We start from the raw sequence: 115,343 nt of genomic DNA, 5'->3' as shown, positions 1-115,343 counted from the left end.
GGCGAATATCGTCAATTACGTGATTATGAAAGAAAAAGAAAAGTGGAGGCAGTGAAACTTTTAGGGGCTATGGACGTCTTAAAAGAGACGTTCGCAGGCGATAACCCTGTGAAAAAATTAGTAAGAGGAGTGGGGCTAAGCGTAACAAATCAGCTCCCGCTTATAAAAAATAGGTTACTACAACAATCTATTGGATTATCAATTCTCTCTAATATATAATACGGCAATCATCTATTGATGATTTAATTTGATTTTTACCCAAGGACTTTTAAATAAATGAAGAATATTACCAAATTTAGTGTTGTTGCTTTACTCTCTGTTTTACTAATGGGCTGTGATCAGCTAAGTAGTATTGGTGCTTCAACAAATGCAACATCTGAACAAGTTGCTGTAGATGCAAAAACAGAATTCCAACAGTTAATAAGCTTAGATAATGAATTTAACCCTGCACTAGATGCTGTTCAACAAAAAATTGTACTCGCAAATAAAAATCAAGATAAAGAAGCCCTTCAATCAGCTTCTAATGAATTTTTTAGTGTGATGAAAGATGCAATCCAAAAATATAAAGGAATGAGTATACAAGATACTGCTGTTAAAAGCTTACGTGATAAAATGGTGACTGTGTTAGAGCAAACCATTGATTTTACTAAGAGTGCTCAACAAGCAAAAACTGATGAAGCTAAAAAAGCGGCAATGGAGAAGCGTGAATCATTAATTGTGAATGCTCAAGGTCTTCAAAAAATGCAAAATGACCTAGCTGTTAAGTTTGGTCTTATCCAAAATACTCCAGCACCACAAAATGCTGAAGAAGCGGCTAAATAAACGCTTTTAATTAAATTTAAAAACACAGAGCCGAATACAATTTAAATATTGTATTCGGCTTTATTTATGTCCTTTATGCCTTAATTACAAACTTGGTAAAAATAAATAACGCTGAAATTGTTCATTCCATAAGATATTCATCTTCATCTTATAAACTTCCGATAATGCATTACTTGACACCAACTCATCAGGCGTAAAATCACCCACTTTCTTGCCTCTATCCAGTAACACAATATAATCACTAAATTGTAATGTTAAAGATAAATCATGCATTACAGCAATAATGGTTAATCCCTTTTGCTGCAAGCCTTTTAAAAGGTACATTAAATTATACTGGTGATGAATATCAAGATGGTTAGTTGGTTCATCTAAAAAGAGAATTTTTCCTGTAAGATCTTCATCAGAATAAGCATAAATTTGGGCAAGAGTACGGGCAATTTGAACTCGATGTTGTTCTCCGCCAGATAAAGTTGCATAATCATGCTCACCTAAATCCATAATATCCATTTTTTTTAAACAATCTAAAACCACCCTCTGATGTTGCTTCTTACTATATTGATAGCGATAAGGCTCTCGCCCTAAATCAACAATATCCTTAGCTTTAATTGTAAAAGGAATATGCATTAGCTGTGGTAACACGGCTCGTTTTTGAGCTAATTTTAAGCGGTCAGTTGTACGTAAATTTTTACCATTTAGTAATACAACACCAGTATGCGGCTTAAGATCACCATTAATCAAATTCAAACAAGTCGTTTTACCTGCACCATTAGGCCCAATAATCGCATTAAAAGATCCTTGAATAATATTTATATTGAGATGATCAATTAAATTTCGCCCTTTTACCTTAAAGGAGATATTTTCAGCAGTTAAAATAGGTGTCATCTTGCTCCTCTCCATACTAAAAAGCCCAAAAAGGGAGCCCCTATCATTGCGGTTAAAATTCCAATTGGTAATTCTGCTGGCATAATAATAATGCGAGAGATGACATCTGATAAAGTCAGTAATATCGCCCCAAATAAGAAAGAGGCAGGTAATACTAATCGATGATCACTTCCCACTAATCTACGCACAATATGAGGAACCACTAACCCAATAAAACCTATTCCACCAGAAAATGCAACGCACACACCCACTAATAGAGCAACCAATAGAATTTGTCGTTGCTTTGCCTTTTCAATATCAAATCCTAAATGCCCTGCAACATTCTCACCAAGCATCAGCGCATTTAAAATAGCAGAATCTCGCCATAATAGTGGAAGAGTAACAATACATACCACACTTAAAATCGCTAGTTTTTCCCAATCAAAGGCAGTTAAACTTCCCATTCCCCAAAACGCAATAGAACGTAGTTGAACATCATCTGCAACATAGGTAAGTAAACCCGTTAATGCCCCTGTTAAGGCGCCAAAGGCAATACCAATTAACAGCATTGAAGAAATATTTAATACTCCGCCTTTCTTAGAAAAGGAATACAACACCATTGTCATTCCCCAACCACCTAAAAAAGCAAAAAAAGGCAAAGTAAAATTATTTGAAACGAATGGAAGAGGTAATAACAAACTACCTAACACAATGAACAATGTAGCTGAAAAGGAAGCGCCTGACATCACACCTATAATGCCAGGATCAACCAGAGGATTACGAAACAGCCCTTGCATTATTGCCCCCGTAATCGCTAATGTACCACCGACTAAAACAGCCGCAATAACTCGAGGAAAACGAATATTCACTAAAATTTGCCAAATGGTATTATCTATTGCTGTTGCTTCTCCATTAAGTAACCGTAAAATAGTAGCATTTTCCACCTCTACAGCACCAACCCGAGCACCAAAATAAATACTTATTAGTAGCAATAAAATCAACACACCAAAAATAAAAGGTTGAGAAAACAACCTTTTTTTCTTTTTAGAACAATATTCGTTATTCATCAAACTATGCTTTTGCCATTTTTACCAATTGAATGCGAGCAGCATTAGCATCTAAGGCCTCTTCTTCAAAAGCAATAAAATGGAGATGATTATGATAAGAAATAGTTACCCCAAATTGATTAACGGCAACCATTTCAGGCTTGACGCCTAATTGTAACTTCACATCATTTTGAGCAAGGTATTTTTCCATTGCTTCAATATGATCTTGATTCATATGTTCAATTATTTTTTGTTCAGTATTTTCATCAAATACAGAGGCTCTTCTTAACACATCTCCTTCAACCCACGCAATTCGACCAAATCCTAAAATAACACGTGCCATTTTTACATTTAAACGATAAAACTTAAATTCGTGAAAATTTTCGTACATTGCTGCTTTTGGATAATGACGGAAATAACTTCTTCTGACTCGCATTAAATCTTCATTATCATCAATTTCAAGTAAATCTCCCATTACTCCTAATCGCCAACCTGTTTCAATGCGATGATTACGTCTTACTTCACGCATAAACAGTGACGCTTTTGAATTTGCCACAATATTTTTAGTTCGTTCTGCAACAGTTGCAGTATAAATAACAGGACAGCCAGTATGATCAATGATAAAAGGTGCAACAGATCCCATTGGATAACCAACTGACTTACTTTCCTCACGGCTAATCGTACTTAATTCACCAGAAAAATTAGTTAAATAAATTTTTTGAGCATCAACATCTCCAGTACTATAACGGTCGTGTTGCTTCATATTTTTGTCTGTAATTTTAACGTTTGATGATTCCATCACTTTATTCTTCCTTTTTAGTTACACATAATTTTGCTGCTTGAGCAATTTCTTTTGCTGGTTGTGTTAAATCAGGGCCAAATCCCAATCCCTCTACAATACCAATGGTAAACACACAGCCTTTTCTTCCTGCCTTAGTCACGGCAAGTTTCGCATATTTATCTAACGCCAATGCTAATTTGGCTGAACTATCTGCACTTCTTCCACGAGAAGCGATAATAATCATATCCATATCACTGACTGACAATGATTCTAAAGAAACAGGTTTAACACTTTTAAAATGATTCTTAAAAATATTTTGACCGCCAACAATATTAATCATTCCATCTCCAGCTGTTGCATCACCAAACCCCATAAAGCGATCAACACCACCATCCATAAAGAAGGCGATTTTAGGTTGAGATGGATAACTTTTAATAATATTAGTAATGACAGCACTATCTGAATGGATACGCTCTACAAGTGGTTTGGCTTGCTGAGTCGCACCTAAGGTTTCAGCAATTAAATTAATATCATCCACAACACCAGTTAATGATTTTTTATCAGCAATGGTAATGGTATTTACTTTTGATGCTTTAAGTTGAGCGATAACATTTGGAGGCCCTGCATCAGGTGCTAAAATAACCAAATCAGGATTCATTGCTAAAATCCCCTCCGATGATAATGCTCGACGATAACCAATTTTAGGTTTATTTTTCATAATATCAGCAGGCAACGTACTTGTGGTATCTACGGCAACAAGATTATTCGCCAATCCTAATTCTGCAATAATTTGAGAAGCATTTCCTGTAGTAGAAACAATTCGATGATACGTCGCATTTACTGGTACTGAAAGGGTAATTAGCATAAAAAATGTAGCAAGTTTTCCCCTAGATAATAGATTAAAACCAAAACGAGAAGGTCGTATTTTGAGAGACATTGTATAGTTTACCTTTTAAAAAATTTTACTGTTCAAAATATTATCATTTGTATTCATCTTACTGTCAATAAATTTTATAAAAAGGTTTCTATTGTTAATTTATTGTAAAACAAAAAATAAGCAACTAAGAATAAAAATTTGCAAATTTTTATTACAATGTACCCGCTATATTTTCCTCTTCCATTGAATCTGGAACTATAATAATCGAAAAATAGACGTAAATTAATTTGCTTTCTCTCTCTACAACTCAAAAAATACTTAATAACCACTCTTTCTGTATGCCAAATCAGCTACAAATGTTCGCTAATTGTTTAGCAAAACATATTTTTCACTATCTCGTTATTATTTGCTTGCTATTGGAAAAAAAATGAGTAGGATAAACCTCCCGTTAACTTTGGGTTCCCTAACCCCAATATTTTTAAAACAAAAAGGATATATTTATGTACTTAAACATTGATCTTTCTGATCATCAAAAACGCCGTTCATTGGTATTACTGTCATTTTTCCATATTTTTGTGATTGCTATTAGTAATTATCTAGTGCAAATCCATTTTGTGGTAAACATTCCCTTTACGGATATTTCTGTTCCTACCACTTGGGGAACATTTTCATTTCCATTAATATTTTTAGCAACGGACTTAACCGTTCGTGTCTTTGGCATTGCTTCCGCACGTCGTATTATCTTTTTTGTAATGCTACCTGCCTTAGTAGTGAGCTATATTATGTCCGTACTTTTCTTCGAAACTCAATTTCAAGGTTTTGAATCATTAAGTACCTTCAATCTTTTTGTATTTCGTATTGCACTCGCCAGCTTTGCAGGTTATACCATTGGACAATTGATGGATATTCTTATATTTAATCAACTGCGTCAAAAAGCTAAGTGGTGGATTGCTCCAACCTCATCTACATTACTCGGTAGTTTTATTGATACTTTTGTTTTCTTTAGTGTTGCATTCTACCAAAGTGATAATCCATATATGGCTCAACACTGGTTTGATATTGGTTTAGTTGATTATTTCGTAAAAATTACAGTCAGCATTCTGCTTTTCTTACCACTTTATGGTGTGCTACTTAATTTGATTATCAAGAAGCTTGATTTAACCTCCCAGTAATAAATTTGCAAAAAATGTACAACAAGTGACCGCTTATATGCTTGTCAAATACTTAAAGGCTATTTATTCTGCTAAATTGGTGTAGAATAAATGCGTATTTACATAAATTAAGGAGTCACTTTATGAAATTAAAACAATATTTAGGTATTGTTGTCGTATCCGCTGTTGCATTATCGGGTTGTACATCTACTAGTCAAATTAATAATGAAGCTGCAAATAGTTATACTAAAGTCGTTTCACATGCAAAATCAAAAGGGGTGATTGATACTAGATCAAGAACCTCAAAACGTATTCATACTATTTTTAAGCGAATGGTACCTTACGCAAATAAAGCGAATCAAACAGGCGTACCATTTAATTGGCAAATTACTGTTGTTAAATCAAAAGAACTTAATGCTTGGGCAATGCCTGGTGGAAAGATGATGGTTTACACAGGGCTTGTGGATAAATTGAAGCTTTCTGATGCTGAAATTGCAACAGTGATGGGACATGAAATGGCTCACGCATTAAAAGAGCATAGTAAATCTTCTCGTACAGTAGGAATGGTAACAGGTATCGCTGCAACTATTGGTAAAGTAGCGCTTGCAACACAAGGTATTTCAACAGATGTTGGTGGCATTGATATGGTTGCCGTAACAAAAGATCTGGCATTAGATAAACCTTTTTCTCGTAGTCACGAAACCGAAGCCGATGAAGTTGGTTTAATGTTAATGGCTCAATCTGGTTATAATCCAAGTGCTGCACCAAACGTATGGACTAAGATGAGTAAAGTAACAGGTGATTCTAGCACATCTATTTTCTCAACTCACCCAACAAACTCAGATCGTCAAGCCAATTTACAACGTTTATTGCCTGAAGCAATGAAAGTGTATCAACAAGCTAGAAAATAGTGAATCGATAAGAAAAGTTTGTATCAAAAAGGCGGAGATTTAACCGCCTTTTCTTTATCTAAAAGTAAATTTCCGTAGTTAAACATAGACACCTTAAAACATTTCACACTCTCATCAAAAATTAGCTAAAAGCGGCTAGACGTATCCAAGTAGATCCGATAATATTTTCCCTTATGTAAAACAGAAGGTCTTCACAATGAAAAAGTTACTACCACTTATTGCACTTCTTAGTTTATCCATTGCTAATTTTAGTTTTGCCGATACACCTAATAAAGATTTTGATATTGCAGAAAAATATTACAGTCAACAAAATTATCAACAGGCTTTTAAATGGTTCAAAAAAGCAGCTGAACAAGGTTTAGCTCCTGCTCAACATAATGTTGGGGCGATGTATGATAAAGGTGTAGGTGTAGCACAAGATTATAAACAGGCTGTTAAATGGTACAAAAAAGCGGCTGAACAAGGCTTTACTTCGGCTCAATCTAATCTTGGAGCGATGTATGAGGCAGGTCTAGGTGTTACACAAAATTACCAACAAGCCATAAAATGGTACACCAAAGCAGCTGAAAAAGGCTTTGCTATGGCTCAATATAATCTTGGAGTTATGTATGTAGAAGGTCGAGGTGTCGCACAAGATTATCAACAGGCTATTAAATGGTATAAAAAATCAGCTGAACAAGGGGAAGCTGATGCCCAAAATAACCTTGGGGTTATGTATTATGAAGGTCTAGGCGTTACAAAAGATGTTCAACAAGCTATTGAATGGTACATAAAATCAGCAAGGAATGGTCGTAAAGAAACTCAAGAATATCTTAAAAAGCAAGGGATAGAATACTAATTTGTTTTGATTAAAAATTTGTAGGGTGGTATTAGGCGAAGCCGTATATGCCACCGCAACAAAAAATAAAGTTTGATTATATTTATTCGGTGAGAACGGTCGGATATACGCAAACAAGTTTGCTAATCCGACCCTACGGTAAATTTTTTAAAAAATATCACCGCTTGAAAATTAAGACTAATGCTCTCTTGTTTGGAAGAACTTCACATCAGGATAACGTTCGTGAGCAAGGTTCAGATTCACCATTGTTGGGGCGATATAAGTTAGGTTATCGCCGCCATCTAGGGCTAAATTCTGTTCGTTTTTGCGTTTGAATTCTTCAAATTTTTTCACGTCATCGCATTCAACCCAACGAGCGGTTGCGACGTTTACACTTTCATAAATCGCTTCTACGTTATATTCCGCTTTTAAGCGAGCCACAACCACATCAAACTGTAACACACCCACTGCACCTACGATTAAATCGTTGTTGATAAGTGGACGGAACACTTGCACCGCCCCTTCTTCGGAAAGTTGTACTAAGCCTTTTAACAGTTGTTTTTGTTTTAATGGATCTTTTAAACGGATACGGCGGAACAATTCAGGAGCGAAGTTTGGAATGCCAGTGAATTTCATCAGTTCACCTTGTGTAAAGGTGTCGCCGATTTGGATTGTACCGTGATTGTGCAAGCCGATAATATCCCCCGCATAGGCTTCATCAGCGTGTGAGCGATCTCCCGCCATAAAGGTTAAGGCGTCTGAAATGACCACATCTTTACCGATACGTGTATGCTTTAATTTCATTCCTTTTTCGTATTTACCTGAAACGATACGCATAAATGCGACACGATCTCGGTGTTTTGGATCCATATTTGCTTGGATTTTAAACACAAAACCACTGAATTTATCTTCTTTTGCCTCAACTTTACGGATATCTGTTTCACGAGATTGTGGAGCAGGTGCCCACTGCGTTAAGCCATCTAAGAAATGATTTACACCAAAGTTACCTAATGCCGTTCCGAAGTAAACAGGCGTTAATTCGCCTTTTAAGAATGCATCAAGGTCAAATTCATTACTTGCCCCTAGCACTAATTCTAATTCATCACGCAGTTGTGACGCCAAATCATCACCAACTGCTTCATCTAATTCAGGGTTATCTAAGCCTTTAATGATACGAACTTCTTGAATTTTATGCCCTTGCCCTGTTTGATACAGATAGGTTTCATCTTTGGTTAAATGATAAACACCTTTAAAAAGTTTTCCACAGCCGATAGGCCAAGTGATCGGTGCACAGTTGATTTTTAAAACATCTTCAACTTCGTCTAATAATTCTAATGGATCACGAATATCACGGTCACATTTATTCATAAAAGTGATGATTGGCGTATCACGCAAGCGAGTAACTTCCATAAGTTTAATGGTTCGTTCCTCAACACCTTTTGCTGAGTCGATGACCATTAAACAGCTGTCTACCGCCGTTAAAGTACGATAAGTATCTTCTGAGAAGTCTTCGTGTCCCGGAGTATCTAGTAAATTGACTAAGCAATCGTTATAAGGAAACTGCATTACTGAGGTGGTAATGGAAATCCCACGTTGTTTTTCCATTTCCATCCAGTCTGATTTTGCGTGTTGAGTAGAGCCCTTGCCTTTTACTGAACCTGCTGTTTGAATGGCTTGTCCGTAAAGTAACACTTTTTCTGTAATGGTGGTTTTACCTGCATCGGGGTGCGAAATAATCGCAAAAGTACGTCTTTTATCAACTTGTTGTTGTGGATAACTCATTTTATTTCCGTTTTATCTTGTCTTGTTAAAATTTAAAGTGCTATTTTCTCTTATATTGGCTTTTACTACAACATAAGCGGTAAGATTATTGAAAAAATTTACCAATTGACAACAAATAAAATTAAGCAATACATCTAAATAATAAAAATTTTGTTAAGATAAAAATCTTAATTCATAAATACTTTCTTGGCGAATAACATATTTAATGAAACAAAAGGCTTATTTATTCAACAGATCAAAAATAAACTTATTCACTTTATCTACAAGCGAATAATACTCTCTTCTTAAGCGAATAATTGCCGTACGCTCTTTTTTTCCTTTATCAATCGGAATATCACTTCCTAAAAATAAATGAGGTTCCAAGCAAGCAGGTGTAACAGCTAAATATTTGATTTTGTTTTCCCAATATCTATCCATCGTAATATCAACATCAAAAATCCATTCTTGGGTATAATTCAATAAATTTTTCGCAATTTTAGGGGTAATATACAGGGCAAGATCATACTTGTAAACTTACAATATGTTCATTATTTATCTTATTTAAAAGATTAAATGCCAAACAAAAACTGTTTAATTAATGTCTTTCTATGCTTAAATTTTATTTTCAAATTCAAATAAATAGTTATTTTACTAATAAGTATATTTTTTATTCAAGTATGATTTTGCCCTGGGGTAATATAATAACCTGTTGTATTACTCCAAGCTTTATAAAATTATTGAATTTCATTTGAAGTATTTTTTATTTTTGCAATAAATTTACCTTTTTGTGAACGTCTACAAGGGGATGGAGGGGTAAGCCATAAAAATTCAAATTGATTTTCTTCTGAACCTAAGAAAGTGTAAACATCACAAAACTCATTATGCAAAATGGCATCATCTTCTAAAATAATAATAGGTTGATTTAATTTTACACATTCTTCCCAAAGTAAATAATGGCTTGCAAAACAACCTAACTGTCCTAATGTACTCTTGCTACCTTTATACTTAAAACGTTTTGCTGCATTATGTTTTGCAAATAAATAAAAATCAGGATTTTCTTTACCATTAATGGCTTTAAAAAATTGAAAATCTATTTTTTGTGGTAATTGTTCAAATTGCTGTTGAATACTTTGGCGTCTTTCTGTTGATTTTTCTAAGTTAATAACAAAGATTGTGATTTTGTGATTTTGTGATTTTGTGATTTTGTGATTTTGTGATTTTGTGATTTTGTGATTTTGTGATTTTGTGATTTTCTAGGGTATTCATTTCTTCTCCTTTTTCATAGTGAATTTTATCTATTAAAATCTTGTGAAATACAATACTAAAAATTAATCTTTAAATCCAGCAGTCTTTTACAATAACACTAGTAATGACCAAAAAATTGACCTTCTAGAGTCTCTAAAAGGTCAACTGTTTATGTTATAAAAATAATACTTAAAATAATTAAGCTTATTGAGCAGCCTTTAACTCTTGGTAATACTTTTCATAAATCTCTATTGCATCACCAATATCATCTTGCCAATAGCTGTTGTTTAGCACCTCAGCAGGTGGATAAATAGCAGGATCTTCTGTTATTTCTTTTGGTAGCATTGCTAAGGCTTTTATATTTGAGGTTGGATAACCAATGGCTAATGTTAATTCTTTAGCTACTTTGGCACTTAATAAATAATTTATTAGTTTGTGTGCCGCCTCAACATTTTTTGCACCTTTCGGAATGGCTAAAGTATCGACCCATAAAACAGGACCTTCTTTTGGATAAACCATATCCAAAGATGCTTCCTCTTTTTTCGCAATACGTACAGATCCATTCCATAACTGTCCTACTTCAATTTCACCTGAAATAAATGCGTTTGCAGGGTTATCTGAATTAAAAGATAAAATATTTGGGCGTAATTTTAACAACTCTTCATACGCCTGCTTAATTACCTTTGGATCTTGTGTATTTGGATCTGCGCCAATCTTGAGTAATGCAATATTAAACACTTCACGAACATCATCTAACATCTGAACTTTATTTTTAAATTCAGACTTCCATAAATCTGCCCACGAGGTGAATTGACTACCTTGATAAGTATCGGTATTAAAGGCAATACCTGGAGCGCCGAGTAATTGAGGTAGTGAATACTTATTACCTTCATCATAAGGTTTATTTAACCAATCTGGATTAAGATCCTCAATAACAGGTAACTTACTATGATCTAACTCTTCAAGCATCCCTTCCTTTGCCATTTTTGAGATGAAGTAATTACTTGGTGCAATCACATCATAACCACCTTCTTGAGCTTGTAACTTTAACTTTGCATACATCGTTTCATTAGACTCAAGGGTTGAAAGTTCAACTTTAATACCAGTTTCTTTGGTAAAATTATCTAACAATCCATCTGGTACATACTCTGTCCACGTATAAAGATGTACAACATCATCTTTAGCATAAACTATATTTGTTGTACCTAATAATACAACTCCTGACATTAAAGCAATCACCCACTTTTTCATCTGACTATTCTCCTAAAATAAAGCGGTTAGATCATTGGAAAAATTTACAAATTTCCCTATACTTTCAAATCCTTGAAAGCAAGATAGATATTAAGTCTCTCTTTTACAATTTGCAAGAAATATAATGAAATTTATTGTTTTTTCCGTTATTCTGTAGGCTATGATTTTACAGTTACCACTTCCAATCCATCAAGTCGATGGTGAGACCTTAGAAAATTTTTATGCACAAAATAATTTTGTGCTATTAGATTCTTTGCGCCAAAATCTTACCACTGTCACGCAGCCCTTTTTCTATATTTGGGGAAGTGAAAGTTGTGGCAAAAGTCATTTACTTAAAGCAATAAATAACCACGTTCTAATACAACAACGTAATGCAAGTTATATTCCCCTTGAAAAGTCCCATTACTTTTCTCCTGTAGTATTAGAAAATGCAGATTTACTTGATGTAATTTGTTTAGATGACATTCACTTAATTGCAGGTAAGGAAGAGTGGGAAGAAACATTGTTTGATTTGTTTAATCGCATTCGTGAACAACATTCTAGCTCAACACAAACTCGTAAAACATTACTGGTTATTAGTGCAAACTGTCCACCTAATCAATTAGCAATAAAATTACCCGATTTACGTTCCCGCCTAAATTGGGGTGAGGTTTATCAACTGGAACATTTAACCGATGAGCAAAAATGTGAAATTTTACAACAACGTGCTTATCAAAAAGGTCTCGAGCTCTCAAATGAAGTGGCTAGCTTCCTACTCAAGCGCTTAGATCGTCGCTTAAGTTCACTGATTAATACCTTAGAAATATTAGATCAAGCGTCATTACAAGCACAGCGAAAATTGACAGTCCCTTTCGTCAAAGAAGTGCTCGGTCTTTAGATTGATCTACTAACTGCAGTGATAAAATGCTGGCTCTTTCCTTGTTTAAAGTCATTTTTACTGATAATCTTATTGTATCTTATGTTTAACATCGCTTTGTCCGTATAAAAAACACAAAATAGCAATGATTTGTATAAGATCGTATTATTTGTTGTTTATTGGGAGTCGAAAATTATATGCTTTACCTACTTGCTGCCGCATTTTTATGGGGAACATCTTTTATTGCGGGAAAATATGCTGAAGCATTAGCCTCTCCTGAGATTATAGTGCTATTTAGATGGTTTATTGCACTGCCTTTTATTGCTCATATTGCGATCCCTAGTATCAGAAAATTAACTAAACCACTGCTATATAAAGTCATTGGAGTATCATTTTTAATTAATTCTATCTTTCTATTACAATTTATTGGATTAGAATATACGACAGCGTCAAATGCAGCAACAATGATAGGTTTTGAGCCTCTTCTTGTTATTCTTGCAGGACACTATTTTTTCAATCAACCCACCAATAAAAAACAAATACTATTATCTCTTATTGCTTTAGTGGGAATCGCTTTGGTAATGGGAGTTCCTGATTTAAGTAATGATAATTTCATTGGTTGCTTTATTGTGTTTTCTTCTACAGTTGTAATTGCAATTACTTTGCAACAATCAAAAGTCCTCATCGATAAAGTACCTAAAGGCAGCTTTACCGCCTTAACCTTATTTTTTGCTGCACTGTGGTGTATTCCTTGTTCATTACTCCTTGTTGATGACTGGCAAATAACACCTTCTATTTCGGGGATAGCCTCTGTTTTGTATTTAGGTATTGGGTGTACACTATTAGCAAGTTGGCTGTGGAATATAGGATTATCAAAAACAGCGGCTAATCTTGGTGGCATATTTCTTGCTCTTGAACCTATTTTTGGTGTCTTTTTTGCTATTATTTTACTCAATGAGCGACCAGACCTCTATGCCAGCATTGGTATTATATTAGTTATTTTTTCAGTACTTTACTCTTTAAAAGAATCGCAGAGTATAGATAAATCTACAAAATAATACCATCAATAATATCCTAGACATTAACAGTATTTAGAAGAATGTGATTTCTTCTTCTGTTAATGCTCTAAATTCCCCTTCTTCAAGTGCATTATCTAGTGCCACACCGCCAATTTTACAACGATGTAAAAACTCCACTTTATTGCCCAAAGCGGCAAACATACGTTTTACTTGATGATAACGCCCCTCTGAAATCGTCAAAGTAACATTATAATCATCTAAAACTTCTAATTTTGCAGGAAGGGTTGGCGTTTTCTCGCCACGTAACATAATACCTTGTTGCAATTTTTCCTCGTAGAAAGGTTCAACAGGATCGGCTAAAGTGACTAAATAGGTTTTTTCACATTGATGCTTTGGTGAGGTAATACGGTGCGACCATTGTCCATCATCAGTTAAAAGCACTAATCCTGTGGTATCCGCATCTAAACGTCCTGCACAGTGTAGTTTGCCTTTTAAAGGATAATCAAAAAAATCAAAAACTGTTGGATACTCACTGTCATCATTAGAGCAAACATAGCCTTGTGGCTTATACAACATAAAATATTGCCCTTGTTCAAGCCATTCAAGCGACTGTTCATCAAAAATAACTACATCTTGAGAAGTTATTTTAGTTGCCCCACTTTTAATAATTTTGTCATTAACTGTGACCAAACTGCTTTTTAATGCTTTAGTTGCTTGAGTGCGTGTTAATCCTGTTTGTTCTGCTATAAATTTATCTAAACGCATAGTTTTATTATCCTAAAAATTTATTTTGAATCTAGTTTTGCTAAATAACTAATTGAACCAATGATGATAACAGCACCAATCCAAAAATTAAGTGATGGAAAGTCATTCCAGATAAACCAGTCACATAAACTGGAAAAAATCACCCCTGTAAATGTAAAAGGTGTTACTTCTGTTGCTGTTGCAAACTTAAATGACTGAGTTAAAAATATTTGATAGATAATCCCAAATAATCCAACTAAAAACAGTAATAATAATTCATAAAGTGATGGAGCAGTCCAATAATTAAAAAAGAATAATGGAAGAACAATTGAACCTGTTAAATGAAAATAAAACACAATATTTTGTGGACTATTACTTTTATTTAATTCTTGTAAACTACAATAAACTATTGCGGCTAAGATTGCACTACCAATTCCTAATAAAAGATAAAAGAAGGATACATCTTGATTTGTGTTTACTTGTACAATAACAGCAACACCAATAAAACCAACTATAACACAAATCAAAGAACTCACTTTTGTTTTAGTTTTAAATAACAATAAAACAATAAGAGGAACAAAAAGAGCGGCAGTATTCATTAATAAAATAGAGAGAGAAACGGGAATTTCTCGAATAGCATAAAACATTAATAACATACTACCGATACCTGCAACATTCCTTATCACAAAAAAAGGTATATTATTAATTTTTAATGTTTGATTTTTTTTCTTGAATATAAAAGGAGCTATCAACACAGTCCCTACAATAAAACGAGCAAATAAAATTTCACTTGCTACTAAAGTTGATGATGCTAATTTTACAAATACACTCATTATTGAGTAGCTAAAATATGCCATAATGATGTACAAAACACCTTTTGCATAATGTGTCATAGCAATACCTCTACTATAAGAAAATTCAAACTATCAATTTTATCTATATGTTAACTGAGCAATATAATTACTGCTTACATCATTATTCAGCCTAAACTTTTCAGTTAAAGGATTAAAATGGTAGCCTACAATTTCATTACAATTTAATTCAGCTTGATCGCACCAATTCAATAGTTCGGCTGGTTTTATAAATTTATCAAACTCGTGGGTACCTTTTGGAAGCATTTTCAATACATATTCAGCCCCAATAATGACCAACATATACGCCTTAAAAGTACGATTGATCGTAGAAAAGAAAAGTACTCCATCAGGTTTTAATAACACTTTACAACTTTGAATAATAGATAATGGATCTGGAACGTGCTCCAACATTTCCATACAGGTAATTACATCAAATTTTTCAGCATTTTGAGATTGCTGCTGAGTAACAAATTCCTCAATAGTAATTTGCTGATAATCAATCTCTAAACCATTTTGAAGTGCGTGCTGTTTGGCAATATTTAAAGGTTCAGTGGTCATATCAAGCCCTGTGACTTGTGCACCCATTTTTGCCATAGATTCACTTAAAATGCCACCACCACAACCGACATCTAACACTTTTTTACCAAATAATCCGTTAGATTTTTCAGCAATATAACTCACTCGTAGAGGGTTTAATAAATGAATAGGTTTGAAATCTCCATTCGGATCCCACCAACTTTGTGCCATTTTCTCAAATTTAGCAATTTCATTTTGATCGACATTATTCATAATCATTTATCTATAAAACAAGCGGTGACTTAATAGTAAAAATTTGCAAAAAATCACAATAAAGTCACCGCTTATAATCAAAGAAGACTAGTATTTCTTAGCCCATTTAAGGAAACGTTGTTGAGTCGCTTTATCTGCTTGCTGGAACCAATATTGTAATTGTTGTTCCGCTACATTTTGACCACTTACCGTTATCTTCCCTTTCTTCGTTTTTACATTTTGTAAGACAACAGGGAGTTGTTTGGATGAAAAATTAGATACTGCCGCAACACCATTACCTGCATTATATTCCGTTAAATTTTCGATAACACGCATATTTGGCATAAAGCCTTCACCTTTTAAATAATCAAACTTATAAGAAAGGTTCTTACCAGACGCTGTTTTAATATAAAACTTTGGTGATTTTTTAAATTTATTAGCTTCAAATTGCGTATCAATTCTTGGTGTACTAATATGGATATCTTCTGGTTCACCTTTAAAAGTCAAAATAATTGGATCAGAACCAAAAAACGCTCTTTCTGAACCCGCTCTAATAATACTACCAACTTCAACAACAACTTGGTGTATATTTGTATCATTAATTTCCAACTCTGTTTTACTTGTTACTTTTTGACCATCAAATGCAACAAAAGAAACCATTTTTGAACCTGAAAGTTCACCTGCAAAACTGATAGCACTTGTACTTAATACAGCGATTGCAAGTGCAGTTTGACGTAATTTCATTAAATAAACTCCTATATAATAGCTAAAATCCCTACTATGCTAAGCTAATTTTAATAAAATAGGAATAGACTTTAATGATTTTTTATTACCAAAACGTTAGAATTGTGCTAATTTCCCTATATATTTTAATTAAGAGAGTATAACTGATGGATGACAATCAAAATAATGCTGAAAAAGGACACTTTTTCCAATCAATTTTTAACCGCTTTTTTCAGGGAGAACCACAAAATCGTGAAGATTTAGTCGAAGTAATTCGTGATTCTGCCGAGAATGAATTGATTGATAATGATACTAAAGATATGATTGAAGGTGTCATTGAGATGTCAGAATTACGTGTACGTGACATTATGATTCCACGTGCTCAAATGGTATTTATTGAGGCAGAACAACCCCTTGAAAGCTGTGTTGACACTATTATTGAAACCACACACTCACGTTTTCCTGTTATTCGTGGTGACAAAGACGATATTGAAGGGATCCTACTTGCTAAAGAGCTATTAAAATACTTACGCAGCGATTCACAACCTTTCGAAATGACACAAATTTTACGCCCTGCCGTCATTATTCCCGAAAGTAAACGTGTTGATAGAATGCTAAAAGAATTTCGCTCTGAGCGTTTTCATATGGCGATTGTTGTTGATGAATTTGGTGCAGTATCTGGATTAGTCACTATTGAAGATATTTTAGAGCAAATTGTTGGTGACATTGAAGATGAATTTGATGAAGAAGAAGCTGAACCTATTCGCCGTCTTTCAAAACATAGTTATGCAGTATCTGCCTTAACAGATATTGAAGATTTTAATGCGTTTTTTGGTACAAACTTTGAAGATGAAGAGGTCGACACTGTTGGAGGCTTAGTGATGCAAGCTTTTGGACATTTACCTCAGAAAGGTGAAACTATTGAATTAGAAGGTATAGCGTTTAAAGTCACTGCTGGTAATAATCGTCGTTTATTGCAAGTACGGGTCACAATATCGGATTCACAATTAGAGATAATGGATAAGGCGCAAGCATAATGTTTTTTGCAAAAAAGACCCCGAAAGTGACCGCTTATCTATTCAGTTTTATAACGGGTTGTATTGGTGTTTTCAGTTATTCCCCTTTCGACTACTGGGGATTGGCTTATCTTTCTGCCTTTGGATTAATTTGGGCGGTCACTTATCAAAATAGAAAAATAGCACTTTGGGCAACATTCTTTTGGTCTATCGGCTATTTTTGTAGTGGTGTGAACTGGGTGTCTATTAGTATGATGCAATTTGGTGGTGTACCAATTGTTATCAGCTATCTTGCTGTGGTTTTACTCGCCATTTATCTCGCTCTATATAACCTACTTTTTTGTTGGATTTCTCAATACTTTCGTTTTAATAATCCTTTTGTATTAGCCAGTATTTTTACTTTTACTGAATATTTAAGAGGCGTTATTTTTACAGGTTTCCCTTGGCTTCAGTTTGGCTATACGCACATTGATAGCCCGTTTTATGGACTGGCACCTATTTTTGGTGTTGAAGGTTTAACCTTTTTTGTGATAGTCATAAGCGGTTACTTAGTACAACTTTTTTGCAAATTTGCAAAATCTTCCGATCATCTTACCGCTTCTTTTTATCACATTATGCTTCCACTCTGTAGTATGCTGATAGTAGGCTTTGGTAGCCAATATTTACATTGGGTCACAGCAGATAACAATAAAACAACGAAAATCAGTTTAGTCCAGCCTAATATTGAGCAAAAAATAAAATGGAATCCTTATTATTTCAATCAACATATCCAAACTTATCAACGATTAATTACTCCCCTGTTAGATAAAACAGATATCATTATTCTGCCTGAATCTGCCTTTCCAGCAATGGAAACACAAATAAAGCCACTGCTTCAACAATTACAACAAACCACAACACAACGCAACAATACATTTATTATCGGCACACTAAATAATACCGATACCAATCTGTATAACAGTGCCATTGTACTGAATGCTCAACAGCCTTACTCACACAGCAAGATCGAACGTTATAATAAACATCATCTTGTTCCTTTTGGAGAGTATGTTCCTTTTGGAAATCTACTTAACTGGTTACGAGATATTTTTATACTGCCTATTAACCTTTCTCAAGGCGATTTTATCCAAAAGCCATTAAAAACAAAAAACACAACCTTTAATATGGCAATTTGCTATGAGGTCATTTTTGGTCATCAAATACAGCAAAACCAAAGAATACATAATGCAGATTACTTACTTACCATTTCTAATGATGCGTGGTTTGGCAATTCAATTGGCCCTTGGCAACATTTACAAATTGCAAGAATGCGAGCATTAGAACTGGGAAAACCATTAGCTAGAGCTACGAATACAGGTATTACCGTGTTTGTCGATCATTTAGGAAATATCATCAAACAAGCACCACAATTCGAAGAAGCAACGCTTTCCACTTCACTTCATTCAACCAAAGGCACAACACCGTTCACTTCTTGGGGATACTGGTTAATTTATGGGTTAAGTTTACTTTGCTTTAGTATTGACATAATTAGGCATAAAGGACAAAATCGATAATACAATTTACAATATAAAAATACCCTCTTCATTAAATGAAGGGGGTATGAAAGTTAACAATCTCTTAAATCTTACTTTTTATTTAAATACTTCTCTAATTGACGTTTTTCCCACTCCACACCTAAAGGAGGTAACCAGTCAAACGTTTTTAACCCTCGAATAACTAATCCTAACCCCCAACCTAGAAATACCCAATGTACCCACCAACTATTAGGTGTAGCGGTTAAATTAATTATCAATAAGATACTCATCACAATAACAAACACAAATAGTTTGATATAAAAACGCTTAATATTACGTACTTTTTGATAAGCTAACTGTTCATCACGAGTAAGTATTAACTCATTGCTATTGTTTGAAGACGACAGTGTTTCAGTATTCATTGTTAGTGCTCCTTTTAAAGTTGAAAAATCCACTTCAAAAACAGAGGCTAATGATTTTACTGATTCGTTACTGGCTGTCTTACCATTTTCAATACGCTGAATTGTTCGAGTACTTAAACCGCTCATTTCAGCAAGCTGTTGTTGAGACCAACCTCGTTCTAATCTTAATTTCTGTATAATCATTATTCTTCTCCATTCATTAAGTGGATTTTCATATTAACAACAAAGTTCAGAAGAAAGAACGACACAGGGACGACATCTATATGACACTCTCTTAAATTAAGCTAAAAATATAACCCCAATACCCATAAGCACCGATAAACGCCACCAAAAGTAATTGCTTTGCTAACTTAACATTGGTTTTATGCAATTTAAATAAAAGATAAGCGATAGTAAAAAGAATAAACGGATAAACCCAAAGGGAAATAGATAAGAGATTAAGTTGTAAAGAACTAAATTGAATATGATTAGATAATGCAGGTGTAAGTAATAATGCTAACGGCCATAAAGCACAAGGTAAACATAAGCCACCTAATGCCCAACTAAATTTTGAAAATGACGAATTCATTGCTTATCCTCTTGGATGATATTTTTGATGAAGTGATTGTAACCGAGATTTTGCCACTTGGGTATAAATTTGCGTAGTTGAGAGGTCACTATGCCCTAATAACATCTGTACCACCCTTAAATCTGCACCATAATTCACTAAATGTGTCGCAAAAGCGTGTCGTAGAATATGAGGTGATAATTTATCACTCTCAATATCAGCAAGCAAAGCATAGTGTTTAATACGGTGCCAAAAAGTTTGACGAGTCATTTGTGTTCCTCTACGGCTGGGAAACAGCACATCAGACTGCTCATTTTTCAGTAACAAAGGGCGTCCATACAGAAGAAACTCATTAATCCAATAATTTGCTTCTTCACCAATGGGAACAAGTCGTTCCTTATCTCCCTTACCAATCACTCGCACTACACCTTGTCGTAGACTCAAATTCTCTAATGTTAGCGAAACTAATTCTGTCACACGTAATCCCGTTGCATATAACAACTCCAACATCGCTTTATCCCGTAATTCAATCGGATCTAAGGTATTAGGAGTATTTAACAAATCCAATACCTGCTCTTCACTCAAAGATTTAGGCAACCGTTGGGATTTTTTAGGAGACATCAAGGTTGCAGTAGGATCGTCACTACGATAATTTTCTAAATATAAAAACCGAAAAAATTTACGTAAACAGCTTAACATTCTTGCAGAACTAGAGGCTTTATACCCCTGCTCCAAACGTTGTCCTAAAAAAGCCTGTAAATCAAAATGATCTAAAGTCAAAAAGTCATGTTTAGTAGATAACCACTGACTAAAAAGATCTAAATCTTGTCGATAAGAAGCAATAGTATTCTCTGACAATCCGTGCTCTTGCCATAAACTATCTAAAAATAACTCAATAATGGAATCAAGCTTCTTCACAAGCGGTAAGATCCTGTTAAAAATTTACAAATTATAGAAGATTATAATACAAAAACTACTTAAAAATAATATATTAAGTAATGAATGTACTTTTGAAGGAAAAAATTATTTTATAGATTAAATATACTATTTGAGGTGATGCCTTTCATACAACACGACTACCCAATGAAATGGCAAACAAGCTTAATCAACTAAAAAACTATTTCTTGAACGAGTAATAATAAAAAAAGGAGGGATTATCTAAAATCCCTCCTCACCATCGTAAAGGTCTTATTTAGCGAGTTATACCTTTCGCTAAAAGCGTTCTTACATCAGGATCATCAATAAATTTTTTATAGCCACTATAATTCACTGAATGTATAGGGATAAAATAACATTATTTTTTAGAGGAATTATTACCTCTACCACCTCCTGATGGATTACCTGTTTTACTAGGCCAATTTGGATTATTACCCTTATGACTTCTCTTATGTTTAGACATAATAAATTCTCCTTACTGAAAAAAATAAACAAATTTATGACTTGGTATAAAACCAACAGAATTGTACAAAAAAAAACGATTCAGCAATGCAAAATAATTTTTTCTCTTCATTTTTTTCACTATTGCTGTTTACAGTACTAAATTTGTAAATTTTATAGATTAGAATATATTATTTTGGGGTATGATTTGGAATAGTATAATATGGGATTCACATACAAAAAAATCACTTAAAATCCCATCATATAAGATCTCAAGTGACTATCTATCATACCTATTTTAAAAATAAATGGCAGGGGCGGAGAGACTCGAACTCCCAGCATTCGGTTTTGGAGACCGACGCTCTACCAATTGAACTACGCCCCTAAAAGAGTTGGCGGAATGGACGGGATTCGAACCCGCGACCCCCTGCGTGACAGGCAGGTATTCTAACCAGCTGAACTACCACTCCGCAATTTGGTATAACTAACAGTGTCCTACTCTCACATAGGGAAACCCTACACTACCATCGGCGTTACAGCATTTCACTTCTGAGTTCGATATGGATTCAGGTGGGGCTACTGCACTATTACTGTTAGAATAATTTTTATTAAGTTAGTTTACTCGTTATGGAATAAACTAATGTAATAAAACCCTGATGGTGTCCTACTCTCACATAGGGAGACCCTACACTACCATCGGCGTTACAACTTTTCACTTCTGAGTTCGGTATGGAATCAGGTGGTTCCGTTGCACTATGGCCATCAGGAAAATCTGTCGATATTTATATCTAATCTTTTCTTCATTCTTTAAATTAAAAACAAGCTTCTACTTTAACTTTCTTAAACTTCAAACTCCAACCTTACAGTCTTCTGTCTTCCGTCCTCTGTCTTCTGAAACAAAAACACTTGAGTGTTGTATGGTTAAGTCTCTCGGGCAATTAGTACAGGTTAGCTCAACGTCTCACAACGCTTACACACCCTGCCTATCTACGTCTTAGTCTCAAACAACCCTTACAACTTCTAAAGTTGGGAGAACTCATCTCTTGGCTAGTTTCGTGCTTAGATGCTTTCAGCGCTTATCTATTCCACATGTAGCTACCCAGCAATGCCTCTGGCGAGACAACTGGAACACCAGTGATGTGTCCACTCCGGTCCTCTCGTACTAGGAGCAGCTCCAATCAATTCTCCAACGCCCACGGCAGATAGGGACCGAACTGTCTCACGACGTTCTAAACCCAGCTCGCGTACCACTTTAAATGGCGAACAGCCATACCCTTGGGACCTACTTCAGCCCCAGGATGTGATGAGCCGACATCGAGGTGCCAAACACCGCCGTCGATATGAACTCTTGGGCGGTATCAGCCTGTTATCCCCGGAGTACCTTTTATCCGTTGAGCGATGGCCCTTCCATTCAGAACCACCGGATCACTATGACCTACTTTCGTACCTGCTCGACATGTCCGTCTCGCAGTCAAGCTTGCTTATACCATTGTACTAACCTCACGATGTCCGACCGTGATTAGCAAACCTTCGTACTCCTCCGTTACTCTTTGGGAGGAGACCGCCCCAGTCAAACTACCCACCAGACACTGTCCGAACACCCGTTTCGGGTGCTTCGTTAGAACATCAAACGTTAAAGGGTGGTATTTCAAGGTTGACTCCATAACAACTGGCGTTGCTACTTCAAAGTCTCCCACCTATCCTACACATTAAAATTCAAGGTTCAGTGTCAAGCTATAGTAAAGGTTCACGGGGTCTTTCCGTCTAGCCGCGGGTACACCGCATCTTCACGGCGATTTCAATTTCACTGAGTCTCGGGTGGAGACAGCCTGGCCATCATTATGCCATTCGTGCAGGTCGGAACTTACCCGACAAGGAATTTCGCTACCTTAGGACCGTTATAGTTACGGCCGCCGTTTACTGGGGCTTCGATCAGAAGCTTCTCTTTCGATTACATCATCAATTAACCTTCCAGCACCGGGCAGGCATCACACCCTATACGTCCACTTTCGTGTTTGCAGAGTGCTGTGTTTTTAATAAACAGTTGCAGCCAGCTGGTATCTTCGACCGGTTCAACCTTCGTACGCTAAGTACTACAATCTACGCCGGCGCACCTTCTCCCGAAGTTACGGTGCTATTTTGCCTAGTTCCTTCACCCGAGTTCTCTCAAGCGCCTGAGTATTCTCTACCTGATCACCTGTGTCGGTTTACAGTACGATTTATAATAACCTATGCTTAGTGGCTTTTCCTGGAAGCGTGGTATCAGTTACTTCAACTCCTTAGAGTCTCGTCATCACTTCTCGGTGTTAATGGAATTCCGGATTTGCCTAAAATTCCCACCTAACGGCTTAAACAGGGTAATCCAACACCCTGATAACCTAACCTTCTCCGTCCCCACATCGCAGTTATTACAAGTACAGGAATATTAACCTGTTTCCCATCGACTACGCTTTTCAGCCTCGCCTTAGGGGTCGACTCACCCTGCCCCGATTAACGTTGGACAGGAAACCTTGATCTTCCGGCGAACGAGTTTTTCACTCGTTTTATCGTTACTTATGTCAGCATTCGCACTTCTGATACGTCCAGCAAACCTCTCGATTCACCTTCATCCGCTTACAGAACGCTCCCCTACCCAACAGATTTACATCTGATGCCGCAGCTTCGGTGCTATATTTGAGCCCCGTTACATCTTCCGCGCAGGCCGACTCGACTAGTGAGCTATTACGCTTTCTTTAAATGGTGGCTGCTTCTAAGCCAACATCCTAGCTGTCTAAGCCTTCCCACTTCGTTTCCCACTTAATATAGACTTTGGGACCTTAGCTGGCGGTCTGGGTTGTTTCCCTCTTCACGACGAACGTTAGCACCCGCCGTGTGTCTCCTGAGTATCACTCTTTGGTATTCGGAGTTTGCATCGGGTTGGTAAGCCGGGATGGCCCCCTAGCCGAAACAGTGCTCTACCCCCAAAGGTGTCCGCTCAAGGCTCTACCTAAATAGATTTCGGGGAGAACCAGCTATCTCCCGGTTTGATTGGCCTTTCACCCCCAGCCACAAGTCATCCGCTAATTTTTCAACATTAGTCGGTTCGGTCCTCCAGTTAGTGTTACCCAACCTTCAACCTGCCCATGGCTAGATCACCGGGTTTCGGGTCTATACCTTGCAACTAAACGCCCAGTTAAGACTCGGTTTCCCTACGGCTCCCCTATTCGGTTAACCTTGCTACAAAATATAAGTCGCTGACCCATTATACAAAAGGTACGCAGTCACCCCATCACTCAATCACACTGTTTATTTAGCGGTTGACCCACTTATTCATTTCATTCATAAGTGGTTAACTACTTTTGTGTGCTGAATCATCCTCACCACTCAATATGTTTGAGTGATGGGGCTCCTACTGCTTGTACGTACACGGTTTCAGGTTCTATTTCACTCCCCTCGCAGGGGTTCTTTTTACCTTTCCTTCACAGTACTCGTTCACTATCGGTCAATCAGGAGTATTTAGCCTTGGAGGATGGTCCCCCCATCTTCAAACAGGATATCACGTGTCCCGCCCTACTTATCGTTAGCTTAGTTCCACAATTGCATTTTCAGATACGGGATTATCACCCTCTATGATTGAGTTTCCCAACTCATTCTCTTAATACTACTGCTAAAACTAACTGGCTCTTCCACTTTCGCTCGCCGCTACTCACAGAATCTCGGTTGATTTCTTTTCCTCGGGGTACTTAGATGTTTCAGTTCTCCCGGTTCGCTTCAAATGGCTATGTATTCACCATTTGATAATAGGTTCTTCACCTATTGGGTTTCCCCATTCGGATATCTTGGGATGATAGCGTTTCTTATCAACTCTCCCAAGCTTTTCGCAGATTAGCACGTCCTTCTTCGCCTCTGATTGCCAAGGCATCCACCGTGTACGCTTAGTCACTTAACCATACAACCTCAAGTGCTTTCACACCCAAAGCTGCCATTAAACAACTCAAGTCGTATGTTGCCTTTCTTCAACATACTTTTTTCGTTTCTTACTCAGACTTCGTAAAGATTTAATATTCAATTTATCAACTTAAATCAATAAACCAAATACCAAACTTGAAAGTCTTCAGTTTTCAGCTTGTTTCCAATTTTTTAAAGAACAATAAGATAATAAATACCTTTAAATGGCGTCCCCAGGGGGATTCGAACCCCCGTTACCGCCGTGAAAGGGCGATGTCCTAGGCCTCTAGACGATGGGGACAACATTTAGAGATATTCTTATCTCTTTATTTGTCTCTTAACTATTTCTATCAAACAATCTGTGTGAACACTCGCTGTCGCTTATTCTGGTAAGGAGGTGATCCAACCGCAGGTTCCCCTACGGTTACCTTGTTACGACTTCACCCCAGTCATGAATCATACCGTGGTAAACGCCCCCCCGAAGGTTAAGCTATCTACTTCTGGTACAACCCACTCCCATGGTGTGACGGGCGGTGTGTACAAGGCCCGGGAACGTATTCACCGCGACATTCTGATTCGCGATTACTAGCGATTCCGACTTCATGGAGTCGAGTTGCAGACTCCAATCCGGACTTAGACGTACTTTCTGAGATTCGCTCACCATCGCTGGCTCGCCGCCCTCTGTATACGCCATTGTAGCACGTGTGTAGCCCTACTCGTAAGGGCCATGATGACTTGACGTCATCCCCACCTTCCTCCAGTTTATCACTGGCAGTCTCCTTTGAGTTCTCAGCATTACCTGCTAGCAACAAAGGATAGGGGTTGCGCTCGTTGCGGGACTTAACCCAACATTTCACAACACGAGCTGACGACAGCCATGCAGCACCTGTCTCATAGCTCCCGAAGGCACAAGTTCATCTCTGAGCTCTTCTATGGATGTCAAGAGTAGGTAAGGTTCTTCGCGTTGCATCGAATTAAACCACATGCTCCACCGCTTGTGCGGGCCCCCGTCAATTCATTTGAGTTTTAACCTTGCGGCCGTACTCCCCAGGCGGTCAATTTATCGCGTTAGCTACGGGCGCCAGTCTTAAAGACCAACCCCCAAATTGACATCGTTTACAGCGTGGACTACCAGGGTATCTAATCCTGTTTGCTACCCACGCTTTCGCACCTCAGCGTCAGTCTCTCTCCAAGGGGCTGCCTTCGCCTTCGGTATTCCTCCACATCTCTACGCATTTCACCGCTACACGTGGAATTCTACCCCTCCCTAGAGGACTCTAGTCGCCCAGTCTCAAATGCAATTCCCAAGTTAAGCTCGGGGCTTTCACATCTGACTTAGACAACCGCCTGCGTGCCCTTTACGCCCAGTTATTCCGATTAACGCTCGCACCCTCCGTATTACCGCGGCTGCTGGCACGGAGTTAGCCGGTGCTTCTTCTGCGACTAACGTCAATTGCTACACCTATTAGATATAGCACCTTCCTCATCGCTGAAAGAACTTTACAACCCGAAAGCCTTCTTCATTCACGCGGCATGGCTGCATCAGGCTTGCGCCCATTGTGCAATATTCCCCACTGCTGCCTCCCGTAGGAGTCTGGACCGTGTCTCAGTTCCAGTGTGGCTGGTCATCCTCTCAAACCAGCTAGAGATCGTCAGCTTGGTGAGCCTTTACCTCACCAACTACCTAATCTCACTTGGGCTCATCTTATGGCATATGGTCCGAAGATCCCATACTTTAATCTTTCGATATTACGCGGTATTAGCTACAGTTTCCCGTAGTTATCCCCCTCCATAAGGCAGATTCCCAAGCATTACTCACCCGTCCGCCACTCGTCAGCAAGAAAAGCAAGCTTTTCTCCTGTTACCGTTCGACTTGCATGTGTTAAGCCTGCCGCCAGCGTTCAATCTGAGCCATGATCAAACTCTTCAATTAAAAGTTTAATCGCTCAATAAACTGACATAGAATTTTTATTAAATAAATTTTCAGTGACACTTATTAAGACTTCTTTATTTCAAATATTTTTTTCAAATAAGTCAATCAACAAGTGCCCACACAGATTGTCTGATAAATTGTTAAAGAGCAAAAAACAACGACGCACCAGTTAAAACTTCGTTTCACAACAGTGCGTCGTTGTGTGTGGCGTATTATAGAGATTTTTAAAGGCGACGCAAGTACTTTTTGCAAAATTTTTTAAAATTTCTTTTAATCGACCATTTTTAATTCAATTCGAATGTTTTTTGTAAATTTTTGACAAAATGTGACCGCTTATTTTTGACAATAATCACAATAAAATGTATTTCGTTGCCCTATTATTTTTGTTTTAATTAGATTGTGGCACTGATTACATTCTTCTCCTTTACGCCCATAAACCTGTAGAACTTGGGCAAAATAACCTGGTTTGCCATCTGGTTGCACAAAATCTTTTAATGTTGTACCACCTTGCTCAATCGCATTGGCTAATACTTGCTTAATTATTGTCACTAATGTATCAGCTTGTGACTTTGTTAAGGTGCAAGCTAATCGCTCAGGCAGAATTTTTGCGAGAAATAAACTTTCGCACGCATAAATATTTCCCACGCCAACCACAACCGCATTATCCATTATGAACTTTTTAACCGCCACTTTTCTATTTATACTCTTCTTATATAAGTAATCGCCATTAAATTCTACTGAAAGGGGTTCTAATCCAAGTTTTTGCAAAATTGATAATTGATCCGCTCGCTCAGCCCATAGCCACGCACCAAATCGGCGTGGGTCGTTATAGCGTAAAACAAGACCATCTTGCGTGATCAGATCAACATGATCGTGCTTACCCACTTCTTTTGTTTCTTTTTCTAAAATACTTAATGAACCTGACATTCCAAGATGAATAATAATCTCACCCTTTGTGGTATGAATAATCAGATATTTGGCTCGGCGTGAAATTGCGGTAATTTGGGCGTTTTGCATTTCGGTTAATTCATCACTGACTAGCCAACGCAGTTGCTTTTGGCGAATAATAATCTCTTTTATGGTTTTTCCCACGAGATAAGGAGATACTCCACGCACACTGGTTTCAACTTCAGGTAATTCTGGCATCTATTATCTCCATTAAAAAAGCAACAAATTGTAAATTTTTATTAAAATCTAACCGCTTGTTGCTTTTATACAAAACTAAATAATAATTGACTAGTTACTGGTTCTTAATTTATTCCAGTATTTTTCATACACTTCAATCGCATCACCTACATCTGCTTGAGAAATACCTTTTTCAAGTTCTGCTTTTGGTGGGAATAATACTTTATCCGCTAATTGTTCTGGGGTTAGTAACTCTCTTACACCTTCGTTTGGCATTGAGAAACCTAATTTTTCAATTATCACTTTTGCACTTTCTGGGCGTAGTAAGAAGTCAATAAATTTATAGGCAGCGGCTTTATTTTTAGCAGTTTTTGGAATGGCGTAGTTATCCATCCATACAATCACACCCTCTTTTGGATAAACAAAAGTTAAGTTTGGATCTTCTTTTTTTCCTAAATATGCAGAGCCATTCCAAATCATTCCGATTGATACTTCGCCTTGTAAAAATGGCATTTCAGGTGCATCAGAATTAAAGGTTAAGACATTTGGAATTAAACTTGTTAAACGCTCATAAGCAGTTTTAATCTCTTCTGGATTGGTTGTGTTTGGTGATTTTCCATCTAATAAGAGCGCCATATGAAACACTTCTCGGGAGTCATTCGTGAGTTGTAGTAACCCTTTATATTCAGGCTTCCATAAATCTGCCCAACTTGTTACTTTGGCTGGATCAATTTCTGCTTTATTGACGCCAATACCTGTTAAACCAAAAATATAAGGTAGTGAATAATCATTTTTAGGGTCAAAGCTTTGTCCCATTAATTCTTTGCTCACATATTTAAAATTAGTTAATTTAGTTTTATCTAATTTTTCTAGCATACCTTCTTTTGCCATTTTGCTCACATAATAGCTTGAAGGAAAAATGATATCATAGCCACTCGTTCCTTGAGTGAGTTTTAGTTTTGAATACATTTCTTCATTACTTTCAAAAGTAGAATAAATAACTTCAATACCCGTTTCTTCGGTAAATTGTGCTAACAATGAAGAAGGAACGTACTCTGTCCAGTTGTACACATAAAGTTTATCTGTTGCTTGTGCAGATAATGTTACACCTAATGCAATGGTGGTGGAGAAAAGCATTTTGATGAATTTTTTCAATTTTATATCCTCAAATTAAAATAATTATTACAATCCGTTGTCAGTATAACTCGCAATCACTGTCTTTTCTATGATAAGCGGTCACATTTTCACTATTTTTTACAAAACTTCTATAAAAAGTAAGTTCTCACTTGCTATAATAGAAATTAATTATTCCCTATTAGAGAACATTATATGAACCATAAACCAAAGTTCAAAACTCGTGAACACAAAGCATTTAAATCAAAGACTGATCAACAACCTAAACATAACTATTCTCGTGTAGCTAAAAAAGCTGGCACATTAGAGGGAAAAGTGACGATTCGAGTAAAAGGCAGTGAAAAACAAACGGGAGCATTATCTCCTCGAGCGCCTGAAAAGATTCGTAAAAATCGCAATGAGGAAATGAAAGTGTATGGTGAAAATAGTTGCAATGCTGTTTTTAACCAACGCCCTGACTCTATCGTTCGTTTATGGGCAACCATTGCAATGGCGAAAAAACAAGGCGATTTATTAAGTTACCTTGCTGAAAATAAAAAAGCGTACCATATTGTTGATAATGAAGAATTAATGAAGGTTACTGGTACTGAGCATCACGGCGGTATTTGTTTACTTGTCAAAAAAGCCAAAACATTTTCTCTGGAGGGTTATCTTAGTGTCTTAAAGCAACAGGATTGCCTGATATTATTAGATGATGTAAATAACGCTCAAAATATTGGTGGAATCATCAGAACCTGCGCTTTCTATGGTGTAAAAGGAATCATTACGGAAAATAGTAATATTATAAATTCTAGCAATTCGGCACGTGTAGCAGAAGGTGGATTGGAATTTGTTCGTGTATTAGAAACTAAACATAAGCAAATAGCACTTACCCAATTAAGAAAAGCAGGGTATCAGATTATTCATTTAACACATAATAAAAAAACACCTTTCTTTTTTAAAACAAAAATAGCGAATAAAGTTGTTTTTGTTCTTAGTGAAATTATTTCTAATGAAATCGACTATCCAGAAGATACTACAGTTCAACTTTCAGTGGTTAATCCTCTACAAAGTGGGCTTAATGTAGCAGTAAACAGTGGTGTTTTACTTGCTCATTGGTATCATTTGAATCGAATTTAAAAAATTGAAGAGAACCCTAAAGTTAGAGATTACTTTAGGGTTCATAAAAAATTTGCAAATTTCTAATCACATCGTACCGCTATTTTATTTGGCGTTGATTAAACTCTTCTACTAGAAAATCCTTTAAAATTATATAATCTCCCTCATTGAAACTTGATTTAGGAATAACAGAATATTGTTTTTTCCCAACTATTAAAATTAAAGTATTGTCACTTTCTAAAAAATCGTTATAAAAACGCCATTCAATATCAGATTTTATATTGTTCGTTTCATAATGAATCCCTGTATTGGAAAATCTTACTTTTTGAATATGCTTAAACTTATCTGTCATTTTAAATCTGATGATATATATAAGCTTTCCAATTGCAAGAAATCCCATAAAATCAAGTAGACCAATTAAAATAAAAAGAAAGGCGTAAATAATAAATTCATCAGATAAATGAATGTAGAATGTATATATACCCAGTGACACCCCAAAAAGCATTGCAAGGATGGCCACAACTTTATCTACTTTATGAAACACTGTCGTTTTTTCATAAGTTGTATAAGCTTCAAGATGATCTTTAAGCGTAGCCATATATTCTATTTCTATTTCTTTCATCTGCTTTTCACCTCTCTCTAAATCATTTGCCATTCTTGAAATCGTGTCTTCTTCATCACCCAATACTGCGTCTAATTGTTTAATATTCATTTTAAGATCCTCGTTAATTAATTTTAATGTAAAAAACTTCGTAAATCGTGAAATTTACGAGGAAGATGAATAAAACAGTCTCTTTATCATTATTCTAAACCACTATTTATTATCCCTATTATCAAGAAGACCATAGTCAAAATGTTCATCTTCGGGATTTTTCTGCAACCATTCCTGAATTTGTCTTTCGGTGCGTTCTTCATTATAGCCCCGTGTCGGGAACAGCGTAAATTGATAAAAAAAGTTAATAAAATCAGTTTTAATTCGACCTGTTTTTTTAAAATAATGTTGATATGCCTCAGGGTTATCGGTGCTTAAATAGTCATTTAAAAAAGCCTTTAAGACGTGATTTTGAAATGGACAAGCAGGTTTAAAAATCCCAACGCTAAACCGACGCGTCGTTGGTTTTTTAGCATGCGATAAAGTAAAACGTAAACCACCGTCACAAGGGTGGCGTATCCACGGCTGATGCATATCGGTATCAAGATATTCCATCACCTTATGATGCTGGCGGGCATAATCAGGATACCTGTCAATATATAATTGCCCAAAATTAACGAAATACACTAAACGCCGTCTTCTATCAATACGCAATGGTCGCCATTTCGGTGAGGCAACCCATAAAAATAATAATATCGGTAAAGCAATAAAAAATGCCCCTGTGTAGCGGGCATAACTATGCTCTCTTACCATACCTTTGCGATATTCTTCATAAGACCTAAATTCATCCAAAGCCCCTTGTCTTTCATAAACGCCTCGAAGGTCTTCATAATGAGGTTTTAGATATATATCAGGAGAAATTGCCCATTGCATATCACGATAAATCCTATCCTGTGTGATAATGCTTGTGACCATTAAACATAAAACCACAATAAACCATATCCATGCGCCATCGGCTTTAAAATTACCGTCATTATAACGGCGGATTTCAATGACATCATCGTCCAGTCGTTTAATATTACGGGCAATGGTATCAGGGGTATAGCCGTCTTTGATACATTCTTCTAATGTTTTTTCCTTTGCCATTTTCAACCTCTCTTTTTATACGTAATATGATTTTCAAAATAGTCTGCCCAAAAACTACCCCAAAGACTGCTAACATCTTCGCCTAGATTATGGAGACAGGTTTTTCAGAATAGATGATCACCAAATGATCTAGCCGCACTAAGACTAAGTTCAATATAACCTTCTTCTTCTTCAACATATTTTTTAAGCTCTAGCCTAACCATTATAACCATCACTGTAAATAACACTATCAATAGAAACCTTGCCTAGAATAACCGCCTGTAATGTCTGTTTCTTGCCGTCTGGAATAGTCTCAGTACAAACCCTGCTATTACGTTCAAAAACTCCAAATAGCTAAAAGAAAACCAAGCGGTACGATCCAAACGAAAATTTGCAAATTTATGTGACAATCTTACCGCTTATCATACTAATAAGAGAATTTATATAACCTCGCTACATTTTGAGCTGTAGAAATAAGATTGAGTTTTCCCTGTTGTAAAACCTCTTCCAATGTTCCTAGACGATGAATAATAGGAAAAACACTGTCAATTCCATATTGATAAACCACCTCGTAATCTTCACTCAAGCAACCTACAATGGCAATCACTGGCTTATTAAATTGCTTTGCAATTTTCGCAACACCAATGGGCGTTTTACCATAAATACTTTGAGCATCCATTCTGCCTTCACCTGTGATGACTAAATCAGCTTGTTCAACATAGCTTGCTAATGATGTTGCCTCAATCACAATATCCACACCGGCTTTTAAATTTACATTTGGCAACAGTAATAAGCCACCACCCATTCCTCCTGCCGCACCAGCTCCTTTCTTATGTTTAATGTCAAGCTGTAACTGTTGTTGTACAATATTCGCAAAGTGGTTTAAAGCAAAATCTAATTGTTTAACCATTTCAGGTGTCGCTCCTTTTTGTGGGGAGAAAATAGCACTTGCACCGTTCTCACCACATAATGGATTATTTACATCACAAGCAACCTCAAATTGAATATTCTTTAGACGAGGATCTAACCTAGATAAATCAATATCCACTATTTCTGCTAAACATTCACCTCCAAAACCAATATCCTGACATAATGTGTTTAAAAACTTCGCACCTAGAGCTTGTAGCATTCCCACTCCACCATCATTGGTTGCACTGCCACCAATACCGAGAATAATTTTTTCTATCCCATAATCTAATGCCGCTTTTATTAATTCCCCTGTGCCAAAAGAGGTGGTTTTTAAAGGGTTGCGTTGTGTAGTTGGTACGAGGTGTAATCCTGACGCTGCTGACATTTCAATAAAGGCGGTTTTGTGATCGCTAGATAATCCAAAGAAACTATTTACTTTATTACCTAAAGGAGCGGTTACTTTAACTTCAATCAGCTCACCTTGTGTTGCATCAATTAAAGATTGCACCGTTCCTTCTCCACCATCAGCCATTGGAATTTTGATGTATTCTGCCTCTGGATATATTCGTACAAAGCCTTCTTCAATCGCATTGGCGACTTCTAATGCCGTTAGGCTCTCTTTAAATGAATCAGGTGCAATTAAGATTTTCATTTTAATAATTTTTTAGTTAAATGGGTAATTCATATGTATGTTTAAGCTCTTCCATCGCAAATGTAGAAGTCACATCTGTTAAACCTTCTACTTCTCTTACTAATTTTTTATAGAAAATATCAAAAGCGTGAATATCTTTCACTCGTACTTGCATTAAATAATCATATTCTCCTGCCATTCGATAAAAAGCAGTCACTTCAGGAAAATCTATAATTGTTTTTGAGAACTTGTGATACCATTGTGCAGAGTGATCTCTTGTTTTTATTCGAACAAAGCCAATAAGACTTAAATCCACTTTATTTGCATCTATCAATACAACTCGATTACTAATAATTTTAAGTTCTTCAAGGCGATGGATACGTCGCCAACAAGGTGTAGTCGTTAAATTGACCTTTTCCGCTAAATCTGTAATCGAAATAGAGGCATCTTTTTGTAATAACCTTAGAATCTGTCTATCTATTTTATCAAGTCTGTACACTGTAATTATCCTTAAATGATGAAAATCATAAGTTCGTTTAGTTGTAGGAAAATATTCTCTATATAGAAAGCATATTAGAATTTTATTTTAAAATTTGTGGAAATCAAGTAAAAATGGAGAAAAATTTTTTGGCTGTTTGAGAGTATAATTGCACTACTAATAATAACTAACAAACAAAAAAGAGGTGGTTTTATGAAATTTGGAACTCAAGTTTTACACGGCTATAATATGCTCGATCCTGAAACAGGGGCATCGTCCATTTCTATTTGCCAAGCATCAACCTTTCATCAGAAAGAGATTGATAATTTACAAAAATATATGTATTCGAGATTTGGTAATCCTACTCGTGAAGCATTAGAAGAAGCCATCGCTAGCCTAGAACAAGGAAAATATGCGGTGGCTTTTGCGTCTGGGGTGGCAGCAATTTCTGCGGTATTGTTACTGTTTTCTAAAGGTGATCATATCGTAATGTGTAAAGATGTTTACGGTGGCACATTCCAGCTAGTTAGTGATCTACTTCCACGTTTTGGCATTGATGTGAGTTTCGTTGATGAAACAGATCTTGCAGAATGGGAAAAAGCGATTAAACCAAATACCAAAGCCTTTTATATGGAAACCCCATCCAACCCAACTTTAAAAATAACGGATATTCAAGGTGTGGTTGAAATAGCAAAAAAACATAATGTTTTGACTATTATTGATAACACATTTATGACTCCACAATATCAACAACCGCTTACGATGGGAGTAGATATTGTGATTCAAAGTGCAACTAAATTCTTAAATGGACATAGTGATGTTATTTTAGGGGCTGTAGTAGTCAATGATGAAGGGCTTTATGAAAAATTACACAAGCAACAAATTATGCTAGGTGGATTACCAGGTATTGAAGAAAGTTGGTTAGTAATGCGTGGTATCAAAACAATGGCAATTAGAATGGAGAAAAGCACGCAAACTGCATTAAAAATTGCTCAACTACTTGAAAACCATCCTAAAGTTAAAAAAGTTTACTATCCGGGTTTAGAAAGTCACGAAGGCTATGAAATTCATAAAAAACAAGCATCTAGTGGTGGGGCTGTGCTTTCTTTTGATTTAGGTAGCATTGAAAATACGAAGAAATTTACATCAGTCTTAGAATATCCTATCGTTGCTGTGAGCTTGGGTGGAGTGGAGTCTATACTCTCTTATCCTGCAAAAATGTCACACGCCAGTGTGCCTGAAGAAGAAAGATTAAAACAAGGTATTACAGAAGGGTTGGTTCGTTTATCAGTTGGTATTGAAGACACAGACGATCTGATTGAGGACATTAAAAACGCACTGGATAATATCTAAGTAGTTTAACAATCAAGCAGTGCTTTTTATGTAAAAATTACTGCTTAATACAGCATTATAAAACAATAATTTTTTAATAATAAAGGAGTAATGTATGAGTAATCAAACAAACTACGAAAAAGCTGGTATGACAAAGCAGCAATGGAAAGAAGCTATTAAGTTTGATAGTGTTGATATCGGCTGGATAGTAATGAGTATCGGGATGGCGATAGGTGCTGGAATCGTCTTTCTTCCTGTGCAAGTCGGAATAATGGGAATATGGGTTTTCCTTCTTTCTGCTCTCATTGGTTATCCTGCTTTATATCTTTTCCAAAACCTTTTCATCAACACACTTGCCGAATCTAAAAAATGTACCGATTATACTGGTGTAATTTCAGGTTACCTTGGTAAAAACTGGGGAATTGGATTGGGTGTTTTATATTTTATTATGCTTGTAATTTGGGTGCTTGTGTATTCATTAGCGGTAACCAATGATAGTGCCTCTTATCTACAATCTTTTGGAATCACAGAAACCAAATTAAGTGATAATATTTTCTATGGATTAGCTTTAATTTGTGTACTTTCTTTTATTGCATCTAAAGGCGAGAAGTTACTCTTTAAATTATCTGGTTTTATGGCAGTTACCGTATTATCACTGGTTGCTATAATGGGTATTCTGCTTGTTTCTCGTTGGGATCTATCTAATATTCCAGCAATGGGAAATTGGGGAAGTATGATAAAAGATGCCATTATTACTCTTCCATTTACTCTAACGTCTATTTTATTCTTACAATCTTTAAGCCCAATGGTAATTTCTTACCGCTCACACGAAAAATCAATTGAAGTGGCTCGCTATAAAGCATCACGTGCAATGCGAGTTTCTTTTGTAATTTTATTCGTAGTGGTATTCTTCTATGCAGTTTCATTTACTTTAGCAATTAGCCAAGAACAAGCAATCAGTGCAAAAGAGCAAAATATTTCATCATTAGCGATTATTGCTCAATTTATACCAGGTAGCTGGGCGACGATTACTGGTATTGTTATTAATATCTTTGCGATTGTGACATCTTTCTTTGGGGTATTCTTAGGATTTAGAGAAGCTTGTACAGGTATTGTAATGAACGTTTTACTGCGTAAATATGAAGAAGAAAATATAAACAAACCACTTATTGATAAACTGGTTGTTGCATTTATTATTCTTATTTGCTGGGGAACAATCGTCACCAATTTCCCAATTTTGAGCTTTACATCAATTTGTAGCCCAATTTTTGGTTTAGTTGGCTGTTTAATTCCTGCATATCTTGTGTATAAAATGCCACATTTACACCATTATAAAGGATTAGCAACAAATGTAATTATATTTACTGGAATACTACTTTGTATTTCACCATTACTTGCTTTTCTTTAGTTTATAAATAATCAAAAAGTTGCTTAACCTCTTATTTTATTAGGAGTTAAGCAACTTTTATTTTTTCTCTTAGTCTTTAAAAATATTGTAAATTTTTACTAAAATGTGACCGCTTATTGACTCAGTTTATATCCAAAAAGTTGTTGATAGACGTCACTAATAAGACGTTTATCATTTTCAAAACTCAGTATTTCAATGCTACGCTGTAAAGTATTTTCTGCTTCTTTTTGTGCAGCAAGTGAAAGTTCAACAGTTGGAGCTTGATGATAAATAGTCGCAAGTGTTTTTAAAATAGCGATCCCAATATTTATATTTGTTGCCCCATCTCGTGCAATAGGAGCAATAGATTCTTCAATAAAAATACCTTCATCTAATGGAACAATACTTAAACGATCAAAATATCTGTCATCTTCTTTTTCGATGGGCCTTTCAATTAATAATTGTGCAAGAGTAGCTAAGACTGTTAATGCAGTCCCTGAATCATTAATTGCAGGAGAAAGCGCTCGTTGTGCTACTTCACTTAATACAGATAAACCAAAACTTGGATCTTGTTCAAATTTACGTTGTGAATCTACAATAAAGAAACGATTAATTTCATCAAAATCAATATCCTGAAAATGATCTCGTTGCACTAATACCATTGCTTTATTGGGCATTAACCAGTTCCCTACACGTACCATAATATGTAAAGAACAATCGTTATCTTCAGCCCAATGCTGTAACCCTGAAAGATTTATATTAATTAAATAACCAATCTTTTGAGAATAAATTGACCTTACTTGTTTTAGATCAGTAATTTTGGCGGCAGTCCCTAAATTTGGATTATTACGATAATAATGTAATGATTCTGTTGCTTTTTGTTGAATACGATCTAAGGTATTTTTCAAACGCCCTAAGCCTGAAAGAGTTTGTACCCAACGGATTAAAACTACCACTAAGTACAATAATAGAATAACAATACAACCAAATAGAATAAACAGCCCATTTGTGCCAAAAATACCAAGTCCTAGTAATATCTTCGCAATAACTGCATAAATAAAAGCAGAAAGAAAGCTAGAGATAGCGGTTCGAGTGGTACCATCGGCAATAATTAACTCTGTTGCTCGAGGTGTGGCATTACTGGCGACGGAACTAAAAGCAGCAATCATAATTGAAAGAGAGAAGGTGCTTACTGCTAGCATACTGGAGGCGATAATATTTAATAAGTCATCTACAATATCTATATTAATTTTAGGTAGAGTTTGAGCAGGTAACCAACGATCAATCCAATAAGAAGAGAAAGCAATGATTAGGGCTAATAAAGCCCCTAATGTAGGCTTAACCCATAATGTATTGCTTGGTTGCTTTAACCAAAGTAAAAAACGGTACATAATATTTATAAAATTATTTTAGAAAACCCTATCATACTCTAAATTGAACGTATAAAAAACACCCTAAAAATTATTATTACTTTCAGGGTGTAAATATAGCGATAATTTAAGCTTTTGCTTCTAATTCTGCGACTTCTTGATTAAGCACTTTAATTTTTGCATCCATTCTGTCGTGACAAAGTTGAATTAACTCTTTGATATTTTCACGAGTATAAGTAGTGGTATCAATAGGTTCTAATGTTTCACAGATGACATAACCATTATTTTTGCGGTTTAAATCTATTTTGTTATGAAGATTTGAACATACCACTGGAACAATAGGTACACCTGCCGCAACCGCAGTATGAAATGCCCCTTTTTTGAAAGGCAGTAACCCACGCCCACGACTACGGGTTCCTTCAGGAAACATCCAAATAGAAATATTGTCTTTTTTAATAATATCTGCAACCTTATTCATTGTGTTAATCGCACTTTTACGGTTTTCACGATGAATTAAAATATTCCCTGTACTCCAATAAACCAAGCCAAAAAAAGGAATCCAAACTAGACTTTTTTTACCAATACTCACTGTTTTAGGTTGCACCATTGATGCAATAGTGACCATATCATAATTATTTTGATGATTTGCAACATAAATTGCATTTTGGGTAAAATCATCTTTTGGTCGTCTTATCAATTTGATGCCCAAAAATTGATGTAACCACGCAAACTTCTGTGTAACAAAATAAACATTACTTGGATCTTTAAAATGAAATAATGAATAAATTGAACCAATAATACAAATTCCCATTGCGAGGAAAGTGACTAGAATAATTCGCAAAATTTTAAGCATAAATTAGCCCTTTGTATTGAAATTAACTAAGTTGAGACTGGATAAAATCAATAATTTGATCTTTAGCAATCATCTGTTTTTCACCTGTATGACGGCTCTTATATTCAAGCTCGCCATTTTCAAGGCTACGTTGTCCAATCACGATAGTGTGTGGTACACCGATCAATTCCATATCCGCAAACATTACACCTGGACGTTCTTTACGATCATCAAAAATCACATCAATATTCAATGCTTTTAATTGTTCATAAAGGGCTTCTGCTTCTTGTTTTACTTCATCAGATTTGTGCATATTCATTGGAATAATCGCTACGGTGAAAGGTGCAATCGCATTCGACCATTTAATACCACGCTCATCGTGATTTTGCTCAATCGCTGCAGCTACAACACGAGACACACCGATACCGTAACACCCCATAATTAAGGTTTGTGGACGTCCATCTTCACCTTGCACTGTGGCATTCATTGCTTCTGAGTATTTTGAGCCTAATTGGAAAATATGCCCTACTTCGATACCACGTTTAATCAATAATGAACCTTTACCGTCTGGGCTTGGATCACCTTCTACAACGTTACGTAAATCAGCGACTTTTGGTAACGCAACATCACGTTCCCAGTTTACATTGAAATAATGTTTACCATCAATATTTGCACCAGTAGAAAAATCACTCATCAGCTCAACACTACGATCGATAATCATAGGAATAGGCATATCAACAACACCTAATGAGCCTAAACCAGCACCAACTTTTGCTTTAATATCCGCTTCATCAGCAAATTCAAATGGCTCTGCTACTTCTGGTAATTTAATGGCTTTGATTTCATTTAAATCGTGATCACCACGTAATATCAATGCGATTAAAGGTTGCTCTTCCGTCGCCCCTTTAACAATTAACGTTTTTACCGTTTTCTCAATCGTTACATCAAATTGTTCTACCACTTCGGCAATGGTTTTTGCATTTGGGGTATCCACTAACTCCATTGCTTTAGTTGGTGCTTGCTTCTCACCTACTGCTACCGCTTCTGCTAATTCAATATTTGCGGCATAATCTGATTCTGTTGAGAATACAATATCATCTTCACCACTTTCTGCTAGTACTTGAAACTCGTGTGAGGCATTGCCTCCAATTGAACCTGTATCTGCTTGCACAGGACGGAAATCTAAACCTAAACGATTAAAAATATTGCAATATGTTTGATGCATTACATCATAAGTTTGCTGTAATGACTCAGCTGTAATGTGGAAAGAATAAGCATCTTTCATTAAAAATTCACGAGAGCGCATAATCCCAAAACGAGGACGTACTTCATCACGGAATTTAGTTTGAATTTGATATAAATTTAAAGGCAACTGTTTATATGAAGTAATTTCACGGCGCACTAAATCGGTAATCACTTCTTCGTGAGTTGGGCCTAATACAAATGGGCGATTACCACGATCTTCAAAACGTAATAATTCAGGACCATAGTCATCCCAGCGTTGTGATTCAATCCATAAATCCGCTGGCTGAACTACTGGCATAGAGACTTCTACTGCCGCTTTATTCATCTCTTCACGTACGATATTTTCTACTTTTTTTAATACACGTAATCCTGTTGGTAACCAAGTATAAAGTCCTGCGGCTAAAGGTCTGATCATTCCTGCTCGTAGCATTAACTGATGGCTAACCACTTGAGCGTCATTTGGAGTTTCTTTTAATGTTGAAAGTAAATATTGACTGGTACGCATTTTATTCCTTATTTCTCTATGTTTAATATTTAAAAATTTTGTCTATTCTAAAGAAAAAGAGGTAAGATTTCATAAAAATTTGCAAATTTCTTAAGAAATCTTACCGCTTCACCGTTTTTACACGCTATTTTCGCTATAACGATACTTTAAAATTTCACGATATGACCATATCCCTCTAAGATTTTCTGAATATGTACTAATTTTTCTTTTGGTGGAGGTTGTACATCAGCAAGTTCATACTCCTCTCCCATCGTTTCCCATTTATGCTCGCCTAAACGATGATAAGGAAGTAATTCAACTTTTTCAATATTATCCATTCCTTCAATAAATTTTCCCAAACGATGCACTGAATCATCATCATCGGTATAGCCCGGTACAACCACATAGCGAATCCACGTTTTTTGATTTTTTTGATGTAAATAACGTGCAAACTCCAAAGTTCTCTTATTAGAAACACCAATTAAATTTTTATGAATATCATTATTTAGTTGCTTTAAATCAAGTAAAACTAAATCTGTTACTTCTAACATTTCATCAACAACTTCACTATAATGTCGCACAAATCCATTGGTATCTAAACAAGTATTAATTCCCTCTTTCTTACAAGCTCGAAACCAATCTCGCACAAATTCCATTTGTAGAACAGCTTCTCCACCAGAAGCAGTTACACCACCACCTGTTGCATTCATAAAATGTTTATATGTAACCACTTCTTTCATCAATTCTTCAACAGTAATCTCTTTTCCACTATGCAAATCCCAAGTATCTCGGTTATGGCAATATTTACAACGCATTAAACAGCCTTGTAAAAATAAAATAAAACGGATACCTGGCCCATCTACAGTTCCACAAGATTCAAAAGAATGGATTCGAGCCTTTGTTGTCATTATTTTTCCTTGTTTAAATAATAGTATATGTTCCCTCTAATTTGTGCTATTTTAGCAAAAATTCGCTAGTAGCGGTATCTTTCAAAAATATTTATACACATTCGGTTTTTTGATACTATTTTATATGCATTATTACTTTATTTCAGATCTCCATTTAAGTGAGTCTCAACCAGAAATCACTCAGCATTTTTTGCAATTTTTAACGCAAAAGGCACCGCTTGCCTGTGAACTATACATTTTAGGTGATTTCTTTGACTTTTGGATTGGTGATGATGAACAATCTGATCTTATATCCACAGTAAAACAGTCGCTCAAAACCCTCACACAACAAGGCGTTAATTGCTATTTTATCTGTGGTAATCGTGATTTTTTAATTGGAAAACGCTTTGCTTTAGAAACAGGTATCACTTTATTGCCAGACTATAAACGAGTAACATTATTTGATAAACATATATTGCTTTGTCATGGTGATACTCTTTGTATCGATGATGTAAACTATCAAAATTTTCGTACAAAAGTACACAACAAATGGATTCAAGGTCTATTCCTTAAACTCCCTTTAAAACTCAGAATAGCGATTGCACAGAAAATTCGAGCAAAAAGCCGTTTAAATAAACAAGGAAAACCGATAGAAATTATGGATATAAATCCTGAGTTTACCCTTCAAATAATGCAACAATATCAAGCTGATTGGCTAATTCACGGACATACTCATAAACAAAATATTCATTTTTGCAAATTTTCAGATACATCTGACCGCTATTTTACTCGTATTGTACTCGGTGATTGGCATAAAGATAAAACTTCTATTTTAAGACTGGATGAAAATGGCTTTAGGTTTGAAGATAAATGATAACCCATAGAGACAAAGAAACACTTTATCTCTATGGTTAATTTAAAATTTAAATCGCAAATCGCACCACTCCCAAATGGTCTTCTTTACGCGTACGCTCAATTACACTCTGTGGAGATTCCACGATTCTTAACCCCATTTCCGCTTCGGTTCGAATCACTTCTCCACGCAATGAGTTGGTATAAACATCCGTGATTTTTACATCAATAAATTTACCAATCATATCTGGTGAACCTTTAAAATTCACAATACGGTTATTTTCAGTTCGTCCTGTCAGCTCTGTTGAGTCTTTTTTAGACAAACCTTCTACCAGAATACGTTGTTCAGTTCCCAGCATCATTCTACTAAATTGTGCTGCCTGCGTATTAATACGATGCTGAAGACGATATAAACGTTCTTTCTTCTCTTCCTCACTCACATCATCAGGTAAATCTGCAGCGGGTGTACCTGGACGAGGAGAATAAATAAAGCTAAAAGACATATCAAAATTAACTTGCTCAATAATTTTCATTGTATCTTCAAAGTCTTTTGCTGTTTCACCAGGAAAGCCCACAATAAAATCAGAACTAATTTGAATATCAGGACGAGCTTGACGAAGTTTACGAATAATCGCTTTAAATTCGAGAGCGGTATGATTACGCTTCATCATTGTAAGAATACGATCAGAACCACTTTGAATCGGTAAATGTAAAAAACTCACTAATTCAGGTGTATCTCGATAAACTTCAATAATATCATCACTAAACTCAATTGGGTGGCTGGTTGTAAAACGTAAACGATCGATACCATCAATGGATGCAACTAAACGTAATAATTCAGCAAAAGTACAAATTTCACCATCAAAAGTAGCGCCACGATAAGCGTTCACATTTTGTCCAAGTAAATTGACTTCACGTACACCTTGTTCAGCAAGCTGAGCAATTTCAAATAATACATCATCAACAGGGCGACTTACTTCCTCACCACGAGTATAAGGCACCACACAGAAAGAGCAGTATTTATTACAGCCCTCCATAATAGACACAAAAGCAGTAGGTCCATCTGCTCGAGGCTCTGGCAAATTATCAAATTTTTCGATTTCAGGGAAACTGATATCAATAATTGGATTACTATTTTTTCCCCGACGACCAATCATTTCAGGTAAGCGATGTAATGTTTGTGGTCCAAAAATAACATCAACAAAAGGGGCTCTTTTTCTGATATGTTCCCCTTCTTGAGAAGCAACACATCCCCCCACCCCAATAATTAAATCAGGTTTATTTTTTTTAAGATTTTTCCAACGCCCAAGCTGATGAAACACTTTTTCTTGTGCTTTTTCACGAATTGAACACGTATTTAAAAGTAATACATCTGCCTCTTCTGCATTATCTGTTAATTCCAGATCGTGTGTTTCATTTAATAGGTCTGCCATTTTTGATGAGTCATACTCATTCATTTGACAGCCCCAAGTTTTAATATGTAGTTTCTTTGCCATTGTAAAATTCTGATTAAACCATTAGTTAAAAGAAAAGCGGAGTAAGTAACTACTCACGCACAAAAGTAGGGTGTATTTTACCCTTTTGTCTATTTTATCGCTACTCTTTATTGCTAAAATAAAAACACCCCAAAAGTTGCTCTCAACATTTGGGGAGTGTTTTATTTGATGTATAACTAAGCAATTTTTACTGCTTTGTACTGACTCTTTGGATTTGTAATAAATTCACGAGCCGCAATAATTTGTAATTCATATTTACCTGATTGCTGAGTCACCGACATAACGTCATTTACTGCATTTGCCGTATGTTCAAAAGCCTCTAAATCTGATTTTCCATTAAGTAAATTTGCTAAGAAAATACCACTCGTCAAGTCACCAACCCCTACAGGATCTTTATCTTTAAAAGTATGTAATGGACGACTAATGTGCCAAATACCCTCTTGAGTTGCAAGTAACATTTCAAATTGGCTCGCATCTTTACCTACTTTACTTAAGTGTTTTACAAGCACTTTTTTCACGCCAGTTTCTTGAATTGCTTTCACTGCAGCTAATGCTTGCTCAAAATTTTCTACCTCTAAACCAGTTAATTCACGCAATTCAACAAGATTCGGAGCAATAATATCTGCTTTTACCATTGCTTCATCACGTAAAAATTCAGCCACACCATCTGCTACAATACAACCTTTATCAGGATGTCCCATTACAGGATCACAAAAATAAATAGCATTAGGATTTTTTGCCTTGATTTTCGCTACCACATCTAAAATTTGGCTTCCTTGAGAAGCTGCACCAATATAACCAGACAGTACAGCATCACATTCATTAAGGGCATCAATATTATCAATACCTTCAACAATTTCACCAATTTGCTCTTGAGGAACAACCATCCCTGTCCATTTTCCATATTGAGTATGATTAGAAAATTGAACAGTATTTAATGCCCAAGTATCTACACCAAGTGTTTGCATTGGGAAAACAGCTGCTTTGTTGCCAGCATAGCCATAAACTACATGAGATTGAATAGATAAAACATTTTTCATTATAAACTCCTTAATTGTATTGAATGATAAGCGGTCACATATCAATTAAAATTTACATTTTTTTAGTCGTTCTATTGTTGTACTTTTTTAAGCACCATAACTCATCAAGCGATTATAACGACGCTCCAAAAGTACATCTAAAGATAATACATCAAGATCCTCTAAATCAGCAAGTAAGAGCTGTTTCATATTTTGAGCCATAGTATCAAAATCTCTCTGTGCGCCACCTAAAGGCTCTTCAATAATATTATCAATCAGTTTTAATTCTTTTAATCGTGTTGCAGTCAATCCCATTGTTTCAGCGGCTGTTGATGCTTTTTCGGCATCTTTCCAAAGGATAGAAGCACAGCCTTCAGGGGAAATAACAGAATAAATAGCATATTGCAGCATATTGACTTTATCTCCTACGCCAATAGCTAAAGCACCACCAGATCCACCTTCACCGATGACCGTACAAATGACAGGCACTTTTAACCCTGACATTTCACGTAAATTATGTGCAATCGCTTCTGCCTGTCCACGTTCTTCAGCACCGACACCAGGATAAGCACCAGGTGTATCAATAAAAGTAATAACTGGCATATTAAAACGTTCCGCCAATTTCATTAAGCGTAACGCTTTACGATAACCTTCAGGTGCTGGCATACCAAAATTACGCAATACTTTTTGTTTAACACTTCTGCCTTTTTGATGTCCAATCACCATCACTGGACGACCTTCCAGACGAGCCATTCCACCAATAATGGCGTGATCCTCTGCAAAAGCACGATCTCCAGAAAGCTCTTCAAATTCTGTGAAAATCCGCTGAATATAATCCAGGGTATAAGGACGATTTGGATGACGAGCCATTTTAGTAATTTGCCAAGCATCCAAGTCAGTAAACGTTTTTTTCGTTAATTCATCACATTTTTTTTGAAGACGTTTAATTTCATCATCAAGATTAATCGTGCTGTCTGTATTTACCGTCGAACGTAAAGCATCAATTTTAGCTTCAAGTTCAGCGATAGGTAGTTCAAAATCTAAATATTCCTGTGTCATTTTATTTCCTTCATTTGAGAAATGAGCGACAAAACTCCGCTATTTTAGTATGTTTAAGCACAAAAGTGTTAAAAATTTTATTACTTTTACGACATTCATCACACAATATCTAAAAATCACGTAAATAAAAACACTCATAAAAAAATCTGTACCTCTAGTTCTAATCAACTCAGCTTTTAGGGTACAGATTATAAGTAATAAAATTTCTTGCTATAAAACTTAACGCATTGTCACAAATTCTTCCGAACCTGTTGGGTGGATTGCCACTGTGTTATCAAAATCTGCTTTTGTTGCACCCATTTTGATTGCAACCGCAAAGCCTTGAATCATCTCGTCCACACCAAAACCAATACCGTGTAAACCGACGATCTTCTCATCTTCGCCCGCACAAATCAGTTTCATTCTGCAAGGCTGACGGTGTTGGGTTACGGCGGTGTACATTGCGGTAAATGATGACGTGTAAACTTTCACGTTTTCTTCACCATATTGCTCAATCGCTTGTGGCTCGGTTAAACCGATTGTACCAATCGCTGGGTGGCTGAACACCACTGTTGGGATTAAGCTGTAATCTAAATGTTCGTTTGGTTTGTTATTGAATAAACGCTCAGATAAACGGCGTCCTGCTGCCACTGCCACAGGGGTTAATTCTACGCCACCTTCAATAATATCGCCAACCGCATAAATGCCTTCAACGTTGGTATTTTGGAATTTATCCACTTTGATAAAGCCACGAGCGTTTGTTTCCACGCCTGTTACTTCAAGATTGATTACATCTGTTGCTGGCTGACGACCGATTGCCCAAATTAAACAATCTACGGTTTGCTCACGACCATCTTCTAATTTTAAGGTCACTGAACCATCTGTATTTTTAACCACTTCTTGTGGAATTGCTTGGGTGTGTAATTGAATGCCGTCTTGGGCTAACACGTCTAATAACGTATCCACAATAAATGGGTCAAAGGTACGCAATGGTGCGTGCTTACGCACGAATAAATGTGCTTCCGCCCCTAAGCTGTTTAATACGCCTGCAAGTTCTACCGCAATATAACCTGCACCCACCACAGCCACACGTTTTGGTAATTCGGTTAATTCAAAGAAACCGTTAGAATCAATACCGTATTCCGCCCCTTTGATATTTGGATGCGTTGGACGACCACCCGTTGCAATCAAAATATGATCCGCTGTGATTTGTTCGCCGTTTACTTCAACGGTATTTTTATTCACAAATTTCGCAAAACCATTGATCACATCGATATTATTTTTTGCTAAAACATTGTTATAAGATTGATGAATACGTCCGATATAAGCTTGACGGCTTTCTATCAATTTTGAAAAATCAAAGTCTTTCAAATCAACATTAAAACCATAATCCGGTGCATAAAGTTTAATTGCCTCAGCAATTTGAGCTCCGTGCCACATCACTTTTTTCGGCACACAGCCCACGTTCACGCAAGTACCACCTAAATCTTGTGCTTCAATAATCGCACATTTTTTTCCATAGCTTGCCGCACGGTTAATTGAGGCAATACCACCACTACCACCACCGATAGCGATATAATCATAATGTTTTGTCATACTTTGTTCCTATTGTTATAAGCGGTAACATTTGAGTAAGATTTTACCAAATTTGAAATGGAAAAGAACCCTTTTGATTTGATAGTCTTTACCAATTTATAATTTAAAATCAATGAAAATTTGCAAATTTTAGTAATAATGTGACCGCTTACTTTCCAATACAAAATGAGCTAAAAATATTACCGAGTAAATCATCAGAGGTAAATTCACCCGTGATTTCACTTAATGCATTTTGAGTCATTCGTAGCTCCTCAGCCAATAATTCACCTGCATAAAATTCTGTTAATTGCGTATGTCCATTTGCTAAATGTTCTGCTGCTTTTTCAAGGGCTGTTAAATGACGACGACGTGCAATAAAGCCACCTTCCGTCGAACTTTGATAGCCCATTGATTGCTTCAAATGCTCACGTAATAGATCAATACCCACTTTGGTTTGAGCAGAAAGACGAATTAAATTAAAGTCTTCCAGTTGTTCAAAGCCTTCTTTTTCACCTGATAAATCGACTTTATTACGAATAACAGTGACAGGGATATTTTCAGGTAAACACGTTAAAAAATCTTGCCATTCGGTTTGAATATTTTCATTGCTACTTTCTGTGCTGTCGATCATCAATAAAACGTGATCAGCTTGCTCAATTTCACTCCACGCACGTTCAATACCAATACGCTCCACTTCATCACTGGCATCTCGTAGTCCTGCTGTATCAATGATATGTAAAGGCATTCCATCAATATGAATATGCTCACGTAACACATCACGGGTTGTTCCTGCAATGTTTGTTACAATAGCCGCATCTCGACCTGCAAGAGCATTCAGCAAGCTTGATTTACCTGCATTGGGACGCCCTGCAATGACGACTTTCATTCCTTCACGGATAATAGCACCTTGCTTTGCTTCTTTTCGTACATTGTCTAAACTGGCAATAATTTGATTAAGTTTATTTTCAATTTTACCGTCAGCGAGAAAATCAATTTCTTCATCAGGAAAATCAATAGCCGCTTCAACATAAGTTCGTAAATAAATGACATTATCGACTAACTGATGAATTTTATTTGAAAATTCGCCCTGTAACGATTTCAAAGCACTACGAGCCGCTTGCTCAGAGGTCGCATCAATTAAATCTGCAATGGCTTCGGCTTGGGTTAAATCTAACTTATCATTTAAAAAGGCTTGCTCAGAAAACTCCCCTGCACGTGCAATGCGTAAGCCTTTCACTTGTAAAATACGTTTTAACAGAATATCTAAAATAATCTGCCCACCGTGTCCTTGCAATTCAAGAACATCCTCACCAGTAAACGAATTTGGTGCTTTAAAAAAGAGAGCGATACCTTGATCAATAGTAGACCCATCAACATCTTTAAAAGGCAAATAATTTGCCATACGAGGCTTAAGGGATTTACCTAAGACTTCCTGTGCAACAGTTTCGGCAAGAGGTCCTGAAATGCGTAAAATTCCAACTCCGCCACGACCTATTGGGGTTGCTTGTGCAACTATGGTTTCTTTCATTGTACTTATATTTAGTTAATAGAATATTAGGGGATATGATACCTTGAAAGCGTATTATATCAAGTAGCTTATATGTGGAAGGAGAGATAAGTGATATAAAAAAGGATTACTGAGTTTAATTATTTCAGTAATCCTAACTAGTTTAAATACGCACTAATTCCATTACTTCTTTTGTTAATTGTGCAATTTTATCCCAATCCTGAGCATTAATCAGTTTTTTATCCACAAACCAAGAGCCACCACAAGCAACTACATTAGGAATGGCTAAATAATCTTGAATGTTAGTTAAACCAATTCCCCCTGTTGGCATTATTTGTAATTGTGGATAAGGTCCTAGTAATGCTTTAATCATTTTCACACCACCACTGGCTTCAGCAGGGAAAAATTTTACTGCTGTAATTCCCATTTCTAATGCCGCCTCAATAGACATTGGATTATTTATTCCTGGTGTAATCGGTAAACCAAGATCTTGGCAAAGCTTAACAATTTTTGGATTAAATCCTGGTGTCACCACAAAGTCAGCTCCAGCATTTTTAGCCTGAAATACTTGTTCTGAGGTTAATACTGTTCCTGCTGCAATTAAAATATCAGGATTATGTTTACGTAATAATTGAATCGCTTGTTCAGCAGCAGTAGAACGAAATGTAATTTCAACCACTGGTAATCCATTATCTGCTAATGTTTTTGCAAGAGGTAAAATATCTTCTGCATTATCAAGAGCAATAACTGGAACTACTTTTAATTGAGCTAATTTTTCTATAATTTGTGTTGTTGTATAAGTCATTTTTGTATCCTTAACTATTGATTACACTATTTTTACAAATTTACTTCACCACGCCACCGCTTGCTTGCAGATCAGCGTGATAAGATGAGCGAACAAAAGGGCCACAAGCTGCGTGTTCAAAGCCCATTTTTTCAGCTTTTACTCTAAAATCATCAAAATCATCTGGATGAACATAACGATCAACAGGTAAATGATGGCGACTTGGTTGTAAATATTGTCCAAGTGTTAGCATTGTCACGCCATTGTCACGCAAGTCTTCCATTACTGTGAGAATTTCTTCATTTGTTTCACCCAACCCTACCATTAGACCTGATTTAGTTGGGATATGTGGGAACATTTTTTTAAATTCTTTCAGTAATTTAAGCGACCATTCATAATTTGCACCGGGACGAATATCTTTATACAAGCGTGGTACATTTTCTAAGTTATGGTTAAATACATCGGGCGGACAATCTTTTAATTTGTCTAATGCTTTTTCGATACGTCCACGAAAATCAGGAACTAAAATTTCAATCTTAATATCAGGATTCAATTTCCGAATTTCCTTAACGCATTCTGTAAAATGTCCAGCTCCACGATCAGGTAGATCATCACGATCGACTGATGTAATAACAACATATTTTAATTTCATATCTGCAATGGTTTCTGCTAATTTTAATGGTTCTTCTTGATCCAAAGGTAATGGTTTACCATGTGCAACATCGCAGAAGGGACAACGGCGAGTACAAATTGCCCCCATTATCATAAAAGTCGCAGTGCCGTGATTAAAGCATTCGTGCAAATTAGGGCAACTCGCCTCTTCACATACTGAATGCAAACCATGACGACGCATTCCATTTTTAATACTCTCAATTTTAGCTGAACTTGCAGGAAGTTTTATTTTCATCCAACTTGGTTTTTTCAATACTTCCTGCTCGGGGTCGATATTTTTTACAGGGATAATAGAGGTTTTTGCTGCGTCACGATATTTAACCCCTCTTTCCATTTTGAAAGGTGTACCCATTCATTAAATCCTATTTTTATTTAACTATTCTTTAACAATTATGGTGCTATTGTAACCGAGAATTTGTGTAAAGTAATCTACTAATTTTGGTGACACTTTATCACAATCGGCTTTTTCCTCACTGATAAAGTCTTTTAATTGACACATTGCAAGCCCTGTATAACCACAAGGATTGATATTCTGAAAAGGAGATAAATCCATATTGATGTTTAAGGCTAAACCGTGAAACGAACAACCTTTGCGAATACGTAATCCCAAAGAGCAAATTTTCTTTTCATTGACATACACACCTGGTGCATCCGCTTTTGGATAAGCCTCAATGCCATAATCCGCCAGTGTTTTCACTACAGCCTGTTCAAGTGCAGTAACTAATTGTCGAACGTTTAATTCTCTTCCTTCAGCTTTATGGCGCTTAATATCAATGAGGATATACATTACTTGCTGTCCTAAGCCGTGATAGGTAATTTGCCCACCACGGTCAGATTGAATAACAGGAATATTGGTTGGATTGAGTAAATGCTCAGGTTTACCCGCTTGACCTTGAGTAAACACAGCGGGATGTTGCACCAGCCAGATTTCATCAGTGGTTTTCTCATCACGATTATCTGTAAACTGTTGCATTTTTTGCCACGTCTGTTGATAATCACAAATACCGAGTTTGCGAACAATAAGTTCCATTAAAGCACCATTCTTACGCCTTCAATTTTGGCAAGCTCTGTATAAAGGCTTTCTACTTGATCGATATTTTCTGCCACTATATCAATAGAAATTGAACTATAAGTGCCTTTTGAGCTTGCTTGTTCACGAGGCACGTAGTCGCCTTGAATATATTGTTGAACTACCGCAACAACATCATCTGCTAAATTAGCACGTTTCGCACCCACTACTTTAAAAGTAAAATTACAGGGAAATTCTAATAAGTCTTTTAGTTTTTGTTGTGGTAAATCTTGTAAGTTTAGGGATTTCGTCATCTTTTCCTCTTTAATAAAACACGCTTTCAAACGAAAGCGGTATGATTTTGTCTAAAATTTGCAAATTTTGCTTAATAATTTCTATCAACAGAAAGATAAGCTAAAGAAATCAATGCTTGCTTATATTCTGTTTCAGGTAAAATTTGGATTGCATCAACCGCTTTTTGAGCTTCTTCTTTCGCTCGTTGCATTGCATAATCAAGGGACTGATATTTTTGCATAATCGCCAGAATATCATTTAAGGACTCTCTTTTCCCTCCTTGTTCAATGGCCTCACGAATCAGTGCAGCTTCACTTGCATTACCTTGATGCATTGCATGAAGAAGTGGCAAGGTAGGTTTTCCTTCTGCTAAATCATCACCAATATTTTTACCTAACTTTTCAGCATTCGCACTATAATCTAAAATATCATCAATTAACTGAAACGCAGTCCCTAAATAACGCCCATAATCTTGTAACGCTTTCTCCATTTGTGGTGTTGCATTTGAGATAATGGCAGCACATTGTGTAGCTGCTTCAAAAAGACGAGCCGTTTTACCATAAATCACTTGCATATAACTTTGTTCAGTTGTATCAGGATCATTACAATTCATTAACTGTTGCACTTCGCCTTCCGCAATAACATTCGTGGCATTTGACATCACCTTTAACACGTCTAATGAATTGACACTTGTCATCATTTGGAAAGAGCGAGTATAGATAAAATCACCCACTAATACACTTGCGGCATTACCAAACAATGCATTGGCAGTTTCTTTGCCACGACGCATATCAGATTCGTCCACTACATCATCGTGTAATAAGGTTGCCGTATGCACAAATTCAATAAAAGCAGCACAAATAATATGTGCTGAGCCTTGATAATTTAAAGATTTAGCACTCAATAAAACAATTAACGGACGAATACGCTTACCACCACCACTAATAATGTAGTGACCTAACTGATTTATTAGGACGACATCAGAATTTAATTGCTCTAAAATTGCTTGGTTGACTCCTTGCATATCGTCTTTTATCAATGCTTGAATTTGCTCAAGGGAAAGTTGAGTTGTCATTATTATTCCAAGTTATACAAAAATTTGGCTAATTCTACCTTAAATTGTTCTTTCTTTAAAATAAAATCCATAATGAAGCGGTAAGATAGTGATAAAAATTTACAAAAAACACTTTTATTATAAGGTTCTTTTTCAGTGTATCGCAGACCATTTTTTACCTTAATTATTAAGTCACAAAATTATTTCACTTTTATATGAAATTTATGTTGGTATTTTGAAAAAATAGAGTATAATCCGCTTCCCTATCCGGAACGCTTCGTTCGAATAGGGACAAGTATTTATAAACCGAATTATTATGGAGTTATTCTGAACAAGGATGTTCAATAATCTCTTTAAGATATTCTCTTATTCAAAGCTTAAATAGTTTAATTTAGCATAGCATTATTACAAGAATGTTATAGCACTCTTGTTTTTGTCGTGTTGAGTTATTTCATTCCCAACTTTAATATAAATTGCAAAGACATTCGCTTACATTTTCTTTTCTATTTCACTTTTCTATGTTCCTTACTTCATATCACACACCCTTTATTTGTAAATTTTCCTTAATGTTTAAAAAATAAACTTTATTTTAATTGAACGTTCAATTAAAATACAATAAAGCATATAACTAACATAAAAAAGGATATGCTATGCCCAAAATTGGAATGTTAGAGATCAGAAAAGAGCAACTGATTCAAGCAACTTTAGTTTGCGTTGAAAAATACGGTGTCGCTGATACTACAATTATACAAATTGCACAGCAAGCAGGTCTATCTTCTGGAATAATTAGTCACTATTTTGGAGGGAAAATGGGGCTATTGTATGAAACTATGCGTGATTTAATGCGAGAATTGCAAATTTCTATTTCTCAAAAAAATAAAGCAGATCCGCAACTCACTCCTCATAGAGCCATTGAAATTATTATTGAGTGTAATTTTGATCCCAATACTGACTCCGCAAGAATGAAAGTGTGGCTCTCTTTTTGGTCTATGAGTATGCACCAAGACGATCTTAATCGTTTACAAAAAATCAATGATAGCCGCCTACATTCAAATTTATTATTCCATTTCAAACAATTATTACCTGAAAAACAAGCAAAAAATGCCGCTCGAGGATTAGCGGCATTGATTGATGGCTTATGGCTACACGGTAGTTTACGTAGCGAGGAGTTTGATCATTATCAGGCTCGATTTATCGCAAAACAATTTCTAAACAAATTATTGGAGGAACAATGAAATTTCCCACTCAACAACTTTATATCAACGGTAAATACCACAAGGCTACAAGTGGGCGAACCTTTACCACAATCAATCCAGCCACAGGCGAAACCCTAGCAGAAATTCAAGTTGCTTCAAAAGAGGATATTGATTTTGCGGTAGATTGTGCCGTTAAAGCTCAAAAAAAATGGGCAGCATTAACCGCCGTAGAGCGTGCAAGAATTTTAAATAAAGCGGTAGCTATTTTACGTGAACGTAATGATGAGTTAGCCCTTTTAGAAACCTTAGACACAGGTAAGCCTGTGAGCGAAACAATGTATGTAGATATTGTAACTGGGGCTGATGTGATTGAATATTACGCAGGCTTAGCCACTTCGATTGAAGGTACACAAATTCCACTTCGTGAAGACAGTTTTATTTACACTCGCCGTGAGCCATTGGGTGTAATTGCAAGCATTGGTGCGTGGAATTATCCGATCCAAATTGCAATGTGGAAGTTAGCCCCAGCCTTAGCCGCAGGGAATGCCGTTGTCTTTAAACCAAGTGAGGTAACCCCTCTAACCACCTTAAAATTAGCAGAAATTTTAACCGAAGCGGGTGTACCAGACGGTCTGTTTAATGTGGTAAACGGAACGGGAGCTGATATTGGCGATTTCTTAACCCAACATCCACATATTGACAAAGTCTCTTTCACTGGTGGATCTGCTACGGGTAAGAAAGTGTGTGCCAGTGCGATTACCTCTAACTTAAAAGAAGTGACGATGGAATTAGGCGGAAAATCGCCGGTGGTCATTTGTGATGATGCCGATTTAGATTTAGCAGCAGATATTGCGGTAATGGCGAACTTTTATAGTTCAGGTCAAGTTTGTACGAATGGTACTCGTGTTTTTGTTCCAGCGAAACTTAAAGCTGAATTTGAGCAAAAAGTATTAGAGCGTGTACAACGTTTTAAAATAGGCGATCCTCAAAATCCTGAAACAAACTTTGGCCCATTGGTTAGCGAACCGCATATGAACCGAGTATTAAATTATATTGAGCTTGGTAAAAAAGAAGGGGCAAAATGCTTAATTGGGGGCGAACGTGAGATGAGTTTGCCACAAGGCTACTATGTACAACCAACTGTATTTACTGATTGTACTGATGAAATGACGATTACCAAAGAAGAAATTTTTGGTCCTGTGATGAGTATTTTAAGCTATGAAACAGAACAAGAAGTGATTGAACGAGCAAATAATACGGAATATGGTTTAGCAGCAGGTGTGGTAACCAAAGACTTAAACAAAGCACACCGCATTATTCATCAGCTTGAAGCGGGCATTTGTTGGATCAACACTTGGGGCGAATCTGACGCTAAAATGCCTGTCGGTGGTTATAAACAATCAGGTATTGGACGTGAAAATGGGATCGAAACCTTAAAACATTATACCCAAACAAAATCTATTCAAGTTGAATTAGGCAGATTTGAATCTGTATTCTAATCTTAAAGAAAAAGGAGAACACAATGAGAGAATTTGATTATATTATTATCGGTGCAGGTTCAGCAGGTGGTGTATTAGCGGCTCGCTTAACCGAAGATAAAGAAACAAACGTTTTATTATTAGAAGCGGGTGGTCCAGATTATCGCTTAGACTGGCGTACACAAATGCCAGCCGCCTTAGCCTTTCCTATTCAAACTAAACAGTATAACTGGGGTTATGAAACCGATCCTGAACCATATATGAATAACCGCCGTATGCAATGTGGACGTGGTAAAGGGCTGGGTGGCTCATCGTTGATCAATGGTATGTGCTATATTCGTGGTAATGCAATGGATTACGATAATTGGGCTGAGCAAGATCCGTTATTAGCTAACTGGACATATCAGGATTGTTTACCTTATTTCAAAAAAGCAGAAACTCGTGATATTGGCGGTAATGACTATCACGGCGATTCAGGTCCTTTACACGTAACAACACCAAAGACTGGTAATAATGAGTTATTCCACGCAATGGTGGAAGCGGGTGTGCAAGCAGGCTATCCAAAAACAGAAGACTTAAATGGCTATCAACAAGAAGGTTTTGGTCCTATGGATCGTACTGTAAGTGCAAACGGTCGCCGTTGTAGTACTGCTCGTGGTTATTTATCTGATGAAGTCAGAGCAAGAGAAAATTTAGTGATTGTCACAAAAGCAACCACCGATCGTATCTTATTTGAAGGTAAAAAAGCGATTGGCGTATGCTATTTAAAAGCGGAGCAATCCATTAAAGCTTTTGCAAAAAAAGAAGTACTACTTTGCTCTGGTGCTATTGCATCGCCAACCATTTTACAACGTTCAGGGATTGGTAATGCCGAGTTATTAAAAGAGTTAGATATTCCTGTTGTTCACGAATTAAAAGGGGTAGGCGAAAACTTACAAGATCACTTAGAGCTTTATGTTCAGTTTGAATGTATAAAACCTGTAAGTATTGCACCAAGTTTAAAATTACATAATCAAGCAATGATAGGTGCTGAATGGATGTTTAAAGGCACAGGCTTAGGGGCGAGTAACCAGTTTGAAGCAGGCGGATTTATCCGTTCTGATGAACGTTTTGAATGGCCAAACTTACAATATCACTTCTTACCAATCGCTGTAAACTATGATGGTTCGAATGCGATTGAAAGTCACGGCTTCCAAGCTCACGTGGGCTCAATGCGTTCTCCTAGTCGTGGAAGAATTAGAATTAAATCAAAAGATCCACACGAATATCCAAGTATTCTGTTCAACTATATGGCAACAGAGCAAGACTGGGAAGAGTTTAGATCCGCCATTCGTATCACTCGTGATATCTTTACCCAAGATGCACTAAAACCTTATGTAGGCAAAGAGTTATCACCAGGAATTGAATGCCAAAGTGATAAACAATTAGATGACTTTATTCGTGAACACGCAGAAACCGCCTTCCATCCATCTTGTAGTAATAAAATGGGTTCAGGCGAAGATGCCGTTGTTGATAATTTTGGACGAGTACACGGCGTGGAAAGTTTGCGTGTAATTGATGCTTCAATTATGCCGATAATTACCACAGGTAACCTAAATGCGCCAACCATTATGATGGCAGAAAAAATTGCGGATCATATTCGTGGCATTGAACCATTACCACGTGCAGAAGTGCCTTATTTTAAAGCAGGGAGTTTACCACCAAAAAGTAAATAAATTTGCAAATTTTTGATGATATCTAACCGCTTAGATATTAAACTATATTTTAAAGCGGTGAGATTATTTTCATTTTTTACATATTTTAAATTAGGAAAAAATAATGAAAAAAGCAACTATTTATCACAACCCCAAATGCAGTAAGTCTCGTGGTGCATTAGCGATACTCGAAGAAAGAGGTTTTAATACTGAGGTCATTCTCTATTTAGATACTCCTCCAAACACAGATACACTTTCACAACTTTTAACTGAAATGGGAATGTCTGCACGTGATTTACTACGCACCAATGAAGAACCTTATAAAACACTTAATCTTGCAGATAAAAAACTGTCAGAACAACAACTTATTCAAGCAATGGTAGAAAATCCAGTCTTAATAAACCGCCCAATTGTACAAACAGAATTTGGTACAAAATTAGGACGACCATTAGAAAATATTGAATGTATTTTATCTAACAATGGAGATAAATAATTATGAACGACTCACTCAACAAAAATTCACAAAAAACTAACCAATCTATTGGTAGTTTTAATTCAGACAAAACCTCAGAACCTAAAGTAGAACAATTTGATACTCGAATTGATAAATTTACGTTCTTTGGTGTATTAGTCATCTTATTTTCTGTTACTCTTCCGTTAATTTTCTTCCCTGAGCAAGGTGCTTATTGGGTTGATGAAATCAAAGGTTTTGTAACAGATAAACTCGGTGGTGCTTACTTAATGTTTGGTGTACTTGCTGTTATTTTTGTTATTTATATTTCTTTCTCAGATATTGGTAACATTAAGTTAGGTAAACCAGAAGATGACATTGAATTTAAAACGAGCTCTTGGGCTGCAATGATGTTCTGTGGAGGTATTGGAGCTGGTATCCTTTATTGGGGTATTTTAGAATGGACATACTATTATCAAGGACCTCCATTTGGTATTGAAGCGGCAACCCCTGATGCGATTAAATGGGCAAGTACTTATGGATTATTCCACTGGGGACCTGTGGCTTGGGCAATTTATTTAGTTCCAGCTGTCTCTATTGCTTATTTTGCTCACGTACGAAATTCCCCTATTTTAAAAGTAAGCCAAAGTTTAATGCCATTATTGGGAGAAAAATTTGCTAAAAGTAATTGGGGACGTTTAGTCGATGTATTCTTTATTTTTGGTATGATTGGTGGTGGAGCGACTTCACTAGGTCTTGCATCTCCTATGATAACTCAAGGTTTACACGAACTCTTTAACACACCAAATAACACAACAATGCAATTGGTTGTACTCTTTGTGACTACGCTAATTTTTGCTTACAGTGCTTATCAAGGATTAAAAGGTGGAATTCAATTCCTTTCTAATATCAATTTCTATTTAGCCATTGGTTTCTTAATTTTTGTATTCTGCGTAGGACCAACCGTCTTTATGTTTGACACTGGTTTAGAAGCCTTAGGTCGCTCATTAACCAATATTATTTCAATGATGACTTGGACAGAAGCCTTTGGTGAATTTACAGAATTAGGCTTTAAAGATACTAACTTCCCTGGTGATTGGACAGTGTTCTACTGGGCGTGGTGGTTAGTATTTGCACCAACTATTGGGCTATTTATTGCCAAAATTTCAAAAGGTCGTACTATCCGTCAAATGGCAATTGGTTCAATCTTCTTTGGTTCTCTTGGTTGTTCTGTATTCTTTATGGTTTTAGGTAACTATGGTTTATATATGCACCTTTCTGGAGAATTAGATGTTATTAATGTGCTGAATACTCAAGGAGCAACAGCAACTATCTTTGCTATTTTGCATACCTTACCAATAGCTAAAGTTGCCATTGCCGTATTTACTATTTTAGCCATTATCTTTACTGCCACCACTTTTGATAGTATTTCTTACATTTTAGCATCTGTTGTACAACATGAAGTTGATGATGAGCCAAAACGTTGGAATAGACTATTTTGGGCATTCACTCTGTGCTTTATGCCAGCAACCTTAATGCTTATCGGCGATTTAAGTACCTTACAAACAGCCTCTATTTTTGCGGGTGCACCACTATTAGTGATAATGTCATTAATTATGCTTTCAACAATTAAAGCGGCAAAATACGATTTATATTATCAACCTGATTATTCATTAAGTACTATTCATATTGAAGAAGTGCCAGATATTGCCCCTTGGGAAGAGGGAGAAACATCAGAGGCTCCTGAAGGTTCAGTTCACGCTCAAGAAGCGGAATATGAAGAAATTCGTCATCAGCTTGAATTAGAAGAATTGGAAGAAGACAAGTAAAACTAATCGTTAATGAGATTATCATAAGCAGTCAAATTTTGTAATTTTTTTACGAAATTTGACTGCTTTTTTATTGTATAAAAATTCATTACTCATTAAAATTCTCACCAGTTTATTTTGTGGGAGAAATTTATGGAAAAGATACTTTCTGAAGGAGAAATTCAACGGCAACGAGAGATTACTCGATTATGTATCAAAACTGCTCTTTTACTACTTCAACACGGTGCTGAAAGTACCTTAGTTGTTCAAATGGCAACAAGACTTGGAGTCGCTCTTGGCGTTGATAGTGTAGAATGTGCGTTAACAACCAATGCGATTATGCTAACTACTTTATATAATGAGAACTGTATCACTACCGTACGTCGTAATGTTGATAGAGGAATCAATATGCACGTGGTTACTGAAGTACAACATATTGTAATTACTGCAGAGCATAAAATTTTCGATATTTATCAAGTTCGTCGAAATTTAGAGAGAGTCAAACCTTTTAAATACAATCGTTATTTAGTTGTGGTAATGGTAGGGCTATCTTGTGCTTGCTTCTCACATTTAGCAGGAGGAGATTGGGCTATTTTTGGTATTACTTTTATCGCCTCATCTATTGCAATGTTTGTGCGTCAACAGCTTGCAATGAGGCATTATAACCCTTTTATTGTTTTTGCTCTGACTGCATTTATTGGCTCTATGATTTCAGGACTCGCTTTACAATATCAAATCGGTAATACCCCTGAAATTGCACTCGCATCCAGTGTATTACTACTCGTTCCTGGTTTTCCATTAATTAATGCATTAGCAGACATTCTCAAAGGTTACATTAATATGGGAATTGGACGTTGGAGTTTAGCAACCGTACTGACCTTTGGTGCTTGTATTGGCATCGTCTTTGCTTTAAATGTTTTACATATTAGTGGTTGGGGGCAATAAAATGGATTTATTTTTTATTTTAATAGACGATATGTTTTTTGCAGCCATTCCAGCAGTGGGTTTTGCTCTTATTTTTAATGTGCCTAAAAAAGCACTGAAGTACTGTGCCATATTAGGCGCAATAGGACACGGTTTCAGAAGTTTCCTTGTTTACGTTGACATACCTCTGGTTTTTTCAACGTTCTTTGCCGCAACACTTATTGGCTTTGCTGGTGTATATATATCAAAACGTTACCTCGCACACCCAAAAGTCTTTACTGTCGCAGCTGTGATTCCAATGATCCCTGGTGTACCAGCTTACCGCTCAATGATTGCAATAGTACAAATTAATCACTACGGTAGTTCACCACAATTATTTTCACAAATGGTGGATAATTTTGTACAAACAGGTTTCTTGCTAGGAGCATTGGTATTTGGACTTGCATTACCAGGATTGCTCTTTTATCGCCATAGACCTGTTGTTTAAATCTAATGCTGAAATAGGGTTACCTGAAAAGCACGTTACATAAAAGTTACTAATAAATATTGTTGTGTTTATTTTTAGTCAAAAAAATGTTAAGGTTTCCAGTGGTATTTTAGATCAATTACATTTTAGGAGTGAACGATGACATATATACTTCCAGCATTAGATTATGCTTATGATGCACTAGAGCCGCATTTTGATAAATTAACAATGGAAATTCACCATTCGAAACATCACCAAGCTTATGTAAATAATGCAAATGCTGCTTTAGAAGCAACACCAGAATTATTAGCACTAGATCCAGAAGAACTTATTGCGAATTTAGATAAAGTTCCTGAAGCAAAACGTACAGCAGTACGCAATAATGCTGGTGGACACGTCAATCACAGCTTCTTTTGGAAAGGTTTAAAAACAGGCACTGTGTTAGGTGGGAAACTAAAACAAGCCATTGAGAAAGATTTTGGTTCTGTTGAAGCATTCCAAGCAGAATTTGAACAAGCTGCGGCAACACGCTTTGGCTCTGGTTGGGCTTGGTTAGTGATTGAAAATGGTAAATTAGCCGTTGTTTCAACACCCAATCAAGACACGCCACTAATGGGTAAAGGTGTTGCAGGCGTTTCAGGCACACCAATTATTGGTTTAGATGTATGGGAGCACGCCTATTATCTAAATTATCAAAACCGTCGTCCAGACTACATTAAAGCATTCTGGAATGTTGTAAACTGGGATGAAGCAGAACGCCGTTTTGAAGCATTAAGTTAGTCTCAAAAGTAGTAATTTCAAAAAGCTGATATAATTTTATCAGCTTTTTTTATTTTTAAGCGGTAACATTTCAATCAAAATTTGCAAATTTATTCGACTAAGTGACCGCTTGTTTGTTTTGCTTTTGATCTTGGATAAAAACTCGGTAATAAATAACCAATTAATGTTATCAAGAAAACCAATATACTTAATATTCCACCTAACACTATTGCGATTGCTTGATACTGCAATAACGGGTATTTTTTATCAGCAATAAAGTTAATCACTAAGGTATCCTTATCTTTGGCAATATTCGTCACTGTACCAATAAAATTTTGTGGTGTATTTTGAGTATATGCCATATTAGAGAAAAAGTTAAACTTGCCATCAAAACTGCGAAAATTAGAGGCAAAACGCTGTTTGCTGTCTGTTAAAATAATACCACCACGAGTTTTGGTTAGATCAAATTGTCCATCTAATTCAAGAATATTTTTGTTCCGACGAGCCCAATCTCTAATTGTTTTTTCGAATTGATCTATTGTTCTTGGCATAATAAATAAAACATTATTCTGATAGAGTGCTGGTTTTAAAAAGACATTTTTAAATTCTGTGACAGGTATTTCCTTACCTTGATATTTTTCATAAAGCCCTGCTAAATAGTTATTTGGTGGATTTGAAAATATATTTGCTAACTCTTTATATAGTTTTTTACAAGACACAGGTAAGTTATCAATACAGGCTTGATCTAATAATTCAATAAATTTTTGGGGATTTTGAATTAAATAGATATTTTTATCCTTACTAAAAAAATCACGAATCTCTTTATTTTCTATTCTGTTATTTATTGAATCTGTCTCACCATATATTTTTTCAAAATAGGTCAATATTTCTTCTTTTACTCTTTTGTTATCGCTTTCATTTTGATAAGTGATAGGATTTCTTTCATAATAGAATGCCAAACTAAATGCCCTTTTAGCTTGATATAAAAAATTAATTGCATTAAGTTTTTGTTCTTCTTTATTTTTTCTGTATGTATTAAGATATTCAGTAATTATTTCAGGTATAACAGGCTGGATATATTTCTTGTTTGGATGAAGATGAATAGCGTGTTCAACAATATTATATGAGCCGTTTCTTTCTTTTAAAACGACATCTAAATTATCTATATTTAATAGTTCAAGTTGATCACCAAATTTTGGTGGTTGAGCAAGTAATTCATCAACACTGTGATAAGTTTTTGTATCGGAATTTAGTAATGAACTTACCAACGGTTTGGTTATTTTATTATTGAGTAAATAGGCTCTTGCATACCCTAAATTTTCTGAAAAAGTTACATCAGAATTAAAAAAGCCGATTGAACCTGTCATTGCAATTAGGGTAAAGATGATTAAACGCTTATGTGGACGGGGTGTTTTATTTTTATAAAGCGTATCAATAGAAACATCATCAGAAAATGCAATTAAATCATAAAAATGCCCTTTTTCTCTTGTGATTAAATCCGCCGTAACGACTACATCATCAGTAATATCTTGAGCAACTTCAGATAATTTTTTATCCTTAATCATAAAAGGATGATTTAAACCTAAAAAAGCAACTTCTTTTACCGCATTGATATTATTTAATGCTCTTGCTCTCACAATTTGTAATGTGCCTTTGATTTTTTGTACACTTTTCAGTCCAGAAACTTTCAACTTGCGTTTAAAAATAGCAAATAGCATTAATATCAACATTACACCACTAAACAGCATTATATAGTTAAACCACACAAGGTCTTCTGCATTACTGGCACACAAAAGTGCAATTAAAGTAGCTAAAAAGGCAAGAGCCCCCCAAACATAAACCTCTTGGCTTTGTCGTACTTTATATTCTGTTACCGTTTCATCACGAATGGCAAGTATTTGCTCATCAGATTGTGGTTCCCAACGTTTTATACTATAGGACAATAAATCTTCACCATTGACACAAAGTGCCACAGCAACCAATGTCACACCAAACTTAGCAACCACATATTCAATCGTATTTGTATTATCTTGTAAAAATAGTTCTAAAGGTTCAGGAATGGAGATATCAATCCCATTAGCACGCATTTTAGCGACTTCTGTTCCCCTATGACGAAAGCCATCAATGGTAATTATTGCATTATCAAGTTGATATATTTCATCAGAAATTAAGGATAAATTAAGTATTTTTAAATGGGGAGAAAGGTGCTTTTTCTCTTGCAAGGAAAGGGAACGAATAGCATTCTCAGGATGTTTGAGTTTTCTTTTACTTTTTATATCTTTAACCAAATATTTAATTGCTATATATAAGCTATATAAAGCGAGTAATAAAGCGCCAATAAATATAAAATCTTGCATCTTAATTCCCTAATTATCTGTTTCAGGTATCTTTAAAATATACCCTGTTGCATCAGGTTTGTACAACTGAATCCTTTTTATATTGTTTTCCCATATCAACAAACATAGCAATGATTTGCCCAAGTTGTACTAGAGCAAAAGGTAATGCTCCTGCAATTGCAACCTGCTTATTCAGATCAACATCATTGATATAAATAAGCGCCATAGAAAGAATAACAAGCAGTATTGCCCATAAAATTTTATTTTTGATACTTTCATTGTTACTTAATATTCCGCAAACCAGTAGTGCTGAATCTGCACTGGTAATAATAAAGGTAATCAATAATAAGATGGCAACAAAAGAGAGTATATAACCAAAAGGCAAATGGGTAAAAAACTGGAATAATCCTTGAGTATAACCCTGATTAACTGCTTGAATAAGTTCACTTAAATAAGGTTGCGACAGCGCCATTCCACCAAAAACACTAAACCAAATAATAGAGGCTAAAGTGGGAATAACAATAACACAAAATAAAAACTGACGAATAGTTCGTCCATAACTAATTTTAGCAATAAAAGGAGCAACAAAAGGTGTCCAAGCAATCCACCATACAATATAAATAACACTCCAACCTAAACTCCATTGTTTTGATTCAGGTTCAATATTAAAAGAGACTTCAGGTAAAAGAATAATGTAACTTTTACAAGAAGAAAAAATGGTACTTAAAATATCTAATGGATTAAAAAGAACAAACATTACCACAATAAAAGCTAACATTAATCCTGTATTTAACTGACTTAATCTTTTTATTCCTCGTTCTAATCCCAATATTGAAGACACTGTAAATAATGTAGCGAGTATTAAAATAAAACTAAAACGGAACCCCTCTGAATCAAGGTTTAATGAAAGACTTTGCTGTAAACCTGTTTGCACTAAAGCAGTACTATTTGCAAAAGTCCCTGCTAGTCCAAAAATAATAGCCATAATGGCTAACCAGTCTACAAGAAGCCATTTCCCTGTTTTTTTATCCGTAAAACTGGCTGAAATATGTAGTGAACGACCTCGATTAAAGCCAAACCAGGCGACGGCTAATGCACCTAATCCATAAATACTCCACGCGTGAACACCCCAATGAAAGTAGGTTAAAGCCAGTGCCGTATCTGATGACTGATGATATTTTTGAGCAAAATGAGGTAAATTTGAAAAATGGAAAAGAGGTTCAGCAATGCCCCAAAAAATTAAACCCGATCCCATTCCACAAGTAAATAGCCTTGCTAACCAACTAAATAATCCAAATTCAGGTTTGGCATTATTGTTACCTATTCGCCATTTTCCAATAGGGCTAAGACTGATACCTATTGCAAGTAATACCATTAAAGTGGCAAATAAAATAATTTCTAATCCAAATTTATCAATACAAAAAAGGGTAAAATCTGCAATAAGATGGATACTATAATCAGGAAGGACAAGAAATATGGTCATAATAATACCAATCACAAGCATTCCATAATGGCTTTTTTTTAAGTGTTGTAAAAACATTTTTTACCTAACTGGCTGAGTTACTATCTATCAAAAATGTTCAAATAATTAGAACGATATTTGAACACTTCATTCTATTATATCTTGATTAATACTGTTTTGTAAAAATACCTAACAAGGAGAAGAACTCCAGTAGTGATAAGAATAGACAATTATTTGCAAAAAAACGTATATATCTGACCGCTTCTTATTTAAAAAAAAGTAAATTTAAGCTATTCTATGAGCAATTTTTTCTATTACATTTTTAAGGCAATAAATCATTATGCAACAACAATATAATCCAAAAGAAATTGAGAAAGATGTTCAGCAATATTGGGCTGAAAATAAAGTATTTAAAGCGGTGAAAGACGCATCAAAAGAAAAATATTACTGTCTTTCAATGTTTGCCTATCCATCTGGTCGTTTACATATGGGTCACGTGCGTAATTATACCATTGGTGATGTCATCGCTCGTTATCAACGAATGCAAGGCAAAAATGTGTTACAGCCTATTGGTTGGGATGCTTTCGGTTTACCTGCTGAAGGGGCGGCAATTAAAAATAAAACAGCTCCAGCAGCGTGGACGTATAGCAATATTGAATATATGAAAAACCAACTTAAAATGTTAGGTTTTGGGTATGATTGGGATCGTGAGATCGCCACTTGTCGTCCTGAATATTACAAATGGGAGCAATGGTTTTTCACAGAATTATATAAAAAAGGCTTAGTGTATAAAAAAACCTCAACAGTAAACTGGTGTCCAAATGATGAAACCGTACTCGCAAATGAGCAGGTACACGATGGTTGTTGTTGGCGTTGTGATAGCCCTGTAGAACAAAAAGAAATTCCACAGTGGTTTATTAAAATTACAGATTATGCAGAGCAATTACTCGGTGGATTAGACAATCTTCCACAATGGCCAGATATGGTTAAAACTATGCAACGTAACTGGATTGGGCGTTCAGAAGGGGTTGAAATTACCTTTAAAGTCAAAGACAGTGATGAAGAATTACCTGTTTATACCACTCGTCCTGATACTTTCTTTGGCGTCAGTTATGTTGCAGTAGCAGCGGCACACCCATTAGTACAACAAGCGGTAAGATCTAATCCAAAACTTGCAAAATTTGTTGATGAAATTAAAAATACTAAAGTAGCAGAAGCTGAACTTGCTACAATGGAAAAGAAGGGAATGGCAACTGGTTTATACGCTATTCACCCTTTAACAGGAAAAGAAGTGCCAATTTGGGTAGCAAATTTTGTGTTAATGCACTACGGAACAGGAGCGGTAATGGCAGTGCCAGCTCACGATCAGCGTGATTTTGAATTTGCTAAAAAATATGATTTGCAAATAAATCAAGTGATCGCACCGCTTGATGGCACTGAAATTGACTTAAATAACGAAGCCTTTGTTGATCACGGTAAATTGGTTAACTCTGCAGAGTTTGATGGTTTAGAATTTGACTCGGCATTTAATGCCATTGCGGATAAATTAGAGGGTTTAGGCTGTGGAAAACGCCAAGTAAACTACCGCTTACGTGATTGGGGTGTCTCTAGACAACGTTATTGGGGCGCTCCCATTCCAATGGCAACCTTAGAAAGTGGTGAAACCATCACTATTCCAATGGAAGATTTGCCAGTAGAGTTACCAGAAGATGTCATAATGGACGGTGTAAAAAGCCCAATTAAAGCAGATCCAGAATGGGCTAAAATGACCATTAATGGGCAAGCAGCAACTCGTGAAACGGATACCTTTGATACTTTTATGGAGTCCTCTTGGTATTACGCTCGTTATACTTCTTCACATTATGAAAGTGGAATGCTTGATCCTGATGAGGCGGATTACTGGTTACCTGTGGATCAATATATCGGTGGGATTGAACACGCAATAATGCACTTATTGTATTTCCGTTTCTTCCATAAATTATTACGTGATGCGGGTTTTGTAACCAGTGATGAGCCAGCAGAGAAATTATTATGTCAAGGTATGGTATTGGCGGATGCCTTTTACTATACAGGGGCAAATAATGAACGAATTTGGGTTTCACCAACAGAAGTAAGTGTTGAACGTGATGAAAAAGGACGTATTACCAAAGCGGTCGATAGAGAAGGACGTGAGTTAGTCCATACTGGCATGACGAAAATGTCAAAATCTAAAAATAATGGTATCGATCCACAAGAGATGGTGGAAAAATACGGAGCAGATACCGTACGCTTATTTATGATGTTTGCAGCCCCTGCTGAAATGACTCTTGAATGGCAAGAATCTGGTGTTGAAGGAGCTAAACGCTTCTTAGGGCGTATTTGGAATTTAGTCTTTAACTATCAACAATCACCTGCAACCGTAAAATTAGATCCAACTTCATTTAATGCAGATCAAAAAGCGTTACGCCGTGAAGTACATAAAACTATTGCGAAAGTAAGTGATGATATTGGTCGCCGTCAAACATTCAATACTGCCATTGCAGCAGTGATGGAACTGATGAATAAATTAACCAAAGCTTCCCTTGAAAATGAACAAGATAAAGCCATTATGAGTGAGGCATTAAGTGCTGTTGTTCGTATGCTTTATCCTATTACACCACATATCTGTTTTAAATTGTGGCAAGTATTAGGTAATGAAACGACTATTGATAATGCAACTTGGGTAACCTTTGATGAATCTGCAATGGTTGAAGATGAAAAATTGGTTGTGGTGCAAGTAAACGGTAAAGTACGTGGTAAAGTGACTGTTGCTGCCGATGCTAATGAAGACACTGTAAAAGAAATCGGCTTAAATGATGAAAATGTAAAACGCTTTACTGAGGGTATGAACATTGTCAAAATCATTTATGTACGAGGTAAATTATTAAATGTGGTTGTAAAACCCTAAGATAGTTTTGTAAATTTACATACGACAGGGTATGCCCTGTCGCCACATTATGGATTAAAAATAGGTAAGATTATGTATAAAAAACTTTCGTTTATTGTTGTATTTTTTATAACAACAATGCTCACTGCCTGTGGTTGGCACTTTAAAAATACTGAAGTATTACCCAAAGAGTTTCAAACGCTAACATTACAAACTAGCGATCAATATAGTGATATGGCAAGAGCATTACGCAGTGAATTATTGTTGAATAATGTTAAGTTAGTGCCTGCACAACCAAATGTAGCAGTATTACGCTTAAACTCTACAACAAACGGCTCCCGCGTTGCTTCTGTATTTAAACAAGCACGTGAAGCAGAGAAAATTTTAAGTGTAAAAGTTTCAACAACTGTTACCATTCCAAATAAAGGACATTATCCAATTGATGTAATCGTACACCGCTCTTTCTTTGACGATTCACGTGCAGCACTTGCAAAATCATCAGAAAGGGAAATGATGATAGCGGATATGTACCAACAAGCCGCTCGTCGAGTGATTGTTAAAATGGTAACCTTAAATCCAGTATTTGTAGAAAAATAATTTTCATTATGCAGAGAATTTTTCCTGAAGGTTTAAAAAACGCATTAGATAAAACATTACAGACCTGTTATTTATTAACTGGTCAAGATCTGCTATTAACCAGTGAGGCAAAAGATCTCATTATTCAAGTTGCTCGTAAACAAGGATTTGATGAAACGATCGATATTAAGGTTGCCAATGACACAAACTGGGAAGATTTATTTGATCAAATGCAATCTAGAGGATTGTTTTTTAACCGTCAGGTCATTCTTTTACACTTACCAGAAAACATTAATGTCGCAAATCAAAAAAAATTAGAAACCTTAGTCTCTTTTATACATTCTGATATATTAGTGATTTTTCATATTCCAAAACTCACTAAAGCAATAGAAAAACAACGTTGGATATCGCAAATTTCAGATGTTACTTTAGTGGTGAATTGCCAAACCCCTGATATGACTAAATTACCCACGTGGCTTTACCACAGAGCGAAAGAAATGGGCTTACAGCTAGATCAGGAAGCAACACAACTACTCTGTTACAGTTATGAAGGTAATTTACTGGCATTAAAACAGGTATTACAATTATTACAGCTGCGTTTTCCTGATAAAAAAATCAGTTTTAGTCGAGTAAAAGAAGTAATAGAAAACTCTGCACAATTTAGCCCTTTTCAATGGATTGATGCATTGTTAGATGGAAAAATTAAACGAGCAGAGCGAATCTTATCTCATTTGAGAAATGAAGATATACAACCTGTTGTGTTATTAAGAATAATTCAAAAAGAATTGTTAATTTTGTTAGATCTGACCAGTACAAATTTGCAAAATATTACACCAAACTACCCGCTAAAAAATATCCATTTACGATCTGAATTTGATCGTTTAAAAATATGGCAAAATAAACGAGGGGTTTACCAAAGTGCTATCAATCGATTAACATATCACCAACTTTTTCAATTATGCCAACAATTAGCAGAATTAGAACGTAAAGTGAAAAAAGAATTTAGTAATAATATTTGGTTAGAATTAGAACGATTTTCTTTAAAATTTAAATAAGGAATAGAAAAAATGAAAAAAAGAATACTCAGTATTGTTATTATTTCAACACTATTTTTAGTGGGATGTAATGAAGAAAAATTAGAGCAATTAAAACAAAAACAACTTGAGCAAACAACACAGTTTGAACAAAAAATTCAACAGCTAGAGTCTCAAATCGATTTATTAGAGAAAGAAAAAGCAATTAAGGTTCAAAATGAGGTAATGTTATTTCAGCGTAAAGATGACACATATCCTGTTGAATTTTCATTCGCCACCCTCAATACAAACAAAGCATGGTTGAATGATCTTTTAATAACGCAAATGCTAATGAGTAATTTGAATAACAAAAAACGAGATAATACCCTAGACTCCAAAACACAATTACTACAAATACTCACTGAAAAATATGAACATGAATTAAATGAAGCAAAAGATACCTTCAAGGATCTTCCAAAAGAGCAAATTAGTGGTACCTATTTCAGTGCAGACTATTACTCTAGTATTGATTATGTTGGACAGAGAGAAAACCTTGCGACTTTCGTACAAAATAATTTTAATTATATTGGTGGGGCACACGGTATACACAATGTTAAGTATTTGAATATTGATTTGAATAAAAAAATTATTCTTTCCCTTGACGATCTCTTCACTACTGAAAATCAAACTAAATTAAAAGAGATGTTATGGGATCGCTATGAGCCACAATATCGTACAGCAGATGGTAATATGGGCTTTTTCTTTCAAAATAAACAAAAATTGTATTTGCCAAAAGACTTTTATTTTTCTGCTTTAGGCATCAATTTTGTATACCCTGTTTACGAAATTGGTTCATATGCAGATGGTCAAAAAGAGCTGACACTGAGTTGGAGTGAAATAAACCCATTAATAAATCAAGCGTTTAGTACAAGAAAAGCACTATTTTCTGAGTAATAAAAAACGGTGGTTATATTTCCACCGTTTTTCTTTAATTCTAGTTATTGTTGATGAGACTATTTTTTGAAGCTTTTAAATATTGTAACATTGACCAAATAGTTAAAATTGCCGCAATATATAACGCAATGAATGCGGCGACTTCCGCAGCAAAATTAACTCGCCACAATAACCCAACTAAAGCGACCATTTGAGCGGTTGTTTTTACCTTTCCTAACCAAGACACTGCCACATTGGCTCGCTCGCCAATTTCCGCCATCCATTCACGTAAAGCTGAAATAATAATTTCTCTTGCAATCATTATTGTTGCTGGAATAGTCACCCACCAAGTGTGATAATGTTCCACAACACAGACTAAAGCTGCAGCAACTAATACCTTATCTGCCACAGGATCTAAAAAAGCCCCTAAACGGGTCACTTGATTCCATTTGCGTGCTAAATACCCATCAAACCAATCCGTCAATGCCGCAATAAAAAACAGCAATGCACTCAATTCTGGTGCATATTTAAAAGGTAAATAAAATGCAATAATAAAAAGAGGGATCAAGATCACTCGAAAAAAAGTAAGATAAGTGGGTAAATTTAGCTTCATTTTGTATATGACTGTCAACTAGAGTTCAAATTGACTATATTCTATTCTATCAGACTAAATGATGGAAGCTAAAAACATCAATAAGTAATAACTTTTATGAATTTTTTTGTAATTTTATGCAAATAAATTTAAACTAGCATATGTAATCTAATTTTCTAAGGAAATTGTATGCAACCTAAAGCCAAACACAGAAAAGACTATCAAGTTCCTGATTTTACAATCAGTGAAATTTACCTTGATTTTCAACTTGATGCGACTGTTACTATAGTCACTTCTTATTTAACTGTTATTCGTAAAAAACCGCAAGCAACCCATCTTCGTTTAGATGGACACAGTTTTGAGTTTCTATCATTAAAATATAATGGTGTAGAGTTTCCTCACTTTACCCAAGATAAAGAATCTCTTACATTAGATTTAACGAATTATTCAGACAAACAGTTTGAACTCGAAATTAGAACCGCATTAAATCCTTCACAAAATAGCTCTTTACAGGGGTTATACAAGTCTGGTGATGGTATTTGTACTCAATGTGAATCTGAGGGTTTCCGTCAAATCACTTATATGCTCGACCGTCCTGATGTACTTGCAAAATATACGACGAAAGTGACCGCTAGTAAAACACAATTTCCTATTCTACTTTCAAATGGCAATCGTATTGCACAGGGAGAATTAGAAGATGATCGTCATTGGGTGAAATGGCAAGATCCATTTTTAAAACCAAGTTATTTATTTGCTTTAGTTGCTGGTGATTTTGATTTACTTGCTGATACCTTTACCACAATGAGTGGTCGTAAAGTAGCCTTAGAAATTTATGTTGATAAAGGTAATCTAGATCGTGCTTCTTGGGCGATGGAAAGTTTAAAACGAGCAATGAAATGGGATGAGGAACGTTTTGGATTAGAATATGATTTAGATATTTATATGATTGTAGCCGTTGATTTCTTTAATATGGGAGCAATGGAAAATAAAGGATTAAATATTTTCAATTCAAAATATGTATTAGCCAATCCTCAAACAGCAACAGATAAAGATTATATTGATATTGAAAGTGTTATTGGACACGAGTACTTCCACAATTGGACAGGGAATCGTATTACCTGCCGAGATTGGTTTCAATTAAGCTTAAAAGAGGGATTAACCGTCTTTAGAGATCAAGAATTTACATCAGATTTATGGTCCCGTTCAGTAAAACGTATCGAAGACGTTAAACTGCTTCGTTCTGTACAATTTGCGGAAGATGCCAGCCCTATGGCACACCCAATTCGTCCTGAAAAAGTAATCGAAATGAATAATTTCTACACTGTTACAGTATACGAAAAAGGGGCAGAAGTCATTCGAATGATCCATACTTTGTTGGGTGAAGAGAAATTCCAAAAAGGAATGCAACTTTATATTACGGAAAATGATAGTACAGCAGCAACTTGTGAAGACTTTATTTCTGCAATGGAACGAGCTTCCGATATTGATTTAACCCAATTCCGCCGTTGGTACAGTCAATCAGGAACACCTGAATTAACAATTAGTGACGAATATGACGAGCGAACCTATACTTATCGCTTACAAGTGGCACAAAACACGGCAGCAACAGCAGATCAATTAGATAAAGTATGTTTACATATCCCACTTAAAATTCAATTATATTCTCAAGAAAAAGGAAAGAGAGTTAAGTTACAATATAATTCTCAGACGGTAAGTGATGTATTAGATGTTACACAAAATTATCAAGTTTTTGAGTTTCATAATATCAAACATCGTCCTGTACCCGCATTACTTTGTGATTTTTCTGCTCCGGTACGTTTAGATTATAATTACTCAAACGAACAATTACTGCTTTTACTAAAATATGCAGAAAATGATTTTGTTTGCTGGGATACAATGCAAACACTCTTTAATAATGAACTCCACCAAAATCTTATTCATTATCAACAGAATGAAGAATTGATACTTTCAGACAGTATGATTGAAGCAATTCATTTTGTGTTATCGGCACAAAAAGATACTATGCTAACAGCACTAATGTTGACACTTCCAAAAGAAACTGAGTTTGCTGAATTATTTAAAGTCATAGATCCTGAGGGTATTACTGCGGTACATCACTTTATGCAAAAGAGTATCGCAAAAATCTTCCGAAAAGATCTCTTAAATCTGTACCATCAAAATGAAACTACTACCTATCAAATTACAGCAGAAGATATAGCAAAACGAGCCTTAAGAAACACTTGTTTATCCTATTTGGCATTCCTAAAACAGGGAAATAGCTTGGTATTATCTCATTATCAATCCGCAAACAATATGACAGATACGCTAGCAGCGTTGAGTTTAAGTGTTAAAGCGCAATTGGCTTGTAGAGATGAACTATTAAGTCATTTTGAAGAAAAATGGCATCACGATGGATTGGTAATGGACAAATGGTTTATGATTCAAGGAATGCGTCCTGATGAGAATGCATTAGAAACAGTACAACATTTACTTGATCATCCTAGTTTTAATTTTAAAAATCCAAATCGTGTACGTGCATTAATAGGTGCTTTTAGTTCGCAAAATTTAAGAGCTTTCCATTCTATTGATGGTTCTGGTTATCGCTTCCTAGTGGAAATATTAATCAAAATGAACAAAATTAATCCTCAAGTTAGTGCAAGATTAATTGAACCACTCATTAAATTTTCTCGCTATGATAATCAACGCCAAACATTAATGCGTAGAGGTTTAAAACGTCTATTAGATATGGATAATTTAGCTAAAGATCTATTTGAGAAAATAGATAAAGCACTACAGTAATCACAGTATAAATAGGTAGTTTATAGCTACCTATTTTTATAATGATTGAATATTCAAATAAAAAAGGAGTTATTATGGAATTAAAAATTCCACCACCCGTTGTCTTACTAAGTTGTGCATTAATAATGAAATTGATGCCAGAGATATGGCAAGTGACATTCTCTCTCTCCCTTATTATTGGTATTATTTGTCTTGCAATCATTATTGATATTTGGTGTTTATTTGCATTTTTTCAACAGAAAACTACCGCTAGCCCACTGAGTCCGAGTAAAACATCTACCTTAATTACATCAGGAATATACCGTTTTAGCCGTAATCCAATGTATTTAAGTCTAGCTCTCTATTTAATTGCTTGGGGACTGTGGTTAGGGAATATTACCGCCTTGATTGGAGTGATATTATTTTGCCTTTATATCACTTATTTTCAAATTATCCCCGAAGAACGACACTTAGAAAACTTATTTGGTGACAAATACCTCCAATATAAAAAAAGCGTAAGACGTTGGATTTAAACTTTCCTTATACTTAAATAGATAGTACAAACAAAAAGGCGTATCTTTCGATACGTCTTCTTTCAGCATTTTGCTTTATAAATAAATCTAATTATTTAACAATTTTAGCAACAACACCCGCACGTCCACCTTCACGGATAACGAAGCGTAAACCTTTGTCCATTGCAATAGAAAAATAAATCACCTATTATAATAAAGAAAAGATTAGCGAACTTGTACAAACTTTTGATGGAGGATTACACAATGCAACACTGGGATCAATTCGTAGTATATATATCAAAAAATAAAGAGTGGTTATTTAGTGGTGCTGGTCTTATGGCTATTGGTTTTATAGTTAAATTTTTTATTAAACCAAAACCTACAAATACAAATACAAATAATACCATAGAAGCTGGGCGTGATATAAATGGTGATATTACCATTAATAATGGCTTCACAGAGAAACAACTAAAAGAGTTTCTATTAACAATTCAAGAACAACTATCAAATGGACTTAAACACTCTTTATCAGAGCAAGAAAAAAATCGTTTAGAAAAAGAATTACAAGCAACAGAAGAAAAACTCCAAAATATAACAGCCACATACCAACAAGAAGTACAATTAAGAAAAGAAGCTGAAAAAACCATCCTTACCCTAAAATCAAACCAACCTAAAGCAAAAATAGCACGAGCTTTAGAAGAATTACGTAATAATCCTGATACTCGAACAGTAGAAAAAATCCTTGATGAAATTGTTGAATCAGGGACTAAAGAACTCGCCCCAGCAGCCTACGAAAGTGGTAAATTAGCAGAAAACCGTGTGGATTACCGCAAAGCAATGAAAGCATTTACTAAAGCAGTAATACTTGATGGAAACAACCCTGATTATTTACTTAAAGCGGCACAAATGGCAAGAAAAGTAGGTAATCTTGACCAAGCTCAACAATGGTTTGAAACACTGATTAAACTTACTCAACACGATACCAATAGTCTTGATTATGCAGTTGCTCAAAGCGGACTCGCTGGAGTCTTCTATGAACAAGGCAAGTATGCTAAAGCAGAGCCTGTGTACAAAAGGTCTTTGGCAATCACAGAAAAGGCTTTGGGTGAAAATCATCCTTCTGTGGCAGCCACATTAAATAATCTCGCAGAATTATATAGAATACAAGGCAAGTATGCTAAAGCAGAACCTTTGTACAAAAGGTCTTTGGCAATCACAGAAAAGGCTTTGGGGGAAAATCATCCTTCTGTGGCAGCCACATTAAATAATCTTGCAGGACTATATAAAGAACAAGGCGAGTATGCTAAAGCAGAGCCTTTGTACAAAGAGTCTTTGGCAATAAAAGAAAAGGCTTTGGGTGAAAATCATCTTTCTGTGGCAGCCACATTAAATAATCTCGCAGAATTATATAGAATACAAGGCAAGTATGCTAAAGCAGAACCTTTGTACAAAAGGTCTTTGGCAATCACAGAAAAGGCTTTGGGGGAAAATCATCCTTCTGTGGCAGCCACATTAAATAATCTCGCAAGTTTATATGAAGCACAAGGCGAGTATGCTAAAGCAGAGCCTTTGTACAAAAGGTCTTTGGCAATCACAGAAAAGGCTTTGGGGGAAAATCATCCTTCTGTGGCAGCCACATTAAATAATCTCGCAAGTTTATATGAAGCACAAGGCGAGTATGCTAAAGCAGAGCCTTTGTACAAAAAGGCTTTAAATATCTTGCACAAAATATTTCCTAAGGGTCACCCCTATATTGATATTGTAGAAAGCAACTATAATGCTTTAAAAAACAAAAAATAGAACATAAGAATAAATCTAATTACTAAAAAAGAAAACCCATCTATAAAACTAGATGGGTTTCTTAATATTCTGTTAAGGGTATATCTTACAATACACCCTTTAGCATTGTGCTTAAATAAATCTAATTATTTAACAATTTTAGCAACAACACCCGCACCTACTGTACGTCCACCTTCACGGATAGCGAAGCGTAAACCTTCGTCCATTGCAATTGGGTGAATTAGGCTTACTACCATTTGAATGTTATCACCTGGCATTACCATTTCTACGCCTTCTGGTAATTCAATAGTACCAGTTACGTCAGTTGTACGGAAGTAGAACTGTGGACGGTAACCTTTAAAGAATGGCGTATGACGTCCACCTTCATCTTTACTTAATACATAAACTTCTGATGTGAAGTCGGTGTGTGGCGTGATTGAACCTGGTTTAGCAAGTACTTGACCACGTTCGATTTCTTCACGTTTTGTACCACGTAATAATGCACCTACGTTCTCACCAGCACGACCTTCGTCTAGTAATTTACGGAACATTTCAACACCCGTTACAACTGTTCTTGTTGTTTCTTTGATACCAACGATTTCTACTTCATCACCAGTACGAACCACACCACGCTCAACACGACCAGTTACTACTGTTCCACGACCTGAAATTGAGAATACATCTTCAATTGGTAATAGGAATGGTTGGTCAATTGCACGTTCTGGCTCTGGAATGTAGCTATCTAAATGATCCGCTAATTCTAAGATTTTTTCTTCCCATTCTGCTTCGCCTTCTAACGCTTTTAACGCTGAACCACGTACGATTGGTGTATCGTCACCTGGGAAGTCATAGTCAGAAAGAAGTTCACGCACTTCCATTTCAACTAATTCTAATAATTCTTCATCATCAACCATATCACATTTGTTTAAGAATACGATGATGTAAGGAACACCTACTTGGCGACCTAAAAGGATGTGCTCACGTGTTTGTGGCATTGGACCATCTGTTGCAGCAACTACTAAGATTGCTCCGTCCATTTGTGCAGCACCTGTAATCATATTTTTTACATAGTCTGCGTGTCCTGGGCAGTCAACGTGTGCATAGTGACGTGTTTCTGTATCATACTCAACGTGTGAAGTATTGATAGTGATACCACGCGCTTTTTCTTCTGGCGCATTATCGATTTGTGCAAAATCACGAGCTTCACCACCTGTTTTTTTAGCTAAAACAGTTGTGATTGCAGCAGTTAAAGTTGTTTTACCGTGGTCAACGTGGCCGATTGTTCCCACGTTTACGTGCGGTTTTGTACGTTCAAATTTCTGTTTAGACATTATAAAAGTCCCTCTAAAACAAACACGGTTACAATGGTAATTACCACATTAACCAAATAAAAAATAAATTCGTTGAGTTTTCTATTATACACAATATTAAGGAAAATAAAAATGGAAAAGATGGTGCTGATAGGCGGATTTGAACCGCCGACCTCACCCTTACCAAGGGTGTGCTCTACCAACTGAGCTATATCAGCGACACTGGAGCGGGCAGCGGGAATCGAACCCGCGTCATCAGCTTGGAAGGCTGAGGTAATAGCCACTATACGATGCCCGCGGCTAAATTTTATCTGTCCTATTAGCGTAAATAGAAATGGTGGAGGGAGAAGGATTCGAACCTTCGAAGGCTGAGCCAACAGATTTACAGTCTGCCCCCTTTGGCCGCTCGGGAACCCCTCCACGATTATAGATTACTTATTTACATAAAATATGGTGCCGACTACCGGAATCGAACTGGTGACCTACTGATTACAAGTCAGTTGCTCTACCTACTGAGCTAAGTCGGCATTATGTAAGCAAGTGGTGCGTATTATAGAAATTCTGACAAAGTGTGCAAGTCTTTTTTTGAAAAAAATAGGTTTTTTCGGTTTTTTTGATTATTTACCGCTCAAAATGTTGCTTTATTAGGTATTTTTTGAAATTTTTCCCCTATTTATCTCATTTATATTGTAATATTTAGCGTTTCGGTTGCTATTAACTTAGCCACTTTAATTATGAATAATATTTTGAGAAAAAATTATGTACTCAAAAGAAGCTAACAGTATTACACCATTTTTAACTTTTAATCGCCAGCAATGGGCAGAATTAAGAAAATCTGTACCATTAAAACTTACAGAACAAGATTTAAAGCCCTTGTTGGGAGTTGATGAAGACTTGTCACTTAAGGAAGTAAGTACCATTTATTTACCCCTTGCTCGTTTAATTAATTACTATATTGACGAAAATATCAAACGCCAAGCCGTGTTGCAGCGCTTTCTCGGTGTTCCTCCTCAAAAAACACCTTATATTATTAGTATTGCAGGTAGTGTATCAGTCGGTAAAAGTACCTCCGCTCGTATTCTACAAGCATTGTTATCACAATGGCCTCATAATAGACAGGTTGATTTAATTACCACTGATGGATTTTTATTGCCACTGGCTGAATTAACAGAAAAAAATCTGTTAAATAAAAAAGGGTTTCCTGAATCATATAATACACAGAAACTTATCCAATTTGTTTCTGATATAAAATCAGGAAAACCTAAGGTTACCGCTCCCGTTTATTCACACCTGACTTACGATATTGTACCGAATAAATTTGATGTTGTTGATCAACCAGATATTTTAATCTTAGAGGGGCTTAATGTGTTACAAACAGGAATAAAATCCAATAATGTGTTTGTGTCAGATTTAGTAGATTTTGCTATTTATGTTGATGCCAAAGAGACGTATTTAAAAGAATGGTATGTTAATCGTTTTTTAAAATTTAGACGTGGTGCTTTCGCTGATCCAAACTCTTATTTCCATCATTACTCTCAGCTCTCTGAACAAGAGGCGATCAAAATAGCTACCGATATTTGGTATGAAATCAATGGGTTAAATTTGAAGAAAAATATTTTACCTACTCGAGAAAGAGCAAATCTCATTCTAACTAAAGGAATAAATCATCAAGTAGAAACGGTTAAACTACGTAAATAACATTTAAAATGAAATCATCAAGTAGAAACAGTTAAACTACGTAAATAACATTTAAAATGAAATCATCAAGTAGAAACAGTTAAACTACGTAAATAACATTTAAAATGAAATCATCAAGTAGAAACAGTTAAACTACGTAAATAACATTTAAAATGGTTACATTTGATTAAAAATTTGCAAATTTTTAATCAAATGTACCCGCTTCCCTCAATAAAATGTAATATTGCTTGTTTTCCCATTTCATAATGAGGAAGCTTTACGGTTGTGAGCGATAGAGGAAATAAGTTCATTTCCAGTTATTATTCACCCCTCCGTATTTCAATTTCGTTCTTTCATCTAGCCAAACAATCAAAAAACAATTTATCCTAACTCTATCTATTTAAAAAATTATTATGTTCAATAACAAAATCTTAGTAGATATTTACAGTTTTTCAATATCAGCTCGGAAACTGGCTAATTGTGAGAGAGTAAGATTATGAAAATCTTCAATATCTTTTTCAAAATCATTAATTTCTTTAAGTAATTGCTCTTTTTTATTCTTTGTACTTTTTTTAGCTGCTAGTAGTGTTTCTAATTCAAGTAATACCTGTGTTAGTACAGGAGAAACTTCCGTAACAACCGATTGAGCAAGTTCATTTTCATTGTTCATTCCTTTCATCGGGTGGCGTGAAAATTTAAAACGTTTTGACGTAGGCAATAGTGAGCCTTTTTTACGTGCATAGCGAATACGTAAGGTATCAATATTTCCTGATGTTGAAAGTGTATAGCCACGAATTTGATGAGGACGTGTAATATCTAGTTTTTTTAATGTTGGGTATTCCATAATAATTCCTAGTGTCAATTAATTTGATCTTAAAAAACAATCCGTAAGAATTGATTTTCCTACGGATTAATTAATCATTACCTCTTTTTAGGGGTATATTTAATATATTCTTACCGTAGGCGTTTTTCAGTTTTTTTATCAAAAAAGCGTAGGTCTTTTTCATCCATTTCAATAGCAATTTTGTCACCACGTTTTAAAGTTTGTTGCCCTGTCATTTCAATGTTCATTCGTTCCCCATTTTTAGTTACTGAATGCACATAAGTACTACCACCAAGATATTCGACAAAATCAACAGTTAAAGCATCACCATCAACAATGGTCATATTTTCAGGACGCATACCTACAATGACTTCACCATCAACAACACTGCTCGGTAATTGATTAACAGGTGAGACCAATACATCACAATGCAATTGCCCATTTTTGACAGTACCTGTCACAAAGTTCATTGCAGGTGAACCAATAAAACCTGCCACAAATTTATTATCAGGGTCGTTATATAAATCCATTGGTGCACCCACTTGCTCAATACTTCCTGCACGTAAAACAACAATTTTATCTGCTAAAGTCATTGCTTCCACTTGGTCGTGGGTAACGTAAATCATTGTTGCACCAATTTCTTGGTGTAAGCGAGCAATTTCACTACGCATTTCAACACGTAATTCAGCATCTAGATTAGACAAAGGTTCATCAAAAAGGAATACATCAGGGTCACGAACTAAGGCTCGCCCAATAGCAACACGTTGGCGTTGTCCACCTGATAACGCTTTAGGACGACGCTTCATATATTTATCGAGTTGTAAAATGTTAGCAACTTCATCGACTTTATTTTTAATTGCTTCTTGGGGAATTTTATTCATTCGCAAACCAAAACTCATATTTTCTTCAACCGTCATATGCGGGTAAAGTGCATAAGTTTGGAAAACCATTGCTACCCCACGTTCTGCAGGATCCATTTTAGTCACATCACGCTCACCAATACGAATAGTACCTTCAGTGACACTTTCAAGTCCTGATATCATTCTCAATAATGTAGATTTTCCACAGCCTGAAGGACCGACAAAAACACAGAATTCACCTTCTTTGATGTTTAAATCTACACCATAAATTACTTGTACATTACCAAAAGATTTGGTGACATTTTTTAATTCAACATGAGCCATATTTCCTCCACCATTAAGTGCATAATTAGATTAAAATCACAATCTTGTTCTAAGTATTTAAAAAATTGCGAATAGATGTTTTTAACCTTCGTGGTCTATTGTATTCACATTAATCTTGATATCGTAATAAGTTTCTTCTCCAAAAAATTTAAAAGATATGGTACGAAAGCAATACGTATATTTTAATAATGTTAACGATATCATTTACTAAAAAAGAGCATCACAAACAATTATAAAAAAAAAGGAGTATTTGAATTTGTTATTATAGAAATACATTTAATGTGTTATTACCACTGGTGCTTTTTAGTCGTTTTACCAAAAATAATGTAAATCTTTTTTGTTCATTTCAATAGCGATTTTATCGCCTCGTTTTAAGGTTTGTTTTTCTGTTATTTCGATTCATTCGCTCACCATTACAGAAAGACTGGGAGACATTTTTAAATTCAATATGAGCCATATTTTTTCCACCATATAAATATATAATTTAGATTAAAATCGCACTCTTACTCCATAACAAATCTAAATATCTCTTGTTTTTTATAATTGTTTGTGATACCGTTTTTTTAACCAATGATATCGTTAACATTGGTGGGTATAGTAAATATACTTGTTACCTTCGTACCATATCTTTCAAACTTTTTTGAGGAGAACCTTATGAAAAATAGTAAAAAATTACTGAGTTTATTTGTTGCAATGGCAGTGAGTTCAACTCTGTTTGCTGGTGAATTACGTATTAATACTGATATGTCAGATCCTGCACCTAAAAAAGCATTTGCAGAGCTTATCAAAGACTTTGAAGCTAAATATCCTGATATCAAGGTTAATGTGAATACAATAGACCACGAAGGTTACAAAACATCTATTCGTAATTTCTTAAGTGCGGATGCGCCTGATTTGGCTAATTGGTTTGCTGGTAATCGAATGAAACCTTATGTTGAAGCAGGGTTATTTGAACCTGTTAATGACGTTTGGAAAGAAAATGGTCTGTACAAAACTCTTGCACCAGCCAAAGATGCAATGACTATAGATGGTAAGGTGTGGGGAATTCCTTATACTTACTATCAGTGGGGTGTTTTTTATCGTAAGGATATTTTTAAGAAAAATGGCATAACAGAACCAAAAACTTGGGAAGAGTTTTTAGTAGCTTGTAAAAAACTTAAAGCAGCAGGTGTTACACCCATTACTATTGGTACGAAGTATTTATGGACAGCAGCAGGTATCTTCGATTTCCTCAATCTTCGTACCAATGGTTATGAATATCATATGAAATTAACGAGTGGTGAAATTCCTTGGACAGATAAAGGGGTAAGAAAGACCTTTGAAAACTGGAAAACGTTGATTGATATGGGAGCTTTCATTGATAATCACGCCGCCTATTCTTGGCAGGAAGCTCTTGCCCCAATGGTGCAAGGTAAAGCCGCAATGTATGTGATGGGTAATTTTGCCGTTGCTCCATTGCGTGAAGCTGGCTTAGATAAAGATAAACTAGGTTTTTTCCAATTCCCTGTTATCAATCCTAATATCGTAGGAGCAGAGGAAGCACCAACCGATACTATGCACATTCCAGCGAATGCTAAAAATAAAGAAGATGCAAAAAAATTCTTAGCTTTCTTAGCACAAGCTGATACGCAAACTAAGTTAAATAAAGCCTTAGGACAGTTGCCTATTAATGTAAATTCACAGGCAGGTGATGATGAATTTCTACAAGCAGGTTTTAAAATGCTGTCTAATACAAAAGGGGGGATTTCACAATTCTTTGATAGAGATGCTCCTGCTGCAATGGCAAAACCTGCAATGGAATCCTTCCAAGAATTTATGGTTAAACCTAAACGCCTAGAAAGTATTTTGAAAAGACTGGATAGAATTCAGAAGAAAATCAATAAAAAGGCAAGTAAAAAATAAGGAATAAAGTATCACCACTTACTAAAATAGAGGTGATGCTTTGTTATTTTGCTATTTGATATTGATTGATGGTGTTTTTTAGGAAATATCATCAGTCAATGAAACTTAAATAGGAAAAAGTTATGAAAACTTTTTGGAAACAAAATCAAATGATAATTGCACCAATGCTATTCTTAGCACCGGGAGCGATTATGTTTTTCATTTACGTCATTCTTCCTGTCTTTGAATCTTTTGCTATCTCATTTTATGAATGGGATGGTTTAGGAGAAAAATTTTGGGTTGGTATGGCAAACTACATCGAACTATTTAATGATGAGAACTTTTATATTTCTTTGAAAAATAATGTTCTTTGGCTAGTATTTTTTATGTTGGCTATTCCTTTAGGCTTGTTTATTGCACTTTTCCTAAATCAAAAAGTTAAAGGAATTAGATTATATAAATCTTTATTTTTCTTTCCATTTGTTATTTCACAGGTCGTTGTTGGTTTAGTCTTTGCTTGGTTTTATGATCCTAGTTATGGATTAATGAACGTTTTTCTGGATGCAGTCGGTGTTGATCCTATCGCAGTATTGGCAGATGAACGTTATGTAACCTTTGGTATTATCTTTGCAGGATTATGGCCTCAAACCGCTTATTGTATGATTTTATACTTAACAGGATTGAATGCCGTTGATCCAGAACAAATTGAAGCTGGTCGTCTTGATAATGCCAAAGGTTGGCGTATGCTTTGGTATGTTATTTTACCTCAATTACGCCCAGCTACCTTTATTGCCGTTGTCGTTACTGTCATTGGTTCACTTCGCTGTTTTGACCTTGTATCCATTATGACGGATGGTGGTCCTTATGGCTCATCACGTGTGTTAGCTTTCTATATGTATGAGCAAGCATTATCTGAATACGGTTTCCGTATGGGGTATGGTTCTGCTATTGCAGTGGTACTATTCCTACTAATGATGGTGTATATCATATTCTTTTTAACCCGTATGTATAAAGAGGAGAGAGGCTAATGTTTCCTAGACCTATTCAGCAACAAAGTGTGACTATCCAATGGATATATAAACTAGCGTTGCCTATTGCTTTGTTTTTGTGGTTGCTCCCATTGGTAGCCGTTATGTTGACTTCCATTCGTCCTGCGGCTGATATTACAATGGGTAACTATTGGGGTATGCCATCATCTTTTAATTTATTAGAAAATTATCGTGCAGTATTTGATAATTCACCTATTGCTCATTATATTTTAAATAGCTTTAAGGTCACTATTCCTACGGTTATTGGGGCAGTGGCTCTGTCTTGTATGATGGGATTTGCATTGGGTGTATATAACTTTAAAGGCAATGTATTTTTGTTCTTTATTTTTGTTGCAGGAAACTTTGTTCCTGCTCAAATTTTAATGGTTCCTGTACGTGATTTTACATTAAAAATGGGGTTGTATAATTCCATTACTGGATTGGCATTATTCCATATTGCTTTTCAATCAGGATTTTGTACATTGTTTATGAGAAATTTCATTAAGGCTTTACCTCGTCCATTAATTGAGGCGGCTCGAGTTGAGGGTGTGAATGAATTTCGTATCTTTTGGTATGTAGTTTTACCGCTAATGAAACCCGCTATTGCCGCTTTATCTGTATTAGTTTTTACTTTTATCTGGAATGATTATTTTTGGGCAACGGTATTAACACAAGGAGCAGAAACTCAGCCAGTAACTGCTGGTTTATACTCATTAAATGGTCAATGGGTTGCCGCTTGGCATCTGATTTCAGCAGGAGCGGTTGTTGCAGCATTACCACCTGTGGCGATGTTCTTCCTAATGCAAAAACATTTTATTGCTGGTTTAACATTAGGAGCAGTAAAATAATTACTTACTGAACAATTGAAGATACCATACATTTTATTTTTACTAAAATATTAGCCTGCCTTGTTATCTAGGCAGGCTAATTTATTATATAGTAAATTAAATTGAGATTAGTATCAAAAATTGAAACTAAATTGCTGAACCTACCTAAGCACGGTTACTGAGCCTGTCGAAGTATAAGTGCTTTTTCTTGTATTTCACACGCACCCCTTCGACAAGCTCAGGGAGCGATTACTGTTTTATTCTATATTCAATGCACTATAATATGGCATTTTTAATGAGTAATTAACAAGATTGTCCAATAATTAAAGGGCATTTAATCAAATTTTTTTCTTTAGTTTTTCTATCTTCAATAAAATGAAGTGCCGCTTGTTTTCCCATTTCATAATGTGGAAGTTGCACAGTGGTTAGTGACGGTTGGAATAGGTGGGTTACCCCAATCATATTATCATAGCCTACTACCGCCACGTCTTCTGGAATACGAAAACTTCTACTTAATAAGAGTTGATAAGTAAGAAATGCAATACGGTCATTACCACACACAACTACATCAAAATCTAATTTTTTAGGGTTACTTTCTAATAATCTCTGAAGTGGCTTGGCACCATTTTCATAAGTATGAGGTGTACCGATCATAAAATGCTGTTCAGCCGTTTGTGAATTTAATTGGTTAAACCACGCTTTCTCAAAACCATTTTTACGTTCTTTCGCAGCAATGGCATCTTCTGGAATATACATACATAGTGCTTTTTTGTAGCCTTTCTTAACTAACTGCTCAGTTAAATCAAATTGTCCTTGAAAATCATTTGGAATATAGCTTGCAACCTCTATATCATTGGTTACACAATTAGATAACACAATAGGGATATTATGTAATTTACGTGGAATTTTTACATTTTGTAAACCATTTCTAGCAATGATAATTCCAGCTGGACGATAAGAAAGCAAACGCTCAGCGGCCTGTTCCATTTCTTGCTCATCGTCTTCAAAAGTATTGATCACAAAAGAATGCCAGCCGTGTTGTCGTACGGTTTTTTCAATCGCCAGAATAATCTCAACGGAGAAAGGCGTAGTTGCCGTTCCCAAAGATAAAATACCGATAGTTTTCCCTGTTGAACCACGTATATTTTTAGCAGAAAAATTTGGCACATAGTTAAGCTCATCTATTGCTTTTTTTACGTGCTTATAGGTTTCTTCCGACAGCTTCTCAGGGCAATTTAATGCTCTGGATACTGTCATTAAAGAAACACCTGCTAATTTTGCGACTTCTTTTAGTGATGCCATTTTTATTATCCTTTGTATTTTTTCTATTTTACCTTTATTATTTTCTATTGTTAATATTAACATTTATTGTGATCTAGATCATGTATATAAATATTTATAACTTTACTTTTGTTTTGATAACGTTAACACTATAAGGAGTATATACTTAATATTCTTAACTAAGGATTTTTTATGTCAGAAACTACATCATTTTATAGTGATAGCCACTACTATTTTTCTAATAGAAATTATTGGGTGTCGAGTGCTTATTTTTTCACTTTCTTTTTTATTATGGCAACTTGTTTTCCATTTCTTGGTGTGTGGTTGGGAGACATAAATGGTTTATCTGGAGAAGAAACAGGTTTAGTGTTTTCTTCAATGGCATTTGCTGGAATATGTTTTCAACCTATTTTTGGTTATTTAACTGATAAGTTGGGTATCAAAAAGTATATATTATGGATACTTGCGATCACCCTAATTTTTTATGGACCTTTCTTCATTTATGTTTTTGCACCATTATTAAAACAAAATGTTTGGTTAGGTGCATTATCTGGTGGTGTTTATATGGGCTTTGTATTTTCAAGTGGTGCACCTGCATCAGAAGCCTATATAGAACGTATAAGCCGCTTAAACCGTTTTGAATATGGTCGTGCAAGAATGTTCGGTATGTTCGGTTGGGCTATTTGTGCATCTATAGCAGGGGTTTTATATGGTAAAGATCCAAATTCAGTATTTTGGTTAGGTTCTGGTGGTGCAGTTGTTTTATTAATTTTAGTTGCAATAATGAAACCTGAAAATAGAACATCTTCTGTTCTTGCTCAATTAGGTGAAAATAAAAACCCTATTAGTATAAAACAAGCTTTAGCATTATTAAAACGTCCTCAATTCTGGGCTTTAATTGCTTACATTGTGGGCGTTGCTTGTACTTATGATATTTTTGACCAACAATTCGGAAATTTCTTTAATACTTTCTTTGATACAAAAGAAAAAGGGATTGAGGTTTTTGGTTATGTCACAACACTAGGTGAAATGTTAAATGCAATGATTATGTTCTTCGTCCCTGTTATTATTAATAAATACACTGGGGCTAAAAATGCTTTGTTAATTGCGGGTACAATTATGAGTATTCGTATTACAGGATCTGCATTTGCAACAGAAGCTTGGCACGTTGTGTTATTAAAAACCTTACATATGTTTGAAGTACCATTCTATTTAGTCGGTTCATTTAAATATATTGCAAATGTTTTTGAAGTGCATTTTTCTGCAACCGTATACCTCGTTGCTTGTCAATTTGTTAAACAAGTAACTACTTTATTTGAATCTCCTATCGTAGGTAAATTATATGATTTAAATGGTACTGAATATACAATTGCACACGGTATAGAAAGAGCTGCACACACAGCAAATGCTGTTGCAAGATATGGTTATCAAGAAACGTATTTAATTTTAGGGGGTATAGCATTTGGATTTACCGCCCTTTCTCTATTCACATTAACAAATAAAAAGTTAAATTACTGATTAACTGATAGGAGTAACAACAATGTTATTTACAGATTATATTCAAAATCCTGAAGTGATACACGTGAACACAACACCACATCACGCTTATTTTATCCCTTTTGAAAATGAACAAAAATGTGCAAAAAATGAAAGAAATCTATCCGCTTATGTAACCTTATTAAGCCAATGTGACTGGGGATTTAACTATTTTGAAAGCTATCAAGATTTGCCTGAAAACTTCCCTGAAAACATAGCAGAACAGCCTGCTCAGGCAAGCATTCCTGTGCCATCAAACTGGCAAAATTATGGTTATGATCAACATCAATACACCAATATCAATTACCCCTTCCCGTTTGATCCACCTTATGTACCAACACAAAATCCTTGTGGATTATATCAACGAGAATTTGATCTTAATCTTAAATCGGATAAGCGTTATTTGATCAATTTTGAAGGGGTGGATAGCTGTTTCTTCCTATATATCAACCAAAAATTTGTTGGATACAGTCAAGTTAGCCACGCTACTAGTGAATTTGATATTACTGACGCACTACAAAATGGCACCAACCATATCGCTGTTTTAGTTTTAAAATGGTGTGATGGTAGCTATTTAGAAGATCAAGATAAATTCAGAATGTCAGGGATTTTTCGTGATGTGTATATCTTAGAACGAGAGCAAAATTATCTACAAGATTTTTTTATTAAAACACAATTATCTGATGATCTTACATCAGCAAAATTATCAGTAGAAACGACCTTTATTGAACAATCTCAACCTATTAATTTACAGCTTTTCAATCCACAAGGTGAGTTAATCCTTGAAAAACAAGCGGTAAGTTTATCAGAGAAATTTGCAAATTTTCAGATTGCTAATGTACAACTCTGGAATGCAGAAAATCCTGCGTTATACAGCCTAAGATTGCACTATGCGAACGAATGGATTGAACAAAAAATTGGATTTAGAAAAATTGCCGTTGAAAATGGCGTGTTACTATTCAACAGTCAACCAATTAAATTCAAAGGGGTTAACCGCCACGACAGTGATCCAAAAACAGGTTATAGCATTAGTTATGAACAAGCGGTCAAAGATCTTACCTTGATGAAACAACATAATATCAATGCGATTCGCACTGCTCACTATCCAAATGCCCCTTGGTTTACCGAGCTTTGTGATAAATACGGATTTTATGTGATCAGTGAAAGCGACATTGAAAGTCACGGTCCTGTAATGTTGCCAGTACCACAACCAGAAAATAGTATTTTCTTAAATGTCCCTAATGAAAACTGGGATAAACAGATAGAGCAAGATACTATCGATAATTTCTGCTATTTTGCAAGGGACCCAAGCTTTAAAGCGGCAATTTTAGATCGTACTTTTGCAAATATTGAACGAGATAAAAACCGCACCTCGATCCTTGTGTGGTCACTTGGTAATGAAAGTGGCTATGGTGAAAATTTTGAAGAAGCCGCAAAATGGGTAAAAGATCGTGATCCTGAACGGCTTGTGCATTATGAAAGCTCAATCTACCAACATTCACAGCATAAAAATGATCTCACAAACTTAGATTTTTATAGTGAAATGTATAGCGATACCGATGTGGTCGAAGACTATTGCTCAAAACCACAAAGCAAACCATTTTTAATCTGTGAATACAGCCACGCAATGGGAAATTCCAATGGCGACTTAGAAGATTACTGGCAAACCTTCCAAAAATATGACACGGCTTGCGGTGGCTTTATTTGGGAATGGTGCGATCACGCTAACCAGCTACCAAATGCTCCACAAAAATTAGGTTATGGTGGCGATTTCAAAGAAACAATGCACGATGGCAATTTCTGTGTGGATGGTTTAGTTTCTCCAAATAGAGAACCACACAGCAATTTGTTAGAACTAAAAAATGTTAACCGCCCTGTGCGAGCTTGTCTGAGAGAAGGACAATTAGAATTTACTAATCATTTTGATTTTACCAATCTTTCTGAGGTAACCATTAAATATCGCCTTTCAGAAAATGGTTATTCTATTAAACAAGGTGAAATTCAACTTGATTGTAAACCACGCCAAAGTGTCACTGTTCCTTTTGTATTACCAAAACGCAATGGCAATGTATGGCTTTTAGATCTTACTTATTTTGCAAAAAATTCAACGAAACTAACCGCTTGTAATCACGAATTAGGCTTTGATCAGCTGGTTCTGTTTGATGATGTAATGGTTAAACCAAGATTGGAAAAAACACAATCAAGTAATTTTACTATTGAAGAAACTACGAAAACCTTAGTGGTTAAAAATGAAAAGCTTTATTGTGAATTTAATAAAAATAAAGGTATTTTTAATCAGTTACAATATAAGGGTAAAGCTATTATTGAGCAACCACTTAATTTTAATATATGGCGTGCTCCAACGGATAATGATCGCCTTGTGCGAGAATTATGGCAAAACGTAGGCTATCACAATGCTAACAGTCGAGCTTACCAAATCTCAGTAGAAAAATTTAGCGATAAAGTGGTAGTGTTTGCCGATTGTGCAATAGTGGCAACTGCACGAGAACGTATTGTAACCTTTAATGTGCAATATCATATTCACGCCAATCACATTGAAATTGTAGTACTTGCAGAACGCAAGCCACATCTGCCTTATTTACCACGTTTTGGACTAGCCTTTAGTTTAAATAAACAAAATGAAAATGTGGAATATTTTGGTTATGGTGAGGGTGAAAGCTATATTGATAAACATCATTTAAGCAAGCTTGGACGCTATGTCACCACCGCAACCCAAAATCATACGGATTATTTCAAACCACAAGAAAATGGTAGCCACTACGGTTGTCATTATGTAAAAACTGATAATCTGTTAATTACAGCCAATCAACCATTTAGCTTTAATTACTCGCCTTATACCCTTGAAGAGTTAACGAGTAAAGCACACCACTATGATTTACAAGAGTCGCCTTTTAATCATTTATATATTGATTACAAAATGAGTGGTATTGGTTCAAATTCCTGTGGACCAAATTTAAAAGGTAAATATCGTTTAAATGAAACAGAGTTTGATTGGGTAGTTAAATTAGATTTTATATAACAAATAACATTTAATAGCGGTGCGATTGTGATTAAAATTTGCAAATTTTGATCACAATCGTACCGCTTATGTATTATAATCTGTTTATTCTTAACACTACCTACAAATTTAAAATGAAAAAAATAGAAGCAATAATCAAACCATTTAAACTTGATGATGTGCGTGAATCATTATCTGATATTGGAATTACAGGAATGACGGTGACCGAAGTAAAAGGCTTTGGACGTCAAAAAGGACATACTGAGCTTTATCGTGGCGCAGAATATGCGATTGATTTTATGCCAAAAGTAAAGCTGGATATTGTGGTAACCGATGATTTAGTTGATCCTTGTATTGAAGCCATTATTGAAACTGCACAAACAGGTAAAATTGGTGATGGTAAAATTTTTATCTCCGATATTGAGCGAGTGATCCGTATTCGTACCAGTGAAGAAAATGAAGAGGCGATTTAGTTAATGAATAAACTAACAGAAAAATCAGGCATTTATTGGCTCTGGTTAAGTGTAGTCGTACTTGTGGTTGATTTATTGACTAAATATTTAGTGGTAAAAAGTTTTGCACTTTATGAGAGTATCACTGTTTTGCCTATCTTTAATTTAACTTATGTGCGTAACACAGGGGCTGCGTTTAGCTTTTTAGCAGAACATTCTGGCTGGCAAAAATACTTTTTTATTAGTTTGGCGGTCGTGATTTCTACCGTACTGATGGTGTTATTAAATAAAAACCGTTACTCTCAAAAACTGGTAAATGCCGCCTATGCGTTAATTATTGGTGGTGCATTGGCAAATGGCATTGATCGTTTGTATAATGGTTATGTTATTGATTTTTTAGATTTTTATTGGGATATTTATCATTATCCTGTTTTTAATATTGCCGATATTGGTATTGTGATGGGGGCGGGATTGTTGATCCTAGAAAGTTTTTTAGATGGAAAAAAACAGAAAAAGAGTGATTAAATGAAAATTTTATTAGCCAATCCGCGAGGGTTTTGTGCTGGAGTAGATCGTGCCATTTCTATTGTAGAATTAGCCCTAGAAATTCACGGTGCACCGATTTATGTCCGTCACGAAGTGGTACATAATCGTTTTGTGGTGGAAGGATTAAAGCAAAAAGGGGCGATTTTTGTTGAAGAGCTTGATGATGTGCCCGATGATGCCATTGTAATTTTTTCAGCTCACGGAGTATCTCAAGCAGTTCGGAACGAGGCAAAAAATCGTAACTTAAAAGTATTTGATGCAACCTGTCCTTTAGTGACCAAAGTCCATATGCAAGTGGCAAGGGCAAGCCGTAAAGGAACAAAAGCGATTTTGATTGGACACGAGGGACACCCAGAAGTAGAAGGCACAATGGGTCAATATGATAATCAGCAAGGCGGTATTTACTTAGTTGAATCTATTGAAGATGTGGCAAAACTCTCTGTTACTAAAGATGAGGAACTTGCTTTTATGACCCAAACCACCTTATCTATTGATGATACCATTGATGTAATTGAAGAGTTAAAACAAAAATATCCTGCAATTCAAGGTCCTCGTAAAAACGATATTTGTTATGCCACCACAAACCGCCAACAAGCAGTACGAGATTTAGCACAACAATCACAGCTGGTATTAGTGGTAGGGTCTAAAAACTCTTCCAACTCTAACCGTTTAGCTGAGTTAGCTTCTCGTATGGGAACACCTGCAAGATTGATTGATGGTGCAGAAGATATTGATCCAAATTGGCTTGAAAATGTCGAAACCATCGGTATTACCGCAGGGGCATCTGCACCAGAAGTGTTGGTACAATCCGTTGTTTCACATTTAAAAGCTCTCGGTGCAAACACGATCAAAGAATTAGAAGGCTGTGAAGAAAATACTATTTTTGAAGTACCCAAAGAGCTTAGAATAAAAGAGGTAAAATAATGAGTTTTAATCGTTTTAGAATTGAGTGGGAATGCCGTCGTGGTATGCGTGAATTAGATGAAATGATAATGCCATTTTATAAAAATCATTTCGATAATTTATCACAAGAACAACAAAATACCTTTGTAGAAATGTTGAAATTTACGGATCCTGAACTGTTTCGTTGGCTGATGAACCAAGAAAAAGCACCACAGGAAGAGATGCAAAAAATGGTTGAATTAATTCAATCTAAACTAGATGTGTAGCTTTGACACTTAATTATAAAGGTTATATTTTCTGATAATATAACCTTTTGTTTAAAAACAAGCGGTACGATCCTCATTAAAATTTACATATTTTAATAAAAATTCTTCTCTTATTTTATTTATGCTAGAATCCAGATAATCATTTACATAAATTATCCAAATAACAAGGTCATCTCAATGAGTGAAAAACACCTTATCAATATTCTGCCACCACAACTTGCGAACCAAATTGCCGCAGGGGAAGTGGTTGAGCGTCCCGCTTCTGTGGTCAAAGAGTTAGTGGAAAATAGCCTTGATGCAGGGGCTACCAATATTCAAATTGATATTGAAAAAGGCGGCTCCCAGTTGATCCGCATTCGTGATAATGGCTGTGGTATCGCAAAAGTCGATTTAGAATTGGCATTGGCTCGTCACGCTACCAGTAAAATTGCCAGTCTTGAAGATTTAGAAGCGATTTTAAGTTTAGGCTTTCGTGGCGAAGCGCTAGCAAGTATTAGTTCTGTTTCTCGTTTAACCTTAACTTCACGCCCTGAAAATCAAACCGAAGCATGGCAGGCTTATGCACAGGGGCGAGATATGGCGGTTGAAGTTAAACCTGCTTCACACCCTGTTGGTACAACCATTGAAGTCGCTAATTTATTTTTTAATACCCCTGCAAGACGTAAATTTTTACGTACAGATAAAACAGAATTTAATCATATTGATGAAGTAGTTAGACGTATTGCCTTAGCTAAACCAAGTATTACATTTACATTAACCCATAATGATAAAAAAGTCCGCTATTACAAAGGGATCGCTCATCACAATTTAGAGCAGCAACAAAAACGAGTGGCAGCAATTTGTGGTGATAATTTTATTCAAAATAGTGTCCATTTAGATTGGCAACACGGAGATCTGCATTTACAAGGTTGGATTGGTTCGCCCACTATTGCTCGTACTCAAAACGATCTGAATTATAGCTATGTTAATGGGAGAATGATGCGAGATAAAACCATTAACCATGCTATCCGCCAAGCCTATGGTGATTTACTGGCGAAAGATTGTTATCCGAGTTTTGTCCTCTTTTTGGATCTTGACGCTAGCCAAGTGGACGTCAATGTTCACCCAGCAAAACACGAAGTGCGTTTTCATCAAGGACGATTAGTGCACGATTTTATTTATCAAGGTATTGCAAATGCGTTACAGGAACAAGCGCATTTACCTTTAATTGATAATCAGGTAAACGAACCCATTCCAAGCTATGCTAAAGACACCAACAGAGCAGCTGCTGGAAAAAATATTTTTGCGGAACGATACCAAGAAAATTACTCGCAAGGTTTAAGTTTTAATCGTTCGCCATCTTATACTTCTCCTAGCGTAAGTAAGTCCTCACAACGTCTTTATGGCGAGTTATTGCATAGTGAAAATACAACCTTAAATACCTCACCTATTAAGCGGTCAGATTTTAATGAAAATTTGCAAAAAACAGCAGAGATCACACCGCTTACTCAATCAAATTCAGACTACACTCAAGCACTTACCATCGTGCAGAATAAAGCGCTGCTGTTGAAAAAACAAGAGGTATTTTATTTAGTTTCATTAAAAAAATTGGCAGAATTAACATTACAAGCTGAACTGAAAAAAAATGAAACCAAAGTATTGCTCATTCCATTAAGTTTAACCCTTGATGAAGTTCAAACTATTGCGTGGCAACAATGTGAGCAACAGCTTACTATTTTAGGGTTTGAAATTATAGAAAAACACTGGCAAGGGCAAACTCGTTTAACTATTAATAAAGTGCCACAGTGCTTACGAGAACAAAATTTACAACAATTATTGTTGAATTTATTCAATCAACAAGCGGTCAGTTTAAGTGAGTTTTTTGCAAAAAATTGTGTCAATCATACCGCTTGTAGTTTAAGTGATTGTATTTCCCAATTAGCAAAAATTGAGCAAAATGCTCAAACTCGTGTTATATTAGAAAAAAACTATATAGAGGTTAATTTCTCAGATATGCTACAAAAAATAGAGTGTTAATTATGACAAGCTAAAGCTTAACAACAGTAAGGAGTCGCTTATGCAAAAAAATAAACAGTTAATTGATAATGGTGACGCTATCGTCGGTATTGAATTGGGCTCAACAAGAATAAAAGCCGTTTTGATCACTGAAAGTGGTGAAACATTAGCTACAGGTTATGCAGACTGGGAAAATCGTTTTATTGATTCTATTTGGACTTATCATCTAGATGAAGTATGGGATAATTTACAAGCTGCCTATGCCAGTTTACAAGCCAATGTAACGCAAAAGTATGGCACTCATATTACCCAGTTAAAAGCAATGGGAATCAGTGCAATGATGCACGGTTATCTTCCATTTGATAAAGCAGGAAATCAACTCAGTCCTTTTAAAACATGGCGTAACAATATTACTCTACCTGCATCACAAATCTTAACACGTCTCTTTGATTATCCTGTGCCACAGCGTTGGAGTGTTGCTCACCTTTATCAATGCATCCTAGATAAAGAACCACATATTGCTGATATAGATTATTTAACAACCTTATCAGGCTATGTACATTGGCAATTAACAGGTGAAAAAGTATTGGGTATTGGCGATGCCTCAGGAATGTTCCCAATTGATACCAATACGTTATCTTATGATAAAACATTACTGTCAAAATTTGGACAAGTGATTACTGATTATCAAGTAGAGTGGAAATTAGAAAATCTTTTACCAACAGTACTCGTTGCAGGTCAAAATGCAGGAAAATTAACGGAAAAAGGGGCTAGATTGCTAGATCCTAAAGGGCTGTTAAAAGCAGGTGTACCTCTTTGCCCACCTGAAGGTGATGCTGGAACAGGTATGATAGCAACCAATAGTATTAAAGAAAATACAGGGAATATTTCTGCTGGTACGTCTGCTTTTACAATGGTGGTATTGGATAAACCGCTCTCTCGTAGCTATGCTGAATTGGATTTAGTCACTACTCCAGCAGGTAAACTCGTGGCAATGGCTCACGCCAATAATTGTAGTACTGATATCAATAACTGGATCAATCTTTTCAATGAAACACTACAAACTTTTGGTGTTAATATAGATACTGATGAGCTCTATAACAAGCTATTCCTTAAAGCATTGCAAGGTGATCCTGATTGTGGTGGATTACTCTCTTACGGTTTCTATTCAGGAGAGCATAATGTTAAGCTAACCAAAGGCTGCCCATTATTTTTACACCCAACCAATGCTAAATTTAGCCTTGCTAATTTTATTAGAGTGCATCTCTATAGTGCTTTCGGTGCTATGAAAATAGGTATGGATATTTTACAGCAACAAGAAAATATCAATATTACACATATTTTAGGACACGGCGGTATTTTCAAAACAGAGCAAGTTGCACAATCTATATTAGCGGCAGCCCTTAATACGCCTGTTGCGACAATGGATACTGCATCAGATGGCGGCGCTTGGGGAATTGCACTGTTAGCAAACTACCTCAGCAAAAAAGATCAATATCGTTTAGAGACTTATTTAGATCAAGAAATCTTTAACCAAACAAAGATTACACTTACACAGCCAGATCCTGCAATAGCAAAAGGATACCAACAATTTATGGAAAACTATAAAAAAGGGATTGATGTGGTGCAAGCTGCGTTAAAAGCAGATATTTCTGCCTAAAAGGTCAAGTATCAATCAAAAGGATTAAGTACTAACAGTATTTAATCCTTTTTTTACGCCTATTTTTTCAACCCGGATAATGCAAAATCTAATCCATATTCATACCCTTTTACACCCAATCCACAAATAACGGCTTGTGCAATATCACTAAAATAAGAGTGATGGCGAAAAGGCTCTCGAGAGTGAACATTTGAAAGATGAATTTCTACAAAAGGAATATTCACAGAAAGTAACGCATCACGTAACGCAACACTGGTATGTGTAAAAGCGGCTGGATTAAATAAAATAAAATCAACCTGTTGAAAAGCTTGATGAATACGATTAATCAAAGCCTCCTCACTATTTGACTGAAAGCAATCTAGTTCAATACCTTGCTCACTCGCTAGCTGTTGAAGATGTTGCTCAATATTTAAAAGGCTTTGTGCACCATAAATCTCAGGCTCACGTTTCCCTAACATATTCAAATTTGGGCCATTTAATAATAAAATTTTTTTCATTTGCTATCCTCTTTTAATACCTGTAATTCGACACCACTCTTCTTTCTCAACAACAGGATCTAAACAAAAATCTTGCTGATACACTTCACACACAGACTCTGCTTGCGTATTTAAAATACCAGAAAGCCCTAATAAACCTTGAGGTTTCACCAACTGTACAATAAAAGGAGCCAGCTCTTTTAAAGGCCCTGCCAGAATATTAGCAACCACTACATCTGCCTGTAAATTCTGTGGTTGATTTTCAGGTAAATAAAGGGCCAATTTATCCGCTACACCATTTTGCTCCGCATTTACTTTACTTGCAGTAATTGCCTGAGGATCAATATCAATACCAATAACTGATTTTGCCCCTAATTTCAACGCAGCAATCGCCAAAATACCTGAACCACAACCAAAATCAATCACAGTTTTACCTGCTAAATCTAGGCTATCTAACCAGCGTAAACAGAGTTCAGTGGTTGGGTGAGTTCCTGTTCCAAAAGCTAAACCTGGATCTAACATCACGTTTACCGCATTAGGATCCGGCACCTCTCGCCAACTTGGACAAATCCATAAACGCTCACCAAATTGCATTGGATGGAAATTATCCATCCACTCACGCTCCCAATCTTTATCTTCAAGTTGCTCAATTTTATAGGCAAAATCAGATTCAATAATGCCACTTTGTTGCAGTGATGTAAGAATAGGTTTCATCTCAGTTTCAGCATCAAACAACGCTACAACATCAGTATTCCCCCATAAACGAGTTTCACCCGGTAACGGTTCAAAAATGGGAGTATCTTGACTATCCATATAAGTGATAGACACTGCCCCCCATTCTTCAAAAAATTCACTTAGTTGCTCTGCTTTATCATCTGTACTATTCAAACGAATTTGTATCCACGCCATATTTATTCCTTATTTTTGTAAATTTTTACAAAGATCATACCGCTTATTTTTCTTTTTCGAGTCTTATTTTACACTCAACGCATACCACTTTGTATCTCATCTGTTTAACTATTTCATCAATCTCGTGCTCACCCACATCAATATATTTATTACAGTTTTCACACTGATTTTTCGAAAAATGGAAGCTGTTCATTTCACATATTCCTTTTTAAATACAAATTGAATGGGTGCATTTTTCATCGTCATTCCCTGATAAGCAAATAAATTTTCATTTTGATCTTGTGTACCAAATAAAAATGAAATGGAATTATATTGAGATAAATCTAGCTCTTTTAATTTTACAATAAGTTCATCAAAAAAATATTCGAAGTCTGATAAATAATCTTTATTATTCAATAAATTATTTATTTCTAAGGTTTCAAACCACCAACTTTCAATAAAATCCTCATCGTAATAATCTAAACCTGTATCTTTACATAAACGGGATACTTCTTCATTTTCATAATTAAAACTTAAATAGTTATCATATAGCTCTTCTTCAGAGCTGAAATATCCAATCCAAACACAAACCACATTGTTATTCATTTCTATTTTATCTACCCATTGAGAAGCAAAAGCTTCAACATAATCAATAAAATTGATAATATTGTCAAATGTATGAAAAGTAAATTCAGGCTGATTTTTTAATAAACCAAGAAGCGTATTCTTTAAAGGCTTCAAAATCTACATTCATTTTAAATTATCCCTTTTGTACCTAAACCACAAATAATGTCTCTTTATAAAAACCAAAGGGATAATGTCCTTTATGATAAATATCTACCACCCTTTTCCATTGATTACCCAACTGCAAATAATTTTCAAGAAAGTATCCGCTAAAAGCACAACTTGCTGAGTATTTGAAGCATTGATGAAAATTATGCTGCTTTACGTTAAACAAATTTTCATCTAATTTTGCTATTTTTTGGAAAATCATTTTACTTATTTGTACCTTTTGCTTTACAAGTGCTTTGGGGGTATAGATATCTTTATAAAAAGGATCCTCTATCACTTTCAAGCTTGAAGGAAAGTATTCCATTTTATTAAAAAATCCTTGAAAATCAGTAGTATCATTATTTATAAAAGCATCTTCTAAGCTTTTTATTAAAATAATATTTTCTCCTAAAAATTCATTAATACCAGCACGACTAAAAAACTGTGTTTCTTCTATTTTTTGTAAAATTTCATCAAAATTTGTTTTCACTGGTTTAATCCTTTCTTTTTTATAACATTGTTTAATTTATTTTTTTAACATATGTATAATCAGTTTAATCAAAGTCTCTTTTTGTTTTGGATCAGATTCAGCCACCAGTAAGGTTAGTGCAGCTAATCCTGTATCATTAATCACAACATTACCATCAGTATTAAATAGCCTATTATTACGATGTAAAAAATCAACAAAAAGAAATGCTCCACTACGCTTGTTGCCATCTGAAAAGGGGTGATTCTTAACGATAAAATAGAGTAAATGAGCGGCTTTTTCCTCAATACTTGGGTAAGCAGGCTCGCCAAAAACACTTTGACTAAGGTTACCTAGAATTGCACTTAACCCATCATCTCGCTCACGTCCAAATAATTCTGATGCTTCGCCTCGAGATATCAATTGTTGTTTTAACTCACTTAATCCTATACGAGCCTGTTCAACACTTGGCAATTCTCCACCTAGTTGAGTTTTAGGTTCAGTCAATAACCCTTCATCATACTGTTGTAGCCACAAAAAAGTTTGCGTATAACGACTAACAATATCAACCAAACCTCTACCACTCTCTACAGTTAATTCAGATGAATTTGCTGTTTTTTGAATAAGTGCAAGGGCTTGTTGTAATTCTTGACTATTTTGTAGTAAACGCTGTTGATTAATCGCATAACCCTTAATCAAATAATCTTTTAATCGAGAGGTTGCCCAAATACGAAATTGTGTACCTTGCTGGGATTTTACTCGATAACCAACAGAAATAATCACATCAAGATTATAATAAAGAACCTCCCTTTTTTGTGTTTTTCCTTTAATAGCTCCGTGTTTACTGGTATGTCGGAATTTCCGACACACCATTTCTTCAACTAATTCACCCTCTCTGAAGATATTACGAATATGTTCAGTAATAGTAGTTCTTCCTTTACCAAACAATTCCGCCATTTGAACTTGTGATAGCCAAACGGTTTCATCTTCTAAACGTACATCTATCGCGACATTGCCATTATCATCTTTATAAATCAGTAAATCACTTTGCATCTACTTGCCCCTATTATTTTTGTAAATTTTCACAAAGATCGTACCGCTATCCACGACCTCCAACAGTAATTTTATCTAATTTAACCGTTGGTTGACCCACACCGACAGGAACACTTTGCCCTTCTTTACCGCAGGTTCCGACACCTTGATCTAATTCCATTGTCTTACCAACCATTGAAACTTGTTGCATTGCTTCAATTCCACTACCAATTAACGTTGCCCCAGTTACTGGTTTAGTTATTTTGCCATTTTCAATTAAATAAGCTTCAGAAGTAGAGAACACAAATTTTCCTGAGGTAATATCCACTTGACCACCACTAAAATGAGGGGCGTATAAACCTTTATCCACAGAGGCAATCATCTCATCAAAGCTACTGTTCCCTTCTGTTAAATAGGTGTTAGTCATTCGTGGCATAGGTAAGTGTGCATAAGACTCACGTCGTCCATTACCTGTTGGCTCAACCCCCATTAAGCGAGCATTGAGTTTATCTTGCATATAGCCTTTTAAAATGCCTTTTTCAATTAACACATTACGTTGTGAAGGAACGCCTTCATCATCAACAGTTAATGAGCCTCGTTTATCTGCGATAGTGCCATCATCCACAATAGTACAAAGAGGTGAAGTCACCATTTGTCCAATTTTACCCGTGAAAAGCGAGGATTTTTTGCGGTTGAAATCCCCTTCTAAACCGTGACCCACTGCCTCGTGTAATAAAATACCCGGCCAACCTGCCCCTAAAATAATTGGCATAACACCAGCAGGTGCAGTAATGGCGTTTAGGTTTACTAATGCTTGGCGAACAGCTTCTTTTGCCATATAAATGGCTCTTACTTCACCTTGTGAATTGGGTTCTAAAAAATAATTGAGTGAGAATCGTCCACCTGCACCCGTGCCACCTCTTTCTCGTTTACCATTTTGTTCAACTAGAACAGAAATAGATAAACGAACTAAAGGGCGAATATCAGCGGCAACTGTGCCATCTGTGGCTGTAATTAACATTTCTTCATATAATGCAGAAAGCCCTGCATTCACTTGAATAACTCGAGGATCTTCAGCTCGTGCGGTTTTATCAACTAAATGCAATAACTCAACTTTTTGCTCACGGCTCATCGTTTCAAGTGGATTAATAGAAGGATAACGAATAATCGCATTGGTTTGTTTAAACGATTGAATCTTTAAATGCCCACTTTCATTGGTAATACTTCTTGCGGCATTAGCACATTGTTCTAGCTGATTAAAATTGATTTGGTCAGTATAAGCAAAGCCTGTTTTTTCCCCTGCAACAGCTCGCACACCCACGCCTCGATCAATATAAAATCCCCCTTCTTTGATAATACTGTCTTCTAACGACCAGCTTTCATCCATACTAAGTTGGAAAAAGAGATCCCCATAATCAATTTGACGCATTGAAAACATATCTAAGATATTATGTAATTTTGATAATTCTAACCCACTTGGAGCAAGTAAACGTTGAGATACGGTATTTAACATTTTTATAGTCTCTTTTATTCCTTATTATTAAGCGGTACGATTTTAGCAGATTTTTGCAATTTATTTACTCGGAATTCGAAAAATACCTGTAATTTTAAAATTATAGAGTATATTATTTTCCTGAGTGCCATAACCAATATTATGAATTACCAAAGGAATGTCTCCTGATTTTTTATCTGAAATAATCCCAATATGGGTAATACCTCGCCCTAAATCCCAAGTCACAATATCACCACGTTGAAACTTATCGGTTTTAATTTCATAGCCTTTTCGTTTAAAGTAGGTCGCTATATTAGGGACTCGGCGATGATCGATATTTTTATCGGTCTTTTTTAATCCCCATTTTTTAGGATATTGACTAAAATGCTTTTGCATATCTTCGTGAATCAATTTTTGTAAATCCATACCTTGTTTTCTTAATGCTCGAATCACAACATCCGTACACACCCCTTTTATCATAGGTATATCTCCCATTGGGTATGTTAGTTTGGTGTAAGCAGGATCATAAAACAATGTTGTTCCAATTTGAGATCGAGCATCTTTAACCAGTTGCTCACCTGACAAAGCGAATAATTGAGTACTAAAAAAAGAAAATAATAAAAGAAGAATAAATCGCATAACTGACTCTGTTGAATAATAAGATAGCATTGAAGTTAAGAAGATAGGTAATTTTGGCATAAAGGATAAAAATATTAAATTTTAAACTCTTTTACTCAAACAAAAAATCGAGCCTAAATAAGCTCGATTTTTATTTAACCTAATAGAAAAATTAACGTTTAATAATTTCTACACTAACACGACGGTTAGGTGCTAAACATCTCACTAAGCGTGATTTTTTAGTTTTACGACAATGTTTCACTGGTTGGCTCTCACCCATACCAAAAGTCGTAATATTTGCTGGGTTTACACCTTTCATTACTAAGTAACGTCCAACACTTCTTGCACGTTTTTCAGAAAGTCTTTGGTTGTATGCTTTACGGCCAATGTAATCTGTATGACCTACTAATTTCACAGTAGATTTGTTGCCAAGCTTAGTAATATAAGCAGCAAGTTCATTTAATTTTTTCTTACCTGCAAATTTAATATCTCTAACACCACCACGATTGAATGGGAAGAGTGCATCTGCTGCTAAGTTTAATTTCTCTGTTAAACAGTCTGCTGGCAACCAATAGAAGTTTTGTGCCACCATATCATCATCAAATAATACTTTATATTGACAAACCTTAACTGAACGATCTGCTTGACGGAATTTCATAATATAATTCCACTCTCTTGCTCCGTGCATTTCTGAGAAATGAGGACGTTCAAGTAAATAGTATAAATCTTTTTTAGTCACTCCTGGACCAATACGATCAAGATTACCTAAATTAGGAAAAATACCTTCAGGCAGAGTGGCATCATCTATTTGTGGCCAAACTAGATTGGTGGCATCAGTATTTTCTAATGCACCATTTTCATTAATATCATTTAACGTGCTAGTACACGCCACCAAAGACAACATTCCTACGGCTAAACCCGCATATTTTAATAGTTTCATTTTACAAACCCCTTGATTTAAGAAACTTCATTTTATTATTAACTAGCGTACCTAGTCAATACCAAATTCCTAGCCTAAAGCGTATCTACAACAAGATACGCTAAGGATAACTTGTTTTTACCATTGATAATTCACACTCGCCGCAGCACCTGTGTGGCTTTGTGAGTCATGAGTTACTAGTCCTTTCAATATCCAACGTCCATTATCAGAAATGGTTGAGACACCAATCGATAATGCAGATTCTCCTCTAAAGTTACCTACAGCAACCCCAACACTACTTGCACCTGGATCGTGAGGCTGAGCCAATGCTGCAGCTGCATAAGCCCCTGCAATACCAGCACTCATAGAGCCCTTCAAATCACCTAATTTTTGAGATAATTTTGCAATTTCAGCATTGGTTGAATAAAGTTGGCTACCATTAATCGCATCTGTTGAGGTTTTAGAGATCTCCCCTGCTGCCACATTTTGGATACGTCTTTCACTACCAGCAGCCCCTACAGAAACCACTCCGTCTGCTTTTGCACCAGCAAACCCACCGTAAGTAATACCACCTACAGTTGCCGATTTAACCGTTCCTTTATCTCCAGCAGTGGTTGTTTTTCCTTCGGTCGCTTTTTTACCTTTCTTAGCAGTCAGATTCTTCGTACCAACTTTATCGCCTTTTGTGGCAGTAGTTTTATTCCCTAGATAAACAGAGTTTTCAACAGTTTCGCCCTGAGCAACAGGTTTAGTTCTCGGTTTTCCATCTTTATCTCTAAGAATATTACCTTTAGAGTCTTTTAGTACTTCAGTTTCACCTGAGTTATTCACATTATTACCCAATACGAATGTATTTGAGCTGTTAATAACATTATTATTACCAAGAGAGTAACTTCCATCAACATCATTATTGTCAACATCAACTTTTGCTATATAGCTTGGGTCACCAAATGCGCCAGAATGTTTGGCATTGACAATATTACCTGTACCAATAGCTATTGAATCTTCAGCATTGGCTTGAGCACCATTACCAAAGGCAAGAGCATTCTTAGCATTTTCTCCTGTAGAGGCTTTATAACCAATCGCTGTTGAGAATTTTCCTTTAGCAGATGAGTCTACCTTATTAGTATCTTGCTCATCGTAATTGGCTGTTCCATCATTGGTATGGAAGTATTTAATTCCCCCTTCATTCATACGATAAATCGCTTCTGGAACTGAATTCGTTGTATACTCACCTTGTGATTGTGGATTATAGGTTTTCAATGCTTCTTTAACAGTTAAGTTAACTTCATTACCATTTTCATCTTTGACCTTAATTACATCACCATTTGCATTAGTTGCATTACCATCAGCATCTATACCACCAATAATTTTATTAATATTATTGCTAATATTTGTTACATTGCCTTGTACTTTGGTTAAGTCACCAACTGTAGCAGCATTGTTCCATTCAGCGGCGGTATCACCCTCACTCTTAATTTGGTCAAGTGTTCTATTTCCTAAACCACTGGCTACATTCGTGATTTGCTTATTGCCTGCATTAATACCTGTATCTTTATTGATAACTACATCACCAACTTTTACATTATCAAAATCAACTTTTGTTTTCGTTGAAATTTTTAATGTGCCATTCGCCTTATCCATTGAAGCACTTAGGTTTTTACCTGCTTCAACGGTTAGCGCCTGACCATTTTTAATTAAACTACTTTCTGCATTTTCAGTAACAGCCTCATCAGTATTCTTAGTTGTTACGGTATGACCTGCATTATTAATCGCTTTTGCAACTTGACTGCCCGTCACAAAACCTTCATCACCATTTGCAGCACCTGTACCTGCGTTATTGTCAATTGTACCAGCCGTTAAACCAATTTCGATATTATTAACGCCATTATCTGTGTTATGTGTTACAGTAATACCGTCTTTACCTTTGAAGTTTACTGTATCATAAGCTTGTACAAAATCAGCTTTTTTACCACCAACTTGTAAGTTCCAGCCTGAATTTAATACATCATTAACCGTTGCCACTGTACCAGCCGCTATATTTGTTGGAGCAACGTCTACTTTTGGATCTGCTGGAGCAGTAATGGTATCTTTTAAGCCTGTAATGGTTTGTCCACCAATAGTGACTTTTTTACCTGCTTCTCCTACAGTAACCGTTTTAAAGTCTGGTGTTTCACTTAAACCAACAGTGACTTTGTTCCCTTCAACTTTAGTATGTAAATTGTCTCCAATAAAACCTGCTTTCGCAGTACCTGTTGCAATTTTAAAACTTGAACCGAGTTTTTGTTTACTGCTTCCCTCATCACCTGTAAAGGTTATCGGTTTAGTTACAGCTGTATTCAAGCCCATTAAAGCGTCGCCTACACTTGTATACGCCGTCGTTCCACCATCACTTGGATCACCATTAGTTAAAGTAAAGCGTGGAGCTGAAATTTTTCCATCTGCTTCTACTGTTGAACCACCGCCAATGGCATTTGCTACTGAATCAGCCATTCCTTTGATTTGTGAACCATTAACTGCATCTTTTGAGGTAGCGCTGATAGTGCCATCACCTACATTTGCTAGTTTAGTTGGTTTTATTTCACCTTTTGCATTTTGCATTGAAGCTATTACATCTGTTGGCTCAATTTCTGCTCCTGTTAAGTCTGCATTTTCAGTAAACTGACCATTTGGCTTCTTATACACTTTTGTACCATCAGCTTTGGTATAAACCACTGGCAATTGTGCATCTTCAGCTAAGGCTTGCGAATCTGTTGCAAAGGTGAATTTAGAACCTGCACGAGTCACACTAATACCTTTACCACCAACTAAATCAACTGTACCACCAGCACTAATAAACTCTCCATCTGTCTCACTATTTGCTTTAATAGTAAAACCTACACCATTAATCGCATTCGCAATCTCAAATGCTGTAGCAAGAACCTTAGTATCAGCTGGTACATTCACTTTTCCATCACTAACAGCTAGAGTCGTTGTTTTTGCTTTAAGTCTTGTTTTCTGTACCCCATTATCATTAAATGTTTCGGTCGTAATTGTTTCATTATCTACATTCACTGCTACTCTATAATCTTTAGCATTTGCTCCTGTTGATGTAACACTTACTCCACTTCCTGCACTTACTGTTGTATGAGCCTCCGCTTTAGCTGTTACTAAATCTAATTGCCCTTTATTTACGGCATCTGTTGCGTCAGTACCTGCGGCAACATTAGTGATTTTCTTACCACCATTATTTAACCCATTACTTGTCAAGCTTACTTGCTTAGTAGAATCTGTTTCAGTAGAGTTGATTACTAAACTTCCCTCTTTTAAAACAGTATTACCCGTTTTTACTTGAGTAAACTCTACATTCTCTTTTGTAGCAAATTCAAACTTACCCTCTGTTTGAGTAATCTTAATATTTTTATCTGCTTCAAAAGTGACTGTATCACTTGGCTTAATAAGTTCACTAGATGTACTTTCTGCACCTAATTCTCCATCTCCTGCTGTAGCATTAACAATAAAACCTGCGCTATTTATCGCTTTCACGATACTATCAGCAGTCACAAGTTTTTTCTTATCATCATTACTTAAATCTGCAACTTTTCCTTTTGGTACGTTGGTAGCCGTGCCATCATTTACCGTCAAGGTCGCTGTTTTTACTTTGATTTTTTGCCCATCTACTTCTAAAGTATCAGTATCTACATTTACATCATACTTAACAGCATAATCATTTGTCCCATCTGGAGTGACACTGACTGACTGTTGTGGCATTTCCATTTATAAAGCTAACTTTTTCAGTTGGATTTACACCATTCCCAACTACTGCTTTATCATTTCCTGCTATATTCCAAGAAGAATTTGATACTGCAGTTTTAACATCACTTATATTTGCAGCATTTGTACCTGTTGTTCCACCACTTGCTACATTTGTAATTGTTTTACTTCCTGCATTGATACCCGTTGTAGTCAATGCAACTGTATTTGCATCACTAGAATTAGTACCTAGAACAACTGACGTTAGTCCTGATAACTCTTTTGCTAATTTTATCGCTAATGTACCCGCTCCATCTGAAACAACACCGATATTATTACCACTGAGTTTTGTAGTATTAGTGACACCACCGATAATTTTAGTTTCTTGACCTAATTTACGGTTAAATTTATTTGCTGTTTGAGTATTACTACTATCTACATCTCCACTATAGTCCAAACCTTTTTGCACTTCTTTCGCCACAGCTTTTAACTGTGCAACGTTGACTGCATCAGTATCCAAAGAACCTGCTGCTACATTGATGATTTGGCGTGTGGCAATTTCAATATCAAACTCTTTAGCTTTGAGAGGGACTCCTGATTTTGTAGCTTTATTTTTATCATCAGTATCACTGTTATACCTGTACCCAGGCGTTCTGGTCTTAAATTTTCTTTTATATGTTCCAACAGAAACGGCACCTAAGTCACCTTGTACTGTTTGTACAATCTCTAAGTTGGAATCAGAAAATGGCGAATATACTTTTGTAATTTTATTTGGCTCCGCATTCTCCATTCCACTATTATCTGCACTAGCCGAAACACTTGTTAATGCTTGACGATTGGCAATAGATTGAGAACCCAATGCCACACCACCTTTGATATTTTTTTCAGTTGCAGATAAGCGGCCAATTGCCACACTCTCTTCTGCACCTTTTTCTGTTCGAGAACTGGTTCCTAAAGCAATACCATAACTAGCATCACTTTCAGCGACTTGATCTAGATATACCGTACTACCTCTAGTACCAAAACCACTACCAATAGCAATAGCATAATCTCCATCTGTAGACGTGGATGTTCCATGACCAAAATGACCATTATCTATACTTGGATTGCCAATATAGCGCGTACCAATAACGGTTGACATAACCCCCTTAGCAAAAACATCATTACCAATCGCAACAGATTGTGTTCCCAACGCATGAGTAAATGAACCTAAAGCTAAGGTTTCTTGAGCAGTTGCTTGTGCACCTTGTCCCATAGCCATACTTTGAGTATCTTTTGTCTTAGCATAATTACCAATAGCGACATTTAAGTTTCCAGAAGTGTTTGCTTTATATCCCATTGCAAAGCTTCTGTAACCACTAGCTGTTGCTGATGTTCCTATAGCAACTGACGATGAATTAGTTGCAGCAGCACCATTTCCCAGTGCGAAACTAGAATCTCCTTCAGTTTTTGCACCTTTTCCCATTGCAAAACTAGAACTCCCTATAGTCTCTGCTCCGTTGCCAATAGCTACCGATGATGAAGCTTTAGTTTTAGCACTAGATCCGATAGCTACCGATGATGAATACTGTGCTTCTGCCTCATTCCCTATTGCAACACTAGATTGTGCCTTTGCCTGTGCCTTTCTTCCAAGTGCAACGGCTCCCATCTTTGTTGCTTGAGCTACCCAACCTATAGCGACAGAGCTATAACCATCACTAAGGCTATCCGATCCAATTGCAACTCCGCCGTCCTTTTTCACTTGTGCATTACTTCCTAAAGAGATGGTTCCTTCGTCACCACCTGAACCTTTAGTATCTTTATCGCCACAAACAACTGCTCTGTTGCTAGTATCAAAATAGCAATAATTGTATTTACCTGCAGTATTTTGAATCGCACTACTACCTGTTGATGTTTTGACTCCTGTTGAAATCGCTGCAAACACAGACTGCCCAGCAAGTACCATCATTATTGAAAGAGTAACTTTTGCTAACTTAAAATGTGGCTGTGAACTTGTGATACTTGAGGATTTGCCTTGTGATTTTGCCAATTCTGATACAGCAATCATTGTTTGGTTTGTTTTACACCAGATAACTTTAAATACTTTGTTCATCAATATACCTCTATAAACGGTCGAAAATACGTAAAAATGTATTAAATTAGTGGGTTGAACCCCTAATGCTAACATTTATAACAATAATTTTGCAAATAAAAACACCAATAAATGAAAGTAAAATCATCATAAAATGCCAATAAAACCATCGCCTTACTCATAAACAATTAATAACTTATTGATTATAAATATAAATTTGTAAATTTTAGTTAAGATCGTACCGCTTGTATTTAAGATAACAAAAAAAGGAAAGAAAAAGAATTTTGAGTAATAATGTTGATGTTGTAACAAGAATGTATTAACAAAAAAACGGCACTTAGAATGTACCGTTTTCATTTGAGATGATTAAATAATGCCTAATTTTTTTTCAAGGTAATGAATATTCATTTCTCCTTGTACAAAATTTTCATCACTTAAAATATCTTGGTGTAACAAAATATTGGTCTTAATACCATCGATGATGATTTCAGATAAGGCAATTTCCATTCGTCGAATAGCAATATCTCGTGTTTCACCATAGGTGATCAATTTAGCAATCATTGAATCATAGTGAGGTGGTACCGTATAGTCTGCATAAATATGAGAATCCCAACGTATACCTAATCCACCTGGTACGTGTAAACGTGTAATTTTTCCTGGCGAAGGAAGAAAACTTCTTGGATCTTCTGCATTGATACGGCACTCTATTGAATGCCCTCTTACTTTGATTTGATCTTGTGTAACCGATAATGGTAAGCCTGATGCAATGCGTAATTGTTCTTTAACCAGATCAACACCTGTGATCATTTCTGTTACAGGATGTTCCACTTGAATTCGAGTATTCATTTCAATGAAATAGAACTCACCATTTTCATATAAAAACTCAAATGTGCCAGCACCTCGATAACCAATGGTACGACACGCATTTGCACAGCGTTCACCGATAAATTGACGTAACTCGTCAGAAATGCCTGGAGCAGGCGCTTCTTCAAGTACTTTTTGGTGGCGACGTTGCATAGAACAATCTCGCTCTGCTAAATAAATCGCATTACCCTGTGTATCCGCAAGTACTTGAACTTCAATATGGCGAGGATTTTCAAGATATTTCTCCATATATACCATATCGTTATTAAAGGCTGCTCTGGCTTCTGTTTTAGTCATCGCAATGGCTTCTGCTAATTCTTTTTCAGAGCGAACAACTCGCATCCCACGACCACCACCACCTCCAGAGGCTTTGATAATCACTGGATAACCAATTTTATTTGCAATCTCTTTGTTTTTAATTGCATCATCACCAATAGCGCCACCAGAACCTGGTACACAAGGGATCCCTGCTTTTTTCATTGCATTAATGGCAGAAACTTTGTCCCCCATTAAGCGAATAACATTAGCAGTTGGCCCAATAAAGGCGAAACCTGAACACTCAACTTGCTCTGCAAAATCTGCATTTTCAGATAAAAAACCATATCCAGGATGAATCGCATCTGCCCCTGTTACTTCTGCGGCTGCAATAATAGCAGGAGTGTTCAAATAACTTTTAACTGAAGAAGCAGGTCCAATACAAATGGTTTCATCAGCAAGGCGTACGTGTTTTAACTCACGATCTGCTGTTGAATGCACTGCAACTGTTTGAATCCCGAGCTCTTTACAGGCTCTTAAAATGCGCAATGCAACTTCACCACGATTAGCAATAACAACTTTTTTTAACATCTGTATGTCCTATCGTAACTATTCAATGATGATAAGTTTTTGATCAAACTCAACCGCATCACCATCATCAACAAGAATTGCTTTCACTATTCCTGCTTTATCTGATTCTATTTTATTCATCATTTTCATTGCTTCTACAATGCAAAGTGTATCACCCACTTTCACACTTTGCCCTTCTTCAATAAAAGGTTTTGCTTCTGGACTTGGGCTACGATAAAACGTTCCAACCATTGGAGAAGCAATGGTATGCCCTGATATCACAGTATTTTCCAATACTGGTGTTGGAGTAGTTTTTTCTACAGGAGGAGCTACTTCTACGGTTTGTGCTGTTGTATATTGTTGCTGTGGTTGTGCGACTACTTGTGTATTACTCTCACGACTAATACGTACTGAACCATCTTCTTCAGCTACTTCTAATTCTGTAATACCTGATGCTTCAACAAGTTCAATAAGTTTCTTAATTTTTCGAATATCCATTATGATGAGATCCGTTTAGGTTAAATTGAATAAATAACAAACCACCTAAATGAATAATATTTAGATAGTTAAATAAATGTAAAAATAAATTGCCGTTAGGTTACCTGAAATTTACTTAATTTGCGATAATTTTTTAGCATTTTAAATGAAATTATCACGATTTCGTGTCAGATCGTAGCAGTTTGTCTCAATTAGTACAACTATATAGACTTAAAATTTGTAAATTTTTAATATGATGTTACCGCTATATTACAAATCATAGGGGTATTATAACGATTTTTTGAGTGCTTCTCGAATAATTTGTTCACTGGTAAGATCTTGTTGTTGAACTCGTTTTAACATTTTTTCTATTTCCGTTGCTTTATAACCTAATGCAATTAACGCTTCTTTTGCTTCATTACTTGGATTAGCAGTATTAATAGTTGTTGTTTGTAGTGAAGATTGTTCAACAAAAAACTCGGTTTGTGCCATTGACTTAAATTTATCTTTTAACTCAACCAATAATCGCTCTGCCGTTTTTTTACCGACACCCGGAATCTTAGTCAATTTTATGATATCTTCATTCTCAACTGCAGTGGCGAAATCATTAACCGACATTGCAGAAAGGATAGCTAATGCCAGTTTTGGACCTACTCCATTGGTTTTAATTAACGCTCGAAACAGTGTGCGATCCACTTTTTGTGAAAAACCAAAAAGTAAATGTGCATCTTCTCTAATACTTAAATGCGTAAAAAGTGTTACCTCTTCCCCAACTTTAGGTAAATCGTAAAAACTTGTCATTGGTAGTAGTAATTCATAACCCACTCCTTGTACATCTAATACAATTTCTGGTGGTGTTTTTTCAATAATTTTGCCTTGTAATCGTCCTATCATTGTAGTGTCTCGTTAATTTATTTTTGTATAAGTATATATTGTTACTGTATAAAAAGACAGTTAAATTATTTTATTAATAAAAATAGCCAGTCTAAATGCTTAGACTGGCTATAAAACTACCTCATTTACAATGAGTTGAATCTTATACTATTACTGTATTACCAGTTATAAGTTGCAGATCCACCAAAGGTTGTGTTGCGTTGAGAATCATAAGATGCAGATCCTTTCAACAACCATTTTCCATTATCAGACCAAGATGAAACACCCACAGCTAATGCAGACTCTCCTCGATGAGTAGCAAAACCAGCACTAATCGCTCTATCGCCAGCATTTCTTGCTTGACCTAACATTGCAATAGCAGCACTACCAGCAATACCTGCTTTTGAACCTGTATCAATGTCCATTAATTTATCAGATAAATTAGCAAGTGCTCTATTAGTCGCATGAAGCTGACTTCCATTAATCGCATCAGTTGAAGTACGTGATATTTCACCTGCCGCAACATTTTGGATACGTCTTTCACTATCAGCAGCACCAACAGACACCACGCCTTTCGCTGTTGCTCCAGCAAATCCACCATAAGTGATTCCACCTACTGTAGCTGACTTAACAGTGCCTTTATCGCCAGCCGAAGTTGTTTTACCTTTAGTCCCATCAGATTTTAGGTTTTTATTTCCAACATCTCTGACTTTCTTACCAGCCGCATTAGTTTCACTTTTCGTTGCTGTGGTTTTACTCCCTAAATAAACAGAGTTTTCAACAGTATCACCTTGAGCAACGGTTTTCCCTGCAACTTTTTTGCTATTTACATTGTTACCCAACACAAAAGTATCTGAACTGTTAATTGCATTGTCATTACCAATAGAGTAAACGCCTTCTACTGCCATTCCTTTGCTATCTTTTGCTTCAATAATACTTGGGTCACCAATAGCACCAGATTTTTTCGCATTCACAATATTACCTGTACCAATGGCAATGGAGTTTTCTGCAGTTGCTTTCGCCCCTTTACCAAAAGCGATGGTATTTTCTGCCGCTGCTGAAGCATTATAACCTATCGCTGTCGCATATTTTCCTGACGCACTAGAATCATCTGTATCAGAGACATCCCCTCCAACAGTTTGACCACTCTTATCATTCGTGTGGAAATATTTAATACCACCTTCATTCATATTTTTAATGGCTGAAATGACCGTGTTATCATTTGTTGCAGTTTGTCCTCTTACATCATAGGTTTTTAATGCTTCTGCCGTAGTAATCGCATTTCCATCAGAGTCCGTCAGTTGATCACCGTTTCCATCTACTGGTTTTCCATCTGCATTCTGTCCACCAATAATCTTATTGATATGAGTAACATTACCTTCTACTTTGGTTAGATCTCCTACTGTTGCCGCATTGTTCCACTCTGCATCAGTATTTTTAATATCTTTAAGGTTTTTACCACCTAAACCACTAGCTACATTAGTAATTTGCTTCTTACCTGCATTAATACCTTTATCTTTAGATAAAGAAACTACATCATCAGCAACCTTATCACCTAACACAACAGAATCTAAATCAGTTAAATCTTTATTTAGCGTTACTTTAAATTCTTTACCACCCGATGCATTTTGAGTTTTGTCATCGACAAGTAAATTAGCGTTTGTAGAGGATACTGTTTCAACTTTGCTAATGGCAAAGTTTGTAGCAGCATCTAAGCCGATAGTAAACTTCTTAACACCTGTATTTGGATCAACAGCTGTATTCACTGAAATACCATCTTTCCCTTCTGCATCAACTAAGCCAGTAATTACCTGTTTACCTGCATTGTCAATATTAGATAAGTTTTTATCTGCTTTATCTGCAAGGGCATTATAAACTGCACCACCAGTCACTGCTTTAGTATTACCCGCTGTCACAGTACCAAAGTCAACATTAACTTTGTACGGATCCGCATCAGTACCTAAACCATCTAAGGTTGTGCCAACACCAGCAACCAATTTTGTTTTCTGACTAGCCACTGTTCTCACAGCTTCTAATTGATCAACATTAACCGCGTCTGTGCCAGATTCCCCTGCCTTAATACCTGTTAATTTAACTGGTTTAGTACCTTTACTTAACGTAATCGCATCTTCTCCTAACGTCAGTTTAGCGCCTGTCGCTGACTTACCTATCGAGTCAATCACTAAGTCTTTCGCTAAACCAAGCTTAAAGTCTTTCGCGCCACTCGCATTCGTCGCACTTCCATCTACCGTTAAGTTCGTATCTGTCGTTGAAACCGTCTCTTCTTTCTTCAACTGTGCCTTCGTTGCATCATCCAGCTTAACTTTAAACTTCGTGCCTTTTCCAGCTACCGCTTCTTTTGTCACAGTTAGCCCTGCATCTGCTCCGTCTGCTTCTACCGACTCTTTCGCTGCTTCTACTGCTGTGTGAACTTTATCCCCTGTTACTGCTTTTGCATTGCCAGCCGCTACCTCTCCAAAATCTACTGATACAGCATAATCTTTTCCATTCGCACCGTCTGTTTCCGCAATCGCTATACCAGCTCCTGCACTTACTGTTTCTACCGATTTTTTCTTCGCTTCAGTATCTACCAGCTTTAACTGCTCTTCCGTTGCCGCTCTGCCTGCCGTTCCAAAG

The 115,343-nt window shown here is 35.9% G+C and carries 95 protein-coding genes, 7 tRNA genes, 4 rRNA genes and 2 pseudogenes (2 of these 108 cut by a window edge); 40 read left to right on the top strand and 68 right to left on the bottom strand.

The annotated features are described in order from the left end of the window. Both A6B44_RS00815 and A6B44_RS00810 read left to right on the top strand, forming a co-directional pair. A protein-coding gene (locus A6B44_RS00815) for an FAD-dependent monooxygenase (RefSeq protein ID WP_090922155.1) crosses the window boundary here: on the top strand, positions 1-219 show its 3' portion. It extends 996 nt beyond the left edge of the window; 219 of the gene's 1,215 nt are visible here — the last part of the coding sequence; its start codon lies beyond the left edge, outside the window; the stop codon is at positions 217-219. 57 nt (positions 220-276) lie between these two features. Continuing rightward, positions 277-822, top strand: coding sequence for a PM1805 family lipoprotein (locus A6B44_RS00810; RefSeq protein ID WP_090922154.1), 546 nt, complete (start codon positions 277-279; stop codon positions 820-822). An 84-nt stretch (positions 823-906) separates the two neighbouring features. Here the strand turns inward: A6B44_RS00810 and A6B44_RS00805 are convergent, their stop codons facing one another. From A6B44_RS00805 to A6B44_RS00790, 4 genes are read right to left on the bottom strand one after another with little or no spacing between them, the layout of a single operon-like run. Next, positions 907-1,704: an ATP-binding cassette domain-containing protein gene (locus A6B44_RS00805; RefSeq protein ID WP_176673432.1), complete on the bottom strand. Its 798-nt coding sequence runs from the start codon at positions 1,702-1,704 to the stop codon at positions 907-909. Next, on the bottom strand, positions 1,701-2,750 hold the full coding sequence (locus A6B44_RS00800; RefSeq protein WP_218061378.1) for a FecCD family ABC transporter permease: 1,050 nt from the start codon (positions 2,748-2,750) through the stop codon (positions 1,701-1,703). The genes A6B44_RS00805 and A6B44_RS00800 overlap by 4 nt, the downstream gene beginning before the upstream one ends. A 4-nt stretch (positions 2,751-2,754) precedes the next feature. Beyond that, positions 2,755-3,528: a HugZ family pyridoxamine 5'-phosphate oxidase gene (locus A6B44_RS00795; protein ID WP_090922150.1), complete on the bottom strand. Its 774-nt coding sequence runs from the start codon at positions 3,526-3,528 to the stop codon at positions 2,755-2,757. A 4-nt stretch (positions 3,529-3,532) separates the two neighbouring features. Next, positions 3,533-4,447 carry a heme/hemin ABC transporter substrate-binding protein gene (locus tag A6B44_RS00790; RefSeq protein ID WP_090922148.1) on the bottom strand — a complete coding sequence of 305 codons (915 nt, stop codon included), beginning with the start codon at positions 4,445-4,447 and terminating at the stop codon, positions 3,533-3,535. Between the two features lie 440 nt (positions 4,448-4,887). Here A6B44_RS00790 and A6B44_RS00785 point away from each other — a divergent pair, with 440 nt between their 5' ends. The 3 genes from A6B44_RS00785 to A6B44_RS00775 all read left to right on the top strand — a co-directional run bounded on the left by A6B44_RS00785 (position 4,888) and on the right by A6B44_RS00775 (position 7,287). Then, positions 4,888-5,559, top strand: a complete 672-nt coding sequence (locus A6B44_RS00785) for a 7-cyano-7-deazaguanine/7-aminomethyl-7-deazaguanine transporter (protein WP_090922146.1) — start codon at positions 4,888-4,890, stop codon at positions 5,557-5,559. Positions 5,560-5,681: 122 nt separating this feature from the next. Beyond that, a complete protein-coding gene (locus A6B44_RS00780; RefSeq protein WP_090922144.1) occupies positions 5,682-6,449 on the top strand; it encodes a M48 family metallopeptidase in 768 nt (255 codons plus the stop codon). 196 nt (positions 6,450-6,645) lie between these two features. Continuing rightward, positions 6,646-7,287 (top strand): tetratricopeptide repeat protein, encoded by a 642-nt coding sequence (locus A6B44_RS00775; RefSeq protein ID WP_090922142.1) that lies wholly within the window; start codon positions 6,646-6,648, stop codon positions 7,285-7,287. 177 nt (positions 7,288-7,464) lie between these two features. Here the strand turns inward: A6B44_RS00775 and prfC are convergent, their stop codons facing one another. From prfC to A6B44_RS00755, 4 genes and pseudogenes are all read right to left on the bottom strand, one after another. After that, the gene (gene prfC, locus A6B44_RS00770) at positions 7,465-9,048 is read right to left on the bottom strand and encodes a peptide chain release factor 3 (RefSeq protein ID WP_090922140.1); all 1,584 of its coding nucleotides are present in this window, start codon (positions 9,046-9,048) and stop codon (positions 7,465-7,467) included. A 219-nt stretch (positions 9,049-9,267) separates the two neighbouring features. Then, positions 9,268-9,507 carry a hypothetical protein gene (locus tag A6B44_RS00765; protein ID WP_090922138.1) on the bottom strand — a complete coding sequence of 80 codons (240 nt, stop codon included), beginning with the start codon at positions 9,505-9,507 and terminating at the stop codon, positions 9,268-9,270. A gap of 254 nt (positions 9,508-9,761) precedes the next feature. Beyond that, positions 9,762-10,190: a glycosyltransferase family 25 protein gene (locus A6B44_RS10955; protein ID WP_369678093.1), complete on the bottom strand. Its 429-nt coding sequence runs from the start codon at positions 10,188-10,190 to the stop codon at positions 9,762-9,764. 286 nt (positions 10,191-10,476) lie between these two features. Next, positions 10,477-11,451 (bottom strand): annotated as a pseudogene (locus A6B44_RS00755) (extracellular solute-binding protein); the annotation flags it as partial. Between the two features lie 232 nt (positions 11,452-11,683). On the opposite strand from A6B44_RS00755, the gene hda reads away from it, so the two are divergent. Beyond that, positions 11,684-12,400 (top strand): DnaA regulatory inactivator Hda, encoded by a 717-nt coding sequence (hda, locus tag A6B44_RS00750; protein WP_090922132.1) that lies wholly within the window; start codon positions 11,684-11,686, stop codon positions 12,398-12,400. Between the two features lie 176 nt (positions 12,401-12,576). Next, the gene (locus A6B44_RS00745; protein WP_090922130.1) at positions 12,577-13,437 is read left to right on the top strand and encodes a DMT family transporter; all 861 of its coding nucleotides are present in this window, start codon (positions 12,577-12,579) and stop codon (positions 13,435-13,437) included. A 33-nt stretch (positions 13,438-13,470) separates the two neighbouring features. Here A6B44_RS00745 and rsuA read toward each other — a convergent pair whose 3' ends face one another. From rsuA to A6B44_RS00725, 4 genes are all read right to left on the bottom strand, one after another. Next, positions 13,471-14,163: a 16S rRNA pseudouridine(516) synthase RsuA gene (gene rsuA, locus A6B44_RS00740; RefSeq protein ID WP_090922128.1), complete on the bottom strand. Its 693-nt coding sequence runs from the start codon at positions 14,161-14,163 to the stop codon at positions 13,471-13,473. 20 nt (positions 14,164-14,183) lie between these two features. Then, positions 14,184-15,035, bottom strand: coding sequence for a DMT family transporter (locus A6B44_RS00735; RefSeq protein ID WP_090922126.1), 852 nt, complete (start codon positions 15,033-15,035; stop codon positions 14,184-14,186). 39 nt (positions 15,036-15,074) lie between these two features. After that, entirely contained in the window at positions 15,075-15,785 is a 711-nt protein-coding gene (gene ubiG / locus A6B44_RS00730; RefSeq protein ID WP_090922124.1) for a bifunctional 2-polyprenyl-6-hydroxyphenol methylase/3-demethylubiquinol 3-O-methyltransferase UbiG, read from the bottom strand. Positions 15,786-15,872: 87 nt separating this feature from the next. Then, the gene (locus A6B44_RS00725) at positions 15,873-16,508 is read right to left on the bottom strand and encodes a curli polymerization inhibitor CsgI-related protein (protein WP_090922122.1); all 636 of its coding nucleotides are present in this window, start codon (positions 16,506-16,508) and stop codon (positions 15,873-15,875) included. Between the two features lie 146 nt (positions 16,509-16,654). On the opposite strand from A6B44_RS00725, the gene corC reads away from it, so the two are divergent. Further along, entirely contained in the window at positions 16,655-17,524 is an 870-nt protein-coding gene (gene corC / locus A6B44_RS00720; RefSeq protein WP_090922120.1) for a CNNM family magnesium/cobalt transport protein CorC, read from the top strand. After that, complete coding sequence (gene lnt, locus A6B44_RS00715) at positions 17,524-19,056, top strand: apolipoprotein N-acyltransferase (protein ID WP_090922118.1); 1,533 nt, start codon at positions 17,524-17,526, stop codon at positions 19,054-19,056. The genes corC and lnt overlap by 1 nt, the downstream gene beginning before the upstream one ends. A gap of 71 nt (positions 19,057-19,127) precedes the next feature. On the opposite strand, the gene A6B44_RS00710 is transcribed toward lnt, so the two are convergent. The 12 genes from A6B44_RS00710 to A6B44_RS00655 all read right to left on the bottom strand — a co-directional run bounded on the left by A6B44_RS00710 (position 19,128) and on the right by A6B44_RS00655 (position 29,503). Next, positions 19,128-19,622, bottom strand: a complete 495-nt coding sequence (locus A6B44_RS00710) for a helix-turn-helix domain-containing protein (RefSeq protein WP_090922116.1) — start codon at positions 19,620-19,622, stop codon at positions 19,128-19,130. 91 nt (positions 19,623-19,713) lie between these two features. Next, entirely contained in the window at positions 19,714-20,007 is a 294-nt protein-coding gene (locus A6B44_RS00705; RefSeq protein ID WP_090922114.1) for a DUF5389 family protein, read from the bottom strand. Between the two features lie 3 nt (positions 20,008-20,010). Then, positions 20,011-20,904: a site-specific tyrosine recombinase XerD gene (gene xerD, locus A6B44_RS00700; RefSeq protein ID WP_090922112.1), complete on the bottom strand. Its 894-nt coding sequence runs from the start codon at positions 20,902-20,904 to the stop codon at positions 20,011-20,013. Between the two features lie 768 nt (positions 20,905-21,672). Beyond that, a tRNA-Trp gene (locus A6B44_RS00695) sits at positions 21,673-21,748 on the bottom strand. A gap of 8 nt (positions 21,749-21,756) precedes the next feature. Further along, positions 21,757-21,833 (bottom strand) — tRNA-Asp (locus A6B44_RS00690). 12 nt (positions 21,834-21,845) lie between these two features. After that, positions 21,846-21,961: ribosomal RNA gene (gene rrf / locus A6B44_RS00685) — 5S ribosomal RNA — on the bottom strand. Positions 21,962-22,014: 53 nt separating this feature from the next. Beyond that, a 5S ribosomal RNA gene (gene rrf / locus A6B44_RS00680) occupies positions 22,015-22,130 on the bottom strand. Between the two features lie 150 nt (positions 22,131-22,280). Beyond that, positions 22,281-25,291, bottom strand: a 23S ribosomal RNA gene (locus A6B44_RS00675). A 224-nt stretch (positions 25,292-25,515) separates the two neighbouring features. Next, a tRNA-Glu gene (locus tag A6B44_RS00670) sits at positions 25,516-25,591 on the bottom strand. A gap of 89 nt (positions 25,592-25,680) precedes the next feature. Next, positions 25,681-27,223, bottom strand: a 16S ribosomal RNA gene (locus tag A6B44_RS00665). Together the 16S, 23S and 5S rRNA genes with 3 tRNA genes alongside form the textbook arrangement of a ribosomal RNA operon. Positions 27,224-27,556: 333 nt before the next feature. Next, positions 27,557-28,369 carry a bifunctional DNA-formamidopyrimidine glycosylase/DNA-(apurinic or apyrimidinic site) lyase gene (mutM, locus tag A6B44_RS00660; RefSeq protein ID WP_090921175.1) on the bottom strand — a complete coding sequence of 271 codons (813 nt, stop codon included), beginning with the start codon at positions 28,367-28,369 and terminating at the stop codon, positions 27,557-27,559. Positions 28,370-28,459: 90 nt separating this feature from the next. Next, a complete protein-coding gene (locus A6B44_RS00655) occupies positions 28,460-29,503 on the bottom strand; it encodes an extracellular solute-binding protein (RefSeq protein WP_246253118.1) in 1,044 nt (347 codons plus the stop codon). A gap of 174 nt (positions 29,504-29,677) precedes the next feature. Here A6B44_RS00655 and A6B44_RS00650 point away from each other — a divergent pair, with 174 nt between their 5' ends. Continuing rightward, positions 29,678-30,601, top strand: coding sequence for a TrmH family RNA methyltransferase (locus A6B44_RS00650; protein WP_090921171.1), 924 nt, complete (start codon positions 29,678-29,680; stop codon positions 30,599-30,601). A 79-nt stretch (positions 30,602-30,680) separates the two neighbouring features. Here A6B44_RS00650 and A6B44_RS00645 read toward each other — a convergent pair whose 3' ends face one another. From A6B44_RS00645 to A6B44_RS00625, 5 genes and pseudogenes are all read right to left on the bottom strand, one after another. After that, on the bottom strand, positions 30,681-31,292 hold the full coding sequence (locus A6B44_RS00645) for a YcxB family protein (RefSeq protein ID WP_090921170.1): 612 nt from the start codon (positions 31,290-31,292) through the stop codon (positions 30,681-30,683). A gap of 102 nt (positions 31,293-31,394) precedes the next feature. After that, positions 31,395-32,318, bottom strand: a complete 924-nt coding sequence (locus tag A6B44_RS00640; protein ID WP_090921167.1) for a hypothetical protein — start codon at positions 32,316-32,318, stop codon at positions 31,395-31,397. 198 nt (positions 32,319-32,516) lie between these two features. Further along, a pseudogene (locus A6B44_RS00635) lies at positions 32,517-32,651 on the bottom strand (IS1595 family transposase); the annotation flags it as partial. A gap of 73 nt (positions 32,652-32,724) precedes the next feature. After that, positions 32,725-33,858 (bottom strand): glycerate kinase, encoded by a 1,134-nt coding sequence (locus A6B44_RS00630; protein WP_090921165.1) that lies wholly within the window; start codon positions 33,856-33,858, stop codon positions 32,725-32,727. A 16-nt stretch (positions 33,859-33,874) separates the two neighbouring features. Beyond that, entirely contained in the window at positions 33,875-34,336 is a 462-nt protein-coding gene (locus A6B44_RS00625; RefSeq protein ID WP_090921163.1) for an Lrp/AsnC family transcriptional regulator, read from the bottom strand. Between the two features lie 192 nt (positions 34,337-34,528). Between A6B44_RS00625 and A6B44_RS00620 the strand changes: the two genes are divergently transcribed. Both A6B44_RS00620 and A6B44_RS00615 read left to right on the top strand, forming a co-directional pair. Next, positions 34,529-35,668: a trans-sulfuration enzyme family protein gene (locus A6B44_RS00620; protein ID WP_090921161.1), complete on the top strand. Its 1,140-nt coding sequence runs from the start codon at positions 34,529-34,531 to the stop codon at positions 35,666-35,668. A 94-nt stretch (positions 35,669-35,762) separates the two neighbouring features. Then, positions 35,763-37,055 (top strand): SLC5/6 family protein, encoded by a 1,293-nt coding sequence (locus A6B44_RS00615; RefSeq protein WP_090921159.1) that lies wholly within the window; start codon positions 35,763-35,765, stop codon positions 37,053-37,055. Between the two features lie 113 nt (positions 37,056-37,168). Here A6B44_RS00615 and A6B44_RS00610 read toward each other — a convergent pair whose 3' ends face one another. The 4 genes from A6B44_RS00610 to pflA all read right to left on the bottom strand — a co-directional run bounded on the left by A6B44_RS00610 (position 37,169) and on the right by pflA (position 41,873). Then, positions 37,169-38,425, bottom strand: coding sequence for a DUF2254 domain-containing protein (locus A6B44_RS00610; RefSeq protein ID WP_090921157.1), 1,257 nt, complete (start codon positions 38,423-38,425; stop codon positions 37,169-37,171). A 106-nt stretch (positions 38,426-38,531) separates the two neighbouring features. Continuing rightward, positions 38,532-39,257, bottom strand: coding sequence for a 1-acylglycerol-3-phosphate O-acyltransferase (locus tag A6B44_RS00605; protein ID WP_090921155.1), 726 nt, complete (start codon positions 39,255-39,257; stop codon positions 38,532-38,534). 22 nt (positions 39,258-39,279) lie between these two features. Next, complete coding sequence (proS, locus tag A6B44_RS00600) at positions 39,280-40,986, bottom strand: proline--tRNA ligase (RefSeq protein WP_090921153.1); 1,707 nt, start codon at positions 40,984-40,986, stop codon at positions 39,280-39,282. 146 nt (positions 40,987-41,132) lie between these two features. Further along, a complete protein-coding gene (gene pflA, locus A6B44_RS00595) occupies positions 41,133-41,873 on the bottom strand; it encodes a pyruvate formate lyase 1-activating protein (RefSeq protein ID WP_090921151.1) in 741 nt (246 codons plus the stop codon). 124 nt (positions 41,874-41,997) lie between these two features. Here pflA and lpxH point away from each other — a divergent pair, with 124 nt between their 5' ends. Next, entirely contained in the window at positions 41,998-42,726 is a 729-nt protein-coding gene (gene lpxH / locus A6B44_RS00590; protein ID WP_090921149.1) for a UDP-2,3-diacylglucosamine diphosphatase, read from the top strand. A gap of 49 nt (positions 42,727-42,775) precedes the next feature. Here the strand turns inward: lpxH and miaB are convergent, their stop codons facing one another. The 10 genes from miaB to ispB form a co-directional block, all read right to left on the bottom strand. Further along, complete coding sequence (miaB, locus tag A6B44_RS00585; protein WP_090921147.1) at positions 42,776-44,200, bottom strand: tRNA (N6-isopentenyl adenosine(37)-C2)-methylthiotransferase MiaB; 1,425 nt, start codon at positions 44,198-44,200, stop codon at positions 42,776-42,778. 176 nt (positions 44,201-44,376) lie between these two features. Continuing rightward, positions 44,377-45,240, bottom strand: a complete 864-nt coding sequence (gene pdxY / locus A6B44_RS00580; protein ID WP_090921145.1) for a pyridoxal kinase PdxY — start codon at positions 45,238-45,240, stop codon at positions 44,377-44,379. A gap of 87 nt (positions 45,241-45,327) precedes the next feature. Beyond that, positions 45,328-46,278 carry an acetyl-CoA carboxylase carboxyl transferase subunit alpha gene (gene accA, locus A6B44_RS00575; RefSeq protein ID WP_090921143.1) on the bottom strand — a complete coding sequence of 317 codons (951 nt, stop codon included), beginning with the start codon at positions 46,276-46,278 and terminating at the stop codon, positions 45,328-45,330. Between the two features lie 219 nt (positions 46,279-46,497). Further along, positions 46,498-47,853 carry a glutathione-disulfide reductase gene (gene gorA, locus A6B44_RS00570; protein WP_090921141.1) on the bottom strand — a complete coding sequence of 452 codons (1,356 nt, stop codon included), beginning with the start codon at positions 47,851-47,853 and terminating at the stop codon, positions 46,498-46,500. A gap of 148 nt (positions 47,854-48,001) precedes the next feature. Continuing rightward, entirely contained in the window at positions 48,002-49,360 is a 1,359-nt protein-coding gene (mnmE, locus tag A6B44_RS00565; protein ID WP_090921139.1) for a tRNA uridine-5-carboxymethylaminomethyl(34) synthesis GTPase MnmE, read from the bottom strand. A gap of 142 nt (positions 49,361-49,502) precedes the next feature. Then, complete coding sequence (locus tag A6B44_RS00560) at positions 49,503-50,144, bottom strand: bifunctional 4-hydroxy-2-oxoglutarate aldolase/2-dehydro-3-deoxy-phosphogluconate aldolase (protein ID WP_090921138.1); 642 nt, start codon at positions 50,142-50,144, stop codon at positions 49,503-49,505. 40 nt (positions 50,145-50,184) lie between these two features. Beyond that, positions 50,185-51,147: a lipoyl synthase gene (gene lipA, locus A6B44_RS00555; protein ID WP_090921136.1), complete on the bottom strand. Its 963-nt coding sequence runs from the start codon at positions 51,145-51,147 to the stop codon at positions 50,185-50,187. Positions 51,148-51,171: 24 nt separating this feature from the next. Beyond that, positions 51,172-51,825 carry a lipoyl(octanoyl) transferase LipB gene (gene lipB, locus A6B44_RS00550; RefSeq protein ID WP_090921134.1) on the bottom strand — a complete coding sequence of 218 codons (654 nt, stop codon included), beginning with the start codon at positions 51,823-51,825 and terminating at the stop codon, positions 51,172-51,174. Next, positions 51,825-52,118, bottom strand: coding sequence for a DUF493 family protein YbeD (ybeD, locus tag A6B44_RS00545; RefSeq protein ID WP_090921132.1), 294 nt, complete (start codon positions 52,116-52,118; stop codon positions 51,825-51,827). Before ybeD ends, lipB begins: the two co-directional genes overlap by 1 nt. Positions 52,119-52,189: 71 nt before the next feature. Then, positions 52,190-53,173 carry an octaprenyl diphosphate synthase gene (ispB, locus tag A6B44_RS00540; RefSeq protein ID WP_090921130.1) on the bottom strand — a complete coding sequence of 328 codons (984 nt, stop codon included), beginning with the start codon at positions 53,171-53,173 and terminating at the stop codon, positions 52,190-52,192. 629 nt (positions 53,174-53,802) lie between these two features. Between ispB and betI the strand changes: the two genes are divergently transcribed. The 8 genes from betI (at position 53,803) to sodA (ending at position 61,949) form a co-directional block, all read left to right on the top strand. Next, entirely contained in the window at positions 53,803-54,387 is a 585-nt protein-coding gene (gene betI / locus A6B44_RS00535; RefSeq protein WP_090921128.1) for a transcriptional regulator BetI, read from the top strand. After that, a complete protein-coding gene (betB, locus tag A6B44_RS00530) occupies positions 54,384-55,847 on the top strand; it encodes a betaine-aldehyde dehydrogenase (protein ID WP_090921126.1) in 1,464 nt (487 codons plus the stop codon). Before betI ends, betB begins: the two co-directional genes overlap by 4 nt. A 23-nt stretch (positions 55,848-55,870) precedes the next feature. Next, positions 55,871-57,541: a choline dehydrogenase gene (gene betA / locus A6B44_RS00525; protein ID WP_090921124.1), complete on the top strand. Its 1,671-nt coding sequence runs from the start codon at positions 55,871-55,873 to the stop codon at positions 57,539-57,541. Positions 57,542-57,644: 103 nt separating this feature from the next. Next, positions 57,645-58,013 (top strand): arsenate reductase (glutaredoxin), encoded by a 369-nt coding sequence (gene arsC, locus A6B44_RS00520; protein WP_090921122.1) that lies wholly within the window; start codon positions 57,645-57,647, stop codon positions 58,011-58,013. A 2-nt stretch (positions 58,014-58,015) separates the two neighbouring features. Next, positions 58,016-59,800 carry a BCCT family transporter gene (locus A6B44_RS00515; protein ID WP_090921119.1) on the top strand — a complete coding sequence of 595 codons (1,785 nt, stop codon included), beginning with the start codon at positions 58,016-58,018 and terminating at the stop codon, positions 59,798-59,800. A gap of 132 nt (positions 59,801-59,932) precedes the next feature. Then, positions 59,933-60,724, top strand: a complete 792-nt coding sequence (locus tag A6B44_RS00510) for a threonine/serine exporter family protein (protein WP_090921117.1) — start codon at positions 59,933-59,935, stop codon at positions 60,722-60,724. Between the two features lies 1 nt (position 60,725). Next, positions 60,726-61,190: a threonine/serine exporter family protein gene (locus A6B44_RS00505; protein WP_090921115.1), complete on the top strand. Its 465-nt coding sequence runs from the start codon at positions 60,726-60,728 to the stop codon at positions 61,188-61,190. Positions 61,191-61,328: 138 nt separating this feature from the next. After that, entirely contained in the window at positions 61,329-61,949 is a 621-nt protein-coding gene (gene sodA, locus A6B44_RS00500) for a superoxide dismutase [Mn] (protein ID WP_090921113.1), read from the top strand. A gap of 89 nt (positions 61,950-62,038) precedes the next feature. Here the strand turns inward: sodA and A6B44_RS00495 are convergent, their stop codons facing one another. Continuing rightward, positions 62,039-64,285 (bottom strand): hypothetical protein, encoded by a 2,247-nt coding sequence (locus A6B44_RS00495; protein ID WP_090921111.1) that lies wholly within the window; start codon positions 64,283-64,285, stop codon positions 62,039-62,041. A gap of 52 nt (positions 64,286-64,337) precedes the next feature. Further along, positions 64,338-65,804 (bottom strand): BCCT family transporter, encoded by a 1,467-nt coding sequence (locus A6B44_RS00490; protein WP_090921109.1) that lies wholly within the window; start codon positions 65,802-65,804, stop codon positions 64,338-64,340. Positions 65,805-66,066: 262 nt separating this feature from the next. Between A6B44_RS00490 and leuS the strand changes: the two genes are divergently transcribed. The 4 genes from leuS (at position 66,067) to A6B44_RS00470 (ending at position 71,174) form a co-directional block, all read left to right on the top strand. Next, complete coding sequence (gene leuS / locus A6B44_RS00485) at positions 66,067-68,652, top strand: leucine--tRNA ligase (RefSeq protein ID WP_090921107.1); 2,586 nt, start codon at positions 66,067-66,069, stop codon at positions 68,650-68,652. A gap of 72 nt (positions 68,653-68,724) precedes the next feature. Beyond that, the gene (locus tag A6B44_RS00480; protein WP_090921105.1) at positions 68,725-69,228 is read left to right on the top strand and encodes an LPS-assembly lipoprotein LptE; all 504 of its coding nucleotides are present in this window, start codon (positions 68,725-68,727) and stop codon (positions 69,226-69,228) included. A gap of 8 nt (positions 69,229-69,236) precedes the next feature. Then, the gene (gene holA / locus A6B44_RS00475; RefSeq protein WP_090921103.1) at positions 69,237-70,262 is read left to right on the top strand and encodes a DNA polymerase III subunit delta; all 1,026 of its coding nucleotides are present in this window, start codon (positions 69,237-69,239) and stop codon (positions 70,260-70,262) included. A 12-nt stretch (positions 70,263-70,274) separates the two neighbouring features. Then, positions 70,275-71,174 (top strand): RsiV family protein, encoded by a 900-nt coding sequence (locus A6B44_RS00470; protein ID WP_090921101.1) that lies wholly within the window; start codon positions 70,275-70,277, stop codon positions 71,172-71,174. A gap of 40 nt (positions 71,175-71,214) precedes the next feature. Here the strand turns inward: A6B44_RS00470 and pgsA are convergent, their stop codons facing one another. After that, positions 71,215-71,766, bottom strand: a complete 552-nt coding sequence (gene pgsA / locus A6B44_RS00465; RefSeq protein WP_090921099.1) for a CDP-diacylglycerol--glycerol-3-phosphate 3-phosphatidyltransferase — start codon at positions 71,764-71,766, stop codon at positions 71,215-71,217. A 168-nt stretch (positions 71,767-71,934) separates the two neighbouring features. Between pgsA and pepN the strand changes: the two genes are divergently transcribed. The 3 genes from pepN (at position 71,935) to A6B44_RS00445 (ending at position 76,835) form a co-directional block, all read left to right on the top strand. Next, entirely contained in the window at positions 71,935-74,544 is a 2,610-nt protein-coding gene (gene pepN, locus A6B44_RS00460) for an aminopeptidase N (RefSeq protein WP_090921097.1), read from the top strand. A 74-nt stretch (positions 74,545-74,618) separates the two neighbouring features. Continuing rightward, the gene (locus tag A6B44_RS00455) at positions 74,619-75,056 is read left to right on the top strand and encodes a methyltransferase family protein (protein WP_090921095.1); all 438 of its coding nucleotides are present in this window, start codon (positions 74,619-74,621) and stop codon (positions 75,054-75,056) included. A gap of 243 nt (positions 75,057-75,299) precedes the next feature. Beyond that, positions 75,300-76,835, top strand: coding sequence for a tetratricopeptide repeat protein (locus A6B44_RS00445; RefSeq protein ID WP_176673431.1), 1,536 nt, complete (start codon positions 75,300-75,302; stop codon positions 76,833-76,835). A gap of 125 nt (positions 76,836-76,960) precedes the next feature. Here A6B44_RS00445 and tuf read toward each other — a convergent pair whose 3' ends face one another. From tuf to A6B44_RS00420, 5 genes are all read right to left on the bottom strand, one after another. Further along, positions 76,961-78,145, bottom strand: coding sequence for an elongation factor Tu (gene tuf, locus A6B44_RS00440; protein WP_090921093.1), 1,185 nt, complete (start codon positions 78,143-78,145; stop codon positions 76,961-76,963). 121 nt (positions 78,146-78,266) lie between these two features. After that, positions 78,267-78,342 (bottom strand) — tRNA-Thr (locus tag A6B44_RS00435). Between the two features lie 5 nt (positions 78,343-78,347). Next, positions 78,348-78,422 (bottom strand) — tRNA-Gly (locus tag A6B44_RS00430). Between the two features lie 37 nt (positions 78,423-78,459). Beyond that, positions 78,460-78,544: transfer RNA gene (locus tag A6B44_RS00425), tRNA-Tyr, on the bottom strand. A gap of 31 nt (positions 78,545-78,575) precedes the next feature. Next, positions 78,576-78,651 (bottom strand) — tRNA-Thr (locus A6B44_RS00420). A gap of 232 nt (positions 78,652-78,883) precedes the next feature. Between A6B44_RS00420 and coaA the strand changes: the two genes are divergently transcribed. Beyond that, positions 78,884-79,822 carry a type I pantothenate kinase gene (gene coaA / locus A6B44_RS00415; RefSeq protein WP_090921091.1) on the top strand — a complete coding sequence of 313 codons (939 nt, stop codon included), beginning with the start codon at positions 78,884-78,886 and terminating at the stop codon, positions 79,820-79,822. A gap of 421 nt (positions 79,823-80,243) precedes the next feature. On the opposite strand, the gene A6B44_RS00410 is transcribed toward coaA, so the two are convergent. Continuing rightward, the gene (locus A6B44_RS00410) at positions 80,244-80,645 is read right to left on the bottom strand and encodes a DUF3461 family protein (protein WP_090921089.1); all 402 of its coding nucleotides are present in this window, start codon (positions 80,643-80,645) and stop codon (positions 80,244-80,246) included. 110 nt (positions 80,646-80,755) lie between these two features. After that, positions 80,756-81,808, bottom strand: coding sequence for an ABC transporter ATP-binding protein (locus tag A6B44_RS00405; RefSeq protein WP_090921087.1), 1,053 nt, complete (start codon positions 81,806-81,808; stop codon positions 80,756-80,758). 654 nt (positions 81,809-82,462) lie between these two features. Between A6B44_RS00405 and A6B44_RS00400 the strand changes: the two genes are divergently transcribed. The 3 genes from A6B44_RS00400 to A6B44_RS00390 all read left to right on the top strand — a co-directional run bounded on the left by A6B44_RS00400 (position 82,463) and on the right by A6B44_RS00390 (position 85,565). Further along, on the top strand, positions 82,463-83,710 hold the full coding sequence (locus A6B44_RS00400; protein ID WP_090921085.1) for an ABC transporter substrate-binding protein: 1,248 nt from the start codon (positions 82,463-82,465) through the stop codon (positions 83,708-83,710). 122 nt (positions 83,711-83,832) lie between these two features. Beyond that, positions 83,833-84,717 carry a carbohydrate ABC transporter permease gene (locus A6B44_RS00395; RefSeq protein WP_090921083.1) on the top strand — a complete coding sequence of 295 codons (885 nt, stop codon included), beginning with the start codon at positions 83,833-83,835 and terminating at the stop codon, positions 84,715-84,717. Next, positions 84,717-85,565 (top strand): carbohydrate ABC transporter permease, encoded by an 849-nt coding sequence (locus tag A6B44_RS00390; RefSeq protein ID WP_090921081.1) that lies wholly within the window; start codon positions 84,717-84,719, stop codon positions 85,563-85,565. The genes A6B44_RS00395 and A6B44_RS00390 overlap by 1 nt, the downstream gene beginning before the upstream one ends. Before the next feature lie 282 nt (positions 85,566-85,847). Here A6B44_RS00390 and A6B44_RS00385 read toward each other — a convergent pair whose 3' ends face one another. Further along, complete coding sequence (locus A6B44_RS00385; protein WP_090921079.1) at positions 85,848-86,846, bottom strand: LacI family DNA-binding transcriptional regulator; 999 nt, start codon at positions 86,844-86,846, stop codon at positions 85,848-85,850. Between the two features lie 171 nt (positions 86,847-87,017). On the opposite strand from A6B44_RS00385, the gene A6B44_RS00380 reads away from it, so the two are divergent. The 8 genes from A6B44_RS00380 (at position 87,018) to A6B44_RS00345 (ending at position 97,202) form a co-directional block, all read left to right on the top strand. Further along, positions 87,018-88,343 (top strand): MFS transporter, encoded by a 1,326-nt coding sequence (locus A6B44_RS00380; RefSeq protein WP_090921077.1) that lies wholly within the window; start codon positions 87,018-87,020, stop codon positions 88,341-88,343. A gap of 22 nt (positions 88,344-88,365) precedes the next feature. Next, entirely contained in the window at positions 88,366-91,401 is a 3,036-nt protein-coding gene (locus A6B44_RS00375) for a glycoside hydrolase family 2 TIM barrel-domain containing protein (RefSeq protein ID WP_090921074.1), read from the top strand. Positions 91,402-91,514: 113 nt separating this feature from the next. Further along, entirely contained in the window at positions 91,515-91,853 is a 339-nt protein-coding gene (gene glnB / locus A6B44_RS00370) for a nitrogen regulatory protein P-II (RefSeq protein ID WP_090921179.1), read from the top strand. A 3-nt stretch (positions 91,854-91,856) separates the two neighbouring features. Then, positions 91,857-92,357 carry a signal peptidase II gene (gene lspA / locus A6B44_RS00365; protein WP_090921072.1) on the top strand — a complete coding sequence of 167 codons (501 nt, stop codon included), beginning with the start codon at positions 91,857-91,859 and terminating at the stop codon, positions 92,355-92,357. Then, on the top strand, positions 92,358-93,302 hold the full coding sequence (gene ispH, locus A6B44_RS00360) for a 4-hydroxy-3-methylbut-2-enyl diphosphate reductase (protein ID WP_090921070.1): 945 nt from the start codon (positions 92,358-92,360) through the stop codon (positions 93,300-93,302). It begins immediately after the preceding gene. Then, entirely contained in the window at positions 93,299-93,547 is a 249-nt protein-coding gene (locus A6B44_RS00355) for an FAD assembly factor SdhE (RefSeq protein WP_090921068.1), read from the top strand. The genes ispH and A6B44_RS00355 overlap by 4 nt, the downstream gene beginning before the upstream one ends. A gap of 177 nt (positions 93,548-93,724) precedes the next feature. Continuing rightward, the gene (gene mutL, locus A6B44_RS00350; RefSeq protein ID WP_090921066.1) at positions 93,725-95,563 is read left to right on the top strand and encodes a DNA mismatch repair endonuclease MutL; all 1,839 of its coding nucleotides are present in this window, start codon (positions 93,725-93,727) and stop codon (positions 95,561-95,563) included. Positions 95,564-95,603: 40 nt separating this feature from the next. After that, positions 95,604-97,202, top strand: coding sequence for a xylulokinase (locus tag A6B44_RS00345; protein WP_090921064.1), 1,599 nt, complete (start codon positions 95,604-95,606; stop codon positions 97,200-97,202). A 59-nt stretch (positions 97,203-97,261) separates the two neighbouring features. On the opposite strand, the gene aroQ is transcribed toward A6B44_RS00345, so the two are convergent. From aroQ to A6B44_RS00275, 14 genes are all read right to left on the bottom strand, one after another. Further along, positions 97,262-97,699, bottom strand: a complete 438-nt coding sequence (gene aroQ / locus A6B44_RS00340; RefSeq protein ID WP_090921062.1) for a type II 3-dehydroquinate dehydratase — start codon at positions 97,697-97,699, stop codon at positions 97,262-97,264. 3 nt (positions 97,700-97,702) lie between these two features. Continuing rightward, complete coding sequence (gene prmA / locus A6B44_RS00335) at positions 97,703-98,587, bottom strand: 50S ribosomal protein L11 methyltransferase (RefSeq protein WP_090921060.1); 885 nt, start codon at positions 98,585-98,587, stop codon at positions 97,703-97,705. Between the two features lie 189 nt (positions 98,588-98,776). Beyond that, positions 98,777-99,307, bottom strand: a complete 531-nt coding sequence (locus A6B44_RS00330; protein WP_090921058.1) for an immunity 22 family protein — start codon at positions 99,305-99,307, stop codon at positions 98,777-98,779. A 34-nt stretch (positions 99,308-99,341) separates the two neighbouring features. After that, positions 99,342-99,827: a hypothetical protein gene (locus A6B44_RS00325; RefSeq protein WP_090921055.1), complete on the bottom strand. Its 486-nt coding sequence runs from the start codon at positions 99,825-99,827 to the stop codon at positions 99,342-99,344. A 36-nt stretch (positions 99,828-99,863) separates the two neighbouring features. Next, positions 99,864-100,856 (bottom strand): virulence RhuM family protein/type II toxin-antitoxin system death-on-curing family toxin, encoded by a 993-nt coding sequence (locus A6B44_RS00320; RefSeq protein ID WP_090921053.1) that lies wholly within the window; start codon positions 100,854-100,856, stop codon positions 99,864-99,866. 46 nt (positions 100,857-100,902) lie between these two features. Then, the gene (tldD, locus tag A6B44_RS00315) at positions 100,903-102,348 is read right to left on the bottom strand and encodes a metalloprotease TldD (protein ID WP_090921051.1); all 1,446 of its coding nucleotides are present in this window, start codon (positions 102,346-102,348) and stop codon (positions 100,903-100,905) included. A gap of 60 nt (positions 102,349-102,408) precedes the next feature. Then, positions 102,409-102,966: a DUF1287 domain-containing protein gene (locus tag A6B44_RS00310; RefSeq protein WP_090921177.1), complete on the bottom strand. Its 558-nt coding sequence runs from the start codon at positions 102,964-102,966 to the stop codon at positions 102,409-102,411. Positions 102,967-103,117: 151 nt separating this feature from the next. Further along, positions 103,118-103,885, bottom strand: coding sequence for an OmpA family protein (locus tag A6B44_RS00305; protein ID WP_090921049.1), 768 nt, complete (start codon positions 103,883-103,885; stop codon positions 103,118-103,120). Between the two features lie 117 nt (positions 103,886-104,002). Next, positions 104,003-107,614: a YadA-like family protein gene (locus A6B44_RS00300; protein WP_176673430.1), complete on the bottom strand. Its 3,612-nt coding sequence runs from the start codon at positions 107,612-107,614 to the stop codon at positions 104,003-104,005. Then, a complete protein-coding gene (locus A6B44_RS10820) occupies positions 107,571-109,688 on the bottom strand; it encodes an ESPR-type extended signal peptide-containing protein (protein ID WP_218061377.1) in 2,118 nt (705 codons plus the stop codon). The genes A6B44_RS00300 and A6B44_RS10820 overlap by 44 nt, the downstream gene beginning before the upstream one ends. Before the next feature lie 345 nt (positions 109,689-110,033). After that, on the bottom strand, positions 110,034-111,377 hold the full coding sequence (gene accC / locus A6B44_RS00290) for an acetyl-CoA carboxylase biotin carboxylase subunit (protein ID WP_090921043.1): 1,344 nt from the start codon (positions 111,375-111,377) through the stop codon (positions 110,034-110,036). An 18-nt stretch (positions 111,378-111,395) separates the two neighbouring features. Then, positions 111,396-111,854, bottom strand: a complete 459-nt coding sequence (gene accB / locus A6B44_RS00285; protein WP_090921041.1) for an acetyl-CoA carboxylase biotin carboxyl carrier protein — start codon at positions 111,852-111,854, stop codon at positions 111,396-111,398. A 267-nt stretch (positions 111,855-112,121) separates the two neighbouring features. Next, a complete protein-coding gene (ruvA, locus tag A6B44_RS00280) occupies positions 112,122-112,727 on the bottom strand; it encodes a Holliday junction branch migration protein RuvA (protein WP_090921039.1) in 606 nt (201 codons plus the stop codon). Between the two features lie 158 nt (positions 112,728-112,885). After that, a protein-coding gene (locus A6B44_RS00275) for an ESPR-type extended signal peptide-containing protein (protein WP_176673429.1) crosses the window boundary here: on the bottom strand, positions 112,886-115,343 show its end. It continues 7,184 nt past the right edge of the window; the window shows 2,458 of its 9,642 coding nt (coding positions 7,185-9,642); its start codon lies off the right edge, out of view; the stop codon is at positions 112,886-112,888.

This window comes from Pasteurella skyensis (assembly GCF_013377295.1).
GTDB classification, from domain to species: Bacteria; Pseudomonadota; Gammaproteobacteria; order Enterobacterales; family Pasteurellaceae; genus Phocoenobacter; species Phocoenobacter skyensis.
The sequence above is the reverse complement of the archived record's forward strand: the minus strand, read 5'-3'. Positions and strand labels throughout refer to the sequence as shown.

What these genes read in the sequence shown, in the direction of transcription:
- A6B44_RS00810 (WP_090922154.1), top strand. Translation starts at nt 277, where the DNA reads ATGAAGAATATTACCAAATTTAGTGTTGTTGCTTTACTCTCTGTTTTA.
- A6B44_RS00805 (WP_176673432.1), bottom strand. Translation starts at nt 1,704, where the DNA reads ATGACACCTATTTTAACTGCTGAAAATATCTCCTTTAAGGTAAAAGGG.
- A6B44_RS00800 (WP_218061378.1), bottom strand. Translation starts at nt 2,750, where the DNA reads ATGAATAACGAATATTGTTCTAAAAAGAAAAAAAGGTTGTTTTCTCAA.
- A6B44_RS00795 (WP_090922150.1), bottom strand. Translation starts at nt 3,528, where the DNA reads ATGGAATCATCAAACGTTAAAATTACAGACAAAAATATGAAGCAACAC.
- A6B44_RS00790 (WP_090922148.1), bottom strand. Translation starts at nt 4,447, where the DNA reads ATGTCTCTCAAAATACGACCTTCTCGTTTTGGTTTTAATCTATTATCT.
- A6B44_RS00785 (WP_090922146.1), top strand. Translation starts at nt 4,888, where the DNA reads ATGTACTTAAACATTGATCTTTCTGATCATCAAAAACGCCGTTCATTG.
- A6B44_RS00780 (WP_090922144.1), top strand. Translation starts at nt 5,682, where the DNA reads ATGAAATTAAAACAATATTTAGGTATTGTTGTCGTATCCGCTGTTGCA.
- A6B44_RS00775 (WP_090922142.1), top strand. Translation starts at nt 6,646, where the DNA reads ATGAAAAAGTTACTACCACTTATTGCACTTCTTAGTTTATCCATTGCT.
- prfC (WP_090922140.1), bottom strand. Translation starts at nt 9,048, where the DNA reads ATGAGTTATCCACAACAACAAGTTGATAAAAGACGTACTTTTGCGATT.
- hda (WP_090922132.1), top strand. Translation starts at nt 11,684, where the DNA reads ATGATTTTACAGTTACCACTTCCAATCCATCAAGTCGATGGTGAGACC.
- A6B44_RS00745 (WP_090922130.1), top strand. Translation starts at nt 12,577, where the DNA reads ATGCTTTACCTACTTGCTGCCGCATTTTTATGGGGAACATCTTTTATT.
- rsuA (WP_090922128.1), bottom strand. Translation starts at nt 14,163, where the DNA reads ATGCGTTTAGATAAATTTATAGCAGAACAAACAGGATTAACACGCACT.
- A6B44_RS00735 (WP_090922126.1), bottom strand. Translation starts at nt 15,035, where the DNA reads ATGACACATTATGCAAAAGGTGTTTTGTACATCATTATGGCATATTTT.
- ubiG (WP_090922124.1), bottom strand. Translation starts at nt 15,785, where the DNA reads ATGAATAATGTCGATCAAAATGAAATTGCTAAATTTGAGAAAATGGCA.
- A6B44_RS00725 (WP_090922122.1), bottom strand. Translation starts at nt 16,508, where the DNA reads ATGAAATTACGTCAAACTGCACTTGCAATCGCTGTATTAAGTACAAGT.
- corC (WP_090922120.1), top strand. Translation starts at nt 16,655, where the DNA reads ATGGATGACAATCAAAATAATGCTGAAAAAGGACACTTTTTCCAATCA.
- lnt (WP_090922118.1), top strand. Translation starts at nt 17,524, where the DNA reads ATGTTTTTTGCAAAAAAGACCCCGAAAGTGACCGCTTATCTATTCAGT.
- A6B44_RS00710 (WP_090922116.1), bottom strand. Translation starts at nt 19,622, where the DNA reads ATGATTATACAGAAATTAAGATTAGAACGAGGTTGGTCTCAACAACAG.
- A6B44_RS00705 (WP_090922114.1), bottom strand. Translation starts at nt 20,007, where the DNA reads ATGAATTCGTCATTTTCAAAATTTAGTTGGGCATTAGGTGGCTTATGT.
- mutM (WP_090921175.1), bottom strand. Translation starts at nt 28,369, where the DNA reads ATGCCAGAATTACCTGAAGTTGAAACCAGTGTGCGTGGAGTATCTCCT.
- A6B44_RS00650 (WP_090921171.1), top strand. Translation starts at nt 29,678, where the DNA reads ATGAACCATAAACCAAAGTTCAAAACTCGTGAACACAAAGCATTTAAA.
- A6B44_RS00645 (WP_090921170.1), bottom strand. Translation starts at nt 31,292, where the DNA reads ATGAATATTAAACAATTAGACGCAGTATTGGGTGATGAAGAAGACACG.
- A6B44_RS00640 (WP_090921167.1), bottom strand. Translation starts at nt 32,318, where the DNA reads ATGGCAAAGGAAAAAACATTAGAAGAATGTATCAAAGACGGCTATACC.
- A6B44_RS00630 (WP_090921165.1), bottom strand. Translation starts at nt 33,858, where the DNA reads ATGAAAATCTTAATTGCACCTGATTCATTTAAAGAGAGCCTAACGGCA.
- A6B44_RS00620 (WP_090921161.1), top strand. Translation starts at nt 34,529, where the DNA reads ATGAAATTTGGAACTCAAGTTTTACACGGCTATAATATGCTCGATCCT.
- A6B44_RS00615 (WP_090921159.1), top strand. Translation starts at nt 35,763, where the DNA reads ATGAGTAATCAAACAAACTACGAAAAAGCTGGTATGACAAAGCAGCAA.
- A6B44_RS00610 (WP_090921157.1), bottom strand. Translation starts at nt 38,425, where the DNA reads ATGTACCGTTTTTTACTTTGGTTAAAGCAACCAAGCAATACATTATGG.
- A6B44_RS00605 (WP_090921155.1), bottom strand. Translation starts at nt 39,257, where the DNA reads ATGCTTAAAATTTTGCGAATTATTCTAGTCACTTTCCTCGCAATGGGA.
- proS (WP_090921153.1), bottom strand. Translation starts at nt 40,986, where the DNA reads ATGCGTACCAGTCAATATTTACTTTCAACATTAAAAGAAACTCCAAAT.
- pflA (WP_090921151.1), bottom strand. Translation starts at nt 41,873, where the DNA reads ATGACAACAAAGGCTCGAATCCATTCTTTTGAATCTTGTGGAACTGTA.
- lpxH (WP_090921149.1), top strand. Translation starts at nt 41,998, where the DNA reads ATGCATTATTACTTTATTTCAGATCTCCATTTAAGTGAGTCTCAACCA.
- miaB (WP_090921147.1), bottom strand. Translation starts at nt 44,200, where the DNA reads ATGGCAAAGAAACTACATATTAAAACTTGGGGCTGTCAAATGAATGAG.
- pdxY (WP_090921145.1), bottom strand. Translation starts at nt 45,240, where the DNA reads ATGAAAAATGTTTTATCTATTCAATCTCATGTAGTTTATGGCTATGCT.
- accA (WP_090921143.1), bottom strand. Translation starts at nt 46,278, where the DNA reads ATGACACAGGAATATTTAGATTTTGAACTACCTATCGCTGAACTTGAA.
- gorA (WP_090921141.1), bottom strand. Translation starts at nt 47,853, where the DNA reads ATGACAAAACATTATGATTATATCGCTATCGGTGGTGGTAGTGGTGGT.
- mnmE (WP_090921139.1), bottom strand. Translation starts at nt 49,360, where the DNA reads ATGAAAGAAACCATAGTTGCACAAGCAACCCCAATAGGTCGTGGCGGA.
- A6B44_RS00560 (WP_090921138.1), bottom strand. Translation starts at nt 50,144, where the DNA reads ATGACTTATACAACAACACAAATTATAGAAAAATTAGCTCAATTAAAA.
- lipA (WP_090921136.1), bottom strand. Translation starts at nt 51,147, where the DNA reads ATGGGTACACCTTTCAAAATGGAAAGAGGGGTTAAATATCGTGACGCA.
- lipB (WP_090921134.1), bottom strand. Translation starts at nt 51,825, where the DNA reads ATGGAACTTATTGTTCGCAAACTCGGTATTTGTGATTATCAACAGACG.
- ybeD (WP_090921132.1), bottom strand. Translation starts at nt 52,118, where the DNA reads ATGACGAAATCCCTAAACTTACAAGATTTACCACAACAAAAACTAAAA.
- ispB (WP_090921130.1), bottom strand. Translation starts at nt 53,173, where the DNA reads ATGACAACTCAACTTTCCCTTGAGCAAATTCAAGCATTGATAAAAGAC.
- betI (WP_090921128.1), top strand. Translation starts at nt 53,803, where the DNA reads ATGCCCAAAATTGGAATGTTAGAGATCAGAAAAGAGCAACTGATTCAA.
- betB (WP_090921126.1), top strand. Translation starts at nt 54,384, where the DNA reads ATGAAATTTCCCACTCAACAACTTTATATCAACGGTAAATACCACAAG.
- betA (WP_090921124.1), top strand. Translation starts at nt 55,871, where the DNA reads ATGAGAGAATTTGATTATATTATTATCGGTGCAGGTTCAGCAGGTGGT.
- arsC (WP_090921122.1), top strand. Translation starts at nt 57,645, where the DNA reads ATGAAAAAAGCAACTATTTATCACAACCCCAAATGCAGTAAGTCTCGT.
- A6B44_RS00515 (WP_090921119.1), top strand. Translation starts at nt 58,016, where the DNA reads ATGAACGACTCACTCAACAAAAATTCACAAAAAACTAACCAATCTATT.
- A6B44_RS00510 (WP_090921117.1), top strand. Translation starts at nt 59,933, where the DNA reads ATGGAAAAGATACTTTCTGAAGGAGAAATTCAACGGCAACGAGAGATT.
- A6B44_RS00505 (WP_090921115.1), top strand. Translation starts at nt 60,726, where the DNA reads ATGGATTTATTTTTTATTTTAATAGACGATATGTTTTTTGCAGCCATT.
- sodA (WP_090921113.1), top strand. Translation starts at nt 61,329, where the DNA reads ATGACATATATACTTCCAGCATTAGATTATGCTTATGATGCACTAGAG.
- A6B44_RS00495 (WP_090921111.1), bottom strand. Translation starts at nt 64,285, where the DNA reads ATGCAAGATTTTATATTTATTGGCGCTTTATTACTCGCTTTATATAGC.
- A6B44_RS00490 (WP_090921109.1), bottom strand. Translation starts at nt 65,804, where the DNA reads ATGTTTTTACAACACTTAAAAAAAAGCCATTATGGAATGCTTGTGATT.
- leuS (WP_090921107.1), top strand. Translation starts at nt 66,067, where the DNA reads ATGCAACAACAATATAATCCAAAAGAAATTGAGAAAGATGTTCAGCAA.
- A6B44_RS00480 (WP_090921105.1), top strand. Translation starts at nt 68,725, where the DNA reads ATGTATAAAAAACTTTCGTTTATTGTTGTATTTTTTATAACAACAATG.
- holA (WP_090921103.1), top strand. Translation starts at nt 69,237, where the DNA reads ATGCAGAGAATTTTTCCTGAAGGTTTAAAAAACGCATTAGATAAAACA.
- A6B44_RS00470 (WP_090921101.1), top strand. Translation starts at nt 70,275, where the DNA reads ATGAAAAAAAGAATACTCAGTATTGTTATTATTTCAACACTATTTTTA.
- pgsA (WP_090921099.1), bottom strand. Translation starts at nt 71,766, where the DNA reads ATGAAGCTAAATTTACCCACTTATCTTACTTTTTTTCGAGTGATCTTG.
- pepN (WP_090921097.1), top strand. Translation starts at nt 71,935, where the DNA reads ATGCAACCTAAAGCCAAACACAGAAAAGACTATCAAGTTCCTGATTTT.
- A6B44_RS00455 (WP_090921095.1), top strand. Translation starts at nt 74,619, where the DNA reads ATGGAATTAAAAATTCCACCACCCGTTGTCTTACTAAGTTGTGCATTA.
- A6B44_RS00445 (WP_176673431.1), top strand. Translation starts at nt 75,300, where the DNA reads ATGCAACACTGGGATCAATTCGTAGTATATATATCAAAAAATAAAGAG.
- tuf (WP_090921093.1), bottom strand. Translation starts at nt 78,145, where the DNA reads ATGTCTAAACAGAAATTTGAACGTACAAAACCGCACGTAAACGTGGGA.
- coaA (WP_090921091.1), top strand. Translation starts at nt 78,884, where the DNA reads ATGTACTCAAAAGAAGCTAACAGTATTACACCATTTTTAACTTTTAAT.
- A6B44_RS00410 (WP_090921089.1), bottom strand. Translation starts at nt 80,645, where the DNA reads ATGGAATACCCAACATTAAAAAAACTAGATATTACACGTCCTCATCAA.
- A6B44_RS00405 (WP_090921087.1), bottom strand. Translation starts at nt 81,808, where the DNA reads ATGGCTCATGTTGAATTAAAAAATGTCACCAAATCTTTTGGTAATGTA.
- A6B44_RS00400 (WP_090921085.1), top strand. Translation starts at nt 82,463, where the DNA reads ATGAAAAATAGTAAAAAATTACTGAGTTTATTTGTTGCAATGGCAGTG.
- A6B44_RS00395 (WP_090921083.1), top strand. Translation starts at nt 83,833, where the DNA reads ATGAAAACTTTTTGGAAACAAAATCAAATGATAATTGCACCAATGCTA.
- A6B44_RS00390 (WP_090921081.1), top strand. Translation starts at nt 84,717, where the DNA reads ATGTTTCCTAGACCTATTCAGCAACAAAGTGTGACTATCCAATGGATA.
- A6B44_RS00385 (WP_090921079.1), bottom strand. Translation starts at nt 86,846, where the DNA reads ATGGCATCACTAAAAGAAGTCGCAAAATTAGCAGGTGTTTCTTTAATG.
- A6B44_RS00380 (WP_090921077.1), top strand. Translation starts at nt 87,018, where the DNA reads ATGTCAGAAACTACATCATTTTATAGTGATAGCCACTACTATTTTTCT.
- A6B44_RS00375 (WP_090921074.1), top strand. Translation starts at nt 88,366, where the DNA reads ATGTTATTTACAGATTATATTCAAAATCCTGAAGTGATACACGTGAAC.
- glnB (WP_090921179.1), top strand. Translation starts at nt 91,515, where the DNA reads ATGAAAAAAATAGAAGCAATAATCAAACCATTTAAACTTGATGATGTG.
- lspA (WP_090921072.1), top strand. Translation starts at nt 91,857, where the DNA reads ATGAATAAACTAACAGAAAAATCAGGCATTTATTGGCTCTGGTTAAGT.
- ispH (WP_090921070.1), top strand. Translation starts at nt 92,358, where the DNA reads ATGAAAATTTTATTAGCCAATCCGCGAGGGTTTTGTGCTGGAGTAGAT.
- mutL (WP_090921066.1), top strand. Translation starts at nt 93,725, where the DNA reads ATGAGTGAAAAACACCTTATCAATATTCTGCCACCACAACTTGCGAAC.
- A6B44_RS00345 (WP_090921064.1), top strand. Translation starts at nt 95,604, where the DNA reads ATGCAAAAAAATAAACAGTTAATTGATAATGGTGACGCTATCGTCGGT.
- aroQ (WP_090921062.1), bottom strand. Translation starts at nt 97,699, where the DNA reads ATGAAAAAAATTTTATTATTAAATGGCCCAAATTTGAATATGTTAGGG.
- prmA (WP_090921060.1), bottom strand. Translation starts at nt 98,587, where the DNA reads ATGGCGTGGATACAAATTCGTTTGAATAGTACAGATGATAAAGCAGAG.
- A6B44_RS00320 (WP_090921053.1), bottom strand. Translation starts at nt 100,856, where the DNA reads ATGCAAAGTGATTTACTGATTTATAAAGATGATAATGGCAATGTCGCG.
- tldD (WP_090921051.1), bottom strand. Translation starts at nt 102,348, where the DNA reads ATGTTAAATACCGTATCTCAACGTTTACTTGCTCCAAGTGGGTTAGAA.
- A6B44_RS00310 (WP_090921177.1), bottom strand. Translation starts at nt 102,966, where the DNA reads ATGCGATTTATTCTTCTTTTATTATTTTCTTTTTTTAGTACTCAATTA.
- A6B44_RS00305 (WP_090921049.1), bottom strand. Translation starts at nt 103,885, where the DNA reads ATGAAACTATTAAAATATGCGGGTTTAGCCGTAGGAATGTTGTCTTTG.
- A6B44_RS00300 (WP_176673430.1), bottom strand. Translation starts at nt 107,614, where the DNA reads ATGCCACAACAGTCAGTCAGTGTCACTCCAGATGGGACAAATGATTAT.
- A6B44_RS10820 (WP_218061377.1), bottom strand. Translation starts at nt 109,688, where the DNA reads ATGAACAAAGTATTTAAAGTTATCTGGTGTAAAACAAACCAAACAATG.
- accC (WP_090921043.1), bottom strand. Translation starts at nt 111,377, where the DNA reads ATGTTAAAAAAAGTTGTTATTGCTAATCGTGGTGAAGTTGCATTGCGC.
- accB (WP_090921041.1), bottom strand. Translation starts at nt 111,854, where the DNA reads ATGGATATTCGAAAAATTAAGAAACTTATTGAACTTGTTGAAGCATCA.
- ruvA (WP_090921039.1), bottom strand. Translation starts at nt 112,727, where the DNA reads ATGATAGGACGATTACAAGGCAAAATTATTGAAAAAACACCACCAGAA.